At 58.8% G+C, this 115343-nt stretch carries 116 protein-coding genes, 1 tRNA gene and 1 riboswitch (2 of these 118 cut by a window edge); of the genes, 68 read left to right on the top strand and 49 right to left on the bottom strand.

Going from position 1 to position 115343, the window contains the following annotated elements:
- The 9 genes from der to ndk all read right to left on the bottom strand — a co-directional run.
- Positions 1-403: the beginning of a ribosome biogenesis GTPase Der gene (gene der, locus F1529_RS05945; RefSeq protein WP_007150450.1), read on the bottom strand. It extends 1007 nt beyond the left edge of the window; only the first 403 of its 1410 coding nucleotides appear in the window; its start codon is at positions 401-403; its stop codon lies off the left edge, out of view.
- A 108-nt stretch (positions 404-511) separates the two neighbouring features.
- Positions 512-1654: an outer membrane protein assembly factor BamB gene (gene bamB / locus F1529_RS05940; protein ID WP_155132984.1), complete on the bottom strand. Its 1143-nt coding sequence runs from the start codon at positions 1652-1654 to the stop codon at positions 512-514.
- A complete protein-coding gene (locus tag F1529_RS05935) occupies positions 1655-2290 on the bottom strand; it encodes a tetratricopeptide repeat protein (protein WP_290518013.1) in 636 nt (211 codons plus the stop codon).
- Positions 2291-2307: 17 nt separating this feature from the next.
- Positions 2308-3582: a histidine--tRNA ligase gene (gene hisS, locus F1529_RS05930; RefSeq protein ID WP_290518012.1), complete on the bottom strand. Its 1275-nt coding sequence runs from the start codon at positions 3580-3582 to the stop codon at positions 2308-2310.
- A gap of 79 nt (positions 3583-3661) precedes the next feature.
- Positions 3662-4780, bottom strand: a complete 1119-nt coding sequence (ispG, locus tag F1529_RS05925) for a flavodoxin-dependent (E)-4-hydroxy-3-methylbut-2-enyl-diphosphate synthase (protein ID WP_007149726.1) — start codon at positions 4778-4780, stop codon at positions 3662-3664.
- A gap of 21 nt (positions 4781-4801) precedes the next feature.
- Positions 4802-5707, bottom strand: coding sequence for a RodZ domain-containing protein (locus tag F1529_RS05920; RefSeq protein WP_155132981.1), 906 nt, complete (start codon positions 5705-5707; stop codon positions 4802-4804).
- A complete protein-coding gene (gene pilW, locus F1529_RS05915) occupies positions 5704-6489 on the bottom strand; it encodes a type IV pilus biogenesis/stability protein PilW (RefSeq protein ID WP_155132978.1) in 786 nt (261 codons plus the stop codon). The genes F1529_RS05920 and pilW overlap by 4 nt, the downstream gene beginning before the upstream one ends.
- Positions 6489-7631: a 23S rRNA (adenine(2503)-C(2))-methyltransferase RlmN gene (rlmN, locus tag F1529_RS05910; RefSeq protein WP_007148979.1), complete on the bottom strand. Its 1143-nt coding sequence runs from the start codon at positions 7629-7631 to the stop codon at positions 6489-6491. The genes pilW and rlmN overlap by 1 nt, the downstream gene beginning before the upstream one ends.
- Positions 7632-7713: 82 nt before the next feature.
- Positions 7714-8145, bottom strand: coding sequence for a nucleoside-diphosphate kinase (gene ndk, locus F1529_RS05905; RefSeq protein WP_007148916.1), 432 nt, complete (start codon positions 8143-8145; stop codon positions 7714-7716).
- Between the two features lie 313 nt (positions 8146-8458).
- Between ndk and sufB the strand changes: the two genes are divergently transcribed.
- The 7 genes from sufB to F1529_RS05870 all read left to right on the top strand — a co-directional run bounded on the left by sufB (position 8459) and on the right by F1529_RS05870 (position 14725).
- Positions 8459-9898, top strand: a complete 1440-nt coding sequence (sufB, locus tag F1529_RS05900) for a Fe-S cluster assembly protein SufB (RefSeq protein ID WP_007148491.1) — start codon at positions 8459-8461, stop codon at positions 9896-9898.
- Between the two features lie 75 nt (positions 9899-9973).
- Positions 9974-10729 (top strand): Fe-S cluster assembly ATPase SufC, encoded by a 756-nt coding sequence (gene sufC, locus F1529_RS05895; protein WP_155132975.1) that lies wholly within the window; start codon positions 9974-9976, stop codon positions 10727-10729.
- A complete protein-coding gene (gene sufD / locus F1529_RS05890; protein ID WP_155132972.1) occupies positions 10726-11955 on the top strand; it encodes a Fe-S cluster assembly protein SufD in 1230 nt (409 codons plus the stop codon). Before sufC ends, sufD begins: the two co-directional genes overlap by 4 nt.
- The gene (locus tag F1529_RS05885; protein WP_155137063.1) at positions 11955-13163 is read left to right on the top strand and encodes an aminotransferase class V-fold PLP-dependent enzyme; all 1209 of its coding nucleotides are present in this window, start codon (positions 11955-11957) and stop codon (positions 13161-13163) included. The genes sufD and F1529_RS05885 overlap by 1 nt, the downstream gene beginning before the upstream one ends.
- Before the next feature lie 81 nt (positions 13164-13244).
- Positions 13245-13604, top strand: a complete 360-nt coding sequence (locus tag F1529_RS05880; RefSeq protein WP_155132969.1) for an iron-sulfur cluster assembly accessory protein — start codon at positions 13245-13247, stop codon at positions 13602-13604.
- 19 nt (positions 13605-13623) lie between these two features.
- A complete protein-coding gene (gene sufT, locus F1529_RS05875; RefSeq protein ID WP_011589149.1) occupies positions 13624-14166 on the top strand; it encodes a putative Fe-S cluster assembly protein SufT in 543 nt (180 codons plus the stop codon).
- Positions 14167-14248: 82 nt separating this feature from the next.
- Entirely contained in the window at positions 14249-14725 is a 477-nt protein-coding gene (locus F1529_RS05870) for a SufE family protein (protein WP_370456964.1), read from the top strand.
- Between the two features lie 80 nt (positions 14726-14805).
- Here F1529_RS05870 and F1529_RS05865 read toward each other — a convergent pair whose 3' ends face one another.
- The 3 genes from F1529_RS05865 to iscR all read right to left on the bottom strand — a co-directional run bounded on the left by F1529_RS05865 (position 14806) and on the right by iscR (position 17225).
- Positions 14806-15372 (bottom strand): heme NO-binding domain-containing protein, encoded by a 567-nt coding sequence (locus F1529_RS05865; protein WP_155132963.1) that lies wholly within the window; start codon positions 15370-15372, stop codon positions 14806-14808.
- Positions 15373-15550: 178 nt separating this feature from the next.
- Positions 15551-16702, bottom strand: a complete 1152-nt coding sequence (locus F1529_RS05860; RefSeq protein WP_155132961.1) for an IscS subfamily cysteine desulfurase — start codon at positions 16700-16702, stop codon at positions 15551-15553.
- A gap of 58 nt (positions 16703-16760) precedes the next feature.
- Complete coding sequence (gene iscR / locus F1529_RS05855; RefSeq protein WP_039926280.1) at positions 16761-17225, bottom strand: Fe-S cluster assembly transcriptional regulator IscR; 465 nt, start codon at positions 17223-17225, stop codon at positions 16761-16763.
- Positions 17226-17463: 238 nt separating this feature from the next.
- Between iscR and F1529_RS05850 the strand changes: the two genes are divergently transcribed.
- A tRNA-Met gene (locus F1529_RS05850) sits at positions 17464-17540 on the top strand.
- Positions 17541-17616: 76 nt separating this feature from the next.
- Here F1529_RS05850 and F1529_RS05845 read toward each other — a convergent pair.
- From F1529_RS05845 to F1529_RS05830, 4 genes are all read right to left on the bottom strand, one after another.
- The gene (locus F1529_RS05845; protein ID WP_155132958.1) at positions 17617-18189 is read right to left on the bottom strand and encodes a hypothetical protein; all 573 of its coding nucleotides are present in this window, start codon (positions 18187-18189) and stop codon (positions 17617-17619) included.
- Positions 18190-18249: 60 nt separating this feature from the next.
- Positions 18250-18588 (bottom strand): tyrosine-type recombinase/integrase, encoded by a 339-nt coding sequence (locus tag F1529_RS17770; RefSeq protein ID WP_230457722.1) that lies wholly within the window; start codon positions 18586-18588, stop codon positions 18250-18252.
- Between the two features lie 58 nt (positions 18589-18646).
- Positions 18647-19201, bottom strand: a complete 555-nt coding sequence (locus F1529_RS05835) for an outer membrane beta-barrel protein (RefSeq protein WP_155132955.1) — start codon at positions 19199-19201, stop codon at positions 18647-18649.
- Between the two features lie 131 nt (positions 19202-19332).
- The gene (locus F1529_RS05830) at positions 19333-20364 is read right to left on the bottom strand and encodes an AraC family transcriptional regulator (RefSeq protein WP_370456963.1); all 1032 of its coding nucleotides are present in this window, start codon (positions 20362-20364) and stop codon (positions 19333-19335) included.
- 356 nt (positions 20365-20720) lie between these two features.
- On the opposite strand from F1529_RS05830, the gene F1529_RS05825 reads away from it, so the two are divergent.
- Positions 20721-22289 carry an AMP-binding protein gene (locus F1529_RS05825; protein WP_155132949.1) on the top strand — a complete coding sequence of 523 codons (1569 nt, stop codon included), beginning with the start codon at positions 20721-20723 and terminating at the stop codon, positions 22287-22289.
- Between the two features lie 532 nt (positions 22290-22821).
- Here the strand turns inward: F1529_RS05825 and F1529_RS05820 are convergent.
- The 4 genes from F1529_RS05820 to F1529_RS05805 are packed head-to-tail and all read right to left on the bottom strand — an operon-like array spanning position 22822 to position 25142.
- A complete protein-coding gene (locus F1529_RS05820; protein WP_155132946.1) occupies positions 22822-23433 on the bottom strand; it encodes a TPM domain-containing protein in 612 nt (203 codons plus the stop codon).
- The gene (locus F1529_RS05815) at positions 23433-24152 is read right to left on the bottom strand and encodes a YgcG family protein (protein ID WP_155132943.1); all 720 of its coding nucleotides are present in this window, start codon (positions 24150-24152) and stop codon (positions 23433-23435) included. The genes F1529_RS05820 and F1529_RS05815 overlap by 1 nt, the downstream gene beginning before the upstream one ends.
- An 11-nt stretch (positions 24153-24163) precedes the next feature.
- Complete coding sequence (locus F1529_RS05810; protein ID WP_230457721.1) at positions 24164-24793, bottom strand: LemA family protein; 630 nt, start codon at positions 24791-24793, stop codon at positions 24164-24166.
- A 40-nt stretch (positions 24794-24833) separates the two neighbouring features.
- Positions 24834-25142, bottom strand: coding sequence for a GIY-YIG nuclease family protein (locus F1529_RS05805; RefSeq protein ID WP_155132940.1), 309 nt, complete (start codon positions 25140-25142; stop codon positions 24834-24836).
- A gap of 98 nt (positions 25143-25240) precedes the next feature.
- On the opposite strand from F1529_RS05805, the gene F1529_RS05800 reads away from it, so the two are divergent.
- The 11 genes from F1529_RS05800 (at position 25241) to uca (ending at position 36362) form a co-directional block, all read left to right on the top strand.
- Positions 25241-25636, top strand: coding sequence for a hypothetical protein (locus F1529_RS05800; RefSeq protein ID WP_007150039.1), 396 nt, complete (start codon positions 25241-25243; stop codon positions 25634-25636).
- 80 nt (positions 25637-25716) lie between these two features.
- Positions 25717-26079, top strand: a complete 363-nt coding sequence (locus F1529_RS05795) for a HopJ type III effector protein (RefSeq protein WP_155132937.1) — start codon at positions 25717-25719, stop codon at positions 26077-26079.
- A 157-nt stretch (positions 26080-26236) separates the two neighbouring features.
- Complete coding sequence (locus F1529_RS05790) at positions 26237-26806, top strand: glutathione peroxidase (protein ID WP_155132934.1); 570 nt, start codon at positions 26237-26239, stop codon at positions 26804-26806.
- 73 nt (positions 26807-26879) lie between these two features.
- Positions 26880-27197, top strand: coding sequence for a hypothetical protein (locus F1529_RS05785; RefSeq protein ID WP_007149087.1), 318 nt, complete (start codon positions 26880-26882; stop codon positions 27195-27197).
- A gap of 31 nt (positions 27198-27228) precedes the next feature.
- Complete coding sequence (locus tag F1529_RS05780; RefSeq protein WP_155132928.1) at positions 27229-28005, top strand: dienelactone hydrolase family protein; 777 nt, start codon at positions 27229-27231, stop codon at positions 28003-28005.
- 295 nt (positions 28006-28300) lie between these two features.
- Positions 28301-28440: riboswitch (guanidine-I (ykkC/yxkD leader) on the top strand.
- A gap of 56 nt (positions 28441-28496) precedes the next feature.
- Positions 28497-29561, top strand: a complete 1065-nt coding sequence (locus F1529_RS05775; protein WP_155132925.1) for a putative urea ABC transporter substrate-binding protein — start codon at positions 28497-28499, stop codon at positions 29559-29561.
- 84 nt (positions 29562-29645) lie between these two features.
- A complete protein-coding gene (locus F1529_RS05770; RefSeq protein WP_155132922.1) occupies positions 29646-30464 on the top strand; it encodes an ABC transporter permease in 819 nt (272 codons plus the stop codon).
- Positions 30464-31252: an ABC transporter ATP-binding protein gene (locus F1529_RS05765; protein WP_155132919.1), complete on the top strand. Its 789-nt coding sequence runs from the start codon at positions 30464-30466 to the stop codon at positions 31250-31252. The genes F1529_RS05770 and F1529_RS05765 overlap by 1 nt, the downstream gene beginning before the upstream one ends.
- A 10-nt stretch (positions 31253-31262) precedes the next feature.
- Positions 31263-32009, top strand: coding sequence for an urea amidolyase associated protein UAAP1 (locus tag F1529_RS05760; RefSeq protein WP_155132916.1), 747 nt, complete (start codon positions 31263-31265; stop codon positions 32007-32009).
- Positions 32010-32052: 43 nt separating this feature from the next.
- Entirely contained in the window at positions 32053-32694 is a 642-nt protein-coding gene (locus F1529_RS05755) for an urea amidolyase associated protein UAAP2 (RefSeq protein ID WP_155132913.1), read from the top strand.
- Positions 32695-32771: 77 nt separating this feature from the next.
- On the top strand, positions 32772-36362 hold the full coding sequence (gene uca, locus F1529_RS05750) for an urea carboxylase (protein WP_155132910.1): 3591 nt from the start codon (positions 32772-32774) through the stop codon (positions 36360-36362).
- A 99-nt stretch (positions 36363-36461) separates the two neighbouring features.
- Here uca and F1529_RS05745 read toward each other — a convergent pair whose 3' ends face one another.
- From F1529_RS05745 to F1529_RS05715, 7 genes are all read right to left on the bottom strand, one after another.
- Entirely contained in the window at positions 36462-39878 is a 3417-nt protein-coding gene (locus F1529_RS05745; RefSeq protein WP_155132907.1) for an FG-GAP-like repeat-containing protein, read from the bottom strand.
- 148 nt (positions 39879-40026) lie between these two features.
- Positions 40027-40761 carry a glutathione S-transferase family protein gene (locus F1529_RS05740; RefSeq protein ID WP_155132904.1) on the bottom strand — a complete coding sequence of 245 codons (735 nt, stop codon included), beginning with the start codon at positions 40759-40761 and terminating at the stop codon, positions 40027-40029.
- A gap of 107 nt (positions 40762-40868) precedes the next feature.
- Positions 40869-41729: an alpha/beta fold hydrolase gene (locus F1529_RS05735; protein WP_155132901.1), complete on the bottom strand. Its 861-nt coding sequence runs from the start codon at positions 41727-41729 to the stop codon at positions 40869-40871.
- Positions 41716-41907: a DUF1272 domain-containing protein gene (locus tag F1529_RS05730; protein WP_039926291.1), complete on the bottom strand. Its 192-nt coding sequence runs from the start codon at positions 41905-41907 to the stop codon at positions 41716-41718. The genes F1529_RS05735 and F1529_RS05730 overlap by 14 nt, the downstream gene beginning before the upstream one ends.
- Before the next feature lie 13 nt (positions 41908-41920).
- Positions 41921-42100, bottom strand: coding sequence for a hypothetical protein (locus F1529_RS05725; RefSeq protein WP_007148642.1), 180 nt, complete (start codon positions 42098-42100; stop codon positions 41921-41923).
- Positions 42101-42503: 403 nt separating this feature from the next.
- Entirely contained in the window at positions 42504-42851 is a 348-nt protein-coding gene (locus tag F1529_RS05720; protein WP_155132898.1) for a DUF4345 domain-containing protein, read from the bottom strand.
- Positions 42844-43152, bottom strand: a complete 309-nt coding sequence (locus F1529_RS05715; protein ID WP_155132895.1) for a hypothetical protein — start codon at positions 43150-43152, stop codon at positions 42844-42846. Before F1529_RS05715 ends, F1529_RS05720 begins: the two co-directional genes overlap by 8 nt.
- A 267-nt stretch (positions 43153-43419) precedes the next feature.
- Here F1529_RS05715 and F1529_RS05710 point away from each other — a divergent pair, with 267 nt between their 5' ends.
- From F1529_RS05710 to F1529_RS05695, 4 genes are all read left to right on the top strand, one after another.
- A complete protein-coding gene (locus F1529_RS05710) occupies positions 43420-44205 on the top strand; it encodes a helix-turn-helix domain-containing protein (RefSeq protein WP_155132892.1) in 786 nt (261 codons plus the stop codon).
- A gap of 69 nt (positions 44206-44274) precedes the next feature.
- A complete protein-coding gene (gene rapA / locus F1529_RS05705) occupies positions 44275-47184 on the top strand; it encodes an RNA polymerase-associated protein RapA (RefSeq protein WP_155132889.1) in 2910 nt (969 codons plus the stop codon).
- A 2-nt stretch (positions 47185-47186) separates the two neighbouring features.
- Positions 47187-47852 carry an alpha/beta hydrolase gene (locus F1529_RS05700; RefSeq protein WP_155132886.1) on the top strand — a complete coding sequence of 222 codons (666 nt, stop codon included), beginning with the start codon at positions 47187-47189 and terminating at the stop codon, positions 47850-47852.
- A 164-nt stretch (positions 47853-48016) separates the two neighbouring features.
- Complete coding sequence (locus F1529_RS05695; protein WP_155132883.1) at positions 48017-48475, top strand: hypothetical protein; 459 nt, start codon at positions 48017-48019, stop codon at positions 48473-48475.
- A gap of 352 nt (positions 48476-48827) precedes the next feature.
- Here F1529_RS05695 and F1529_RS05690 read toward each other — a convergent pair whose 3' ends face one another.
- The 4 genes from F1529_RS05690 to coxB are packed head-to-tail and all read right to left on the bottom strand — an operon-like array spanning position 48828 to position 53180.
- Complete coding sequence (locus tag F1529_RS05690; protein WP_155132880.1) at positions 48828-49709, bottom strand: cytochrome c oxidase subunit 3; 882 nt, start codon at positions 49707-49709, stop codon at positions 48828-48830.
- A 28-nt stretch (positions 49710-49737) separates the two neighbouring features.
- On the bottom strand, positions 49738-50313 hold the full coding sequence (locus tag F1529_RS05685) for a cytochrome c oxidase assembly protein (RefSeq protein WP_007148909.1): 576 nt from the start codon (positions 50311-50313) through the stop codon (positions 49738-49740).
- 36 nt (positions 50314-50349) lie between these two features.
- Positions 50350-51957, bottom strand: coding sequence for a cytochrome c oxidase subunit I (gene ctaD, locus F1529_RS05680; RefSeq protein ID WP_007150287.1), 1608 nt, complete (start codon positions 51955-51957; stop codon positions 50350-50352).
- Positions 51958-51971: 14 nt separating this feature from the next.
- Complete coding sequence (coxB, locus tag F1529_RS05675; RefSeq protein WP_155132877.1) at positions 51972-53180, bottom strand: cytochrome c oxidase subunit II; 1209 nt, start codon at positions 53178-53180, stop codon at positions 51972-51974.
- Positions 53181-53577: 397 nt separating this feature from the next.
- Between coxB and F1529_RS05670 the strand changes: the two genes are divergently transcribed.
- A complete protein-coding gene (locus tag F1529_RS05670; protein WP_155132874.1) occupies positions 53578-53913 on the top strand; it encodes a DUF1820 family protein in 336 nt (111 codons plus the stop codon).
- Positions 53914-54082: 169 nt separating this feature from the next.
- Here the strand turns inward: F1529_RS05670 and F1529_RS05665 are convergent, their stop codons facing one another.
- Both F1529_RS05665 and F1529_RS05660 read right to left on the bottom strand, forming a co-directional pair.
- Positions 54083-54250 carry a hypothetical protein gene (locus tag F1529_RS05665; RefSeq protein ID WP_155132871.1) on the bottom strand — a complete coding sequence of 56 codons (168 nt, stop codon included), beginning with the start codon at positions 54248-54250 and terminating at the stop codon, positions 54083-54085.
- A gap of 258 nt (positions 54251-54508) precedes the next feature.
- Positions 54509-54781, bottom strand: coding sequence for a twin transmembrane helix small protein (locus F1529_RS05660; protein WP_007151124.1), 273 nt, complete (start codon positions 54779-54781; stop codon positions 54509-54511).
- 260 nt (positions 54782-55041) lie between these two features.
- On the opposite strand from F1529_RS05660, the gene F1529_RS05655 reads away from it, so the two are divergent.
- The 8 genes from F1529_RS05655 (at position 55042) to F1529_RS05620 (ending at position 62670) form a co-directional block, all read left to right on the top strand.
- Entirely contained in the window at positions 55042-55794 is a 753-nt protein-coding gene (locus F1529_RS05655; protein ID WP_155132868.1) for an SURF1 family protein, read from the top strand.
- Between the two features lie 244 nt (positions 55795-56038).
- Positions 56039-56674, top strand: coding sequence for a hypothetical protein (locus F1529_RS05650; protein ID WP_230457720.1), 636 nt, complete (start codon positions 56039-56041; stop codon positions 56672-56674).
- Positions 56675-56689: 15 nt separating this feature from the next.
- On the top strand, positions 56690-57751 hold the full coding sequence (locus F1529_RS05645; RefSeq protein ID WP_155132865.1) for a heme A synthase: 1062 nt from the start codon (positions 56690-56692) through the stop codon (positions 57749-57751).
- The gene (gene cyoE / locus F1529_RS05640; protein WP_007149599.1) at positions 57748-58659 is read left to right on the top strand and encodes a heme o synthase; all 912 of its coding nucleotides are present in this window, start codon (positions 57748-57750) and stop codon (positions 58657-58659) included. Before F1529_RS05645 ends, cyoE begins: the two co-directional genes overlap by 4 nt.
- Before the next feature lie 157 nt (positions 58660-58816).
- On the top strand, positions 58817-59272 hold the full coding sequence (locus tag F1529_RS05635) for a DUF962 domain-containing protein (protein ID WP_155132862.1): 456 nt from the start codon (positions 58817-58819) through the stop codon (positions 59270-59272).
- A 235-nt stretch (positions 59273-59507) separates the two neighbouring features.
- Positions 59508-60095, top strand: coding sequence for a LemA family protein (locus F1529_RS05630; RefSeq protein ID WP_155132859.1), 588 nt, complete (start codon positions 59508-59510; stop codon positions 60093-60095).
- Between the two features lie 12 nt (positions 60096-60107).
- Complete coding sequence (locus F1529_RS05625; protein WP_007148628.1) at positions 60108-62042, top strand: M48 family metallopeptidase; 1935 nt, start codon at positions 60108-60110, stop codon at positions 62040-62042.
- Between the two features lie 262 nt (positions 62043-62304).
- Positions 62305-62670 carry a hypothetical protein gene (locus F1529_RS05620; protein ID WP_007150409.1) on the top strand — a complete coding sequence of 122 codons (366 nt, stop codon included), beginning with the start codon at positions 62305-62307 and terminating at the stop codon, positions 62668-62670.
- A 22-nt stretch (positions 62671-62692) separates the two neighbouring features.
- Here the strand turns inward: F1529_RS05620 and F1529_RS05615 are convergent, their stop codons facing one another.
- Positions 62693-63742 (bottom strand): GNAT family N-acetyltransferase, encoded by a 1050-nt coding sequence (locus tag F1529_RS05615; RefSeq protein ID WP_155132856.1) that lies wholly within the window; start codon positions 63740-63742, stop codon positions 62693-62695.
- Between the two features lie 213 nt (positions 63743-63955).
- Between F1529_RS05615 and F1529_RS17720 the strand changes: the two genes are divergently transcribed.
- On the top strand, positions 63956-64564 hold the full coding sequence (locus tag F1529_RS17720; RefSeq protein WP_304503042.1) for a cold-shock protein: 609 nt from the start codon (positions 63956-63958) through the stop codon (positions 64562-64564).
- Between the two features lie 89 nt (positions 64565-64653).
- Positions 64654-66207 (top strand): sodium:solute symporter, encoded by a 1554-nt coding sequence (locus F1529_RS05605; RefSeq protein ID WP_155132853.1) that lies wholly within the window; start codon positions 64654-64656, stop codon positions 66205-66207.
- Here the strand turns inward: F1529_RS05605 and F1529_RS05600 are convergent.
- Both F1529_RS05600 and F1529_RS05595 read right to left on the bottom strand, forming a co-directional pair.
- Positions 66135-66797 (bottom strand): hypothetical protein, encoded by a 663-nt coding sequence (locus F1529_RS05600; protein ID WP_039926302.1) that lies wholly within the window; start codon positions 66795-66797, stop codon positions 66135-66137. The two genes, F1529_RS05605 and F1529_RS05600, sit on opposite strands and share 73 nt — an antisense overlap.
- Positions 66797-68098 (bottom strand): exo-alpha-sialidase, encoded by a 1302-nt coding sequence (locus tag F1529_RS05595; RefSeq protein WP_230457719.1) that lies wholly within the window; start codon positions 68096-68098, stop codon positions 66797-66799. The genes F1529_RS05600 and F1529_RS05595 overlap by 1 nt, the downstream gene beginning before the upstream one ends.
- 319 nt (positions 68099-68417) lie before the next feature.
- Between F1529_RS05595 and F1529_RS05590 the strand changes: the two genes are divergently transcribed.
- The 4 genes from F1529_RS05590 to F1529_RS05575 all read left to right on the top strand — a co-directional run bounded on the left by F1529_RS05590 (position 68418) and on the right by F1529_RS05575 (position 71786).
- A complete protein-coding gene (locus F1529_RS05590) occupies positions 68418-69113 on the top strand; it encodes an START domain-containing protein (protein ID WP_155137048.1) in 696 nt (231 codons plus the stop codon).
- A gap of 106 nt (positions 69114-69219) precedes the next feature.
- Positions 69220-69966, top strand: coding sequence for a lysophospholipid acyltransferase family protein (locus F1529_RS05585; protein WP_155137045.1), 747 nt, complete (start codon positions 69220-69222; stop codon positions 69964-69966).
- 312 nt (positions 69967-70278) lie between these two features.
- Complete coding sequence (locus F1529_RS05580) at positions 70279-71118, top strand: SDR family oxidoreductase (protein WP_007149516.1); 840 nt, start codon at positions 70279-70281, stop codon at positions 71116-71118.
- Between the two features lie 77 nt (positions 71119-71195).
- Positions 71196-71786 carry a DUF938 domain-containing protein gene (locus F1529_RS05575; RefSeq protein WP_155132850.1) on the top strand — a complete coding sequence of 197 codons (591 nt, stop codon included), beginning with the start codon at positions 71196-71198 and terminating at the stop codon, positions 71784-71786.
- A 12-nt stretch (positions 71787-71798) separates the two neighbouring features.
- Here the strand turns inward: F1529_RS05575 and F1529_RS05570 are convergent, their stop codons facing one another.
- Positions 71799-72062 (bottom strand): DUF1145 domain-containing protein, encoded by a 264-nt coding sequence (locus F1529_RS05570; RefSeq protein ID WP_196220375.1) that lies wholly within the window; start codon positions 72060-72062, stop codon positions 71799-71801.
- A 133-nt stretch (positions 72063-72195) separates the two neighbouring features.
- Here F1529_RS05570 and rhlB point away from each other — a divergent pair, with 133 nt between their 5' ends.
- Both rhlB and glpE read left to right on the top strand, forming a co-directional pair.
- Positions 72196-73482, top strand: coding sequence for an ATP-dependent RNA helicase RhlB (rhlB, locus tag F1529_RS05565; RefSeq protein ID WP_155132844.1), 1287 nt, complete (start codon positions 72196-72198; stop codon positions 73480-73482).
- A gap of 2 nt (positions 73483-73484) precedes the next feature.
- Entirely contained in the window at positions 73485-73805 is a 321-nt protein-coding gene (glpE, locus tag F1529_RS05560; RefSeq protein ID WP_007150169.1) for a thiosulfate sulfurtransferase GlpE, read from the top strand.
- 135 nt (positions 73806-73940) lie between these two features.
- On the opposite strand, the gene F1529_RS05555 is transcribed toward glpE, so the two are convergent.
- Positions 73941-74624, bottom strand: a complete 684-nt coding sequence (locus tag F1529_RS05555; RefSeq protein ID WP_155132841.1) for an OmpW family protein — start codon at positions 74622-74624, stop codon at positions 73941-73943.
- A 547-nt stretch (positions 74625-75171) separates the two neighbouring features.
- Here F1529_RS05555 and F1529_RS05550 point away from each other — a divergent pair.
- Positions 75172-76176: a hypothetical protein gene (locus F1529_RS05550; protein WP_155132838.1), complete on the top strand. Its 1005-nt coding sequence runs from the start codon at positions 75172-75174 to the stop codon at positions 76174-76176.
- Positions 76177-76304: 128 nt separating this feature from the next.
- On the opposite strand, the gene F1529_RS05545 is transcribed toward F1529_RS05550, so the two are convergent.
- A complete protein-coding gene (locus F1529_RS05545) occupies positions 76305-77771 on the bottom strand; it encodes a PhoH family protein (protein WP_007151315.1) in 1467 nt (488 codons plus the stop codon).
- A 393-nt stretch (positions 77772-78164) separates the two neighbouring features.
- Between F1529_RS05545 and F1529_RS05540 the strand changes: the two genes are divergently transcribed.
- Positions 78165-78626, top strand: a complete 462-nt coding sequence (locus tag F1529_RS05540; RefSeq protein WP_230457718.1) for an isoprenylcysteine carboxylmethyltransferase family protein — start codon at positions 78165-78167, stop codon at positions 78624-78626.
- On the opposite strand, the gene F1529_RS05535 is transcribed toward F1529_RS05540, so the two are convergent.
- Positions 78526-79266, bottom strand: a complete 741-nt coding sequence (locus tag F1529_RS05535) for a YiiX/YebB-like N1pC/P60 family cysteine hydrolase (RefSeq protein ID WP_290517598.1) — start codon at positions 79264-79266, stop codon at positions 78526-78528. The two genes, F1529_RS05540 and F1529_RS05535, sit on opposite strands and share 101 nt — an antisense overlap.
- A 284-nt stretch (positions 79267-79550) precedes the next feature.
- On the opposite strand from F1529_RS05535, the gene F1529_RS05530 reads away from it, so the two are divergent.
- The 3 genes from F1529_RS05530 to F1529_RS05520 all read left to right on the top strand — a co-directional run bounded on the left by F1529_RS05530 (position 79551) and on the right by F1529_RS05520 (position 82183).
- Entirely contained in the window at positions 79551-80594 is a 1044-nt protein-coding gene (locus F1529_RS05530) for a M14 family zinc carboxypeptidase (RefSeq protein WP_155132835.1), read from the top strand.
- Positions 80595-80796: 202 nt separating this feature from the next.
- Positions 80797-81261 (top strand): hypothetical protein, encoded by a 465-nt coding sequence (locus F1529_RS05525; protein ID WP_155132832.1) that lies wholly within the window; start codon positions 80797-80799, stop codon positions 81259-81261.
- 217 nt (positions 81262-81478) lie between these two features.
- Positions 81479-82183: a TorF family putative porin gene (locus tag F1529_RS05520; protein WP_155132829.1), complete on the top strand. Its 705-nt coding sequence runs from the start codon at positions 81479-81481 to the stop codon at positions 82181-82183.
- Positions 82184-82387: 204 nt separating this feature from the next.
- Here the strand turns inward: F1529_RS05520 and F1529_RS05515 are convergent, their stop codons facing one another.
- The 5 genes from F1529_RS05515 to F1529_RS05495 all read right to left on the bottom strand — a co-directional run bounded on the left by F1529_RS05515 (position 82388) and on the right by F1529_RS05495 (position 86216).
- Entirely contained in the window at positions 82388-83320 is a 933-nt protein-coding gene (locus F1529_RS05515) for an endonuclease/exonuclease/phosphatase family protein (protein WP_155132826.1), read from the bottom strand.
- A 148-nt stretch (positions 83321-83468) separates the two neighbouring features.
- Positions 83469-83876 (bottom strand): hypothetical protein, encoded by a 408-nt coding sequence (locus F1529_RS05510; RefSeq protein WP_230457717.1) that lies wholly within the window; start codon positions 83874-83876, stop codon positions 83469-83471.
- Positions 83877-83888: 12 nt separating this feature from the next.
- Complete coding sequence (locus F1529_RS05505) at positions 83889-85124, bottom strand: hypothetical protein (protein WP_007148560.1); 1236 nt, start codon at positions 85122-85124, stop codon at positions 83889-83891.
- Positions 85125-85207: 83 nt separating this feature from the next.
- Positions 85208-85663: a copper chaperone PCu(A)C gene (locus tag F1529_RS05500; RefSeq protein WP_155132820.1), complete on the bottom strand. Its 456-nt coding sequence runs from the start codon at positions 85661-85663 to the stop codon at positions 85208-85210.
- A complete protein-coding gene (locus tag F1529_RS05495) occupies positions 85644-86216 on the bottom strand; it encodes an SCO family protein (RefSeq protein ID WP_230457716.1) in 573 nt (190 codons plus the stop codon). Before F1529_RS05495 ends, F1529_RS05500 begins: the two co-directional genes overlap by 20 nt.
- A gap of 80 nt (positions 86217-86296) precedes the next feature.
- Between F1529_RS05495 and miaB the strand changes: the two genes are divergently transcribed.
- The 5 genes from miaB to F1529_RS05470 all read left to right on the top strand — a co-directional run bounded on the left by miaB (position 86297) and on the right by F1529_RS05470 (position 91567).
- Complete coding sequence (gene miaB, locus F1529_RS05490) at positions 86297-87634, top strand: tRNA (N6-isopentenyl adenosine(37)-C2)-methylthiotransferase MiaB (protein ID WP_155132814.1); 1338 nt, start codon at positions 86297-86299, stop codon at positions 87632-87634.
- A 130-nt stretch (positions 87635-87764) separates the two neighbouring features.
- A complete protein-coding gene (gene cysP / locus F1529_RS05485; RefSeq protein WP_155132811.1) occupies positions 87765-88766 on the top strand; it encodes a thiosulfate ABC transporter substrate-binding protein CysP in 1002 nt (333 codons plus the stop codon).
- Between the two features lie 25 nt (positions 88767-88791).
- Complete coding sequence (cysT, locus tag F1529_RS05480) at positions 88792-89619, top strand: sulfate ABC transporter permease subunit CysT (RefSeq protein WP_039927247.1); 828 nt, start codon at positions 88792-88794, stop codon at positions 89617-89619.
- A gap of 2 nt (positions 89620-89621) precedes the next feature.
- Positions 89622-90476, top strand: coding sequence for a sulfate ABC transporter permease subunit CysW (gene cysW, locus F1529_RS05475; RefSeq protein ID WP_007148783.1), 855 nt, complete (start codon positions 89622-89624; stop codon positions 90474-90476).
- Complete coding sequence (locus F1529_RS05470; RefSeq protein ID WP_155132808.1) at positions 90473-91567, top strand: sulfate/molybdate ABC transporter ATP-binding protein; 1095 nt, start codon at positions 90473-90475, stop codon at positions 91565-91567. Before cysW ends, F1529_RS05470 begins: the two co-directional genes overlap by 4 nt.
- A 28-nt stretch (positions 91568-91595) precedes the next feature.
- Here the strand turns inward: F1529_RS05470 and F1529_RS05465 are convergent, their stop codons facing one another.
- Positions 91596-93632, bottom strand: a complete 2037-nt coding sequence (locus F1529_RS05465) for a hypothetical protein (RefSeq protein WP_230457715.1) — start codon at positions 93630-93632, stop codon at positions 91596-91598.
- Positions 93633-93964: 332 nt separating this feature from the next.
- On the opposite strand from F1529_RS05465, the gene F1529_RS05460 reads away from it, so the two are divergent.
- From F1529_RS05460 to F1529_RS05445, 4 genes are read left to right on the top strand one after another with little or no spacing between them, the layout of a single operon-like run.
- Positions 93965-94969 carry a PhoH family protein gene (locus tag F1529_RS05460; protein ID WP_155132805.1) on the top strand — a complete coding sequence of 335 codons (1005 nt, stop codon included), beginning with the start codon at positions 93965-93967 and terminating at the stop codon, positions 94967-94969.
- The gene (ybeY, locus tag F1529_RS05455; RefSeq protein ID WP_007148607.1) at positions 94941-95468 is read left to right on the top strand and encodes an rRNA maturation RNase YbeY; all 528 of its coding nucleotides are present in this window, start codon (positions 94941-94943) and stop codon (positions 95466-95468) included. The genes F1529_RS05460 and ybeY overlap by 29 nt, the downstream gene beginning before the upstream one ends.
- On the top strand, positions 95468-96355 hold the full coding sequence (locus tag F1529_RS05450) for an HlyC/CorC family transporter (protein ID WP_039926310.1): 888 nt from the start codon (positions 95468-95470) through the stop codon (positions 96353-96355). The genes ybeY and F1529_RS05450 overlap by 1 nt, the downstream gene beginning before the upstream one ends.
- Positions 96321-97709 (top strand): rhomboid family intramembrane serine protease, encoded by a 1389-nt coding sequence (locus tag F1529_RS05445; RefSeq protein ID WP_155132802.1) that lies wholly within the window; start codon positions 96321-96323, stop codon positions 97707-97709. The genes F1529_RS05450 and F1529_RS05445 overlap by 35 nt, the downstream gene beginning before the upstream one ends.
- Before the next feature lie 42 nt (positions 97710-97751).
- Here the strand turns inward: F1529_RS05445 and F1529_RS05440 are convergent, their stop codons facing one another.
- Positions 97752-99128 (bottom strand): hypothetical protein, encoded by a 1377-nt coding sequence (locus tag F1529_RS05440; protein ID WP_370456962.1) that lies wholly within the window; start codon positions 99126-99128, stop codon positions 97752-97754.
- Between the two features lie 128 nt (positions 99129-99256).
- On the opposite strand from F1529_RS05440, the gene lnt reads away from it, so the two are divergent.
- The 4 genes from lnt to F1529_RS05420 all read left to right on the top strand — a co-directional run bounded on the left by lnt (position 99257) and on the right by F1529_RS05420 (position 103954).
- Entirely contained in the window at positions 99257-100726 is a 1470-nt protein-coding gene (lnt, locus tag F1529_RS05435; RefSeq protein WP_155132801.1) for an apolipoprotein N-acyltransferase, read from the top strand.
- Positions 100727-100823: 97 nt separating this feature from the next.
- Positions 100824-101729 (top strand): MBL fold metallo-hydrolase, encoded by a 906-nt coding sequence (locus F1529_RS05430; RefSeq protein WP_155132800.1) that lies wholly within the window; start codon positions 100824-100826, stop codon positions 101727-101729.
- Positions 101730-101793: 64 nt separating this feature from the next.
- The gene (locus F1529_RS05425; RefSeq protein WP_155132799.1) at positions 101794-102222 is read left to right on the top strand and encodes a TIGR01244 family sulfur transferase; all 429 of its coding nucleotides are present in this window, start codon (positions 101794-101796) and stop codon (positions 102220-102222) included.
- A gap of 1 nt (position 102223) precedes the next feature.
- Positions 102224-103954 carry a SulP family inorganic anion transporter gene (locus tag F1529_RS05420; protein WP_196220374.1) on the top strand — a complete coding sequence of 577 codons (1731 nt, stop codon included), beginning with the start codon at positions 102224-102226 and terminating at the stop codon, positions 103952-103954.
- 27 nt (positions 103955-103981) lie between these two features.
- Here F1529_RS05420 and F1529_RS05415 read toward each other — a convergent pair whose 3' ends face one another.
- On the bottom strand, positions 103982-104596 hold the full coding sequence (locus F1529_RS05415; RefSeq protein ID WP_007150223.1) for a YdcF family protein: 615 nt from the start codon (positions 104594-104596) through the stop codon (positions 103982-103984).
- A 194-nt stretch (positions 104597-104790) separates the two neighbouring features.
- Here F1529_RS05415 and leuS point away from each other — a divergent pair, with 194 nt between their 5' ends.
- From leuS to F1529_RS05395, 4 genes are all read left to right on the top strand, one after another.
- Positions 104791-107238: a leucine--tRNA ligase gene (leuS, locus tag F1529_RS05410; RefSeq protein ID WP_155132797.1), complete on the top strand. Its 2448-nt coding sequence runs from the start codon at positions 104791-104793 to the stop codon at positions 107236-107238.
- A gap of 90 nt (positions 107239-107328) precedes the next feature.
- Positions 107329-107826: an LPS assembly lipoprotein LptE gene (gene lptE / locus F1529_RS05405; protein WP_155132794.1), complete on the top strand. Its 498-nt coding sequence runs from the start codon at positions 107329-107331 to the stop codon at positions 107824-107826.
- Entirely contained in the window at positions 107826-108839 is a 1014-nt protein-coding gene (gene holA / locus F1529_RS05400; RefSeq protein WP_007151265.1) for a DNA polymerase III subunit delta, read from the top strand. The genes lptE and holA overlap by 1 nt, the downstream gene beginning before the upstream one ends.
- A 486-nt stretch (positions 108840-109325) precedes the next feature.
- Entirely contained in the window at positions 109326-110177 is an 852-nt protein-coding gene (locus tag F1529_RS05395) for a class I SAM-dependent methyltransferase (RefSeq protein ID WP_155132791.1), read from the top strand.
- Between the two features lie 74 nt (positions 110178-110251).
- On the opposite strand, the gene F1529_RS05390 is transcribed toward F1529_RS05395, so the two are convergent.
- Positions 110252-111541, bottom strand: coding sequence for an alpha/beta fold hydrolase (locus F1529_RS05390; RefSeq protein ID WP_155132788.1), 1290 nt, complete (start codon positions 111539-111541; stop codon positions 110252-110254).
- Between the two features lie 414 nt (positions 111542-111955).
- Here F1529_RS05390 and F1529_RS05385 point away from each other — a divergent pair, with 414 nt between their 5' ends.
- From F1529_RS05385 to mrdA, 5 genes are all read left to right on the top strand, one after another.
- Complete coding sequence (locus F1529_RS05385) at positions 111956-113227, top strand: glutamate-5-semialdehyde dehydrogenase (RefSeq protein ID WP_155132785.1); 1272 nt, start codon at positions 111956-111958, stop codon at positions 113225-113227.
- Between the two features lie 66 nt (positions 113228-113293).
- Positions 113294-113950, top strand: coding sequence for a nicotinate-nucleotide adenylyltransferase (gene nadD, locus F1529_RS05380; protein ID WP_155132782.1), 657 nt, complete (start codon positions 113294-113296; stop codon positions 113948-113950).
- A 6-nt stretch (positions 113951-113956) separates the two neighbouring features.
- Positions 113957-114319 (top strand): ribosome silencing factor, encoded by a 363-nt coding sequence (gene rsfS, locus F1529_RS05375; protein WP_007149530.1) that lies wholly within the window; start codon positions 113957-113959, stop codon positions 114317-114319.
- 3 nt (positions 114320-114322) lie between these two features.
- Entirely contained in the window at positions 114323-114793 is a 471-nt protein-coding gene (rlmH, locus tag F1529_RS05370; RefSeq protein ID WP_007151408.1) for a 23S rRNA (pseudouridine(1915)-N(3))-methyltransferase RlmH, read from the top strand.
- A gap of 27 nt (positions 114794-114820) precedes the next feature.
- On the top strand, positions 114821-115343 hold the 5' portion of the coding sequence (gene mrdA, locus F1529_RS05365) for a penicillin-binding protein 2 (protein WP_007148473.1). The gene runs 1394 nt beyond the window's last position; only the first 523 of its 1917 coding nucleotides appear in the window; it begins with the start codon at positions 114821-114823; the stop codon falls past the right edge of the window.

The following is a 115343-nucleotide window of genomic DNA, read 5'->3' as shown; positions in this document are numbered from 1 at the left end:
GCGCAAAAAACTCGGACATGGCCGAATCCGCATCCACCCCATCGGTCTTGTTGACGATCAGGTAGGTGGGTTTGGGCAGCTTGCGCAACTCGCTGGCAATCTGTTCATCAGCGGCGGTCAGGCCGGCACGACCGTCCACCATGAACAACACCACATCTGCTTCGCCCACGGCCTGCAGAGACTGGCTGGTCATCGGCACGTCGATGCCGTCATCGTTCTCGCCGATACCGCCGGTATCCACCACCGTGTACAAATAGCCGCCCAGCTGGCCATCCCCGTATTTACGGTCACGGGTAAGCCCCGGGAAATCGGCCACCAGGGCGTCCCGGGTACGGGTCAGTCGGTTGAAGAGTGTGGATTTGCCCACATTGGGCCGCCCCACCAGGGCGATTACCGGCTTCATAGTCATCTCAACGAGGTTTCAACGGCGCTATGGTAACGCCAAAGGGGGATTCAAACGAAAAAATCTGCGCGGGGCGCAGATTTTTCAGGCATCAAGAAACCGGACCGGTTATTTGGGGCGCACCGTGTAGGCCGCCAGTTTGCCGTCGTAACTCAACACATAAAGGGTGTCTTCATAGCTGACCGGGGTGCCCGCAAAGCCGTCACCATCGTGTCGCTTGCGCGCCACCAGGGTGCCGTCATCCGCATCCATCCAGTGCAGGTAGCCTTCAAAGTCACCCACCACCATCAGGTCGCCCTGCACGGCAGTGCCGGTCAGTCGGCGGCCGTACAGCTTGTCCTGCTGCCAGAGCACGCTACCGGTGCGCTGGTCCACAGAGCGCACCACACCAACATCATCCGCCACAAACAAGCGGCCACCGCTGGCACTGATCACCTGGGCACTGGACATTTCCTTGCCCCAGTACTGACGACCATTGATCTGGTCCGCCACGCCCAGCTTGCCCTGGAAAGCCACGGCGAAAACCCCGCCACCTTCCACGATCATGTTGCCATCCACATCGGTAAGACGATCCAGCTCGGAGCGGCCGGTCGGTTCGGCAATGCGCTGCTCCCAGGCGGGCACGCCAGTCTCAGCGTCCAGGGCCGCCAGCTTGGCATTGGCAAAACCGGCATACACACGCCCATCCGCAATGGCAGGCTGGGCCAGGCCACGCAGGGTTAGGGTGGGCACCGGGGTTTCATAATCCCACACCTGATCACCCGTATTGGCGTCCAGCGCCGTTACATGGCCATCCTGGGTCTGGAATACGGCGATGGTGCCGTTGCTGTTGGGAATCGCCAGCGCTTCACCGGAAAGCTGGGTACGCCACAGCTCTTCGCCACTTTCCATGGACAGGGCCACGGCCATCCCTTCACGGGTGCCGTAGAGCACCATGCCATAACCGGCGTAAAAACCGCCGCCGATACGATCTTCAGTTTTCACCCGCCACTGGCGCTTGCCCTTGTCACGGCTGATGGCATACACCTCACCGAACACATCACCGGCAAATACCTGTTGCTGGGTAACGGCCGGGCGCAGGGTCAGCTGGCTGTCTTCCACCCCGTCGCCAACACCTTCTTTCCAGAGCCGTTTTACCTTGTAGCTGGCATCAAAATCCGGCAGGTCATTGGGCTCAATGGCATTTGGGTTGGAGCTACAACCGGCCAGCAGCATGCTGGCCAGTACGAGGGGGAGAAGGAAATATTTCATTTAGCTCTTCAGGTCATCCAGTTTCATCTGCACACGGTCTTTTTCACCGTTGTCCTGCAGGGTTTCCAGCGCCTGGGTATAGGCCTCTGTGGCGGCCTGCTGGTCGTCACGGGCTTTTGCCAGGTCGCCACGCAGCTCCAGAGCCATGCCGTTAAAGGCAGCCGGGAAGCTGTGATCCAGCTCGGCGGCGGCTTTATCGTAGGCCTGCTGCTGCAGCAGCACACGCACCAGGCGCAGGCGTGCCGTGTAAGTCAGCGCATCGGTGGCGCCGTTGTCAGCCACATCTTGCAGCAGGGACGCGGCTTTATCGTACTCGCCCGCCTGTACCGCCAGGCGTGCCTGGGCCAAGGTGGCATAGCCCGCATAGGCACTGCCGGGGAAGTCGTCTTTCAGGGCTTCCGCCTGTTTGTTGACGGCGGCTTCATCCACTTGCTGCGCGGTCAGCGCTTCCACCATCACCTGATACTGCTTGGACGCTTCGGAGGACTGCTCCCCTTGATGGCCTTGCCACTCACGCCAGCCAATCAGGGCTGCCACGGCCAGCACCACGGTAATAATCGCGGCGGTGCCGTTCTTCTGCCACCACTCTTTAAGCAGCTCCGCCTGTTCGTCTTCATCGCGCATGTAATCTGCCACCCTGCTCTCCTTTCTTATTAATTGTCCGCCAGGAGCGCTACCAGCTCACTGGCAACCTGATCCCGGGATACTTGCTGCTGCTCGGCCTGGCCGCGCAGGGGTTTGACCATAACACTGTTACTGGCCAGTTCATCCTCGCCGATAATCAAGGCCACCGCGGCACCGCTGCGATCGGCTTTTTTCATCTGGCTTTTGAAGCTGCCACCACCGCAGTGCAACTGGATTGCACGGCCGGGCAAGGCATCGCGAAGCTGTTCGGACAATGCCATGGTTGATGCCAATACGTCCCCCATGGCCATCACATAGACGTCCACCGGCGCCGACAGTTCCGGCTTTTCCTGCTCGATAAGCAAAATCAGCCGCTCGACCCCCATGGCGAAGCCCACTGCCGGGGTCGGCTTGCCACCCAGCTGCTCCACCAGCCCGTCGTAGCGACCGCCGGCACAGACGGTGCCCTGGGCGCCCAGGGCGTCGGTGACCCACTCGAAAACGGTCTTGCCGTAATAATCCAGCCCACGCACCAGATACGGGTTCACTTTATAAGCAATGCCACTGGCATCGAGCAAGGCTTTCAGCCCTTCAAAATGGGCGACAGCCTCGTCATTCAGGTAATCGGCCAGCTGTGGCGCATCCTTGAGTACCTCGCGGGTCCCCGGGTCCTTGCTGTCCAGCACGCGCAGCGGGCTGCGCTCCAGACGTTTCTGCGAGTCCCCATCCAGTGCGTCAAAGTGTGTTTTCAGATAATCCACCAGCGCATCGCGATAGCGCGCCCGGTCCGCACTGTCACCCAGGGAGTTCAGCTCCAGCGTGACCTTGTCGGCCAGGCCCAGGGCTTTCCACAGACGTGCCGTGAGCAGGATGACTTCAGCATCAATATCCGGGCCGGACATGCCGAAGGTTTCCACCCCAATCTGGTGAAACTGGCGATACCGGCCTGCCTGGGGCCGCTCGTGACGGAACATGGGCCCGGTGTACCACAACCGCTGGGTCTGGTTGTACAGCAACCCATGCTGCTCGCAGGCACGCACACAGCTGGCCGTGCCTTCCGGGCGCAGGGTCAGGCTGTCACCGTTACGGTCGTCGAAGGTGTACATTTCCTTTTCGACGATATCGGTCACTTCACCGATGCTGCGCTTGAACAGATCGGTCTGCTCCACGATGGGCATGCGGATTTCCTGGTAGCCGTAGCTGGCCAGCACGGCCCCCACTTTTGCTTCCAGCCACTGCCACAGCCCCGTCTGTTCCGGCAGGATATCGTTCATCCCGCGGATGGAGGTGATTTTCTTGCTCACGAAAATTCCTTAAAAAACGCAGAACGCTGGACGCCTAGCACCGGACGCTAACCCACGCCCGACCAAGATCCCGCGCCGTCTATTCACTACGGGCAATAATGCCCCTCTCTTCGTCTTCGCGCTGCTTCTTGACCTTGGCGCGCACCATTCGCTCAAGCTCGTCGACCAGATCGTCAGCGGTAATGTGATGGCTTTTTTCACCGTCACGGTAGGCCAGATTATTGGGCGTGCCGCCGGTGAGCCCCACATCCACTTCACGGGCCTCGCCCGGGCCATTCACCAGACAACCGATCACCGCCAGATCAACGGATTCGTTGATATCTTCCAGCCGCGCTTCCAGCTCGTTCACGGTCTTGATCACATCGAAGTTCTGCCGTGAGCAGCTGGGGCAGGCAATAATGTTCACGCCTTTCTTGCGCAGGTTCAGGCTTTTCAGAATATCAAAGCCTACTCGCACTTCTTCCACTGGATCTGCGGCCAGGGACACACGGATCGTGTCGCCAATACCTTCCATCAGCAGCGAACCCAGTGCCACTGCAGATTTCACTGTGCCGGAACGGAACGTCCCCGCTTCGGTGACCCCCAGATGCAGCGGCTGTTCCAGTTGTGAGGACAGTTTGCGATAGGCCTGCAAGGTCATGAACACATTGGAGGCTTTCACGCTGACCTTGAAATCCTGGAAATCGTAACGGTCAAGAATATCCGCATGGCGCAAGGCCGATTCCACCAATGCATCAGAGGTCGGCTCGCCGTATTTACGCTGCAATTCTTTTTCCAGGGAACCGGCGTTCACACCGATACGGATTGGCAACCCCTTGTCCTTGGCGCACTGAATCACCGCCTTGATACGGTCTTCGCGGCCAATGTTGCCGGGGTTGATACGCAGGCAATCCACGCCCTGCTCGGCCACCGCCAAGGCAATCTTGTAGTCGTAATGGATATCCGCCACCAACGGCACATCCACCTGCTTGCGGATTTTGCCAAAAGCCTCGGCGGCATCCATGGAGGGCACCGACACCCGCACGATATCCACACCGGCATCCTGCAAACGGCGGATCTGGCCAACGGTGGCGTCCACATCACAGGTTTCGGTATTGGTCATGCTTTGTACGGAGATCGGGGCATCGCCACCGACAGGGACATTCCCCACCATGACTTGGCGGGTTTTACGACGTTGGATTTTAACTTCCGGTTCCATGGTGTTTTCTACCCTCGCGAATCAGGGAGCGGAGATTCGCACAACTTTACCGGGGGAATCCGTCGGCAAGGTGACAGCGCTGCCGTTGACCAGCAGCTCGTCCACCGCGCCGGCGTTACCGAGAGTCAGGCTGAACGGCGCTTTACCATCCAGCATCAGGGATGCGCCACCGGATTGCTCTCCCTGGCGCAGGGTGCGCCCGGTGGCATCGGTGACCTTGATCCAGCAATTGCTGGTAAAACTGAGCAGCAGGCGGTCCAGACCGTTGGCTGCGAGCATGGACGAGCCATCATCAGCCTGCTCAGCCTGGCTATCATCAGTCTGGGGATCGCTGGCGGCGCTGGCATCAGTCTCGTCGCTCTGCATACCGTCGCCAGTGACACCTTCGCCGTCAAGCCCCGCGCCCGCCGGGGCGCTCTCGGAGCCCATGCCATCGAAACCGCCAACAGCGCCTTCAGCAGGCTGGCCACCGGCACTGTCATTGATGTTTTCCGGCTCAGCGCCCTGCTCTGTCGCCGGTGCTTTTTCCGGCAACGCCGGTAATTCGCCGCTGGCAGGCCAGAGCGCCCACAACAACGCCACCAGCACCGCCAGCGCCAGCGCGATCAGCACCGGCTTGCGCCAGGCCGAAGGCGGCGGCGCAATGGACGGCAACTGCAACGGCTTGTCCAGCACATCGTCGTTAACCATCTGCTGGAAGGTGTTGGCGATCTCATCTGCCGGCAACCCGAGCAGGCGCGCATAATTGCGCAGATAGCCTTTCACAAAAGTCGCTTCCGGCAGGCGCTCGTAATCGTCCGCATCCAGGCTCTGCAGGTAGGTCAGCGACAAGTGCAAACGCTGGGCCGCCTGTGCCTGGGTCATGCCCTGGGCTTCACGGGCTTTGCGACAACGTTCGCCGGGTAAGACCACCATGTCATCGCTCATTGCTGCGCTCCTTTTTCTTGCTCAGCTTTCCATTCCTGCCACTGACGGTACTCGCCAGAGCGGCGGTACAAATTATCCAGCGCCAACTCATAGCTGGACTGCTGGTTGCGGTAGCCCAATGAATTGGACAATTGAATCCCCAGCCACAGGGCCCGGGCACTCTGCCGACCGGTGCGCTGCACATATTGCTGGTAATAATCCCAGGCCAGGCGGCTGCGGCCTTCATCGAAGTACAGCTGCGCCAGCTCCAGGTTGGGTTGAACGGAACGCGGATTCAGACGCAGTGCTTTCACATAGGCATTGCGTGCATCGTCATCGTTCCCCAGTTTCTGGTAACAACGGCCCATGTTCTCCCAGGCACTGCCGCGCCCTTCATAGGACGGGTCGTTAGCGGCTTTCTTGAAATGCTTGAGCGCTTCCTTGTACTCGCCACGGCCATACAGCAAGGTGCCGTAGTTATTCAGGGCCGGGGAATAATGGCGGTTCGCATCCAGTGCCTTGCGGTAATGGTATTCTTCGTTGGCAGGATCCTGCTCGTACTTGTACAGCAACGCCATGGCGTTGTGTGCAACGGCACTGTCATCATCCAGGCTCAGTGCACGGGAAAAATGACGGCGCGCTTCTGACGGGCTGCCTTGCTGCAGGTACTGCAAGCCAGCAGCCACACGGCTGTTTACCGCATCATCCACTTTTACCTTGGGTCCATCGTCCACCGTCACACACCCGGCGGCCAAAAATCCTGCAAAACTCAGGATAAAAATAACCTGAAAAAAACGTCTCATTAGGTCTGCGCTGTGTTGTTATCGGTTTGTTCGGCGCGATGAAAAATGGATTCCTTCCAGCGCTCACTGCGCCGGGTGCGATCCTTCACCTGCCCCACTAACTGACCACAAGCGGCATCGATGTCATCGCCGCGCGTTGTCCTGACCGTGGTCATTACTCCATTGTCATTCAGGTACTTGTGGAACTCCAAAATATCGTTCTTGCGTGACCGCTCATAACCGGCATGCGGAAACGGGTTAAACGGAATCAGGTTAACCTTCACGGGAATGCCGTTAAGCAGTTTAACCAATTGACGTGCATGTTCCGGCTTGTCGTTCACATCCCGCAACATCACATATTCCATGGTGATGGTGTTATGGCGGTGGGTGATGTTCTTGCTGTAGCTCTTACAGGCCGCCATCAGGTCTTTCAGCGGATACTTGCGGTTCAGCGGCACCAACTGGTTGCGCAGCTCATCATTGGGCGCATGCAGGCTTACTGCCAGGGACACATCCAGATCTTCGCTGAGCTGATTCATCTTCGGAATCACCCCGGAGGTGGACACGGTGATGCGCTTTTTACCAATGCCGTAGCCCAGATCATCTTTCATGATCCGCATGGCCGTGAGCACCTTGTCGTAATTGAGCAACGGCTCGCCCATGCCCATCATCACCACATTGGTAATCGGGTGCTGACCCAGGTTACGGCGCGGGCCAAAGGCACGGCTTGCCTGCCACACCTGCCCGATGATCTCGGCGCTGGTCATGTCGCGCTGAAAGCCCTGCTTGCCGGTGGAGCAAAAGCTGCAATCCACGGCACAGCCCACCTGGGATGACACACACAGGGTGCCGCGACGACCATCGGGAATAAATACGGTTTCCACGGCACCGCCGTTATCCATTTCGAACACCCATTTACGGGTGCCGTCACGGCTGATGCTCTCGTGGGTTACCTTCGGGCCGCGGATTTCCGCCACCTCGGACAATTTCTGGCGCAATGCCTTACCCACATCGGTCATTTGCTCGAAGGAATCCGCCTGGTGGTGGTGGATCCATTTGAGCACCTGCTGGGCACGGAATTTTTTCTCCCCCATGGTCAGGAAGAACTCTTCCATTTGCGGGCGAGAAAGGCCGAGCAGATTCACCTTCTGTTGGGCAGTCATAGCATTCTCCAATAGGAAACCGGGTTTCCTTTAAACGCCAACCACGGCCAAGGCCGTGGTTGGTATTGCACGCAGGCTGAAATTAGCTAGCGCGCGGGCACAGTTCTTCGTCAGAGAAGAAGTAGGCCAGTTCGCGTGCGGCAGATTCGGTGGAGTCAGAACCATGGACCGCGTTTGCATCGATTGTTTCCGCAAAATCTGCACGAATAGTGCCAGCTTCCGCTTCTTTCGGGTTGGTAGCACCCATCAGGTCACGGTTTTTGGCAACCGCATCTTCACCTTCCAGCACCTGTACAACGACAGGACCGCTGGTCATGAAGCCCACCAGATCCTTGAAGAAAGGACGCTCTTTGTGCTCAGCGTAGAAGCCGCCCGCCTTTTCGTCGCTCAGGTGTACCATTTTCATGGCAACCACGCTCAGGCCAGCCTTCTCGAAACGGGTAACGATTTCGCCGATCACGTTCTTGGCCACGGCATCAGGCTTGATGATAGAGAGTGTGCGCTCAACAGCCATCAGTCAGTTCACTCCAGATTTGCGTTAAATGTGGTCCTCGGGAACAGCAAGGGCTGTCCGGGGCAATGACAGGGGCGATCGCTGGCCGGTCAAAGCCGCCAGTGACACCACCCCTTGGAACCGGCGGATTATACGCAAGCGGGGCGAATTATGATACCGTTGCCGCCCCGTCGGAGGCGCCCATGTCCTGCTGTTGCCGGGGGCGCCCATTTTCTTCCTCGCCCCCTATTCGACAGCGCCCTGTAATGGCGTATAATACCCGACTAAATTACTCTGGTATTTCCAACACCACCTGAACCGCAGGCCCTGATCTATGAGCCAAGCCGAACTGGACAAGCTGATTCGCTCCAACTACGAGGCCGGTTTCACCACCACGGTGGACACCGAGACCCTGCCCCCCGGGCTGAGCGAGGAGGTCATCCGTTTTCTGTCCGCCAAGAAAGGCGAACCGGAATGGATGCTGGAATGGCGTCTGGACAGCTACCACAAGTGGCTGGAGATGACGCCCCCGGACTGGGCCCACCTGCATCACCCGCCCATCGACGTCAACGAGGTGTCCTTTTATTCCAAGCCCAAGAGCCTGGACGACGCCCCGAAAAGCCTTGATGAGGTAGACCCGGAACTGCTGGCTACCTATGAAAAACTGGGCATACCCCTGCACGAGCAGGAAATGCTCGCAGGCGTGGCCGTGGACGTGGTGTTCGACTCCTCTTCCGTCTTCACCACCTTCAAAGAGAAGCTGTGGGAAGCCGGGGTCATCTTCTGCTCCATTTCCGAAGCAATTCAGGAATATCCGGAGCTGATTCAGAAATACATGGGCTCCGTGGTACCCAAGGGCGACAACTTCTACGCCGCCCTGAACAGCGCGGTGTTCTCTGACGGTTCCTTTGTGTACATCCCCAAGGGCGTACGCTGCCCCATGGAGCTGTCCACCTACTTCCGTATCAACGAAGCCAACACCGGCCAGTTCGAGCGCACCCTGATCATTGCCGACGAAGGCAGCTACGTTAGCTACCTGGAAGGCTGCACGGCCCCCCAGCGCGACGAAAACCAGCTGCACGCGGCGGTGGTCGAGCTGGTGGCCATGCCCGGTGCCGAGATCAAATACTCCACCGTGCAGAACTGGTACCCCGGTGACGAAAACGGCAAGGGCGGCATCTACAACTTCGTAACCAAGCGCGGCGTCGCCCACGACAACAGCAAGATCAGCTGGACCCAGGTGGAAACCGGCTCCGCCATCACCTGGAAGTACCCGTCAGTGATCCTGCGCGGCGACAACAGTATTGGTGAGTTCTACTCCGTGGCCCTGACCCGCCACATGCAGCAAGCGGACACCGGCACCAAGATGATCCACCTGGGCAAGAACACCAAGAGCACCATTATTTCCAAGGGCATTTCCGCCGGGCGCAGCAGCAACACCTACCGCGGCCTGGTACGGATCAGCCCACGGGCAGAAAACGCCCGCAATTTCACCCAGTGCGACTCCCTGCTGCTGGGCGATACCTGCGGCGCGCACACCTTCCCGTACATCGAGTCGAAAAACCCCTCGGCCACCATCGAACACGAGGCAACCACCTCCAAGGTGAGTGACGACCAGATGTTCCTGTGCCGCCAGCGCGGTATCGACCCGGAAAAAGCAGTCTCCATGATTGTGAACGGCTTCTGTAAAGAGGTGTTCAAGGAACTGCCCATGGAGTTTGCCGTGGAAGCGGGCAAGTTGCTGGAAGTCAGCCTGGAAGGGGCGGTGGGCTAACCCCCCGCTCCACCGAACCACACCCTGAATTAACTCGGGCCGGCTTCCCGGCCCAACCGAAAGGCGCATCAAAATATGCTGGAAATTCGTGATCTGCACGCCACCGTGGCGGACAAGCCGATTCTCAAGGGCCTGAACCTGACCGTTAAACCGGGCGAGGTGCACGCCATCATGGGCCCCAATGGCTCCGGCAAATCCACTCTGGCCAACGTACTGGCGGGTCGTGACAATTACGCAATCACCGGCGGCGAAGCCCTTTTCGAAGGCAGCAGCCTGGCGGACCTGGAACCGGAAGAACGCGCCCAGGCCGGCCTGTTTCTGGCCTTCCAGTACCCGGTGGAAATCCCCGGCGTCTCCAACATGGAATTTCTCAAAGCGGCTTTGGAATCCGTGCGCGGCGCCCAGGGCAAGGAAGAGTGGGATTCGGTCACCCTGCTCCGCCAAGCCCGCGCAGCGTGCAAGCAAGTCAATCTGGATGCCAGCTTCCTCAAGCGCGGCGTTAACGAAGGCTTCTCCGGCGGCGAGAAAAAGCGCAACGAAATCATGCAGATGCTGCTGATGGAACCGAAGCTGGCGCTGCTCGATGAAACCGACTCCGGCCTCGACATCGACGCCCTCCAAACCGTGGCCAAGGGCGTCAACTCCCTGCGCAGCCCGGAGCGCGGCATCGTGCTGGTGACCCACTATCAACGCCTGCTGGACTACATCGTGCCGGACTTCGTGCACGTGCTGTCTAACGGCCAGATCATCAAATCCGGCGGCAAGGAACTGGCCCACGAGCTGGAAGAGAAAGGCTACGGCTGGTTGACCGGAGAAGAGGAGTCCGCATGAGTCTCTCTGCCTCCTCCCTGGCGCAGGAACTGAAAACTCAGGCGCTGGCCAACGCACAGCGTAGCGGCAGCGAAGGCGATGCTCTGGCCGCCCTGGAAGCAGCCAGCTTCCCGGAGCGCAAAACCGAGCGCTGGAAGTACACCTCTTTGCAGGCACTGGCCGATGGCCATCTCAATGCCATCGCCGACGGCGAAATCAGCCAACCGCTGCCCGCCCTGTCTGAGCATGTGGTGACGATCAACAACGGCCAGCTGGTCAGCCACAACCTGCCCGATGGCGTAACCCTGTCCCACGATGGCCCTGCCATCAACGGCCTGCAGACCCCGTTTGCGTTCTACAACAGCGCCGTTGCCAGCCAGCCGGTAGTACTCACCGTGGCCGCCAACACCCGTATCGAGCAGCCCATCCATGTGCAGATCCAGTCTGCCAGCGATGCCCCGGCGCACTGCAATCCGCGCCTGGTGGTGGTATTGAATCAGGGCGCCGAAGCCGCCGTGATCGAGCATTACCATGGGCAAGGCGAGGCGTTGACCAATGCGGTCACCGCCCTGGTCACCGCCGATAACGCTCAGCTGACTCACTATCGGCTGCAGGGCGAACAGGCCTCAACCCTGCATATCGGCACCCTGATCATCGATCAGCAAGGCCTCAGCAAGGTCGACAGCTACCAGTTGATGACCGGCAACCGCCTGCGTCGTAACGACGTGCGCGCCCTGGTCAGCAAAAGCGGCGCCGAACTGAACATGAAAGGCATCTTCGTGGTGCGCGACAAGACCCACGTGGACAACCAGCTGTGCGTAGAGCACTCGGTGCCCAACTGTGAATCGGACCAGAACTTCAAAGGCCTGGCCGGCGAAAGTGGCAAGGCAGTGTTCAACGGCCGCATCCATATTCACCCCGGTGCCAGCGGCACCAATGCCGAGCTGTCCAACAAGAACCTGCTGCTCAATCCCGGCGCCGAAATCAACACCAAGCCGGAGCTGGAAATCTACAACGACGACGTAAAGTGTGCCCACGGCACCACCGTCGGCCAGCTTGATGCCATGCAGCAGTTCTACCTGCAATCGCGCGGCATTCCGGCCGCCGAAGCCAAGCGCATGCTGAGCCTGGGCTTCGTCAACGAGCTGCTGATGACCCTGCCCCACGAGAAAGTGGCCGAATGGGCCACCCCCTGGCTGGAAGCCGAGCTGGCTCACACCACGCCGGCGGGAGAGTCTGCCGCGTGATGGATATCCAGGCCCTGCGCGCACAATTTCCGATTCTCGATCAACAGGTGAACGGCAAGCCGCTGGTCTATCTGGACAATGGCGCCACCACCCAGAAACCGGTGGCGGTGCTGGAAGCGCTGGATAACTACTACCGCACGGTGAATTCCAACGTGCACCGTGGCGCTCATTACCTGAGCGACGAAGCCACCGGCCAGTTCGAAGGTGCCCGCGAAACGGTAGCGCACTTCCTCAACGCCAGCCGCGAAGAAATCCTGTGGACCAAGGGCACCACCGAGTCCATCAACATGGTGGCCCAGTGCGTGGCCCGTGAGCGCCTGCAGCCCGGCGATGAAGTGCTGATCGGCACCAGCGAGCACCACGCCAACATCGTCCCCTGGCAGCAGGCCTGCGCCGCCACCGGCGCCACACTGAAAGTGATTCCGCTGCGTGACGACTGCAGCCTGGATCAGGACGCCTTCGTCCAACTACTCAGTGAGAAAACCAAAATTTTCGCCATTGGCCATGCCAGCAATGCGCTGGGCACGCTGAACCCGGTGAAAGAGATGGTGGCCCGGGCGAAAGCCGCCGGCGCTATCACCTTGATCGACGGCGCCCAGGCCGTGGCCCACTTCCCGGTGGACGTGCAGGATCTGGACGTGGATTTCTACGCCTTCTCCGGGCATAAGCTATTTGGCCCCACCGGTATCGGCGTGCTCTATGGCCGCCGCGCACTGCTGGAAGCCATGCCGCCCTACCAGACCGGCGGGGAAATGATTGAAACGGTCAGCTTCGAAGCAAGCACCTGGAACCAGCTGCCTTACAAATTCGAAGCCGGCACCCCCAACATCGCCGGCGCCATCGGCCTGGCCGCCGCCATTGAGTGGCTGAACCAGCAGGATCGCCCGGCCCTGGCCGTCCACGAAGACGCCTTACTGGCCCGCGCCACCGAGCGCGCCCAAGCCTGCGACGGCTTGAAAATCATCGGCACCGCCACCAGTAAAGTGAGTGTACTGTCCTTTTTGCTGGACGGTGGCCACCCGGCCGATGTGGGCATGTTGCTGGACAAGCAGGGCATCGCCGTTCGCACCGGCCACCACTGCACCATGCCATTGATGGATACTTTGGGTATTCCCGGTACTGTCAGGGCCTCATTCTCGATTTATAATACGCTGGAAGAGGTGGATCGCCTGTTCGAAGGTCTTGAGAAGGTCAAAACCTTCCTGTGACACCAGGCACACCTGATCCGGCTTTTTCGCGTCAAGCGTCGGGCGTTCAGCGTCGGGCGTTTCATGCAAGGTAGGTAACACATGACCGTTCAGACATTCCAACCCGGCCAGGTCACCCTCAACCTGACCGAGGCAGCCAACCAACAGGCCCTGCGTGAAATCCAGCGGGCCAATGCCGCCGGTATTCGCCTGGATCTGGACGAGTCCGGCTGCTCCGGGTTCATGTACACCCTGGACTTCGTGGAAGAACCCAAGGACGGCGACAAGCTGTTTGAAATCGACGGCGTAAACCTCTACGTACCGGAAAAATGGCTCCCCATGCTCAACGGCCTGGTCATCGACTACGTCACCGAAGGCGTCAACAGCCTTTTCAAGTTCCGCAACCCCAACGCCACCGGCGAATGCGGCTGCGGCGAAAGTTTTACGGTAGACGACGTCTAACCACCGGCCCGGGAAGACAATGGCAGACCAACGTACGGTAGTGGTTCAACGCGACGTTCCGGCCCGCAAGGTACCGGACGGCACCCGTATTACCATTCCCAAGAACAGCTTCGTCAACCTGCGCCAGGCGCTGGGTGGCACCTATACTGTCACCATCAACGGCAACATGGCGCGCATCGACGGCACCGACGCCGATGCCATCGGCCAGGAACCGCTGGAGCTGAATTTTGCGCCCGCCAATGACGACGGCAGCGTGCGCGACGATGACCTGAACACCGTCCTGGAAACCATTTTCGATCCGGAAATTCCGGTGAGCATCATGGCGCTGGGTCTGGTCTACGGCTGTGACGTCATCCAGCGAGACGGGCAAAACGTGGTACAGGTACGCATGACCCTCACCGCCCCCAACTGCGGCATGGGCCCGGTGCTGGTGGGCGACGTGGAAGACCGGCTCGGCAAAGTCCCCAACGTGGACAAGGTGGAAGTGGCCCTGGTGTTCGACCCGCCCTGGAGCCGCGAGATGATCAGCGAAGAAGCCCAGCTCGAACTGGGGATGTTCTGATAAGAGACGCTGCACGCTTCACGCAACATGCAGCACGCAAAACCCGGCAACCCTGCAGGCAGAAATAACGGAGTTCAACGACGTGTCATTTGATATTCGCAGCATCAAGCTTGGCAAGGACGTGACCGCCGAGGACATTGCCGAGGATCTGGAATTTCTGGATGACTGGGAAGAGCGTTACCGCTATATCATCGACCTGGGCAAGCAGCTGCCCGGCCTCCCTGACGACCTGAAGACCGAAGACCGGTTTGTGCGCGGCTGCCAGAGCCAGGTGTGGCTGGAAACCGACTACGACAGTGATGCCGACACCCTGTATCTGGCGGTGGATTCCGATGCGCTGATCGTGAAGGGGCTGGCCGCCATCGTGCTGTCGGCGCTCAATCAGCAATCCCCCCAGGGCATTCATGACTACGACATGGACGGCTTCTTCGACCGTATCGACCTGCTCGGCCACTTGAGCCCCACCCGTGGCAACGGCCTGCGCGCCATGGTTGCCAAGATCAAACACCAGGCCACCCAACTGGCTACCTCTAACCCCCCCGCGCCCCTTTCTCCGTAGGAGCGGCTCTCGAGCCGCGAACCTGCTTGCGAAAGCCTTTCCGGGTGCGGTTGGCGCCTCAAGCAGCGCTCCTACAAAACCTAGCCTACGTCCTGAGCAGAAAAACACTGCGACTGCAGCTGGAACAAGAACCGACATTCCCCTTCCTGCTCGCCGTCCTCTGCTGCTAGCAGCAACGCCGTTTCCTGAAAGTGTTCCGCCAGCCCTTTAACCGCCCCCAGAATCATCGGCGCCATATTACGGTGTGAAAGGTAGTGAATTTCCAGCGTGCCTTCACCGCACTGGCGAACCTGAATATTCGGCGCACTGGCGGCCGGGTCCTTGAGTTTCAGCACCCGCTCATGGATGGTCTGCATATTCAGCAGCAGCGCCTGGGCGCCCCAATCCGCCGGAATCATGGCCTGGTACATGCGCACCAGCGGCCCAATGACCCACTCACCAAAATCCGCCAGCAAGTCCTCCCGGCGCAGGCCGGTGGCATTCACTGCCGCCTCCAGCAGCGCCTCCATTTCCGCATCCGGGTACAGGGCCACCGGCAGGTAGGTTTTTCCGTCAAGCCCGGCACCGGCAATCACATCGCCCCAGGCATCCGCACCGAGAAATTCATCCAGGTAAGTTTTGAAGTTGGAAACGATGACACCATGCATGGCACGTCCTCGCGATCAGTGCGGTTAATCCTCACTGAGAGCAAAGCAAAAGCCATACCGGAAAACGGGCCTCTGAGCGGCCCGGAAACACCGCTGGGCAAGGGATCCCCAAGCAGTGGAGACAACACAGTGCCGGAAACCGTCACATTCTTCCCCGGACGGTCCCCGATCGTTGCTGTCAGGCGGACACAGTACGCAGTCGCGACACCGCGTCGGTCACCGACGCGATGGCGCGCTCAATATCCTCGTCTGTGGTAAAACGCCCCACGGAAAAACGTACCGACCCATGGGCCAGCGCATCATCAACCCCCATGGCCTTGAGCACATAGGAAGGCTCCAGCGAGGCAGAGGTACACGCCGAACCGGACGACACCGCCACGCCATTCATGGCCGTCAGCAGCATCTCGCCATCCACGCCCTCGAACGCCACATTCAGGTGCCCCGGCAAACGCGGAGCGCCCTCGCCGTTCACACTCACGCCGCCCAGCGACTCAATGCCTTGCCACAGGCGATCACGCAGCCCGGCGATACGCGGCCCTTCCTCGTCCTTCAGCGACCCGGCAAGCGTAAAGGCTCCGCCCATCCCCACAATCTGGTGCGTCGCCAGGGTGCCGGAGCGCATACCGCGCTCATGGCCACCGCCGTGAATTTGCGCGGCCACCTTCACGTCTGGCGAACGGCGCACATACAAGGCGCCGATACCCTTTGGGCCGTAGACCTTGTGAGCACACACTGACACCAGATCCACCGGCAGGGTTTTTACGTCGAGGGGCAGCTTGCCGACAGACTGGGCGGCATCCGTGTGGAACAGCACGCCACGCTCGCGGCACAGGGCACCGATGGCGGCGATATCATTGATCACCCCGGTCTCGTTGTTGGCGTGCATCACGCTCACCAGCACCGTGTCCTCACGCATGGCATTCGCCACGCTCTCCGGGCTCACCTGGCCGTCTTTCTCCGGTTTCAGGTAGGTCACCGCATGGCCCTGGCTTTCCAGCCAGCCACAGGCATCCAACACCGCCTTGTGTTCGGTGGCACTGGTGATCACATGGCCACCACCACGGGCATCGATAGCCCCTTTCAGCGCCAGGTTATTGGCCTCGGTGGCACCACTGGTCCACACCACTTCGCGGGGGTCCGCATTCAACAGGTCGGCAACCTGACGGCGGGCAGATTCCACCGCTTCTTCCGCCAGCCAACCGTACAGGTGGCTGCGTGATGCGGGGTTGGCAAAGGTGCCCTCAGGGCCAAGATGACGGACCATAGCGTCTACCACCGCCGGGTCTACCGGAGTGGTCGCCGCATAGTCCAGGTAAACGGCATTACTCATGATGGGTATCGTATGGCTGGTATCGGGTTACTGAGGCCGGCAGCGCGCCGGCACACAATCAAAGACTGCTGACGGGCAAGCGCTGCTGCTGGCGATCCTGGCGCTGGGCCACATGCCGCACTTCCTGGCGGGCCACCAGCTCACCCAGCGTAATACCGCTGAGAAAATCCTGAATCTGGTCGGACAGATCGCACCACAGATGATGGGTCAGGCAGGTATCGCCCTCCTGACAATCCCCATGGCCACCACAACGGGTGGCATCCACCGATTCATCCACCGCCGCAATCACCGCCGCCACGTCAATCTGCTCACTCTCCCGGCTCAGCTGATAGCCGCCACCGGGGCCACGCACACTGCTCACCAGCCCATTACGGCGAAGCTTGGCGAACAGCTGTTCCAGGTAGGAAATGGAAATACCCTGACGCTCGGAAATATCCGCCAACGACACAGGCCCCGTCGCTGCATGCAGCGCCAGATCCAGCATCGCGGTTACCGCATAGCGGCCTTTGGTCGTCAAACGCATATCCACACCTTTCTTGCGTGTATTTAAAGAGTGAGAGTAGTAATCCCGAGCAATTTGGTCAAGTATTCTTGCTTTGCAAGACTAACGAACCCAGCCACTAAATGATAGTGATTTTCATTTACATGGCAACTATGGCAGATTCCCGGCCCCACAGGCAACTTCTGATCAAACATTACCCAGCCTCACCGGCAATGCTTGACACCCGCCCCCACCTCACGGAAAATTCGCGACCTCAAATGGCAAGGTAGCTCAGCTGGTTAGAGCACAGCACTCATAATGCTGGGGTCGGCGGTTCAAGTCCGCCCCTTGCTACCAAAATACAAAGGGTTAGAGAACAATCTCTAACCCTTTTTTTGTGGTTGCCTACAAGTTGGCAACATAATGACTACGTTCATGCGGAGCCGCTATCCATCAAGTGGTAAAAAGCATTAACTTGGTTATCCTCTTGCTTTGGCGTAAGCACGTACTTTGGTACAAATTTCATACCTGAGGGCAGCTCATCTATCGGAGACAAAAACCCCCCTCGCCCGCGACCGAAGTTAGAAATGATGTAGTCTTTCAGGAGGCTTGGACCAACGATGGAATAAGCTGTACGAAAAACAGACAAATCACCAATATACCCGTTGACCCCAACCCAGCAGTGGCCTTGCCAATTATGGTTACTAACTCGCTGCCCTTGCTTTGGTGATGGGACGTTCTTTTTGCATTTGAAAACAGGCTTGCCTTGTATTTTTAAATCTCCAGCTATGGTTATTGCAGGAATAGAGTATTTGTCTCGTAAAAGTATGGCCCATAGTGAAGACATCATAACGCAGTCCCCAAAGCGCGGGGGCACCGTCTCAAGAAGCTCCTTAGCTGAAGACATAAAGTTTTGAGGATCAGCCATCTCATAACTTGAATAATCATGAAGAACTTGAAGTCCGCGATCCCTCGCAATTAACTTGCGCAGAATATTCTCTTGCATCAGATTCCTTTCTTAAATATTAAAAACTCCTTTTATATATTTATTGGAAAGCTGACAAGTTTACCCAAGGGAAATTTTTGCCAAAGGACTCAAAGCCTTAACTTGCAATAGATGATCCGGACTTAGATGGGCATATCGCATCGTCATAGTGATATTGCCATGGCCGAGGATGCGTTGCAGGGAGAGGATATCACCGCCATTCATCATGTAGTGGCTAGCGAAGGTGTGACGGAGAATGTGGGTTTGCTGTTGTGGGGTGTTAAAGCCAGTTCGCTTATAGGCTGACCGGAAGGCATCACGGCAGGTATTGAAGAGCCGTCCAGTTTGTGTAGGTCGTGTTAGCCGCAAGGCGTAACCCGACAGACCGAGAAATCGAGGGTCAAGGGTCAGGTCTCCCATTTCCCACAAACACATCACCTTGGGAAACAAGAGACCTGCCCAGCTTTTCGCTCAGCCCCTACATAAACTGATACTGTAAACCAACGGTGTAGGCGTCGACCGTCTCGTCTTCCGCGTCATAGCGGTTTGCTTCGCCACGGAATAACAGATTATCCAAGCCATAGGTGAAGCCCGCACCCCAGACCGGATCAAAACCGGAATCATCGTCGCCGTGATCAACATCAGATTCCCAGGCCCAACCGCCAGCGCGTACAAATAACTGGGTGCCGGTCGCTACGTCGAAAAAGCCTGCGAACACGACTTCACTGCCGTAGAGTTTGACCTCCTCGTCAGCACCGCCAAATTCCGCCGTGTATTCGCCCAGATAGGTTTGCGCAATTTCACCGCCCAGGTGAATGCGATCCCTGGCAACCGGGAATGTGAGTCCTGCGAGGATGGAAAAGGTGTGGTCGGTGGAGTCGACATCTGTGCCGGCAGGAAAATCCCCGTCATCGTAATCCAGATCGGTCCAGCCTCCTTTCAAGGCGCCGTGCACATTGAGGTCGGCAGCTGCGGCGGTTGTCGTCAGCACCATGCTGCAAGACAGAACGAGAAGGTTTCTGAGTAAAGCCATGAGTCGCTCCCTGCGATCATTATTGGATTATCCGTTGAGTCTACCGCGATTGTGCTGCGTCAGGCAGCAGCCCGAATCGCCGTATCGTTGCCCTTTTGTATCCCTCATGGCGAGTACACATCGCCTTTCCATTACGCCGTAACCGAGTGGCTCACCCGGAATTCTCCCGGGCTGACGCCGGTCCACCGTTTGAAGGCACGGTTAAAGTTGGCTGCGGAAGAAAAGCCCACCAAATAGGCGATTTCGCCCAGTGTCAGATGACGCTGCTCGATATATTCCAGCGCCAGCTTCCTGCGGGTCTGTTCCAGGATATCCTTGAAGCTGGTGCCCTGCTCGCTGAGTTTTCGCTGTAAATTGCGCAAGCTCATTCCCAGGGTGCTGGCAATGTCGGCCTGGGTGGGCGAGCCCAGGGCCAGCTTGTCCTGGATGCGACACTTCACCCGGTTGGCCAGGTCATTCTGATCGACACGAGACAGGTACTCGTCGAGCATTTTTTCATGGCTCTGGGTCAGCATCATGTTGTGGGTAAGCAACTTCTGTGCGGCCTGCTCCCGATCGAACACCACCACGTTGCAGTCCGCATTGAAGTCGATATCACAGCCGAAAAAGTCTTCCAGGTAGGCCGCTCCCTGCTCCGGAGGGGGCGTATGAAAACTGACGTGCAACGGCCGCAGTGCCGTCTCCACCGCTTCACGGGCAAATGTCACCAGGGTGGCGAAGAATATCTCGATTTCCCAACGCCCCAGAGCCGGCTTGCCGGTCACCTCGTTGAACACCGGCATGGTGCGAATAGCAAGGCCCGCCGGTTCTTCGCGCACGTCAGCCCAGCAGGCATTGGAGAGCACGCGCTTGTAACGCACGATGCGTAGCAACGCATCTTCCAGGGAGGCCGACGACATCATTGCGTAGCCCAACGCGTGGAACATGCCCGGGTGAAAATGCTGACCCACCTGAACACTGAAATCTTTCCCCGGCAGGCGGGCATTGCAATAGGCCACCAGGGAGGACAGCTTGGCCACCGCCATTCTGGATTCCAGGTTCTCCAGATCCGCGGCGGCGATACCACAGGCATCGAACGCCGCCTGCACGTCGATACCATGGGCCTGCATAGTCTTGGATATGGGGATCACCCAGCCGCTCAGGGCTATGTATTCGCTTTGCACGTTTTCAGCCTTTATTGCCCCGACGGCCCCTACTGGCCCCGGCATTACACCTTTGCTCCAAGCGCCCATTTTACCGCCACGGCGCGATGGGACAACAGATTGGCGTGCACAGCCATGGCGATTTCCGATCACCGGGGTAAGGTGTTGGCCGACGATGCGGGCGCTGCGCCACCGTCTAACGCGCTGCCCCATCAGCAACGCAGTCCCCTCGGGAACATTTCAGATGGACGGCAGGCCAGCCCCCGCCTTGCTGGCGCAGAGCAATGGTTCAGGCTCTCGCCCGGCACAATAACAACGATTCAACGGCAGAAATGCCAGTACTAATACGCGCACAACACTATCGGGAGAAGTATTCCATGAGCACCCCTTCACTGAACGAGCAGTTCACCAATACCGCCGAATTTATCGAGCATAACTGCCAGCGGTATGCGGACATGCCTGCCTACCACTGCCTGGGCCAGACACTGACCTTTGCGGACCTGGAAGAGAAGTCCCGCCATCTGGCCAAGTGGTTTCAGCATGCCTGCGGACTGCAACAGGGTGACCGCGTGGCCATTCAGCTGCCCAACCTGAACCAGTACCCGATTGCCGCTTACGCCGCTTTCCGGGCCGGCCTGGTGGTGGTCAACACCAACCCGCTGTACACGCCGCGGGAAATGCAGCATCAATTCAGTGATTCCGGCGCCAAGGCGCTGGTGGTGTTTGCCGACGCGTTGGACCGGCTGGAAGCCATCAAGGCCGACACCCAGGTTGAGCACGTGCTGGTGACCGGCCCGGCAGACCTGATTGCCCCGCCCAAAGAGCCCCAGCACGGCTATCACGATTTTGTGGCGGCTATGGCACAAGGCGCCAACCTGCCTGACCTGGAACCCATCAAGGCCCAGCGTGAAGACATCGCCGCGCTGCAATACACCGGCGGCACCACCGGTGTGGCCAAAGGCGCCAGCCTCACCCACGCCAACATTCTGGCCAACGCAGCACAAATGGAAGACCGCCTGGGCGAACGCTGTGAAGCCGGCAAGGAGATTTTTGTCTGCCCGCTGCCGCTGTACCACATCTATGCGTTCACCGTGAACATGCTGGCTCTGTTCAACCTGGGCGCCATGAATGTGCTGATTCCCAACCCGCGGGATCTGGACGGCTTTGTGAAAACCATCCAGCCGTTCAAGTTCACCGGCCTGGCCGGTATCAATACCCTGTTTGTGGGCCTGTGCCGCCATCCGGATTTCAAGGCTCTGGACTTCTCCAGCCTCAAGCTCACCTTCTCCGGCGGTAGCGCGTTGACCAGCTCCGCCGCCAAGCTGTGGCAATCGGTAACCGGCTGCCCGGTTACCGAAGGCTGGGGCCTGAGCGAAACCTCACCGGTGGCCACCTTGAACCAGTTCGGTGCCGAAGAGCTGGGCACCGTCGGCGCGCCCTTGATCGGAACCGAAGTGCAAGCCTGGGACGAAGAGGGAAACAAGCTGGCCATTGGCGAAGTGGGCGAACTGGTGATCCGCGGGCCACAGGTGATGCAGGGTTACTGGAATCGTCCGGAAGAAACGGCCAAGTCCATGAAGGACGGTTTCTTCCGCACCGGTGACGTGGGCGTGGTGCAGGAAAACGGCAATATCAAGATTGTCGATCGCCTGAAAGACATGATCATCGTCTCCGGTTTCAACGTGTACCCCAACGAAATCGAAGATGTACTGAGTCGTCACCCCAGCGTTGTGGAAGCGGCTGTCGTCGGCAAGCCCGATGACAAGACCGGCGAAGCGGTGTGTGCCCATGTGGCCCTGTCGGAAGACGTGCCGATGGACGACATTATTGCCTTCTGCCGCGAGGAGCTGACCGCCTACAAGGTGCCCAAGCTCGTGATCGTGCATGCGGAATTGCCCAAATCCACCGTGGGCAAGATTCTGCGCCGCGAACTGCGCGACCAGTAATTTTCAAGGCTCACATTACGGCGCCGTCTCTGCTACGTGAACGCAGTCAGAGCGGCGCCGTTTTTTTAGGCTCTTCACGGGTGAGAGTGAATAACACGCTTCTCGCCGTCTGATCGATTCGCGAATACCCGGCACTTTGCCAAACGCTCGACACCCGGCCTGACCCTTCTGCGGTGCGTTGTAGATATTGTGGGAGAGGATGCTTGCATCCCGAATGTACTCTTGGTCACCTCTGCCCCCCCCGTTCTACTGCGAGAAGGAGCCTGCCCCACACCAACGTTATTCGTGATGCAAGCATCACTTCCCACAAAGAATCAGTAGAAGCCGTGCTGTTGGGCGTTTTACAGAGACTCCCCAGTTCGTCACTTCAACCTTTCAGCGCATCAGCGGGCTGATTTAACCTCGAGCATCAGGCGTTTGGCATCCAGCAATGCCGGCATTTCTGGCAACGCTACGATCAATCAGGCACACGTTCATCCGCAAAGAACCAAAAAAAGGGGCCACATGGCCCCTTCTTGAGCATTGCCCGAAATCAGAGAATAACCAGATGATTGGGCAATTCGTTTTTCTGCTCCGTGGCGGGCACATGGGCCGCCAGCTTGTCACCGCAGGCGGCCACGCATTCCTGGAACCCCTTGGCCACGTCACCGCGTTTCAGGTGTGCGATAAAGGCATCCACCATGCTTTGCCACTCGCTGTCGGGCACATGCTGGGCGATCCCCTGATCCGCAAGAATCTCCACATAGTGCTCGGCCTCGCTGACAAAGATCAGCACGCCCGTGGCACCTTTGGTGCGATGCAGCCCCTGCTGCAGAAACGCCTGGCGCGCCAACCCGGCAGCACGGGCCTGCTGTAACCGCCGCGGCACCAGCCGGAACTGGATTGGCTTCACGCGGAACAGCACCGCCAGCCCCAACAACACGCCCCACTGCAGCAGCAGAGCTTCAAACGGGGTGAGCCACACGGGGAGGAACAGCAGTACCGCCGGCACCAACAAGGACAGCAGGGCCGCCCACATAACGGTGACGTAGCGATAATCATCCGCCTGCCGGGCCAACACGGTAACCAGCTCCGCGTCAGTGCGGGTTTCCTGTTCGCTGATGGCGCGGGCCAGTGCATCCTGTGCAGTGTTATCCAACAACATTACCAACCTCCCGAGGCGCCACCGCCTCCAAAACCACCACCGCCGCCGCCGAAGCCGCCGCCGCCAAAACCGCCACCGCCGAAACCACCGGCGCCCATTCCCATGGGCAGGAACATCAAGCCACCACGACGACCACCACGGCCACCGCCGCCCCCAAAGGAGAGCAGGAAGGTGAGCACGATCATGACACAGAGAATCAGCAATGCCTTGCCGCTGGACACTGTCTGCCGGGGTTGCTGTTCACCCTGGTACTCGCCCTTGATCGCTGCCTGGATGCTGGTTACCCCTGCCTGAATACCGCCATAGAATTGCCCCTGACGGAAAGCCGGCAGAATTTCCTGCTGGACGATAACACTGGAAAGCGCATCCGTGAGGACACCTTCCAGACCATAGCCCACTTCGATGCGCACCTTGCGATCATTGGGGGCGACGATCAGTAGCACGCCGTTGTCGTTCTCTTTGCTGCCGATGCCCCATTCACGGCCCAGTTGATAGCCATAATCGGCAATGTCGTAGCCCTGCAAATCGGGCAGGGTAACCACCACCAGCTGATTGGACGTGTTCTGTTCTGCGGTGGCCAGGGCCTGGGTGAGGCTCTGGGTCTGGGCGGGGGTCAGCAACCCCGCTTCATCGACCACCCGGCCGGACAGCGCCGGAAACTCCGGCGCCGCCCACAGCGAGGTGCTGAGCAGCAGAACAATCAGTGCGAAATAGCGCATTAAACCCTGCCCTAGTTAAAGTTCACGGTGGGAGCCTGATCCGCGTCGTCGGCGGTGGCTTCATAGGTGTCACGCGGTTCCATGTCGCTGTACAGGAAGCTGTGCCACAGGCGACCGGGGAAGGTGCGAATTTCCGTGTTGTACTGTTGCACCGCAGCGATGTAATCCCGGCGCGCCACACTGATACGGTTTTCCGTGCCTTCCAGCTGCGATTGCAGGGCCAGGAAGTTCTGGTTGGCCTTCAAATCCGGGTAGCGTTCTGCCACCACCATCAGCCGCTGCAGGGCGGACCCCAGTTGACGCTGGGCCTGCTCGAACTGCTTCAGCTTTTCCGGATTATTGAGCATGTTGCCATCCACCTGGATGGAACCTACCTTGGCCCGGGCCTGGGTCACCTCCACCAACACTTCCTGCTCGTGGCTGGCATAGCCCTTGACCGTGTTGACCAGGTTGGGGATCAGGTCGGCACGGCGCTGGTACTGGTTTTCCACTTGGGACCAGGCGGCTTTGACCTGCTCGTCGTAGGTAGGAATGTTGTTGATGCCACAGCCGCTCAACCAGCCAGCCAGCAATACCAGCATGGCGCTGCGCCACACCGTGGCCATGCGCGGCATCGCCCGCGCGGTCAGTGTCTTTGTCATCGATCCAGTCTCCTTGATGGTGTTTGTGTTGTCAGAATCGTCACGGCTCTCTGAGCGTCTCGATCCAGACCGACAGCGGCTGCTGCCGTTTTTCTGCTTGCAGGGCCGCCAGCAACCGTTGTTTGTCGCGGCGGCTTAACCGTTTTATCCGTGCTTCCAGCTGACTGGCAGAAGCCCTGTCACCCCCCGGCAGCAGCAACACCGGGCGCACCGGACGGCGGGCCCGGGTATAACGCGCCCCTTTCGGGCTGGTGTTGTGCTCGTGAAACCGGCGCGCCGGTTCGGTGCTGATCCCGGTATACAATGACCGGTCCGCACACTCCACCATATACACCCACCACTGTTGCATGGTTTTACACCCACCCCTGCGATGGCTGGTATGATGCCAGAGACACTGCGCGCACTTAAGCGCCATTACAACAAACCTCAAGCGACAAGGATGCAATTATGGTGACCTATCTTTATTGGTTCCTGGTGGCAGCATTGGTCATTGGTACGCTGTTCGGTCTGGGCGTACGGCTGGGAAAATGGAAGCCCGCGCTGATTATTGCTGTGATCATCTGGCTGACCGCCACCATCGCCTACTACTTCTGGCTTCAGCAGGTCTTCGTGAAACGCTTTGGCGGCACCATGCATATCACCGTGCCCGAAGAGCAGTACCACATCAGCGCCACCTGGAAAGATGACAACCTGTGGATCGAAAACTACAACCCGGAAACCAACGAGTGCATTTTCCGGGAATATTCCCGTGGCAACATGCTGGAAGGGAAAGTCATCATCAAGAACTGTAGCCCGCTGCAAAGCACTGGCATGGTTCTGCCTAAAGATTCCGCTGTGCAGTAACCGCAACGCCCCGCGCCAACCGTGACTCTGTGCAGGGTTGGCGCTATCCTGCAGCGCTTTACATCGCACAGGACTCCCCCATGAGCACCTCCCTAAGCACCTTGCTGGACACCCTGAACAGCGCCCCCGAAAGCATCACTTTCGACGCGGTACAAGCCGTCATTGCCGAGCACTACCACTACACCCCGGCCACCTTCATCAATGGCGAGGGCGATGACAGTGTGCGTAACGAGGCGGGCACCAACGAAGGCTCGTGCAAGATTTTTGCCTTCGCCAAACACCAGACGCTTTCCGATGCGCAGACCCTGGCCTGCTTCGGCCATTTTTACCGCGAGCATGTACTGGGCAACCCGGACGGCAGCGACCACGCCAACATTCGCACCTTCATGCGCCACGGCCTGAGCCAGGTGGTGTTCGACACTCCCGCACTGGCGGCAAAATAGCGGCCTTGTGGATAGCGCTGGCTGGTCGCCTGATGCGGCGCACAGGAAATCTCATCAAGGCCGGAACGTCCCTTCGCGCTGCCTTGACCGGTCTTCGCGATACTCTCAATATCGAGCGTTCCGGCAATCACGCTGACGCAAACAAAGGACACCTTGCATGCCCAGCCCCCTGCGCCATGCCCTGACCACGCTTGCCCTGCTGGCGACCCCGCTGGCAAGCGCCGACTCAGCCTGCGCCCCGGCGCTGGATGCCTCCGTGCGCAAGCTGCACGCCAGTAGCGAGCTGGACTTGTGCGCCCTAACGGCGGGCAAGCTGACACTGGTCGTCAACACGGCCAGCCAGTGCGGCTACACCCCACAGTTCAAAGGCCTGGAAGCGCTATACCAGAAGTATCGCGAGCAGGGCCTGATCGTGATCGGCTTCCCCTCCGACGATTTCCGCCAGGAACTGGACGATGAGGCCGATACCGCCAGCGTCTGCTATGTGAACTACGGCGTCAGCTTCCCCATGGCAGCCACCAGTCAGGTCAAGGGCGATGCCGCCAACCCGGTGTTCAAGGCGCTGAACCAGGCGGCCGGCGAGCCCGCCTGGAACTTCAACAAATACCTGGTGCCCGCCAGCGGCGACGGCATCATCCATTTCCCCGCGGCGGAAAAGCCTCTGGGCGGCAAGCTGGAAGCGGCCATCCGGCAAGCGCTGCCCGGCTCTCAAGGCCAGACGGACTAGCCACTGTGGTGGTGGCAGCGTTCATATGAGCCTGCTATTGTGATCGATCAACCCATCAGCCCCGATGAGTCCCGTGAAAGTTCGTAACAGTAAGGAACAACAACGGTATCGCCTGGAACGCGACATGGAACGCTTTCTCTCCGAAGGCGGGTCCATTAGTGAAGTGCCAAACGGGGTGAGTGGCGCCGATGCAGTCTCCGGCAAAGGCCACCAGACGGTGCTGTTCAATGGCCCACGTCAGGCGCAACGCACTGACCTGAGCCAGGTGGCAGCCACGATTGATTCACGCAAGCACAAGCCACGCCGGCAACGCTTGAATGCCCGACCGCAGCGCAAACTGGTTTATGACGACTTCGGCGAACCACTACGCTGGGTCTGGCAGAATAAATAACCCGCCTTATGGCACATCCAAGGACAGGTCTATGAAACGGTTTTTCCTGCTGGTATCCCTGATTGTCGCTGGCCAGACCAGCTCCGCCGATATTATTGAAACCGAAGTCACCCTGCCTGACGGCCTGGGCAAGGGCATCATGTACCTCAACGATGACCAGAAAGACCCTGGCCCCGGGGTGATCGTGGTGCACGAGTGGTGGGGCCTGAACGACTATGCCCGTAACCGCGCCCACATGCTGGCCCAAGCGGGTTACACCGCCCTGGCCGTGGACATGTACGGTACCGGCGAAGTCGCGACCCACCCCAAAGACGCAAAAAGCTTTATGGAAACCGCCCTGGCTGACCCGGAAACCATGAACGCCCGTTTCCAGGCGGCCCGATCCATGATGCTCAAACAGCAGCAGGTCGCACCGGGCCGCTTGTTTGCCATTGGCTACTGTTTTGGCGGTGCGGTGGTGCTGGAACAGGCACGCCGGGGGACCGACCTGGCCGGGGTAGCCAGCTTCCACGGTAGTCTGGGCACGGAGAACCCGGCCAAGGCCGGCGAAATCAAGGCCCGCGTGCTGGTCGCCACCGGCCAGGCAGACCCCATGGTGCCCGCCAAACAGGTCAGTGGTTTCGTCAGCGAGATGACCACCGCCGGCGCGGATTTCCAGTTACTCAGCTTCCCCGGCGTGAAACACAGCTTCACCAATCCGGGGGCGGATGCCGCCGGCAAACGCTTCGACATGCCGCTGGCCTACAGTGCCCATGCGGACCAGGTCAGCTGGAAAGCGCTGATCGACTTTCTGGAACACGAGGAATAATCACACGCACCAGAATTGTGCATCACCGCGCACCACGCACCATGCCGGCACAAATTCACGTACCGGCATGGTCACCCTCCTCGCACACTCTGCCGCCTTTTCTTTCTCCCGCTTTCGCCTCAACCCACGGCTCGCGCGGGCGCACGCCTTTTTCCCTCCTCGCCTGGCCCATCTTGGCACTCCCTTTGCTTTGTTACGCAAGAGGAATCGAATGGCCTTGTTGCCATTAGGGAGCCTCTCAATGACGCCTTGCATGCTCAGTCTTTCAGAGGCTCCCAACTCAACACAATGTGCACCAATAGACCGCTAGGGTTCCGGTCGTCTGCGTCAGCAGCCGATGCCTGGTCCGAGAGCAGTCGACCTTCTTGGCGCCGATAGACCCGCAACAACGTCTACCGGCAGGGGGTTACACGGCGGGACAAAAGCCCGGGAGGACACGATGACAACCTTGTCATTGGATTCCTCATCGTCCGTAGCCAAGGAGGTCCACCATGACCCGTTCCGTACGAAAGACCGCTGCCGTTGCAGCACTTGCCCTGTTCACCTCACTCATGCCGGTCACCGCGCTGGCTAAAGATTCCTTCAGCATCTGCTGGTCCATCTATGTGGGCTGGATGCCGTGGGATTACGGCGCCCAGCAAAAAATCGTGGATAAATGGGCCGACAAGTACGACATCGACATCGACGTGGTGCAGATCAACGACTACGTGGAATCCATCAACCAGTACACCGCCGGCGCCTACGACGGTTGCGCCATGACCAACATGGACGCCCTGACCATTCCCGCCGCCGGCGGCGTGGATTCCACGGCTCTTATCGTCGGCGATTTCTCCAACGGCAATGACGGCGTTGTACTAAAAGGCGCTGACACACTGGCTGACATCAAGGGCCAGGACGTGAACCTGGTGGAACTGTCTGTTTCTCACTACATGCTGGCCCGCGCACTGGAAACCGTGGGCCTCAGTGAAAAAGACCTGACCGTGGTGAACACTTCCGACGCCGACCTGGTGTCTGCCTACACCAGTGATGACGTCACTGCCGTGGCCACCTGGAATCCGTTGCTCAGCGAAATCACCCACATGCCGAACAGCCACAAGGTCTTCGACTCTTCGAAAATTCCTGGCGAGATCATCGACCTGATGATCGTTAACACCGAGACCCTCAACGCCAACCCGGATTTCGGCAAAGCCCTCACCGGTGCCTGGTACGAAATCATGGCGACCATGTCTGCCGACGATGATGCCGGCAAAGCGGCCCGCACCTTCATGGGCCAAGCCTCCGGCACCGACCTGGCCGGCTACGAAGCGCAACTGGCCTCTACCCGCATGTTCTACCAACCCGCTGAAGCGGTGGAGTTTGTGAACAGCGCCGCACTGAAAGACACCATGCAGAAAGTGGCGGAGTTCTCTTTCGACCATGGACTACTGGGTGAAGGGGCCCCGGATGCCGGCTTTATTGGCATCGAAACGCCGTCTGGAGTTTATGGCAACAAGGGCAACATCAAACTGCGATTCATCCCGGACTATATGGCCATGGCCGCCGAAGGGAAGCTGTAAAGACGCATCGGCACGGCATGCTGGCACGCAAGGTGCCAGCCCCTGCCACTAGCGAGCCATCTGCCTTCGCACCAAGGAAACGCCATGAAAAAATTTATCAATCGCCGGCCAGCCAACGCTGCCCGCTGGGCCTTGGGGATGCTGCCTTTTGTGCTGCTTCTCATCATCTACATGCTGGCATCCGATGCCCGCCTGGCAGAGAACCCCAACGACAAACTGCTGCCTGCGCTGGATACATTTGTGCAGGCCATCGAGCGGATGGCGTTTGAGCCCAGTAAGCGCACCGGTGACTACCTGATGCTTAACGACACAATGGCCAGCCTCCAGCGTCTGGCCATTGGGGTCGGGATCAGTGCCCTGGTTGCCCTTATGGTAGGGATTGGGAACGGCACCATCCCCTTGATTCGTGCCACATTTTCACCTCTGGTGACCGGCCTTTCTCTCGTGCCGCCCATGGCCATCCTTCCCGTCTTGTTCATCGTATTCGGGCTGGGAGAGCTGGCAAAGGTCATGCTGATCATCATTGGCATCACCCCTTTCATGATCCGGGATCTTCAACAAAGAGCATTGGAAATTCCCGCCGAACAAATCATCAAGATGCAGACACTGAGTGCTAACACCTGGCAAATCATTACCCGCCTGGTATGGCCACAGTTGATGCCACGACTCATTGGCGTCGTGCGTCTCTCATTGGGGCCCGCCTGGCTTTTCCTTATCGCCGCAGAAGCCATCGCTGCCACCGACGGGCTCGGCTACCGGATTTTCCTGGTGCGCCGTTACCTGGCCATGGATGTGATTCTGCCCTACGTCATGTGGATTACCCTGCTGGCCTTTGCCATCGACTTTATTCTCAGCCGTTACTCGCAATGGCGCTACCCCTGGTTCCATGGAGGAAAGTCCTGATGGCGATTATCGAGATGAAAAACCTGTGGAAGGAGTACGGCGACCAGGTGGTGCTGGAAAGACTCAATGCCACCGTTCAGGAAGGTGAGTTCGTCACCATCGTGGGGGCCTCCGGTTGTGGCAAGACCACCTTTCTGAAAATGCTGCTGGGCACAGAGGAACCTACCCGTGGAGAAATGCTACTGGATGGCCGACCTCTCACTCCCGAGCCCGATGACAGCCGCGGTGTCGTCTTCCAGCGGTACTCCGTGCTCAGTCATTTAACAGCATTGGACAACGTCATGCTTGGAGGCGAGCTGCAAAGCAGCCGTTGGCTGGGCATCAGTTTCGGCAAACAGCGCCGCAAGCTTCGCAAGGAAGCATTGGCAATGCTGGAATCGGTAGGGCTGGATCAGGCAGCAGACAAATACCCCCATGAACTGTCGGGCGGCATGCAACAACGCCTTGCCCTCGCCCAGGCACTGATTAAGAAGCCTCGCATCCTGCTGCTGGATGAACCTTTCGGCGCCCTGGATCCGGGCATCCGCGCCGACATGCACAAGCTGGTTTTGTCCCTGTGGAAAGAACAAAAGCTCACCGTGTTCATGATCACCCATGACATCAACGAAGGCTTCTATCTGGGCACCCGTCTGTGGGTCTTCGACAAACCCCGCCTGGACCCGCAAGCCCCCGGTGCCTACGGCGCCCGCGTGACCTATGACTTGCCCGTAGGCGACTGCCAGACCGGCACGCTTACCTCCATTAACGAAAGCGTGGACAACACCAGCCGCGCCATCGACCGTTTTTAAGGTGTTCACCATGACCGAATCACTCAGCAATTCTGCAACCCCCAGTCATGCCCTCTACAGCACTACGCTGCCCGGCAGCGCTCACTGGTCGCTGCGGGTACGCCGTGGTATGCAGCTGCGCTTCACCGACCTGGACGGTGGCGCCAACCTGGGCCTGCTGATGTACAACCCGGAAGACCTGTTGGAACGCTACAACGCACCGGACACATTAAAAGGCCAGCACACCTTCAAGCTGACCCGGGGCAACTGCCTGTATTCCGACATGGGCCGGGTATTCGCGTCCATTGTGGAAGACGACTTCGGCTGGCATGACTCCGTGTGCGGGACACTCAGCGAGAAAGCGCTGCAAGAAAAGTACACCGCTCGCTCTTATCAGGATCACCACAATCAATGGACCCTCAGTGGTGAACACAGCTTCCTCACGGAACTGGCGAAATACGGCCTCACCGAACGGGACATGGCCGCCAACCTGAATCTGTTTTCCAAGGTCGCCGCCGACAATGACGGCAACCTGGTCTTTGATCCATCTGCGGCCAAAGCCGGAGCCAGTCTCACCCTGCGTTTTGAAATGGACACCCTGGTCATCCTGAACAGCTGCCCCCATCCGCTCAATCCAGCGAAGGATTACCCGATGAAGCCGGTAGGTATCGAAATGCTCAAAGCGCCTCCGGTACCCGACGATGATTACTGCAAAAATTTTCGCCCGGAAAACATCCGCGCCTTCGAGAACAACCGACTTTACCACCTGGGCATGTAAGCCCGGCTGCATGTAACAGGCATTACGCAACAAGGGAAAAAACATGATCAAAGCAAGCCAACGTGAACCGAACCAGGCCAGCTTTCGCGAAGTGGTGGCGGCAGGTGATTACTTCATTCATACCGTGAAGCAGGGCCAGACCGTGCGTCTGCTGGATCTGGAAGGCAACCAGGCCGCCGACACCCTGTTCTACAGCGCCGCTGATCCGGCAGAACGCTACAGCGCCATGGACACCATCCGCGAACAGGGCAATGTCTACCTCACCGCCGGCACCACGCTGATGTCCAACCGGGTGAAGCCATTACTGGAAATTGTTGCCGACACCTGTGGCCGCCACGACACCCTCGGCGGCGCCTGTGCGACGGAAAGCAATACCGTGCGTTACGATCTGGAAAAGCGCTGCATGCATGCCTGTCGCGATAGCTGGATGCTCGCCGTTAACCAGCATCCGGAATTTGCCCTGGGCAAACGCGACATCACTCACAACATCAACTTCTTCATGAACGTACCGGTCACCGCAGAAGGCGGTCTGACCTTTGAAGACGGCATTTCCGCACCAGGAAAATATGTGGAGCTGACCGCCTGCATGGATGTGGTCATCCTGATTTCCAACTGCCCGCAATTGAACAACCCCTGCAACGGATACAACCCGACACCGATCGAAGTGCTGATCTGGAACGATTGATCGCGCCTGCCGGGACGACCCGGATACAGCGCAAGGATTCACAGCGGGACGGCCCGCTACCGTCAAGAGACACTCACATGTTCAACAAAGTGCTGATTGCCAACCGCGGCGCCATTGCCACCCGTGTTATCCGTACCCTGAAAAAAATGGGCGTTACCGCCGTGGCCGTTTTCGCCGAAGCCGACCGGGACTCCCTGCACGTCACCCAGGCGGATGAAAGTTACTGTCTGGGCGATGGCAGCGCCCGGGATACCTACCTGAATCAGGATGCGCTGTTCGCACTGATGCAGGAGCATGGCGTGGATGCGGTGCACCCCGGCTACGGTTTTCTTAGTGAAAACCCGGGTTTTGTTAAAGGCTGCGAAGCACGGGGCATTGCCTTTATCGGCCCCACCCCGGAGCAGATGAACACCTTCGGCCTGAAACATACCGCTCGCACACTGGCAGAAGAGACCGGTGTCCCGCTGCTATCAGGCACCGCCCTGCTCACCGATAAAAGTACAGCGCTAAGTGCCGCCGACACTATTGGTTACCCGATCATGCTCAAGAGCACCGCTGGCGGCGGCGGCATCGGCATGCAGGTCTGCGAAAACGCGGCCAGCCTAGACAAAGCCTGGGATACCGTTCGGCGCCTCAGTGCCAATAATTTTTCCAACGACGGCGTCTTTATTGAAAAATACATCGCCCGGGCCCGCCATATCGAAGTGCAGGTTTTCGGCGATGGCCAGGGCAACGCTATCACCCTGGGCGAACGGGATTGCTCCGCCCAGCGTCGTCACCAGAAAGTGCTGGAAGAAACCCCGGCGCCGAACCTGCCAGATGCAGTGCGCGCAGACTTGCATGCCACCGCAAAAAACCTCATGGAAGCCGTTCATTATCGCAACGCCGGCACCGTCGAATTCATTCTCGACCAGGACAGCAACGCCTTTTATTTTCTGGAAGTGAATACCCGCCTGCAGGTCGAACACGGTGTCACCGAGCAGGTGTACGGCGTGGACCTAGTGGAATGGATGCTACAACTGGCCGCCGGAAACTTGCCTGCCCTGGATACGCTCGGCACCCACCTCACCGCCAACGGTCACGCCATTCAGGCGCGGATTTACGCGGAAGACCCGAACAAGGATTTCCAACCGAGCGCAGGACTGCTTACCGCCGTGCAGTTCCCCGATGCAGACGGGCAATCGCGCCGCATCGATCACTGGGTGGAAGCCGGGCTCACGGTGTCGCCCCTGTTCGATCCCATGCTGGCCAAAGTGATCGTTCACGAAACCAGCCGCGATGCCGCACTGGCCGCGTTGAACAGCACTCTCGCGGAAACCGGCATCGAAGGCATTGAAACCAACCGGGATTACATCCGCACCATTCTGGCGGACCCGGTCTTTGCCCAGGGCGAAATGACCACCCGCTACCTTAACGATTTCCGCTATCAGCCGTTCACCATGGATGTGCTGGCCGGAGGCACACTCACCACGGTGCAGGACTACCCTGGCCGCACGGGTTACTGGCCTGTGGGCGTTCCGCCATCCGGTCCGTTCGACAACCTAAGCTTCCGTCTGGGCAACCGCCTGCTCGGAAACGCGGAAAACGCCGCCGGGCTGGAATTCACTCTTAATGGCCCCACGCTGAAATTCAACCAGGTCACCCGCATCGCCCTCACCGGTGCGGACATGCAAGCCACACTGGATGGTCAGCCGGTTGCCTCCTATTGCGTCATCGCGATACAGCCCGGGCAGATCCTCAAGCTGGGCAAGGTCAGCGGCGAAGGGGCCCGCGCCTATCTGGCCGTGGCTGGAGGCCTGCAGTGCACGCCCTATCTGGGCTCACGCAGCACCTTCACTCTGGGGCAGTTTGGCGGCCATGGTGGCCGCGCCCTGCGCACCGGCGACGTTCTGCATTTTCAAGAAGCCGCGCCGACACCGCCATCAGCAACCGTGCCGGACTCCCTCAAGCCCGCGCTCGGCAACCACTGGACCCTGCGCGTTATTTACGGCCCCCATGGCGCCCCGGACTTCTTCACCGACGACGACATGGCCATGTTTTTCTCCACCGATTGGCAGGTGCATTACAACTCCAGCCGCACAGGGGTTCGTCTGGTCGGCCCCAAGCCCAGCTGGGCACGCAGCGACGGCGGCGAAGCCGGCATGCATCCCTCCAACATTCACGACAATGCCTACGCGGTGGGCACGGTGGACTTCACCGGTGACATGCCGGTGATCCTCGGCCCCGACGGCCCCTCCCTCGGCGGCTTTGTCTGCCCGGCCACCGTGATCCTCGCGGACCGCTGGAAACTCGGTCAGCTGAAAGCCGGCGACACCTTGCGGTTCGACGCCATCAGCCTGGAAGACGCGGATGCACTGGCGGAAGAACAGGACAACTGTGTAGCCGGCCTGCATGCCCCCGTGAAACAGGTAGAAAGCGCGGCCATGACTACTCCCATCCTCAACACCCTGTCCGCAGACGAGGCCGGGGTGGACGTAGTCTACCGCGCCGCGGGGGATCGCTATTTGCTGGTGGAATATGGCCCGCTGGTTCTGGATCTGCGTCTGCGTTTCCGTGCCCACGCCCTGATGCTATGGCTGGAAGAACAGAAACTGGATGGTGTTATCGAACTGACGCCGGGCATTCGCTCTCTGCAGATTCATTTCGATCCACTGCGACTACCGCGCCCTGCATTACTGAAAAAACTCGCCGACGCCGAACATGCCCTGCAACGGCAGGACGATCTGGAAGTGCCTTCACGCATTGTCCATATCCCGCTGAGCTGGGATGACGAAGCCTGTCACCAGGCCATCGAAAAATACATGCAGTCCGTACGCAAGGACGCCCCCTGGTGCCCTTCCAACCTGGAATTCATTCGTCGTATTAACGGGCTTGGCAGTTTGGACGAGGTGAAAGAAATTCTGTTCAGCGCCAGTTATGTAGTCATGGGCCTTGGCGATGTGTATCTCGGTGCCCCGGTGGCAACACCCTACGACCCACGACACCGTCTGGTCACCACCAAGTACAACCCGGCCCGCACCTGGACGGCAGAAAACTCGGTGGGCATTGGTGGCGCCTACCTGTGCGTGTACGGCATGGAGGGTCCCGGCGGCTATCAATTCGTCGGGCGAACCCTGCAAATGTGGAACCGCTATCGCCAGACTGACGCCTTTGATCAACCCTGGTTATTACGTTTCTTCGATCAAATACGCTTCTACGAAGTGAGTCACGAAGAGCTCAACCAGATACGTCGCGACTTCCCCAAGGGGCACTACCCGATTCAGGTGGAAGACACCACGTTCAGCCTCAGCGCCTACCAGCAATTTCTCGATGACAACCAGCAGGACATCGCATCCTTCACCGATGCCCGCAATCAGGCATTTGATGCGGAATTGCAACGCTGGGTGGAAAGCGGCCAGATCAATTTTCAGTCAGAGCAGGATCTGGACGCCGACAATGGCGCAGAGGATGTGGAAGGCACCCCTGTAGAGTCCCCGGTGGCTGGCAGCATCTGGAAACTGAAGGTGCAGGAAGGCGACAACGTGAGCCAGGGCGACGTGGTGGCGATACTGGAATCCATGAAAATGGAAATAGAAATCACCGCCCCCACCACAGGCAAGGTCATCGCCCTCGCCCGACAGGAAGGCCAGCAGATCAATGCGGGGCAGGCCATCATGGTGCTGGACTGAAACCAGGAACTCATGAATTACGAGAAGCGAGAGTGCCAAGCCCGAAGAGTATTCGGGCTAATACTTTCTTTTATCTTTTCGTAACCCGTAACTCACAAGTTATGGGGCTATCGCGCAGGTCCCGGGCAGGCTGCGTTGGTCGAAAATCAGGAACCGATTACTGGCCTGCTCTTCACACTGCCAACGTACACCATCCGGCCAGGTTATAGCGATATCGGCCCGCTGCGCACTGCCCAAACCAAAATGCAGATCCGGCGGATTCTGGCCATTGAAGTTGGTATTGGCCATGCTGAAACGGGTTTGCGTTTGCTCGCCGAATTCACCACCGACATCGGCAAACACCTGCACTTTTGCCCCCAACGCTTCCGTGTTCGGTGCAGCACCGACCAAACGAACCGACAGGAAACGGCTGGCAAATCCATTACCCGTCTGATTACTAAAGAACTGCAACCCCTTGGAGTGATCCAACAACGCCACATCCATGTCACCATCCCTGTCATAATCCAGGCAGGTGATTCCTCTTCCGTCACTGGGTAACATCAAGCCCCATTGCACCGCCTGATCCCGGAAAGTGCCATCACCCTGGTTGATGAACAATCTTGGCAGGGAGTTTAAATATTCGTGGGCAATACCCTGGTAACGCTCCTTCAGCGATACGCTATTTTCGTCGCTTACCACATCATCAGGGATTGCTCCGAAACCATTCACATGGAAAATATCCAGGAAACCATCATTATTGAAGTCGGCAAAACAGGCGCCCCACCCCCAGTTTCCATCCGCTACACCCGCAACATCAGTGATATTCTCCAGAACGATATCACCGCCGCTACTATTATTGCGATAGAGACGATTTCCCGTCACGCCCCAATTAGCTTCAGCTTCTCCGTTGGGGTCATAAATTGAAGTGACAAACCAATCCAGGTCACCATCATTGTCATAATCCCCCAGCGCAGAGCCCATTCCATTTTCATCGGAAATAATGTCTCGATCCGTGATATTGCGGAAAGAACCTCCTGGCTCACCCTGCATGACAACACTGGTACCAAAATCAGAAGCCAGTAATAAATCGGTTTCGCCGTCCGCGTTGATATCCGCAAACTGTGGAGAGAAGTTCCAGTTCTGGGAGAGGCTGTCATCGGACAAACCTGCTTCCGAATCAAAGTGCATTAATTCAGAACCACCATTGTTTTTCCAGAACACCGGTGCAGTCAGTACGTTGCCCGAAAACCAGTGCGCCAGAAACATTTCCGGATAACCATCATGATCGGTATCCGCGAAAGACATACCATAGGTGTGGCGGCTCATGGAAAGGTTGGCAACCCGGTAATAAGAGCCCGATGCGTTGCTTGAATAAATCGGCAGCTGTTTCTGTTTGAGATTACCAAACAGCATTTCCCGACGATAATCACCATTCAGGTCGGCCATGGCCACCCCGGTAAACAAGCCCCCGGGGTTATCATCCAATAGCGGCACGGCATCGAAGCCCTGCTGGCCACCCCGATTCTGGTAAAACACCATGCCTGAGGCTTCGCCTCCGGCGTAGGCTAAATCCAACCAGCAATCATCGTCCAGATAGCCTGCACTGACACCACCAGCGATCATCGTCGGCTCAATGGACAGCACCCCGGGCACATCCCAGGTTTCCTCGCTGAAACCATGGGGGTGATTCGGCCTGGCCAGAAAGTCGTAAAGGCCGAATGCGATTACGTGGCGGGGAGAAAACATCGGCAAGCCGGTGTTAATGGTCAGTATAGAGGGTTCTGCTGAACAATCACTCAGTTCAGCAAAGGTGGTCAATGCTGGCGCAATAAAGTTCAGCGCAACCGTTTTATCATAATCCGAAGGCTCCGCCGGAGGCTCTTCTTCATCCGGTTCCGGATCGACAATCACGTCTGGCTTTGCCACCGGATTTTCACCATGTACCAAAAGATTGCCATCAGGGTCCTCGCTCAAATCCGGCGTCCATTGATTGCGACACAGATAATTTTTCACACAATCATCGGTAAGCGAACGCAGAAATGCGGCCAGGTCGGCCGCTTCAGTGTCACTCAGTGCCCGGCCAGGCAATAACGGCTCTGCCAACAGGAAACTGCTGGTCTCAAGCGCTTTTCGGGTATGGGTCTCTGAATAGTCATAGCTGCCAAGCCCCTGGAACTGGGCCAGACCCGCCAGCGAGAAATCATAGGTTTCAATCTCACCACGGGGATCAGCATGGTAGCGAATGGTATCCTGAAGTAGATCAAAGCTACCCGCATGGCCATAAGGCTGTGTGACACCAATATTCAACAGGCTCGGCACGCGGAAAGCATAGCGATCCTCTTCCTTGCGCGTGCTGGCCCAGCGGCCAATATCATCTTTTTCGGCACGCATGAAGCCGCGCCCGATTTGCGGAAACGCCACATTGTAGAATTTCTCATTGGTAAAGAAATCACCACTGTGGCAACTGGCACACCCCAGGCCACCTTCATCCTTGCTGGCAAAGAAGCGTTGCGCCCCCCGTTTTGCGGACAGGGACAGCACATTATTATTGCCCTCAACATAACGTTTCCACGAGGACTCAATAAAGATCATGGATTGCATGTAGGCCGCCAGGGCCCGCTGCACATTCACCAGGGTAATCACTTCTTCAGCACTGGCTTCGGGCTGGGAAAATGCCTGCCTGAACAGAGCCAACCAGTTTTCCGGGCCGTCATCCGACAACAGTCCACTGTCTCGCTCACCTCGCAATCGCGCCACCAGGCGCTCGCGGTATTGCTGCTGGGATTCCGCACTGAAAAGGTAGGCACGCATTTCGTTGTGATTGGTCAACGGGAATTTGGAGAATACCTCCATCAACCCGTCCGCCTCTGAGGCATCAGATACATTGCCGCTTTCCGGGGTGCGAATGGCCTGCCCTTTACCTCCGGCAGTCACGGTGTCATCCAGCACAAACACTCGCCCATCGAAAGTCATGCTGCGATCGAACAAGGCACTGTTGAACACCGTCTGACTGTTGCGGTGCATATTCGGTTTGCCGTCAGCAGCCGGGTCCAGATCGTTGTCAGGGTTTAGCCTGCGTTCCGGGCCGACCAATGAAGCATCCACAGGGGACACGCCAATGCCCAACGACAAGGCATCACTCCCGCCGAAATCCGGATGGTGGCACGAAGCACACGAGGCAGTAAGATCGCCAGAGAGACTGTGGGAGAAAAACAGTAACTGCCCGAGTTTGATTGTCGGGTCACTGTCGGGGGTGGCCTGAGCCTGCTGCCGCGGGGTCGCCGGGTCCCCGGTGAGCCCTTTCGTGGTGATCACAGCGCGCAACCACTGGTCCAGAGGAGACACTTCAGGATCGGTATCCGGATCAGGATCAGGATCGCCACCGGTGCCCGGATCAGTGGGGGTATCTGTGTCTGGAGTACTCGGTCCAGCCCCACCGCCAGAGGATCCGCCGCCCCCACAAGCCGAGAGCAAGGCCAGCAACCCCAGCGCAAGCAAATACCGCCCAGCAATAGCGGCCACTATCCGTAATGTCATCTTGGCGATCCTGAAATCTTGTTATTATTCGATCTAGACAAAAACGTGCACATCATCACACTTTCAATGTGTGCGAATTATCTTACACAAGACAACATAACCACCAGCATCTTCCCGACAAACGGCAGCGAAAAATTAAACCTTTGATTTAAAAAGACCTTTTCTCATCATATAGCCGCCTGAACGGCTCGAGGTGCTCCGCCTGGCTGTTCACCCAGGTTTGCAGGGGCTCAGGCATCGAGGAAGGCCAGTCCAGACCGTACGCCGGTGGCATAAATAGCGGCGCCAACAAGCTGGCTGCCGCCAGGTCTGCCCGTGAGAATTGCTCCCCCACCAGGTAGGTGCGCCCCTGGTAAGCCTGCACCAGGGTCTGGATAGCTTGCTCCAGCGCCACGCGGCTTTCGCTTACATGGGGTTCGCGAATTTGCATGGCTTTGCGCATTACGCCCTGCAATTTCGGAAAAATAACGCGCAGGAAGGTGCGGCCCCAGAAAGGCCCACCCTGGGCGAAAAAGGGAATCACCAGATCGGGATGATCCAGCAAGGTGTGATAACAATAGCGGCGCACATGGGGCCCGATGTTGTCATCGCAGAAGGTTTCCCATCCCAATGCGTCTTCCCTCCCCTCCGGGGTCTGCGGGGTTAACACATGATCCGGGAACTGCGTATCAAGGTAGCTGATAATCGACGCAGAGCCTTGCACGTAATGGCCATCATGCTCCAGAACCGGGACACTGCTGAACGGCACCACGGCTTTCATTTTCTTGAAGTGCAGGCCTGGAAGGTGATTTTTCGATCGGTATTCCAGCCCCTTGTAATCCAGTGCCCAACGGACTTTTTCGCAATAATGGGAAATCGGGAATTGATGCAACACGATGGCCATGTGGACATCCTTTTATTAGATATTAGAAAGCCGTGGAAAACCCGTTAGCTAATCGCGGCCTAGCAGAAAGGCGAGCATGCCGCCCGTCAAAAATCCGACCGCCCTTGTTATGTCCTGCTCTGCAGTTTTTCATGCCAGCAGATGATCAGCTCTACCGTCGCCGCCGGGGAACGCACCCAGCGAAAATGATCCGCGCGATCACCCAGTGTCTGTTCATCGAGCAACACGTTACTCACGCTGGCGGCAATGAATTTGTCCACTACCGCATCCACAGAGGCTGGCGGCGCGAAGGGATCATCCGCCAAGCTCAGGCTCAGCACCGGCCCACTATATTGCGCGATGCCGCAATCCAGATCGTCGCTGAAACCATTGGCCTGATAGCGGTTGGTTTTTGCCAGAGCACGCCAGTCCTGCATCAAGGTTCTGGCTTCACGACCGCCAAACCCTAATTTGTCACCGGGGTAGTACCCCAGTAACGCCGATACAGGCGGGATCATGGCGCAAAGAAATACCAGCTTGCGGCGGGTCGTACCGGTAAAGCCGCCCACCCAGGGGCTACCACAGGCCGCCAGAATAATACCGTCTATTTGTTCACCGTAGACGCCGGCCGCCATGGCGGAATAATGGCCGCCCAAAGAGTGCCCCATAAGATAAACCGGCAACCCCGAAGAACGGCTTTTCACCCAGTCCAGTGTCACAGGTATTTCATTGACCAAAGGCTCACGAAAGCCCCAGTCGCAGCGGTGCGACGGGCGCCAGGGGCTATCGCCATGGCCACGCTGTTCCAGCAAGGCCACATTCAGTCCTGCCGCCTGTAATGCTTGTGCCAATGGCTGATAGAAACGCGCCCCCATGCCCAGCGCGGCCATTAAAATCACCGATCCACGGGCGCTTTCTGTCGGGTACCAGTTTACCGGCAGGGTATAACCTGCGCCGCCAGGCAGAGAAATTTGCTCAGCCGCTTTCATTACTGGCCTCCTGACGGCGCGGGCGTTTCACCAGCTCACCCTGACAATTGGGGCAACGGCTTGCATGGATGGTGCAGCAGTCCACACAGAAGGTGCATTCATAGGAACAGATATAGGCTTCTGCATCGGCCGCCAGAGAGCACTGGCAACTTTCACAGCTGGATCGCATTTCAAGCATCAGGGTCACCCGGTTAGTGCGCTTTGACTTTCTCTTTGCCGCAGCGGTCACAGCGGTATACCGTCACCAGTTTTCCCTGCTTCACATCAAACTGCTTTTCCTTGCAGATCACCCACTTGTGAAAATCGTGCTGACACATGCCTTTTCTTGGCATTTTCTTTTGCGGTTTTTTAAACGGCAGAATATCGCCCATTAGCTCAGCACCGTGACTACAACTGGTAACCAGAGCATACCGTAAATTAGGTTCATCGCGGAATTGAGTGATCAGCCGGCTTCAGAACTTGTCTCATTACCCCGCCCTGGCAACCGCTGGACGCCGGATGCCCGACGACGGACGCTTGCATTCAAAACCTGAAAACCTTGGCCGCCATGCTCTCTGCGCAAAATGCATTACCCGATTACTGCCTGAATGACGGCCCTGGCAATTCCTCAAAATACCCCCTCAAAAGAGATACCGTAATAAAGACAGTCGCTCAGGCTAAGGGGCTTTACGTCAGGCACCCGGCGTCGAGCGTTTATTCGCGATAACCCCATCAGACGACAAGAAGCGTGTTATTCACTCTAATCCGCGAAGAACCATAAATTAGCCCTTTCGGTTAAAGCGAGATCAGCAACCCCAGCCCCAGAACGATTTCTATTGCCATGAACAATGCGGGGTAACGATCCAGGCGGCGATCCACTAACCAGGACAGCAACCGGCCAACCGCCATGCCCAGCAAAGCCATCGACAGGGTCACCACCACCCCGTCACGCCATTGCGGCTGATCCCAGCACACCACCAACAGCACAGCCATGGCCACACCATAACCGCCATACACAGCGCGGACCTCGTTGCGGGCCGGCACGGGCAGCGCTGTTATCGCCACCCACCGCGTTATCGAATGGGGCGACACCAGAGCCACCGCCCCCATCAACAGAAAAGTCAGCGCAGTCATTTCAATCATGAGCCGCCCCCTGCTCGGATTGTGACACTTGCCGCTGCAGCCCCCGCCACTGACACAGGGCGCAGAACGCTACCAGCAACGCCACATCCAGCAGCAGAACATGCCCCCAGAATGACAACCACGATGCCCCCAGCAGCATGACTACCGGCGTTGCCAATACCCAGGCCAGATCCGCCAGTGTCACCATTTTAGCCAACCCATGCGATATGGATTTGCGCGTGGCCACAAAGGCCACATCTGCTGCAAAAACCAGCAAGGCTCCCCCGAGAATCATCAGTATCTGCGGGCTGAACGCTCCCATCAGTGACGCCAACCCGCCCGGGGCCAACAAGAGCGCCGCGCCCAATAACGTTGAGCAGACAGCATTGAATAACAGAGCATGTTTAAGTGATGTCCAGGGCATGATGCACCTCCAGTTTTCAGACCCGGTCGCGAATTACCGCAACGGGCCGGTTAGTGTTAGATTCAGCCTCTGCTGAACAAGGAAGTGAAACAATTACCTCAGAGGTAATGGCGAAGCCTGGCGGCCATGACCATGCTGATCCGCCACAGAAGAGAGAGAACCCCGATGCAGACTGGCCAGATCCTCGCGGAACTGCGTAAAGCCCGCCGCCTCAGCCAACTGGAACTGGCGTTACGGGCCGACGTATCCAGCCGGCACCTGAGCTTTATCGAAACCGGGCGCAGCCAGCCAAGCCCAACCATGCTGAAACGCCTGGCTCTGGAAATGGAGCTGAATTGCCGGGACACCAATCGGTTACTGCTGGCGGCCGGTTACGCTCCCGCCTTCACCGAAACGGACCTGAGCAGTAACAGCATGGCCCCGGTCCGCGAAGCGCTGACGGTCATGCTCAGCAACCATAATCCGTTTCCTGCCGTCGTCCTCGATGCCCACTGGAATGTATTAATGGCCAACGAGGCCCAGCAGCGGCTAATGGCCTTGATGATTGAGGAGCGCGGGCCTTTTCCGCACACCGCCAATGTGGTCGAACTGGTGTTCCATCCCCAGGGTTATCGGCCGTTCCTGCGCAACTGGGATGAGGTGGCCGGTTTTCTGCTGCGCCGCCTGCACCGTGACCAGCAAGCACGCCCGGACCCGGCGCTGGCCGCCTTGTTGGATCGGCTGGCGGAACTTGCCCATGTGGATGAGCTGCTACACCAGCAACCCGGCACGCCCCGCGAAGAACCCATGATGGCGCTGGAGATCGAGTTGGCCGGGCAGCGGCTACGCAGCTTCTCCACCCTGGCCAGCTTCGGCACTGCGCTGGATGTGGTCATGGAAGAACTGCGCATCGAACACTACTTCCCCGCCGATGAGGCCACCCGCCGCTGGTTCCGAAATCAGATTCAATAGGTTTCAACCATCGAAGGGGGGCGTACAAACCCGTATAATTCGCCCCCCAAGCAATCACCGGCAGCGACAATGACTGACTTTATCCCCGGCCAACGCTGGCTGAGCGAATCCGAAACCGAACTGGGCCTCGGCATCATCAAGGAATTGGATTACCGACTGGTCACCGTGGAATACCCGGCGGTAGAGGAAGAGCGCACCTACGCAAAAAACAATGCCCCGTTGTCCCGCGTCACGTTCGACAGCGGCGACACCATCCGCACCGCCGATGAAGTGGAGCTGGTGGTCACCGAGGTCAACGAGCTCAACGGCCTCAAGGTCTACATGGCTCACCCCAAGGACGGCAGCCCGGACGATATTCAGCCAGTGCCGGAAACCAACCTGGGTCACACCCTGCGTCTGACGGCCGCACTGGACCGCCTGCTCTCCAACCAGCTGTCTTCCAATCGCTGGTTTGAGCTACGTATCGACGCCCTCAATGCCCATTGCCGTCAGCAGCAATCCACCATCAAGGGATTGCGTGGCCCGCGCATCGACCTGATTGGGCACCAGCTGTATATCGCTGACCAGGTGGCCAACCGTTTTGCCCCACGGGTATTGCTTGCCGACGAAGTGGGCCTGGGGAAAACCATTGAAGCCGGCCTGATCCTGCATCAACAGTTGCTCACTGGCCGGGCCAAGCGGGTACTGATCGTGGTGCCCTCACCGCTGGTGCACCAGTGGTTTGTGGAAATGGTGCGCCGTTTCAATCTGCATTTCTCTATTTTTGATGCCGAGCGCCTAAACGCCCTGCAGCCGGAAACCAGCATCAAGGACATGCTGGCGCAGATTATTGAAGAAGAAAACGCCCCGGACGACGATGCAGACGAAACGCCAGGCAGTGTCAGCGCCGCTAGCGGTGACGACAACCCGTTCCTCAGTGAACAGCTGATACTGTGCAGCACGGATTTCCTCAGCCAGTGCGATATCGATCAACTGGCGGCGGCCGACTGGGATTTGCTGGTGGTCGACGAAGCGCATCATCTGGAATGGTCCGCGCAGCAGGCCAGTGACGATTACCAGCGCGTGGAAACCATTGCCCAACAAGCGCGAGGCTTGCTGCTGCTGACGGCCACCCCGGAACAGCTCGGCCTGGAAAGCCACTATGCCCGTCTGCGCCTGCTTGATCCGGAACGCTACCCCAGCCTGGAGGCCTTCAAGGAAGAGCAGGCCCATTATCAGGATGTGGCGGCACTGGCCGGACGATTGCACGACGAACCCAGTTGGGATGCAGCACTAAAGCAAGAAGCGGTTGCCCTGCTCCCGGACATGAATATTGACGAAGCGGACCGCGACGCGATCCAGACGGAACTGCTGGACCGCTCCGGCCCCGGCCGCGTCATGTTCCGCAATACCCGCCACAACATCGCCGGCTTCCCGGCACGCCACGTGCACGGCATTGCGCTGACGCTGCCGGACGAATACAAATACGACAGCGACGAAGAAATTGACGGCCACCTGCACCCGGAAACCCTGTTCCACGATGACCGCTGGTGCAGCCTGGATCCCCGCGTTAACTGGCTGGAAAACTTCTTCAAGCAGCATCGCCACGACAAAGTGCTGGTGATCTGTGCCAGCAAACACACCGCCACCGACCTGCATGCCCACTGCAACTACAAGCTGGGCATGAACGTGGCCATGTTCCATGAAGACATGGACTTGATCGAGCGGGACCGGGCCGCCGCCTTTTTCGCCGATGACTTCGATGGTGCCCAGGCGCTGATCTGCTCGGAAATCGGCTCCGAAGGTCGTAACTTCCAGTTTGCCCACCATCTGGTGCTGCTGGATCTGCCCTTGAACCCGGACCTGCTGGAACAGCGTATCGGTCGCCTGGACCGTATCGGCCAGACCGAAGATATCCAGATTCACGTGCCCTACTTCGAGCAGCACGCCCAGGAGGTGTTGTTCCGCTGGTATCACGACGGCATGAATGCTTTCGAGCACACCAACCCGGCCGGCCACGACATTTACCTGCGCAGCCGCGACGCGCTGGAACCGCTGCTTACCGGCGACCCGGAATACACCGCCATCGAAGCGCTGGTCGACGATACCCGCACCATCACTTCCGAGCTGCATACGCTACTGGAGACCGGCCGCGATCGCCTGCTGGAGCTGAGCTCCTTCGACAGCGAGCGAGCCGAAACCCTGATCACCGACCTGATCGCCGCGGATGACGACAGCCCACTGCCTTTCATGCAGCGCATCTTTGATCGCTACGGGGTGGAACAGGAAGATCATTCCGACACGGCCATCATCCTCAAACCCGGCCCGCACATGCGCGATGCGTTCCCTGCCCTGCCGGAAGAAGGCGTGACCATGACCGACAACCGGGCCACCGCACTGGCCCGTGACGACATGCAGTTTCTGACCTGGGAGCATCCCATGGTCACCGGCAGCCTGGAGATGATGCTCACCGAACACCGTGGCAAAGCCGCCGTCAGCCTGCTCAAGAATCCCAAAATCAAGGCTGGCACCCTGCTAATCGAAGCCATCTATACCGTTGATGCCATTGCCCCCAAACAGTTGCAGGCAGACCGTTTCCTGCCCACCACAGTGATTCGTCACCTGCTGGATGGCAATGGCAAGAACATCAGCCAGGCCATCAGCCACGACGGCCTGAGCCAGCAATGCCACAAGATGGACAAGCCACTCAGCCGCAAGATCGTTGGCAGCCAGAAACCCCTGCTGGAGAAATTGCTGAAAGCTGACGAAGCCAACGCCAGTCAGGAAGCGGAAAGTATTATTGCTGCTGCCCAGGAAAAAATGCGTGCCGAACAGGCCCATGAGTTGGCCCGCCTGAAGGCGCTGCAAGCCAAAAACCCGGCAGTCCGCCATGAAGAAGTGGAGGCTCTGGAAGCACAGACACACGCCCTGGAAAAGTGCCTCAGCGAAGCGCGCTGCCAGCTTGAAGCCGTGCGAATTATTGTTTCGGGAGGAGACTAACCATGAGTGATCTATTGCGTTGCGTTGAAATTGAACCATCAGCCCAAGCCACCGCCAGTGTGATCTGGCTACACGGCCTGGGCGCCAGCGGTCACGATTTTGAGCCCATCGTTCCCGAGCTTCAGCTGCCTGCTGGCCTGGCCGTGCGGTTTATCTTTCCCCATGCCCCGCAGATCCCTGTGACCGTCAATGGCGGCATGGTCATGCCCGCCTGGTACGATATTCTCGCCATGGATATCGACCGCAAAGTGGACGAAGCCGGCGTTCTGGCCTCAGCGGACGCGGTAGATGCACTCATCGAGCGGGAAATCGCCCGCGGCATTCCCAGCGAACGCATCATTATTGCTGGTTTCTCACAAGGTGGCGCCGTTGCCTACCAGGCCGCCCTGCGCCACCCCCAACCCCTGGCCGGCCTGCTCACCCTGTCCACCTATATGGCCATGCCGGTGACCCCCAGCAACGCGAACGCCTCACTGCCGGTAATGATCTGCCATGGCAGCATGGACCCGATGGTGCCGGAGCAACTGGGCCAACGGGCAGCAGCCACCCTGACCGAACTGGGCTATACCCCGCAGTACAAAAGCTACCCCATGGAGCACATGGTCTGCCTGGAACAGATTCGGGATATAGGGAAATGGCTGACGGAACGTCTGAAGCCTGAGGCCTGACAGCGACGCTGAATGCCTGATTACGGCTACGCCTAATCAGACCTGCTCGCCCTGGCGGTTTCACCAGACGCTCTACGCTTTACCCTTTTTGACAATTCCTGCGCGTTTTTTGCACGTTCTCCCATCATACTGGTGCCAATACTCTTTCAAATAAGGGGAACCGTATGAAGACAACGTCAATATTGACCCTTACTACCCTGCTTGGTCTGAGTGTAGCCCCCACACTCGCCCAGGCCCGCCCGCCGTGGGAGGCAACCCAACAACACGACGATCCTGCACGTATTCAGCTTGTGGACAGTCGCCGTGATTACTCTGAATATCGCTACACTAGCCACGAGCGTGAAGCACTCCGTCAGCGCCTCAGCCACCGGGAGTTTGACCCCCTCCCTCCCGGGCTACAGAAGAAAGTGGCACGTGGCGGCAAACTTCCACCGGGCTGGCAAAAAAAACTGCAGAAAGGCCAGCGTTTGCCCGATTCGCTCTACTACAACAGCCAGCGCTTACCCTCATATGACGGCATTCGTCACATCGATGGTGTCAGTGACGTGATTATTGATAACGAAGTGGTTCGAGTGATTGATGCAACCCAAACAATTCTTGATGTATTCGGAATTAACCGTTGATATAACGTCATCGCAAAGGCCGCAGGCCCTGGCAACCGTTGGTTGCCAGGGCCTGCGGTTGCCACTTTCATTCAAAACCAGAAAAGCAGGCCTCTAGCTCTCTTCATAGAGAAACGTCAGCCCTCCTCCCTCAAAGGCATACATACCGAGATAGCTGCAGCCTCTCAAACTGTGTGTTTTCGCGTCAGGCATCTGGCGTTGAGCGTTCGGCAAAGTCCGAAATCTTGGCGATAAGCCAATCAAACGCTTAGAAGCATCTTGTTCACTCCAATCCGCGAAGAACAAAAAAAGCCGCGCCCTTTCGGGGCGCGGCTTTTTCGTGTTGCCTGTCGCGTGATGCGTGTGGCCGCTCTTACAACCAGTACACCGTGATAAACAGGAACAGCCACACCACGTCCACAAAGTGCCAGTACCAGGCACCCGCTTCCCAGGCGAAGTTGTTCTCTTCATCAAAGTGCCCCTTGATCACACGCAGCAGGGTCACAAACAGGAAGATGGTACCGATGGTCACGTGTGCACCGTGGAAACCGGTGAGCAGGAAGAACAGGCTACCGTAGATACCCGCATCCAGGGTCAGACCCAGCTCGGTGTAAGCGTGGATGTATTCTTCCACCTGCAGGAACAGGAAGATGATCCCCAGCACCACCGTGGCCGCCTGGAAAGCGATCAGGGTGCCGCGCTTGCCTTCCAGCAAGGCGTGGTGAGCGATAGTCAGCGTGATTGACGACACCAGCAGGATAGCCGTGTTGATGGCCGGCAGCCCCCATGCGCCCATGGCCTGGGTCGTATCACCGGCCGGGGTCACGGTCAGCGGCCACATGGCCTGGAAGTTCGGCCACAGCAGTTCGTGGGTCATGGCGTTGCTGCCTTCCCCGGACAACCACGGCAGGATCAGCCAGCGGGTGTAGAACATGGCCCCAAAGAAGGCCGCAAAGAACATCACCTCGGAAAAGATGAACCACAACATGCCCTGACGGTAAGAACCGCCCAGCTGATTGCTGTGCAAACCACCAACGGATTCCTTGACGGTGTCACGCCACCACAGGGCGATCACTACCAGCAACCAGGTCAGGCCCAGGAAGAACAGAGGCTTGCCGAAGAAACTGGGCTCCATGTCCGCCATGGTGCTCTGCTGAATAAAGTTTGCACCGCCAATGGCGGTCATGAACAAGCCAATGGACGCGGTCAACGGCCAGGGGCTGCTCTCGGGAACGTAATACTTTTCAGTAGCCATTAAAAAATCTCCTCTACAACCGGCTGTTCTAGTTAGCAGCCACGCTGTTGTTTTTACCGGCGACCCGCTCTGTCACATCGAAGATCGTATACGACAGAGTGAATTGGTTAATGTGACTGGGAATTTCCGGGTCCAGATAGAAAATCATCGGCATGTCTTTACGCTCACCCGCCAGCAATGTTTGCTGATCAAAACAGAAACACTGCGTCTTGTGCAGGTATCGAGCCGCTTCCCCCGGTGTTACCGACGGGATGCTCTGGGTAATCATGTCCGATGAAGTCGGGTTGCTTGCGAAAAAATGCACCAGCGTAATTTCCCCCGGATGCACCTTTACCCGCTTGGTCTCAGAGGTGAACTCCCCACTGATTCCGTCGCCCTTCTGGGTAATGAATTCCACTGTCACGGTACGGTCTGCCACCACAGTCTCAGGCGCTTGAGTGGCGGCCGTACTCGATGTTTTTCCATTCAGTCCGGTGACATCACAGATAACGTTATAAAAGGGCACCATGAGGAAGGCGAAGCCAAACATGGCCACCGCCCAAATCAACAGCTTTTTCAGCGTGCGCTTGTTGCGCTGTTCAACACTGAGCTGTTCGTCGCTCATGGTGCCCTCCGTCACTCTCTGTTACTTGACTATCTGTTACTTGACCACCGGCGGGGTGTCATAGGTGTGGAACGGCGCCGGTGACGGCACTTCCCATTCCAGACCTTCGGCACCTTCCCACGGCTTGGCCGGGGCTTTTTCGCCTTTCTTCATGGCACACAGCACGGTCACGGCCAGGAACAGCAGCTGTGACAGGCCGAACCAGAAGCCGCCAATGGAAATCCAGAAGTTGTAGTCCGCAAACTGTAGCGCGTAGTCAGCGTAACGACGCGGCATGCCGGCCAAACCCACGAAGTGCATGGGGAAGAACAGCAGGTTGGCGGAAATCAGCGAGTTCCAGAAGTGCAGTTCACCCAGAGTTTTGTTCGGCATGATGCCGGACCACTTCGGCAGCCAGTAGTAGGCAGCAGCAAAGATGGAGAAGATCGCACCGGTCACCAATACATAGTGGAAATGCGCCACTACGAAGTAGGTGTCATGGTACTGGAAGTCCACCGGGGTAATCGCCAGCATCAGGCCGGACAGACCACCACAGGTGAACAGCACCACAAAGGCGATCGCCCACTTCATTGGCAGTTCGAAGGTCATGGACCCGCGCCACATGGTAGCGACCCAGTTGAATACCTTCACGCCCGTAGGCACGGAGATCAGCATGGTCATGTACATGAAGAACAGGGTACCGGCCAGCGGCATGCCCACGGTGAACATGTGGTGAGCCCAGACGACAAAGGACAGCAGCGCAATGGACGCGGTCGCGTACACCATGGAGGCGTAACCGAACAGCGGCTTGCGGGCAAAGGCCGGGATGATCGCTGACACGATACCGAAGCTCGGCAGGATCATGATGTACACCTCAGGGTGCCCGAAGAACCAGAACACGTGCTGGAACAGTACCGGGTCACCACCACCGGCGGCATCGAAGAAGCTGGTGCCGAAGTGACGATCCGTCAGCATCATGGTCACTGCACCGGCCAGAACCGGGATAACCGCGATCAGCAGGAAGGCAGTGATCAGCCAGGTCCATACGAACAGCGGCATCTTCATCAGGGTCATGCCCGGGGCACGCATGTTGAAAACGGTAACGACCACGTTGATGGCGCCCATGATGGAAGAAATACCCATCATGTGAACCGACAGAATGAACAGGTCAGTCGACGCCGGGCCGTACTTGGTCGACAGCGGCGCGTAGAAGGTCCAGCCAAAGTTCGGGGCGCTGGGGTTGCCGGCACCGAACGCGCTCATCACCACCGAACCAATCAGGATGGTGAAAGCGAAAGGCAGGATCCAGAAGGACCAGTTATTCATCCGCGGCAGCGCCATGTCCGGCGCACCGATCATCAAGGGAATCATCCAGTTGGCCAGGCCAACCGTGGCGGGCATCACCGCACCAAATACCATGACCAGACCGTGCACGGTGGTCATCTGGTTGAAGAATTCCGGATCCACGAACTGCATGCCGGGCTCGAGCAGCTCGGCACGAATTACCATGGCAAGGAAACCGCCGGACAGGAACATGGCGAAGCTGAACCACAGATACAGGGTACCGATATCTTTGTGGTTGGTGCTGAACAGCCAACGTTTCAGGCCGGTCGGGGCGTGGTGATGATCGTGATGATCATCATGGGTTGCAGCTGCAGTAGACATTGCTATCCCCTCCCTTATTCGTGGTCGTTAACGTCGGCGGGCTGAATCAGATCGCCGGTGTCGTTGCCGAAAGCATTACGCTCGTAGGTGATCACCGCCGCAATCTGGCGAGGTGTCAGCTGAGCCTTGAAGTTGGGCATGGCGGCACGGCCATTGACCAACACATCAATGTGCTCGTTCAGGTGCTCTTTATTGGTAGCGAATTCCGTACCGGCAAACGCCAGGCCGATACCGCCTTCACCATTAGCACCGTGACACAGGGCACAAGCGCTGTCGTAAACCTGCTTGCCTTCTTCCATCGCCTGATCGATACCGGCAAACGGTGTCAGATCCGGGCCAGAGGCAGCTTTTTCTTTCTCTTCGGCAATCCAGGTCTTGAACTCGTCCTGGGTCACCACTTCTACAGCAATCGGCATGAAGGCGTGGTTCTTGCCACACAGTTCCGCACACTGGCCGTAGTAAGTGCCTTCCTTACCTTCCGGTACCAGCGCCCAGGTTTCATTGACGAACCCGGGGATTGCATCTTTCTTGCCGCCGAAATCCGGCACCCAGAAAGAGTGGATCACGTCATCGGAGGTCACCAGGAAACGCACTTTCTGGCCCGACGGAATGATCAGCTTGTTGTCCACTTCCAGGTTGTAGTTGTGGTCTTTCTCGGGAGCGTCCTTGCCGACCAGATCTTTCGCGGTGCCATAAGGGAACAGACCACCGGACAGAACCGGGTTGTTGTACTGTTCCGGCGGCGTGGCCAGGTTGGAGAAGAAAGACACACCAATATCGTTGTCGTCTTCGTAGGTCAGGTACTCGTAGCTCCACTTCCAGCGATAGCCAGTCACCTTCACCGTCAGTTCTGATTCAGCGGTATCGTCCAGCTGAACCAGTACGCGGGTGGCCGGTACGGCCATGGCGATCAGGATAACGAAGGGGATCACTGTCCACAGCACCTCGAAAAACACGTTTTCGTGGAAGGTGGAAGGATTCGGGTTCTTGGAACGGCGGTGGCGGATCATCGAGAACAGAATCAGGCCACAGACCAGAAGACCGATAACGGTCACGATCCAGAGAACGGTGGTGTGAAGATTTTGAACTTCCTGACTGACCTGGGTTACCCCCGGTCGCAGGTCGAGATCGGAACGTTCGGTCCAGTCGCTAGCGAAGGTCATGCCACTGATCATCAGTGACGTCAGACCCGCCGCCGCGCGGTGGAACAGAGTTGACTGCATGCGTTTGCTCCCTGTTTTCCCCAGCGCTACCCCGTTACAGGCACGCTTGTTCTTTGCCGTTACCGGCGCCTGGAAAGCGAGTTTCAGGATTGATGCGGCGAAACGGTCACCAGACCTTCCCCACTGACATCGACGACCAAGGGGGCGGCCGTTTAACGTGTCACATGGGAGGCAAAACCCAATAAAATCAAATAGCTATTTACCGCCATGCTGATTTCACTGAATTGCCGGAGGTGTGGCAAATTGTCCCACTGCATTTATGGGCGCCAACTCTAGTCATTCGCATGGCTAAAGTCCAGCCGAAACGTAGGGTTTATCAAGCCTTTCAGGCAGATACGAAAGCTGAACGCTATGCTACACTCCGCCTCTATTCCCCTACCCAGCGTCCCTTTCTGCCATGTCAAAACGCCGTCCCATTTACCGCGTCATATTCCAGAATCAGGGGCAAACCTACGAAGTTTATGCCTCCGAGATATACCAAAGTGATCTGCACGGCTTTATCGAGGTAGAGGAATTCCTGTTTGATGAGCGCAGCGGTGTGCTGGTGGATCCATCGGAAGAGAAGCTGAAGAGCGAGTTTTCAGGGGTTCTGCGGTCGTACATCCCCATGCATGCGGTTATTCGCATTGATGAGGTCGAAAAGGAAGGGGTCGGCAAGATCACGGAATCACGCACAGAGCTCCGCAACAGCAACGTTTCCCCTTTCCCCATGCCGCCAGGTCCGGGCAAATAGCCGCACCTGTCCCTGCAAAAGCACTGCACCCCAAAAAAAGAAGGGCGCCGGTTAGACCGAGCGCCCAGAGGGTTGCCTGATGTTACTAAGAGGAGAAAACGTATTTTGCCTACTGAATTAGTCCGCGCACGAATGCAAAGGTTCCCGCGGGACTGAAAAAACCTTCCCGCTAGCGAGAAACATCCCGGGAGGCATGATGACTGCCATGGAGAGGGCGGCAGAAAGAGCGGCCAGTGGAAACGTCAGCGCGAGCACTGCGTGCCAGCAGCATTGCCTGCTCAGCCCGCGCAATCATGCGAACAAACAGAATCAGCGCAAACCGTGTCATCCATTCCATCGTCATTTCCTCTAATCGCCGTTCGACTTCTATCACCGCCTGATAACACCAGCGGCCGACAGAGCCCGCCCAGGAATCCAATAAAGGAAGCGGGGAAGTGCGTCCGTGCTCCCTGGCCATCCTTGCTGGCCCTTCTCCGCGCATCTCACTCAAGGCGAGTTACCGTATCAGAGGCGCCTTTTCCGTCTTCGTTCACCGACCGATCGCGTTTTTACCGCCCTTTTACAAGCAGCGCCCTGCCCTTTGCCAAGCCAGCCCCTATTCACCCTGGCGGGCAGGCGCTACCTCGCCAGCGTCAATCGGCTCGCCATACCGCAGGGTCGGGTTCACGTCATGTGGCTGCACCCACCCCATATACATGCTGAGGATAATGAATAGAAACACCGCCACGGAAAAACCCACACGCCAGGCCAGCGCTCGCATGGTCTTGCCTTCCTTGCCCTGCCCCTTCACCAGCGACATGAGCGCACGCCCCAGAGAAATCACTGCCGCCAGCAGCAGAATGACTACAATCAGCTTTACCCACCACATACTCGTTATCTCCTTGAACGCATTACCAAGGCGTATAAACACACAGCCCGGATTCCCTGGATGAAAAGCCCGGCCAGCTATGTACAATGTGCCGCCATTACTGTGTGGAGGTCCGGGATGATATCAGGGCCGCCTTTATATGCGGCTATTGTAATGGCCGACTCTGCCAGTGCACGCACTATCTGACCTGTGCTGGCCGTCCACGGATCGGGCAAGCCAACCGTTTTGCTACGCTACTGCTGTCATGAGGGCAGACCGCCATGCCTCACACTCACCGCCGTGCCCCCTGGATCGCACTGATCGCCACCCTGATCGTGTCCGGAGTGTGCCTGCGACTGGCTTTCTGGCAGCTGGAGCGGGCCGACGAAAAGCGGCAGTGGCTCACCGAACAGAGTGCACGGGCCACCCTGCCATCGGCAGACTTGCCCACCCTGCAGGCCGCCGATGACCCCATGCACCGCCGCGCCTCCATTTCCGGCCACTTTGATAACGCCCATAACGTGTTGCTGGACAATCGCACCCTGAACGGCGTGGCTGGCTACCACCTGCTGACGCCGTTTGAAACCCGCAAAGGGCGCTGGGTACTGGTCAACCGGGGCTGGCTCCCCCGGGGCAACAACCGCGCCAATCTGCCCGCCATTGCCCCGATCACAGGAAGCCTGACCGTCACCGGCGCCGTATACCGCCCGTCCCGTGATGTTTTTGTGCTCAAGGAAATGCCATTGCCCGACAATCAGTGGCCATTACGGGTTCAGAAAGTGGATTTTGACGCTATTGGCGAACAACTTGGGGTAGAATTAGCGCCCTTTGAAATCCGGGTCACCCCGGAAGTGGCGCTGGGCAACAACACACCGCTACCCCGGCACTGGCAGGACGTGACGGTGATGGGCCCGGAACGGCACAAGGCTTACGCATTGCAGTGGTTCGCACTGGCACTGGCCGCCCTGCTGATATATGTTGCCGCCGCACTCCGAAACTGGCGCAAAGCACGCAAGACGCGAGAGGAATTGTAGGGGCTGCTGAGGTTTCATTCTTACCTCTGTTGTGCCTGAAAATGCGCCAATCTAGGCGCGAGGAGAGAAGTTTGGTTGCTCCAAATGAACGACACGCAACAACGAGTGGCGCTTTTTCAGGCGCAACCCGTAGGGCTGGGCTCCTTTTGCCGCCCAGCTGCGTTGGCGGTCGCTCATATAGAAACACTATGCCACGCTCCCTTCGCCTTGCCGGGCGAAAAAATGAACTCCAGCAGAGGCAAGAATGAAACCTCAACAGCCCCTCATGACTCCACGGACCAAGAGCAGGGTCACCTTGTTAGCCATCGTTGCGCCCTTCGTCCTGTTTTTTCTGGCCGGACGCTACCTGATCGATGTCGAGGAGCTACCCAAGGTCAACAAGGGCCAATTGCTGGTTCCACACATCGACATGGCGAGCCTGAACGCCACTGACAGCAATGAGCAGCCCTACGACGGCAATGACATGAGCACTCAGTGGACCCTGCTCTATGTGGCCGGGGAGGACTGCGATACTCGCTGCAAGAACGGCCTCTATTATCAAGTACAGCAAGTGCGCCTGACCCTGGGCGAAGACATTCAGCGAGTGCGTCGGGTCATTTTGCATACCGCCCCGGCCGGCGCCGAGTTGCAGGCGTTCCTCACCGACAAGGTGGATGGCATGGTTTCTATCCATGCGGCTCCCGCCGATGTCACCCAGGCCCTGGCCCCGGTGTATGCCCCCGATGCCAGCCAGCCCATTGGCGATATTTTTCTGGTCAGCCCGGACGGCCAGATATTCATGCGTTACCCCACGCACGAAAACATGGATGCCACCCTCGAAGAGGCGGAGAACATCCGCGTCGATCTCAAACGGACCCTAAAAGGGTCACTGATCGGTTAAGGCAGGCTCTTGATTATGCAAACCCCCACCGCATCGCAGCGCTGGCTGCGCCGTTTCTGTATTCTGGCTGTCCTGATGGCCGCCGGCGTAATCATTCTGGGCGCCTGGACCCGACTGTCCGATGCCGGCCTTGGCTGCCCGGATTGGCCCGGCTGCTACGGTCATCTGGACGTACGCAAAGCCATCGAGCACGTGGCCACCACCAACGAAACCACCCCCGGCGCATTGCGCGAAGCGCACAAAACCGTGCCGGAAATGGTGCACCGCTATTTCGCCTCCACCCTGGGGCTGGTGATCATCATCATCGCGGCCTTGTCATTTGTTAACCGCAAGCGGGAAAAGCAGCCTCTGAAGCTGCCTTTATTCCTGGTGGCATTGGTTATCTTCCAGGGCATTCTCGGCATGTGGACGGTGACCATGGGGCTGCAGCCCACTATCGTGATGCTGCACTTACTCGGTGGTTTTACCACCTTCACCCTGCTGGTTCTGCTCACCGCCCGGGTGTTCCGTTGGCCCAGCTTCCTCAATGACTGTGATGTGCTGACCCTCAAGCCGCTGGCATCGATGACCCTGGCCGCCGTTATCCTGCAAATCGCCCTGGGCGGCTGGACCGCCAGCAACTATGCCGCCGTGGCCTGCACCGACCTGCCGGTGTGCGAAGAAGGCTGGCAGGATCGACTGGATTTCAAGGAAGCGTTTATTTTCTGGGGCCACGAACACGACAAGCCCGACTACGAGTACGGCGTCCTCGACAACGACGCGCGCACCACCATTCACGTGATGCACCGCTTCGGCGCCCTGGTGGTCACCCTGCTGATGCTGCTGTTGGTGGGCAAGATTCTGCTGCGTGCCCGCAGTGTGTTCTTCCGCAATTTCGCACTGGTGATGCTTGGCATCCTCAGCCTGCAGATCGGCCTGGGCCTGAGTAATGTGATGTTCGCGGTGCCGCTGGATGTGGCCGTGGCCCACAACTTCGTCGCAGTGATACTGTTGGCCAGCCTGGTGCTGTTCATCCGCGCCATTAACGTGAAATGCGGCAAGCGCCAGCCCCCCAAACAGCAAGGAGCCCCGTCATGAGTGAGTCTGCCCACTGGCGCGACTATCTCGCCCTCACCAAACCCGGCGTGGTCATGCTGCTCATGGTCACCGCAGTGGCCGGCATGTTCCTGGCCACCGAGCCGGCCGGCATGGTGCCGCTGGGCACCTTCATCCCTGCGTTTGTGGGGCTGTCTCTGGCCATGATGGCCTCCGCCGCCATTAACCAGATCATGGATCAGAAAATCGACGCCATCATGAAGCGCACCGAAAAGCGCCCGCTGGTGGCCGGCAAGCTGACCCCGAAAGCGGCTATCACCTTTGCGGTGCTGCTGGCGGCGGCCTCCATGATCATGCTGTATTTTCTGGTGAATCCGATCACCGCCTGGCTGACCCTGTTCGGCTTTGTCGGCTACGCCTTTATTTATACGCTCTATCTGAAACGCGCTACGCCACAGAACATCGTGATTGGTGGTATCGCCGGCGCCATTCCGCCACTGCTGGGCTGGACCGCCGTCACCGGCGAAGCCCACCCCTACGCCTGGCTGCTGGTGCTGATCATCTTCGTCTGGACGCCGCCGCACTTCTGGGCCCTGGCCATTCACCGTCGCGACGAGTACGCCAAGGCCGACATACCCATGCTGCCGGTGACCCACGGCATCCCGTTCACCCGCGAGTCGGTGCTGTACTACACCATCCTGCTGTTTATCTGCACCCTGTTGCCGTATCTCACCGGCATGAGCGACCTGATCTACTTGCTCAGCGCCCTGATTCTCGGCCTGGTGTTTCTTTACCACGCGGTGCGGCTGCGCTTTTCCGAAGACCCGAAGCTGCCAATGAAAACCTTCGGCTATTCGATCACCTATCTGTTCGCCCTGTTTACCGCTTTGCTGGTGGATCATTATCTGCCTGTGACGCCGCAGACCGTGGCCGGGTGGCTGGGGGCATAAGAAAGACGTTTCGAGGTACGAGTTTCGAGTTGCGAAAGTCAAAAGGCACCAGCGCATCTGGTTTTCGAAACTCGTTACTCGCACCTCGCGACAAACCTTCACGATCTGAACCAGCGGTGCAATACTCTCCTTAACGGCCAAAAAAAGGGAGAGAAACATGGCAACCCGCAGCATGGATGACTGGCTCAACGCTTACGGCGAGAGCCACCAGAACCCCACCAACAAGAAAGTGCATTTTGTCTGTGTGCCGGTGATCTTCTTCACCATCATCGGCTTTCTCTGGGCCATCCCGGCACCCTTTTTTACCAGCTTCTGGGCCTGCCTGGCGCTGGTCTTCGTGACCCTCTACTACGCCCGCCTGTCCCTGCCCATCGCTGCAGGCATGCTGGTATTCAGCCTGCTCTGCCTGGCCGGCCTCAGCCTGATCGCCTCCGCCGGCATCAGTGTCTGGCTGTTTTCGCTGGTGGTCTTCATTCTCGCCTGGATTGGCCAGTTCTGGGGACACAAGGTAGAGGGCCAGAAACCCTCCTTCTTTGAAGACATCCAGTACCTGATGATCGGTCCGGCCTGGATCATGGGTTTTCTGTATCGCAAATGGGGCATCAAGTACTAAAGACGCGAGTGACGAGTCACGAATTTCGAACTTCAAAAGCCGAAAAGATTGCTTTACTACAGAGACACAGAGCTCATAGCCTTTCGAAACTCGTGACTCGCAACTCCCCCCCCCTGACGATTCGCTTGCAAGCAAGCGCCTACAACGGTTTCATGCGCCCCCCTCCTTCCCACTCTACGACTTTTGCAGTAGTTTATAGCCCTACAACAACACCGCTTGGGGAAGGATCACCTGCATGGGCACTCTGATTTTTTTCGGCATCATCATTGCCGTCATTATTTACATCATTGCCGTCTACAACCGGCTTATCGCCCTGAAGAACCGCTTCAAGAACGGCTTCGCCCAGATTGATGTGCAACTGCAGCGCCGTCACGACCTGATTCCCAATCTGGTGGAAACCGCCAAAGGCTACATGAGCCACGAGAAAGAGACGCTCACCCAGGTGATCGAGGCCCGCAACCAGGCCGTTAGCGCCAAACAGGCCGCCGCCGCCCACCCGGACGACGCCAACGCCGTGACGCAACTGGGCAAGGCGGAATCCCTGTTGTCCGGCTCACTGGCCAACTTCTTTGCGCTGAGTGAAAACTACCCGGACCTGAAAGCCAACGACACCATGGCGCAGCTGATGGAAGAACTGAGCAGCACGGAAAACCGCATCGGCTTTGCCCGCCAGGCATTCAATGACGCCGTCATGAACTACAACACCTACCGCGAACAATTCCCGCAGAACTTCATTGGTGGGTTATTCGGCAGCTTTAGCGAAGCCAAACTGCTGCAAATCGAAAGTGAGCAGGCACGCAAGGCCGTGAACGTCAGCTTCTAACCCGGCCTCCCCATGGATTTTTTCCAACACCAGGAACGGGCCCGGCGTAAAACCGGGCTTTTGGTTCTGTATTTCATTCTTGCGGTCATCGCTATTGTGGTGTGCGTGAATCTGGCGGTATTGCTGACGCTCTTCTGGGGCGATTTTCAGTCAGTCTCGCCCAGCCAGTGGTTTAGCCACCCTTTCATCCACTGGATTACCGGGCTCACCCTCGCCGTGATGGTGTTTGGCTGCCTGCTCAAACTCTGGCAACTGCGCAAGGGTGGCCAGGGGCTGGCCGAGATGCTCGGCGCACGCCATATCACCATGGACAGCACCGCCACTCGGGAAAAGCAGCTGATCAATGTGGTCGAGGAAATGAGCATCGCCTCGGGCATTCCCGCCCCCCAGCTCTATGTACTGGACAAGGAAACCGCCATTAACGCTTTCGTGGCCGGGTTTCGGCCCTCGGAAACCGTACTGGTGGTCACCCAGGGCACACTCAATGAACTGAATCGGGATGAATTGCAGGGCGTCATCGCCCATGAATTCAGCCATATTTTCAACGCCGACATGCGCCTTAATCTGCGTTTGCTAGCCGTATTGGCGGGCATTCTCGCGCTGGGCAAGGTAGGTGAGTACCTGATTCGCGGGCAACGCCGCTCCTCCTTCAGCCGTTCATCCTCCAACCGCAAGGGCGGTGGCGGGCTGGTGTTTGCCGGCCTGGCCCTGATGGTGATCGGCTATGTGGGCCTGTTCTTCGGTCGCCTGATCAAGGCCGCCATTTCCCGGCAACGGGAACTGCTGGCCGACGCCTCCGCCGTGCAGTTCACCCGCAACCCGGCCGGGCTCGGCGGTGCGCTGATCAAAATCCGCAACGGCAACGGCTCCCACCTGGCCACGCCCCACGCGGAAGACATGAGTCACATGTGCTTCGGGGAGACACTGCACTTTCGTCTGCGCAACCTGCTGGGAACCCACCCACCACTGGACGAGCGCCTGTCCGCCATAGGCAGTGACTGGGTGGCCCGTGCCCGCAGCCGCGCCCGGGACACGGGGAGTGGCCCGGCGAGCCCAGCAACATCAGGCCCTGCTGCGCCACAGGGCGCCGCCGCCTTTGCCGGTGGCAGCACGGTACCAGAAGGCGCTAAATCGCCCGAGGCACCCACGCCGTCATCCGCCCCTTCACAGCGGGTCGGTACCGTCAGCGAACCGGATATGGGCTATGCCCGCAGCCTGCTGGAGGCTATTCCCGAGGACCTTCGGCGCCAGATACGCTCGCCCCAATCGGCGGAAAGCGTGCTCTACGCCTTGATCCTCAGCACCTCCACCAGCGACACCGAATCACTGCTGGATGCACTGAACGTCAGCGATCAACGCCAAGCCCTGGTGACCTTAAGCGAGACAATCAGAGCACTGGGATCACGCCTGCGTCTGCCGCTCATTGATCTGGCCTTGCCGGTTCTCAAACCGTTGCCCGCCGATAACCGTGCCCGCATCCTTTCGCACCTGACGGCACTGATTGAAGTCGATAACCGCTACACCTTTTTCGAATGGGCGCTGGTGGGGCTCGCCCACCAGCAACTGGGCGAGCAATCCGGCAAGAACCGGCGCACCCGTTTCCGCCGCTACGGCGCCCTGGCTGCAGAGCTGCAACTGCTGTTTTCCGTGTTGACCTGGGCCAGTGGCGCCGAAAATGAAGAGGCCCGGACACTGTTTCAGCGCAGTACCCATGGACTGCTGCCCGCCGGCCGCACCTTGCTGCCCCTGACTCACTGCGGCAGCCACAAGCTCGGCCATGCCATGGACCGGCTGGCCGACCTGTCTCCCCTACTCAAGGGACCGGTCATTGATGCCGCCGCCGACCTGGTGCTGGCCGACGGCAAGGTGCAAGTGCAGGAAGCCGAACTACTACGAACCATCGCCGCCCTGCTCGAATGCCCGCTACCCCCGCTGTTCGCCAGCTGAGCCTCGCCAGAGTCCATTACCCCTGATAGCGCCCAACAAGCGCCACCGCGTGTGGGACGGCGGGCGCTTCTATTATGCAAAACACTGAATTGGCTTCAAATTGTCAGTTTTAGCTTACAATCATCAGAGCGACTTCCCCATGCATTGGCACGGAAGTACGGGCAGAATACGAACATCTCCGAAACACTGCCGTTGATCGGCAGGACTGTGATTAACATCACACTTTCACGGACGATCAACCTCATGGGACGAGGACGAGACAATGAAATTCAGTAAAGCAAGCACCCGCAATACCTGGGAATTTGTGGCCCACGCCACCGAACAGGTCCGCAATGGTAGCCTGGACCCGGCACTGTCCGCCTGGGTCAACGCGCAAGGCTTTGCGCTGGATGAAACCGTCTTTTCCTCTGTATGCCGTTTTGATGACGGCATCTACACCGGCACCCTGGTGGACCACCGCGGCCATGCCTGGGAGTTCTTTGCCGACCTGAACGACCCACAGAACTGCGACCTGGAAGACGTGACAGACACCCTGGGCCCGAAATCCCCGGATCACCCCCAGGCAGATCTGTGTGACAAGGTCACCATGGCGCTGCTGTACCAGCGTGAACAGCAACTGGCCGCCTGACCCAGGCGGCCGATTCCCGGCGTTATACGCCGTCGCGCCGAAAGGGCAGCAACGTTCGCGCTTCGTCCTGATAGCGCAGCACATGCAGCGCCTCTTCCTCACAGAAATCCCCGATCGCCCGCTGAAACGCAGGTTCGCGCAAATGGTGCATTGACCAGGTAATCACCGGCTCGAAGCCGCGCAGAATCTTGTGCTCGCCCTGCACGCCCGGATCAAATTCCTGCAACTGCTGCTCAATGGCAAACTCAATGCCCTGGTAGTAACACATCTCGAAATGCAGGCAATCACGCTCCTGCAGACAGCCCCAGTACCGGCCGTAAAGCTGGGTATTGTCGAAGAAATACAGGGCCGCCGCGATTGGGGCCCGGGTGTTGTCATCCCGGGCCAGCACCATCATCAGCTGCTCCCCTTGCTGCTCTGCCACCGTCGCGAAAAAGGCCTCGTTCAGGTACGGCATCTGCCCGCGCTTGAGATACGTGCTGGCATAGCAACGGTAGAACAAGGCCCAGTCATCCGGCTGGATTTCAGCCCCCCGGCGCCGTTCAACCTGGATACCCTGCTCCTGAATTCGCCGCCGCTCCTTGCGTAAATTCTTGCGCTTACGGGACTGAAACCGGGCCAGAAACCCTTCGAAATCGGCATAGTCACGATTGAACCAGCGAAAATGGCAGGCCTGACGGGACACCAGCGGCAGCTCTGCCAGCGTCTCGCGGCTGGCCTGGTCCGGGAACAGCAGATGCCAGCCGCTGGCCTGCTGCTCTGCCATTTGCTCGCTCACTGCCTGCCAAAGCGCGTCCGGGCTCCAGTCGCCCAGCCAGCGAGGCCCCACGACCGGCGTGAACGGTACCGAGGTCACCAGTTTGGGGTAATAAGCCAGCCCATGGCGTTGATAGGCGTCCGCCCAGCTGAAATCGAATACGTACTCGCCACGGGAATGATCGCGCCCGTACAGGGGCAGCCACGCCCCTTCACGCTCCACATGGCAGGGCGACCAGCCGGTCTCAGGGGTGGTGGCGCCGCACTGCTGCAACGCCTGAAAAAAAGCCGGGTTCAGGAATGGATATGACGTCAAAATGACTCCAACATGAGTTTCACCGCCAGCTTGGGTACAATGCCCGGATTGTGTGGCGCCTGACAGTCATTACCGGCAAGCCCTGCCAACAAAAAGGGCGACGGTAACGGGGGTTTTACCCGGGCACGTTAACCGCACAATACCGCCTCGTCATCTGGCGGTTTTTATCCTTACTTTTATCACTCATTGCTTAAACAAGGTAACGTCAATTCCATGAATGTCTCTAAATCGCTGACTATTTTTTACGTCATCGTCACCCTGTTGCTGGCCATCCCTGGCGCCTGGCTTCTGTTTGCGCCGGAAATGGCCCTGGTGACCATCCACGAAAACCTGGCCATGATTCAGGTTTCCAACATCCACAGTCAACAAACCGGCCTGGGCCTGTTGCTGGCCGCTGCCGTGAACCTGGTCTGCCTGCTTGGCGGTCGCCAGCGGCTGCCGCTGCATGTGGCGGTGTTCTTCTACCTGGCCGGCCTGGTAGCCAGCCATGGCAATACCGTTTTCACCCACCAGGCGTGGCTGTGGATTCCGGTCCTCACCTACCTGCTGCCGCTGATTCCCTTCAGCAAGCTGGTGCCAGCCAACCTGCCCCGCCCCTCTTTGCCCGGCAAAAATGGTCAGCAGCGTGGTGAAGTGAAATGGTTCAACCCCAACAAGGGCTTTGGCTTCATCCTTACCGACAGCGGCGAAGAACTGTTCGTGCACTTCAAAGCCGTACAGAACGGTGGCCGTCGCAGCCTGCGCACCGGCACCAAGGTGCGTTTTGATACCCGCATGTCCGACCGTGGGGAACAGGCCGATAACGTTTATATCGAGCAATAAAGCAACATAAGTCGCATCACGGCACGCAACCGGCTGCACGCGGCGGCGAGTTGCGTGCCGCCTGATTGCCTTGCAGCGGAATAACAATAATGACACTAGCAACGGCTGATTGGGTGGTCCTCGCCGGCTACCTGTGTGTGGTGCTGGGTATCGGCTTCTACTTTTCCCGCCGTAACACCAACACCGAAGAATATTTTGTGGGCGGTCGCCGCTTCCGTGGCTGGGTGATCGGCCTGTCTCTGGTGGGCACATCGATCAGCTCCATCACGTTCCTGGCCTACCCCGCCGACGCCTTCAAGACCGACTGGCTTCGTTATCTCCCCAACCTGGCCCTGCTGCCCGCCATGCTGGTGGCCGCTTTCGTGTTCCTGCCGTTTTTCCGGCGCGGCAATATGACCAGCGCCTACGAATTTCTCGAACAACGCTACGGCCCGTCCATTCGTGTGTATGGCGCCGTGGCCTTTCTGGTGGCACAGCTGGTGCGCCTGGCCATGATTCTGTGGCTGCTGTCGCTGCTGATCCAGCAGGTCACCGACCTGTCCCCCGCCACCGCCATTGTGCTGGGCGGCCTCTTTGTCGGGCTGTACACCGTGATCGGCGGCATCGATGCGGTGATCTGGACCGACGTGCTGCAAACCGTGATTCTGCTGCTCGGCGGCATCATCTGCCTGTGGGTGATACTGGATGCACTGCCCGGCGGCCTGAACCAGGTCTTCGAGCAGGCCGGCAATGCCGGCAAGTTTGCGCTGGCGCCGTGGGAAAACGGCGCCCCGGGTGACACCTCCTGGTCGTTCTCCCTGAGTGAAAAAACCGCCACCATGATGTTGCTGATCGGGCTGACCAACTGGCTCACCGAATACTCCAGCAACCAGAACACCGTGCAGCGTTATTGCGCCTCTCAATCGACGCTGGAAGCGCGACGCGGGCTCTGGGTCTACCTGTTCACGGCACTGCCAATCTGGGCGTTTTATATGTTGTTGGGCACCGCGCTCTGGGTGTTCTTTCAGGCATACCCGGACCCGCATGCCAGCGCCATTCTGGCCGGCGATGCCCGGGCGGAAACCCTGATGCCGCATTTCATTACCGGTTACCTGCCCGCCGGCGTGGCCGGGCTGGTGATCGCCGCAGCCCTGGCGGCAGCCATGAGCTCTCTGGATTCCAGCATCAATTCGATAACCACGGTCAGCGTGGTGGACCTGTACCGCCGCCACCTGCGCCCCGGCCGCGATGATCGTCACTATCTGAAGGTGGCCTGGACTATTGCCATTGCGGTCACCGGGCTAATGATTTTCGGCGCGCTGTGGCTGAACCAGGCGGACACGAAAACGCTGCAGGACACCTCCACCATTCTGGTCTCCCTGCTCGGTGGCGGCATGTTGGGGTTGTATCTACTGGGGTTCTTCAGCAAGAGAGGGAATGCGCGGGCCGCCTGGTGTGGCATCGGCTGCACACTGGTGTTCACCGGCTGGACCATTCTGACCAATAACCAGCTGCTGCCGGAGGCGCTGAGCGCCCCCTTCGACCTGTATTACACCGGCCTGATCGGCAACGTATTGATGTTCCTGGTGGGCTACCTGGTGGCGCTGTTCTGGCCCGCCGCCTCGGTGGCGCCGTCAGCATCTTTGCCCGCTTCCGAAGGCTGAACCGGAGGCTGCGGCGCGGGCATGGCCCGCGCCCGCAGCAGCCGGTCCCGCAATAACCAACCTGCCGCCCAGCACACCAGCCAGGGATCGATCAGGTAATCCCAGAGATTATCACTGGTCAGCCAGCCGGCACCGAAGGCGCACTGAGCCGCCACCAGAATCAGGCAGGAGGCATAGGCCCGGGTGACCCACGCCAGCAGACCGATCAACAACAGGGCGGTGCTGAAGACGAAATCGCCAAAACCCAACGCGTACGGATCCGCATAACTGGAGCCCATGCTCATCGGGTAGAACCACAACGCCATCAATACCAGCATCAGGCAGGCCGTGCGCAATTCCCGCACTGGCAGCCAGTAATGCCCGGCAATACGGTGCTGAATCGCCAGCACCGCCAACAGGCCGGAAGAGATACTAAAACCTGCCAGATAACTCAGCACCCAGGCCCCCGGCCCCCACGGGTAGGGCAACAGGGACCAGACAAAAACCAGACCGGCCAACACCACACGCCCGCGCAAGGACAGCAGGTTGGCGCTGATACGCAACTGCACCGCCACCAGCACCAGTGCACAAATCACCAGATCAAGTGACATTATCGAGCTCCCTGTTCTGGTTGTTGTTGCGTCGCGCGGCTCTCCACGGCATCCGCTTTCAGCCAGGCATGGCGGATCGCCGTCTTGTTCCAGGTGTAGAGCAAGTGCAGGTCCCCGTTGCGGGTACGCACCATGTACGGGTAATCGTACTGAAACTCACACCCTCGGTGGGGCTGGCACTTGTTGGCTTTTACCCGCTCCAGGAACAGGCGCTGATCTTCGGGGATCGCTTTGCCAACAAATTCATCATCAATCAGGTCGGCAAACGCATCCGGTTTCAATGCGTTACCCCGCCACTGCTCGCGATTATGGAAAAACCAGCGATCTTCCCAATGCTGCCCCGCATCACGGGTTTCACGAATACACAGGTCATCGCGTTCTTCACGATTGCAGTTGGTCGCCACCAGCCAGTGCCCCGGGCCCATGGCCACACCGCCCACGGCTGAGCTGGGGTTGTCCACCGGCGCATATTCCAGCGGTGACCAGCGCCAGCCCCCATCGCTGCTGGAGGACTGATATAGGTAGCCGTTGTTCGGTTCATTCTCATTGCGCAGGAAAGAGACCGCATGGTTGCTGTCGTCCACCAACACCAGCGGCTGAATGGCCTTGCGCCCATGGCCGATGCGGGCCTTGCCGAGGATACGGTTATCCTGGTCCAGGCGCAGAATCTCACCAAACTTGCCGATCATCTCGTGATACACAGGCAAGCCGATGGAGCCATCGCTGTAATGAATTGGCGGGGTCTTGACCAGCGTGCTGATATTCAGGAACGGGGTCGCCACCAATGCCGTATCGAAGTCCCAGTTGGCGCCCAGGTCTGATGATTCCATCACTACCAGACGGCTGGCCGCCCAACCACCGAAACTGACTGCCACCACAAACAACCGCATGTGGCCATCATCATCCAGCACCGGCACCGCATTGCCGAGTTTGCGGATGTGGCGCCCCCAGCCCCGGGAAATCTGTTCGCGGGTGACAGACACCGTCTCGTCGGACCAGGCACCTGACTCGGGATCAAAGATCGCGGAATTAATGGACACATCCGCTGCCCCTTCCCGGGTACCGGCAAACCAGAAAGCCCGTAAACGGCCGTCGGGCAGTTCCAGCATGGAGGCTGCATGCACCATGCTGGTATCCGCATCGGACGCAAACCGGGTTTGCCACTGGGAAGCAGAAGGCACCGGGGCGGGATCTGCCGCCAGCAACTGCGGGGCCGGCTGCCAGAGCCGAGCCGGGGTGGCCGCAAAATAGCCCGCCACCAAGGCTGCACCGACCAAAAGATGAAACGCTCGTTTAAGCATAGGGAATCGTCACAACAGAAATATGCAAATGCTTGTTATTGAGTACTCAATCAGCGCAAAACGCGCCGGGCGACAGTCTAGCAGCCGTTCACAAAATTGCCTGCCGTTAATACATATTTGCCGCACCGACTGTCAGTTAGCGCGGAGAAACCACAGGGCAAAGCGGTCAAAATGTGTTCAGCCCTATAATGATAATGTCATAATGACGTCGCGTTATATGCCCAAATCAATTCCAAGAATAGCGAACAAGGACTCTTCGCCCCCTATGGACAGGCTTCGACCTTTTTGCCTTAGTTGGCTTCTGCTTGCACTTTCTGCATTGTTCTCTGCCTTTTCCCCGGCATGGTCTGCACCGGCATCCAGCAATGAGGACCCCGACTGGACCCTGGTCAGTGACCGCAATGACATTCAGGTGTACATGAAACACCGGGATGAATCCCGCTTGAAAACGTTTCGCGGAATCACTCGTTTTACCCTGAACGACGAATACTCCCTGGTCGCCCTGCTCAACGATTATCCTTCGTTCCCCAAGTGGCTTCACTTTGTCGACAGCGCAGAAGAGTTCGGCCGCACCAGCCCCCTGGACCGACAGCTGCGCTTTACCACCCAGCTGCCCTGGCCGCTGGCCGACCGGGAAGCGGTGCTGCGTGCCAAAGTGACGCAGACCCTGAACACCGAGCAGGAATCGGTGATGATCACGCTGATTAACCAGCCCGATGCCTTGCCCCCCAACAATAATTACATCCGCTTCCCGGAAATGACCGGGCTGCTGGGTTTTACCCGACTGGGTAACCACGAAGTGGAAATGACCTATGAGCTGATTCTGGATCCCGGCGGCTACATCCCCGCCTGGATTGCCAATATTCTGCTCCGCGATGCCCCTTACTTCACACTTGAGCGCCTTCGCCGCATCGTCAATAAGCCGGAATACCAGAACCATTATTACGACTATATTGATCTGCATGGCCCTGGTCGGCCGGCCGACGCCAGACCGCAGGCCGCTCCCGGCCCGTAAAGGCGCATCATCAAAACGTAACAAAGTGCTTATCTGTCTGTCATTTTCGGCCAGCCCTCCGCTACCATAGGCCCTCGTCTGCGCACAATCCGGAGAGCGGCACGTGATGGTAAGGCTGTTTTTCTTTCTTTATAGCTGGCTGATCTTTGTGCCACTGATGGTGGCCACCACTGTGCTTGCGGGGCTGACCTGCTTGCTGTTAATTCCCTTTCTGCCGGCGGAGAAGGTCGCCAAGCTCAGCGCCATTCCCTGGGCAAAGCTCTGCCTGTTATACAGCGGCGTGCGGGTCGAGGTGCATGGACGCCATCATCTATTGCCAGGCCAGAGCTACGTGATCGTCGCCAACCATCTCAGCCAGTTCGACATTTTTGTCCTGTATGGCTACCTGGGCGTGGATTTTCGCTGGGTGATGAAACACGAGCTGCGCAAAATCCCGGTTATTGGCATCTGCTGTGAAAAACTCGGCCATGTTTTCATCAACCGCGACAACACTGAAGCGGCCATTGCATCGCTCAATGAGGCACGGACACGGCTGGCCAACGGCGCCAGCGTGTTGTTCTTTCCTGAAGGCACCCGCAGTCGCGACGGGCAATTGAAACCCTTCAAGAAAGGCGCGTTCAAGATGGCCCAGGACCTGCACATACCGGTATTGCCGGTCACCCTGTCCGGGACCTTCGACATTTTGCCCGCCGGCACCCTGCGTCTTCACCCCGGCGCCACCGCCCGCCTTATCCTGCATCCCCCACTCACGGTGACCGGCCACAGTGACACTGAACTGCAAACCCTGGTCCGCCAGAGCCGGGCTGCGATTGCCACTCCACTAAGCGACAGCTGCCCCCAGCCGTCGCTCTGACAGACCGCAGCGACAGCCCGCCGTGTCGCCAATGCCACGATGCCAGCACCTTGTCTGACAAGATTGGCCCATTCTGCAGTGACAAAGTGTCTACACTCGGTCGCCAACTTGAGTTAAAAGTTCAAAGTTGATTGTGCGGGCAGAGTCAGTACCCACCGAACGGATCCACGGCCGCAAAAAGCCGCGACGGCTTGCTACCTGACATGGCGATGCAGGCCCTGACAACCTCTCTCGCGCCTTTAAACTTTGAACTTTCAACTTGCCACTCGCTTATACATGCCCTCTCCTGCGGGAGCGGATACAGGAGTCATCATGAAGAATTTCAAAGATAAAGTTGCCGTTATCACTGGTGCCGGCTCCGGTATTGGCCGGGCACTGGCCATGGAACTGGCCGCTTCTGGCGCAAAACTGGCTATCTCGGATATTAACGAAGCGGGCCTGAAAGAAACCGCCAACAACCTGAACCTCGGCGAAGATCGCCTGATGACCAAGATATTGGACGTGGCCGACCGCCAGGCGTTCTACGATTTCGCCGATGATGTGGTTAACCATTTTGGCCAGGCCAACATGATCTTCAACAACGCCGGTGTGGCACTGGGCGCCACCGTGGAAGACATGAACTACGACGACTTCGAGTGGTTGATGAACATCAACTTCTGGGGCGTGGTTTACGGCACCAAGGCGTTCCTGCCCTACCTGAAGCAAGCCGGTGAAGGGCATATCATCAACGTATCGTCTATCTTTGGTCTGGTGGGCATTCCCACCCAGTCAGCCTACAACGCAGCCAAATTCGCGGTGCGTGGCTTCACGGAATCCTTGCGTATTGAGCTTGAAATGGAAGGCAGCCCGGTCTCCTGCACCTCCATTCATCCGGGCGGCATCAAGACTAATATTGCCAAGGCCGCGCGCATGAGCGATGGCGTTGAGCGAATCACCGGTGCCAGCAAGGAACAATCCATCCAGGATTTCGAGAAGATGTTCCGCACCACCCCGGAAGAAGCTGCCAGCACCATTCTCAAGGGTGTCCGCGGTAACAAGCGCCGGGTGCTGATCGGTTCTGATGCTGTCGCCGTCGACACCATGCAGCGCCTGCTGCCGACCAGCTACCAGAAGCTGATCGCCATGGGCCAGAAATACATGAGCAAGAAGTAACCGCCAGGGAATCACGCTTTTCCCTTGCCAGAAAAAGCCTTTGATGGTGCCATGGCTTCTCACTCACAGGAGTAGCCATGACATCCTCAGAGGTTCCTTTCTCTCAGGCGGCCGAAAACAACAAAGGCCCCATCCTTCAGGTTTTGCAACAACACTGCCAGGCCCCCGGCACCTTGCTGGAAATCGGCGCCGGCACCGGGCAACACGCCGCCTGGCTGTCCGTGCAGCTGCCCCACCTGCAATGGCAACCCTCTGACGTACCCGACAATCTGCCCGCCATCCGCCATTGGTTGAGCCAAACGCCGAACCCGGCCAGGCCGCCCCTGGCGCTGGATGTCACCGGCGAGTGGCCGGCTGGCCCGTTTGATTATCTGTTCACTGCCAATACCTTTCATATCATGGCGCAGTCGCTGGTCGCCCGCTGCATCGCCGAAGGCTGCCTGCGCCTCAACGAAGGAGGCCGATTCATGGTCTACGGCCCCTTCAACTACGACGGGCAGTTCACCAGTGATTCAAACCGGCAGTTTGACGGCTGGCTGAAAGCCGCCGATCCGCAGCGGGGCATCCGCGACAAGGAATGGATCGAACAGGAGTTTGCCCGCCACGGCCGGCAATGCCTGGCAGACCATGAAATGCCGGCCAATAACCGGGTGCTGGTGTTTGGATAAGAAACGACGATTTCAGGTTCGGGCGCGGCGAACCCCGCGCATTCTCGGCTTCAGGTAAATCACGCCGAATATCATGGTCATCAAGGCATCACGCCAGTGAAACAGGCCTTTGCCCCGCAACCACAGGGCAAAGCCCAGGCATTCCAGCGCGTGCAGAATCGCCACCACCGAACCGGCAATAATGAGCAAGCGGTCAAAGGGAGCGGGTAAATCCATGAAAATGGCTAACAGTACCCCCACCCAAAACACTACAATAACGCCGCGAAGCAAGCCCATAACAAACATCCTCTGACAGCGCTGGCTATTTTTCCTACACTGTGATGTTTGGAGACGCCTTCAAGGCCCTGCCAGACAGGAACACAAGGCGACTGCACTCACAAAATCTCTCGCATTCAGACTGAGCGAATACATGCAAAAAGACAAGGCAAGCTCCTGGAGCCTGGAGCAATTTCAGGTCCCGGAAAAGGAAGGCGAGAGCCGCTTTCACGATTTCGACCTGCACCTGGACCTGATGCACGGTATCGCTGATTCCGGTTTTCAGTACTGCACTCCCATTCAGGCTGAAGTACTGACCCACACCCTTGCTGGCGCCGACGCCATCGGCCGGGCCCAGACCGGCACCGGGAAAACCGCCGCCTTTCTGATCACCGTGATCAACGACCTGCTCAAGCACCCTATCGACGTGCAACGCTTTGCCGGTGAACCCCGAGCCCTGATCGTGGCCCCCACCCGGGAACTGGCCATGCAGATTGAAAAAGACGCCAAGGTTCTGGCCAAGCACACCGACCTGCAGGTAATGAGCGTGGTCGGCGGCATGAACTTCAATCGTCAGCAAGAACGCCTGCAAAACAAGCTGATTGATATTCTGGTCGCGACCCCCGGGCGGTTGCTCGACTTCGCCAAACGCCGCGACCTGTGGCTCGACCGGGTAGAATTCCTGGTGCTGGACGAAGCCGACCGCATGCTGGACATGGGCTTTATCCCCGATGTGAAACGCATTGTCGGCATGACCCCGAAAAGCCAGTACCGCCAGACCCAACTTTTCTCGGCCACCTTCAACGACGATGTGATGAACCTGTCCCGTCGCTGGACCCAGGACGCGGAAGTAGTGGAGATCGAGCCCACCCAGGTCACCACCGATACCGTGGAACAGAAGGTCTACATCACCAATACCGACGACAAGTTCAAATTGCTCTATAACCTGATCACCGGCATGAACATGGACAAGGTCATCGTGTTTGCCAACCGCCGGGATATTACCCGCCGGGTCAGCGACCGGCTGCACAAGAAAGGGCTGAAAGTCTCCCTGATTTCCGGCGACGTGCCGCAGACCCAGCGCAGCAAAACTCTGGAACGCTTCCGTGCCGGTGATCTGCAGGTACTGATCGCCACCGACGTGGCAGGCCGGGGCATCCACATCGACGGCGTCTCCCATGTGGTGAATTACAATCTGCCGGAAGACCCGGAAGATTACGTACACCGCATCGGCCGCACCGGCCGCGCCGGCGCCAGCGGCATGTCAATCAGCTTCGCCTGTGAAGACGATGCCTTCCTGCTGCCGGAACTGGAAAACGCCATTGGCATGAAGCTGGAATGCGAATACCCACCCGCCGATCTGCTGGCCGAGAAAGAAACGGCTGCCCCAGTGAAAGCGCCGGGCCACGACACCACGCAAAACGCAGAAAAGAAGGACTGACCATGGCAACGCGAATCAGCCCTACGGACGGAAAAACCCTGTTTGATCAGGGTGATACTCTGTTTGTCGATATCCGCGACCCTGCCAGCTTTGCCGCCGGACACCTGCAAGGTGCCGTGCATTTAAGTCAGGCCAACGTGGATCAGTTTCTGGCCAACACCGCACCTGATCATGCCCTGGTGGTGTATTGCTACCACGGCAACAGTAGTCAAAGCGCATCAGACTGGCTCGCAGAGCAAGGGTTCAGCAATGTCGTCAGCCTGGATGGCGGCTACGAGGTGTTTCGCCAGCAATTCCCGGAATGCCTGGAAGAAATGGCTTAAGCCTCGCGGGAAGCAACACGCAGCAGGCTACACGCCAGACCGGAAGGCACAGGGCGGAGATCACTCACCCCCGTGCCGCCCAAGTTCACTGGCTTCTTACTCTCTACAGCGTTCAGCATGTTGCGTGAAGCGCCCCTAAAAACGATAGCCCACGCCGACCATGTAGACCCAAGGGTCAATTTCCACATCGATTTTATCCACCCGAGCGTCGTTCACGTACAGCCGCGCTTCGGTATCGATATCGATATTCCAGACGCTAGCATTGAGCAGCCAGTTTTCATTGATGAGGAAATCCGCCCCCACTTCCCAGGCAAAGCCCACGGAATTGCTTAGCTTCACATCCACATCAGCGCCGCTCAGCAAAGGGCTCACTACTGCATCATCAATGCTGTCATCGAAAAACAGCGTGTAGTTCACCCCGGCTCCAAGATACCCGCGTACAGGGCCCAACTGGGGAGCATAAAACTGCGCCAGCAACGTCGGTGGCAAATGGCTGGTTTCGCCAATCACCACCCCGCTTCCCCCGGTATCCAGAATAATGTCATGGGTGAACGGCGTTGCCCCGACCAATTCAACACCGATGCTGTCTGTCACCATATAAGCGAACGTCAGCCCCAACTGGGTATCATCGTCCACATCGACCTCTAGCCCGCCAACCACTGGCAATGCCGAATCGAAAGCATCACTGCTCACATCAGGAGCAACCTTGATCCCCCCCATGCGTACGATGAAATCGCCGGATTGATGAGCCATGACAGGCCCGGCCAACAAGACGGTGGACAACATCAACACACTTTTTCCCTGTCCGCGCAGTTTCATACCCTTCCCCTTATTCATTCAAAAACCCGGAGTGAATCCCCTGATGGGTCAACACGGCACCATTGAACGCCACACTCGGATACCAAGCATTGCGCTGCATCAATAAAAAATCAGGCGTCCGCCAAATGCTGTCGCGGTTCAAACTTGATACCAGGCCTCGCAGGCCTGCCCCCACACTGACTACCAGACTGGATGTCCAGACATATTGGCGCCCCGCTCGATTCAGAATAGGCGCCCCTACCGGTGCAACCTTGTGCATACTGACCAAAACCGCATAAATTTTGACCAACGGTACAAAACATACCTCACGCCGATGCCGATCCACTCTGGTAGCAAACCGTACCCGGCATACACACCACCCACTGCGTCTGTAAGGTTTGCACTAGCGCCCCCGGCAGCAGTCTTCCCGGTTACATACAGCGTGGTGCGAATGCCGCAAGATAGCTTTCGGAGCCGTGTGCTCTACCGCGAAGCGGGGGTCTGCGTTCCATCGCCAGGCCCGGGATCTTCAATATCCAGAACCGAATAACAACGAGGTTGTATCACCATGTCCTCCAACACACTGGTCAGCGCCCTGCGCGATGCTCACAAGGCACATCTGAGCCAACAGCTTCAGGACCCGGAACACTGGCAGGGCCTCATGGCTCAAGCGAGCAACCTGCTCACTGACATTCCGCTCGGCAACCTGGTGGATCAAGACAGTCTTGTACAGGTCGTTGATCAGTGGCTGCAGGAAGCGCTCAGTGCCCGCGGATTGCAGGACGTCATCAACGACGTGAGCCTTGCCGTGTGGGACGCTGCTGAGCAGGATGACGCCACCATCGGTGAGCTGCTCCGCGAAGAACACTTCGAGGCCATTCTCGAACAGGTACTGAAGCTGCAAAGCCTGCGGGAAAAAGCTATTCACGCGGCCATGAACCATCCACTGGTCAGCGAAATGGTCAGTGAAATGCTCTATACCGGCATCAAGAATTTCCTGCTGGAAGAAAATGCGCTGGCGAAACTGCCCGGTGTTAGCAGCATGATGAAGATGGGCCGCAAGAGTGTGGTCGGCAAAGCCATGGGCGGCATGGAAGAATCCATTCGCACCTACCTGCAAAAGAATATTCGCGTCACCCTGAAAACCGGTGAGCAATGGCTGAACAAGCAATTAACCAACGAACGAATTCAGCAACTGGCCCGCGATGGCTACCACCGCGTCGCCCCGCTTAAACCGGCAAATTACATGAAGATGGTGCCCGACGGCGCCGTGACGGAAGTGGTGGCGCAAAGTTGCGCGATTACCGATGAAAGCGCCCGTCTGGCGTACACCCGCCGTCTGGTCAGCGTGGGTATCCAGGCAGCCGTGGCATCGCTGATGGAGAAATCACTGAAAAGCGTCCTCGAGGGCATGCAGATCAGTGAAGAACGGATCCGCGAGATCGCTACACCGGCACTGGCCCGGGGCGCCAGTGTTCTGGTTGAACAAGGCGTACTGGAACCCTTTATCGAGTGGGTGCTGGACGATTTCTATCAGTCTGAGGCGTGCAGGAACATAATTAATAATGAATAGTTAACAATTAATAACTGACCCCAACCAGGTCATCTGGTTTTAAAAAAAGAGGCCGCACCCAAACAGGGCGCGGCCTCTTACATTTCAGGCTAAAGCTGAAGTGGCTCGCGAAGTTATTAATTGTAAATTCAGAGAAACGACTCTGCGTATTCCGCCAACTTGGACCTGGGCACCCCGTTCAGCTGCACCGAGCCACCATGCTCGAACCGTTTGAAGCGCTCGGTCATGTAAGTCAGCCCGGAACTGGTGGGCGACAGGTAAGGCGTGTCGATTTGTGCCAGGTTACCCAGGCACACCACCTTGGAACCTTCGCCTGCCCGGGTAATGATCGCCTTCATCTGATGGGGGGTCAGGTTCTGGCTCTCATCGATCAGGATCAGGGATTTCTGGAAACTGCGCCCGCGGATGTAATTCATCGCCTTGAACTGGATATTGGCGCGTTCTTTCACATACTGGATGCTCCCGGACGGATTCTCATCGTTCAGATGTAGCGCCTCGATATTGTCATTGATGGCCCCCAGCCACGGGTCCATTTTTTCCTCTTCCGTGCCGGGCAGAAAGCCATGATCTTCCGCCAGTGGTGGCGTGGAGCGGGTGGCAATAATCTTGTTGAAGCTTTTCTGCTCCACGGTCATTTCGATGGCCGCCGCCAGCGCCAAAATGGTTTTCCCTGACCCGGCCGCCCCGGTCAGCGTGACAATGTGCACATCCGGGTCCAGTAACATCTGCAGGGCAATAGCCTGCTGAATGTTCATCGGTTTCAGGCCCCAGGCTTCCTGCTCCATCAGGCTGTCCGCCTTGTAATGCCGAAGCGTCACCACCCCGTTTTCCACTGTCATAACCCGGCCGACAAACCCCTGTTCGTCAACGATATACTGATTGGGATAGACCTCTTCACCCAGAATTTCACTGACCAGCAAACCGTGGGACAAATGGTGCAGGGTGTCCACGCCCACCTGTTCCGTTTCCACCTGGGTGACCTGGTCCCAGAACGATCCGGGCACTTCAAAGTAACCCCTGGTCAGCTGCTTGATGTCTGACACCAATTGGTCGTTGTGGTAATCCTCCGACTCGATACCGCAAGCCCGCGCCTTGAGGCGCATATTGATGTCCTTGGTCACCAGAATATAGCGGCTATCCGGGAACTGCTCTTTCATGGCAAACACATCGTTGATGATGCGATTGTCATTCAGGTCACTGGGCAGCGGCGCAAAGGTCTTGTTCTGTTCCGCCATCAACACTGTCAAGGTGCCCTGGGGCGCATTATCGCCACCACGGGGAATGGGGATTCCTTCTTCCACCTGCTGCGGTGTCGCACTGCCCAGCACCTTGTCGATCTGTCGAATCGCGGCACGGCAATCCGCCGCCGTGTGTGATTTTCCACTCTTGAGCTTGTCCAGTTCCTCCAGCACCGTCATGGGAATCACGACCCGATGTTCCTCGAAATTCAGTAACGAGTTGGGATCGTGAATCAGCACATTGGTATCGATAACGTAGGTTTTTTTCTGGTCTTCTTCGAAGGTCGAACTGTCGTTCTGACTGGCGCTTGCGTGGTTGACGGAAAGGGTGTGGAGTCTGGCCGCGCGCTCTTCCATGCGTATCCCCTATACAGGTTAGACGGTACGGTTGCTTCGTTTTGGCGGCTGAGGCTTGACGTCAGATGGGACTGCGAGAGTGACGCCTGCGCCTGCCGCCACGGTTTAAGCCCTTTGGCGGTTCAGTTGCATTAAGCTTTTTCAGCTTTTGATCGCGATCACTCCCACAAAGGCGGGATTGGAATTACCATAACCCAGCTTTTCACAAACGATCAATAGTCCATTGCTCAATCTTTTGCCTCTCCTTGCGTTCACTGCGTTCAACGCGCTCCGGTGCAGTGTTGACCTGGCCGACATCGGCCCGGTATTTCCCGTGATAAAAACAGCCTGAGGCAGATACAATCACACCTTGGTCCCGCATACCGACAAACAAACATCACAGAAGGAAATCCCATGTCGCTCCAACATCCCCAGGTCATGATGCCGCCGCCAGCCCTCTTTCTGGGCGGGCTGCTGATGGGATACGGGCTGGACCGTGCGCTGTCCCTTCCGGGGGTACACTTCACCGGCCAGCAATGGGTCACACTGGTGCTCGCGCTTATCGGGATCGGGCTTGCCGCCAGTGCGGTGATTCAACTGCGCCGGGCCCACACCACACTGATGCCGCACCGGGCAGCCAATGCCCTGCTCACCGGCGGCGTGTTTTCGCTCAGCCGTAATCCCATCTACCTGGGCTTTGCCTGCCTGCATCTGGCCATGGCACTGGCTCAACACAGCACCGGCATGCTGGTGATGTGGGTGCCTGTCATCTGGGTTATCCAGCAACATGTGATCGCGGCGGAAGAAACGTTTCATGCCCAACAGTTTGGCGAGCAGTGGCAGGCATACAGGAAGAAGGTGCGGCGCTGGCTGTAAGCGTCTTATCGGCCTCACCGCGCATCGGACGCCATGGCAATTCAGATTTTAGCCATTCCACGGGGCCCAGCTTGCCATGCTGCAAACGCATATGACGCGAACCAAAATGGCCGGGCACCAAGGTGCTTGGACGCGTATCCAGGGGTAACCAGCCAAGGCGACGATAGAGCTCCGCCACCAGCTCGGAGCAGAACCAGCCACGCTGGTCTGGCCGGCGGGTAAACCCGGTCAGCACATCCAGCGCATTACAGAACACATAATTTTTATAGGGGCGATGCAGCAGTCGGCGCGCCATGCGGGCCACCATGCGCTGCTGGCGCTCCGACAGATTGGGCCCGTGCCGTCGACGTACCGCCACCGCCCCCGGGTAATCCCGGATTTTTCTGTGTAACGGAACCAGCGCCACACCGGCAATCGGGTGGCCGAGGGTCACATCCGGGGATTCACTGAGAGTAGTGGATTCCAGCACCAGCGGTTCCGGCTGACCAGGCAGGTGAAGCACCATGCCTATATGACTCCAGGGGCTGCGGGTAAATACCCGAATCACATCGCTGGTAAACCCCCGACCGGAAAACAGCAGCAGATCACCGGTGCGCAATGTATCAACAGAATCGTGAGGCTGAATGTCTGGCTTGGCCACAGTCGCCCTTCCGTTGTGATGACATCCGGACGAAGCACTCCGCCCGTCATGCGATGAAACCCTTGCTCTTCACGCTAGAAACCCGTCATGACACTCTGCTGACAACACGATCACACTTTGGTGAAAGGGAAGAGATAACCACAAGCGTAAAGCTACCAGTGGCAACGCGGAGAATCCCGCTAGCCCCGGACCGTGCAGCCGCCTGAATCGCCCGCCGCTTCTATCGTCACATTTCTGTTATCCATTGCCGTTAAGGTGAGCGTCACCGTGGACGAAAGTGACCTATGGAAGAAAAGCTCTACCTGCTGCAACGCCACCTGCCGGAACTGCTGGAACTGGATGCATTGATCCGCCACGGGGAACGGCATTTACGCGTGACCACCGTGCATCAGGTGCCCATGGGTCAAATCTCCTTGCCAATTCATGTGATTGAGCTGGGCAGCCAATCGCCCAACGCACCGGTGATAGGTTTTTTCGGTGGCGTACACGGTGTGGAACGGATTGGCAGTCAGGTGTTGATGTCCTGGCTGCATAGCCTGATCCATCGCCTGCAATGGGATGACCAGCTTCACCGGCGCCTGGAAAAGGTACGCCTGGTTTTCATGCCCATGATCAATCCAGGCGGGATCTGGCGGCGCACCCGCAGCAACCCCAACGGGGTGGATCTGATGCGCAACGCCCCGATTGACGCCATGGGCAAGGTCCCCTTTCTGGTCGGCGGCCATCGCATCAGCCGGCATTTGCCCTGGTATCGGGGGAAAAGGGGTGAACCCATGGAGCCCGAGGCCCAGGCGGTAATCCGCACCGTGCGAGAAAAATTGTTTTCCTCACCATTCTCCATGAGCCTGGATTGCCACAGCGGCTTTGGCCGTCGGGACCGGGTCTGGTGTTGCTACGCGCGAAGCCATCGGCCGATCCCGCATATTGCCGAGGTATACCGGCTCAAACAGGTCTTCGAGCAAACCTACCCGAATCACCATCCCTACCTGATCGAGCCGCAGTCGATCAACTACACCACCCACGGGGATCTCTGGGATTACCTGTACGACGACGCCCAGGAACAGCAGCCGGATCACACCTTTCTGCCCTTCACCCTGGAAATGGGGTCCTGGCTCTGGGTGCGCAAGAACCCACGCCAGATGCTGGATTTCTTCGGTTACTTCAACCCGATGATTAGCCACCGCCATCACCGGGTTCTGCGCCAGCATCTGCCCTTCTTCGAGTTCCTCACCGCCATGGCCAGCAACGCCGGTAACTGGTTGCCAACCCCGAAAGAGAAGCAACGCCTCACCCGCCAGGCCATTGAACACTGGTTCCCCGCACCGTAACGCGCCAAGATGTTGCCAGGGTTCAGCCATGGCAAAATGCCTTGCCTGCGCCACCACAAGCGACAACTTGGCCTCAGCTTTGCATTGACCCGTGCATGCGCGGTGCCCAAGATTGGACCACCCTGATTCAAGGCACCGCTGAATCACGCTTTGCCTGCTCTACCACCGCCTTATACTGAGCAAAACCAAACAGGAATTTTCTATGAAATACCTTGCCACAGCCTGTGCATTCCTGCTGGCCGGTTGTCAGCACCTCAACTACCAGCCCCCCAGCGGCGACGATACCGCGACCGTCACCTTCACCGGCAACAGCCTCTCCGCCCAGCCAATGGTGTGTGTCCCCGGAAAAGGCTTCAAATCCACAGAATATGCTCTGACAAACAGTGGCAGCGAGGCGCTGGGCGATCTGCGCGAAGCCCTCAAGAAAAGCCCGCAAGTCACTACCACCGTCACAGCAGGGGAGCCCACCCGAATCGGCGTAGCCTTCAATCGCCCAGGCAATAACCATAGCCGCGATCGCTGTCAGGTTGCCCTGTTATTCACGCCTTCTGCCAACAGCGAATACAGCGCCCATTTTGTTTACGAAAATGATCAGTGCGGGCTGTCGCTGCAAGACGCGGCCGGCGGCTCAGCCGATGCGGTTCTGACTGACTGGGAATGCCCATAACCGTCGCACCAAAGCGGTGCCGAGCACCATTATCGTGCACCGCTTTCCTTTCTCTCCCTGCACGAACCTCCAAACACCCCACCTGAAACAAGCTAACCCATTGTTATAAAAAGAGTAACAATAGTTGGCACAGTCTCTGCAATACTTCTGATGAGCCGAATTGGCGGTGCGTCACCTGCGCACACTGAACGAATTAGACTTGTTAAGAGGGTTGCACATGAAAAACGTATTTGGTCTGAAGAAAACCGTTCTGGCGGCATCAGTGATTGCTGCCAGCCTGGCCCCTGCCATTGCTGCGGCTGAAGTCAGCGGCACTCTGGGTGCATCCAGCCAGTACCTGTGGCGCGGGCAGCAACTGACTGACGGCGCAGCGGTATACGGTAGTGTTGATTACGCCCACGCTTCCGGCCTGTACGCAGGCGCCTGGGCATCCTCTGAAACCGACGACACCGAGTATGACCTGTACGCAGGTTTTGGTGGCGAAGCCGGCGGCTTCAGCTATGACATCAGCTACATCGACTACAACTACACCTCCGGTGGCACCGGTGCCACCGATCCGGCTTCCAGTGCTGACTTCGAAGAAGTGCATGTTGGTGCAGGCTTTGCCGGTTTCAGCGCCGATGCCTTCATCGGCGTTGGCGAAGTAGCTCACGGCGACAATGCCACTGACAACAAAGACAACTACTTCGCACTGGGCTACGGCTACGACAAATACGGTATTAGTGCAGGTTACTACGACTTCGATGGCGATCCGGAAGTCGATGGCACCCTGGCAGATTACACCCACGTGGATCTGAGCTACGCCGTCACCGACCAGTTCACCTTTACTGCGTCTAAAATCGTAGACCAGGAAGATGTTGCCGGCGAAGACACCTGGGATGACGACGTCGTAATGAGCGTTTCCTACGAGTTCGCTCTGTAAGGCACAAGATCAAACACGCTCCTTCGGGCGACTCCGGTCGCCCACTGTTTACGCCGCAGGGCTCTCCCTGGTCCTCGCAAGCACGCAAGCAACCCTGCGGCGCTTTTTTCTTTCACGCTTGATGCTCAACGCCCGATGCCTGACGCTTAAAAGCAAAGAGGGAGCGGTGTTACTCGCAGCATGAAACTTCCCGCATTTTTTCTTCTAGCGTTCAAAATACACCACCAATGCATCATGGTCTGAAATCGGTGCCACACCCTGGCTGCCATACAGGCTGTCATAACGCCCCGCATTACCACGACTCACCGCAACCTTGCTAACAGAGGGCTTCAATCCGGGTGACACCCAGATGTGGTCCAGCGCTTGCGGGCGACAACGGTGGCGAAAACTGTAGCGTTCCTTTTCAGGCAAGAACGACCAGAGATTCAGCAAGCCCGATTGCTCAAACCGTTCATTGCTGTCGGAGAACCGGCCTTCATCCCACGTCGTATTGAAATCCCCCGCGACGATCAATGGCGAGGTCTGCATCGTTACCCAGTTGGCCAACAAGGCCGCCTGAGTCTGTCTTTTTTCATGAACCCAGGCTTTCTTCAAATTCCGCGCGCTACGCCAATGCACCACCACTACATTCACAGCAAGCGGCGCTTCAAGCGTAACCACCAACGGTGGGCGTGCATACAGCGCGTGACCATGGAATTGCTGGCCTGAAAAAAGAGTGCTCACCGACCCAATGTTGACCGGTGAGCGATACATTATTGCCACATCCATACCCGAAGGATCATTACCCTCACGCAGCGCTGAACGATACCGGTAACCACGCTGCGCCAACCGATCCGCCAGCCGATCCAGCACGGCCTGGTTTTCCACTTCCTGAAGCGCCAGAACATGCGGCGCGTTCAGGTCTTCAACAATAAAGCCCGCAACGGCATTTATCCGTGCCCTCAACAACGCAGACGACACAGGGTCATCCAGCTCGCTGTTCTTGTGGTCATCGCGCAGGCGCCACAGATTCAGGGTTGCCAGCGCCCATGTCTGATCAGACGCAGCAGGCACACCACGGGCAGGCGCAAGCTGTGCACAATCGGCCGGGGCCAACAGCGGGGAAATAGTGAGGACAATCAGAATGAATAAACGCATGCAGGCAGTGTATGCGCGCCATCCGCTGCGTAACAGAGGCTCAAGCGAAGCGGATTAACGCAGGGCAACCACGCACTGACACAACGGCGACATCCGTCTAATCCGTGTTCAAAAAAAACCCGCCGGAGAGGCGGGTCAAAAAACACATTCAGGGGCGATACACCACTTTTAACTGTGGTGAGACCTTGGTTTCATCCACGTAACCGATAAAGTTTCGATTACTGCCTACCAGCATGACCATTTCCCGGTCGCTGGACACTTCCCGGGGCGGCATACCTCGACCGGTGAAAATCATTCTGGCCCAATAGCTTTTCATCTGCTCCGCGCTTTTGCCCATCACCCGCTGATAAAAGCCCGTGCGCTCAGCGCTTTTAGCCGGCAAATCCAACGGTTTCAAGGCAACGCCAGACGCCCGGCGAGTCAAACCATTAAATAACTGGCGTACTTCGTCCTGGGTCAGCATGGTCAATTCGCTACTGGCTGAAACCACCACAACCGGCTCGGCGTGCAGAGTGGCGGACAGGGTCAGGAGCAATGAAATTATCCATTTCTTCATTATCATTCTCCCTTAAAAGACCAGATCGGCGCTGAGACGCACAATGGTGGCATGATCATCTTCCATCTCCGCCCCCGGGTCGGTGACAAAGAACCCTGTGGTGGAAACCTCATCATCGGAGAAGTCGTAGTAGTAACTGAACTCCCCTTTCAGGGCGATGGAATCGGTGAGCGAGTAACGTAATCCTGCCGTCCAGCTTTTCTGCTGCTCGGCCAGGCCATCATTGATCGGGCCAGGCAAAGAGGAATCCAGATCACGGGGATCCACTTCCGCCCAGGTCACCAACGGCATCCACTTGCCCATATACTTGCCCAGGCTCACATAGGCACTTTGGCTGCTGGGGTACCAGTTACCAAAGTCCAGACGCGCCACCTCGCCAGACATGAACCAGCTACCGTCATCATATTGCAGGCCAAGGCCGGCAAAGTAGGTGTACACCTCGTCAAAGGACAGCCCCAATGCGGTAGCAGGAATCAGCGCATCCAGATCATCCTGCCCCACGGACACATCCGCCGCAGAGTAGGCCGCACGCACGGTCCAGTCACGCCAGCGGCTGGTCAGGTTCATGCCGGCGAGATCGTCAGCCTGGTATTGCGCATTGTTGGTACGCGGCCCGCCATCCACGGTGCTGGAACCCCAGAAACCGCTAAGCCGATGGCTGACCGGGCCGGTATTGAAGCCCCAGGTCGCTTCCAGTGCTTCCATGGTTTTGATGGGCGCCAGCTGATACACCTCGGAAGGCAATGACACCCACGGATAGGCATAACCTACATCCACATACTGTGAGTGCAGATAAAACGGCGCCACAATACGCCCCGCCTTAACGCTGACGCTCTCGGTAACGTCGTAGTCCAGGTAGGCCCACTGCACTTCCGCATTGAAATCATCGGCACCGGAGGCAAACAGCTGGACAACCGCCTCGGCCTTGTCGGTGAGCTGGGCGTTAAACTGTACGCCGGCACGGGTAAGGGAATCATGGCTCCACTTATCACCGGAGCCATCGATGTAGCTGCCGTCGTCACCCAAGGTGGTGTCCGCCTCGGCACGGCTCATGCCGGCGGAGAGGAATCCGTTGATACGCAGCCGCTCGGGCTGTGTCAGGCTGCTTTCAACCTGTTGCTGTTCCAGCTTTTCAAGCCGCTGCTGGTAATCACGCAGCGTCTGCTCCACGTCGCTTTCAGCAGCAATCGCCCATAAAGGGCTGATACCCAGCGACGCACCGAGCACGACAGATAATGCCTTTCCCATAGTTCCCCCACAGAAACTTCGTCTTTTTCATTAAATTTTAACTAAGACGAAAGGATGGCATTATCCGTGATTGTGATCGGGAATCAAGAGTCCGAGGGCGCTTCACGCAAAACCGGCAACCCGGCACAAATCGCCTCCCCCTCAGCCTGTGTCAGGCAGACCGTGACCGACTCCCCAGGCTGCGGAACCCGCTGCAGTTTCATCAACATCAAATGGTCGCCGCCCGGCGAAAAGGAAAACGATTCCCCCGGCGCCAACATGACATGGTGGAGATGGCCCATTTTGCGCGTCCCGTCATCCAGGGTTTTCATGCTGTGCAGCATGGCATGGCCGGCGATTTCACTACGGGCGCCGGTAATATTGACGCTGGTATCGCCCTCATTGGTCACCGTCAAGTACCCGGCCATGGTCGGCGATACCGGCGGCACCGCCCGCAGCCAGCCATCGCTGATACGTACATCCGCGCTGGCAACGCCGGCGCACAGCGCGACAGCCAGTGCCACGCCCTGACAAACGGGCTTACAAAAGCGATTCAACATCCGTTACCACCTCGTCAATCTTGAAATCCGCCGGATACAACTTGCGCACGCGCGCCTGCTCATCCAGCAGGTAAATATAATCACTATGGGTAAACAGGTAGCCCTGCTCCCCGGCCTCCTGATCCTTTATAAAGACCACACCGTACTGCTCGGCCACGGCTCGAATCTGCTCCAGGCTGCCCGTCAGGCCAATCATATCCGCCTTGAACCAGGGCAGATATTCCTTCAGATGGGCAGCCGTGTCCCGCTCAGGATCGAACGTAATGAACACCGGTTGTACCTGATCGGCCACCCCTTCTTCTTCCAGATGACGGTAAACCTGAGCCACCTGGGCCAGCACCGCCGGGCAAATATCCGGGCAATGGGTGTAGCCAAAGAACAGAATCGACACCTGCCCCTTCAGTTTTTCCGCCTGAAAAGGTTCGCCATTCTGGTCCGTCAGGGTGAAATCACCCCCCAGCCGGGTGTTCACCGGCAGGTCACTTTCCTGCTTGCCACAGCCGGCCAATAGCAACGCTGCCAGCAATGGCAGCACATACAGCAGTTTTCCCATGAATTCTCCGGTTCGCAGTTTGCGGCAGTCAGCGCTATAATCCGCGCCCATTTTCCCTCTATTTGACGGTTAGGCAACCCATGGCACGTAAGCTGTTTATCCAGACCCACGGCTGCCAGATGAATGAGTACGATTCTACCCGCATGGTGGATCTGCTCGAATCCAGCCACGGCCTGGAGCCCACCGACAACCCGGAAGAAGCGGATGTACTGCTTCTCAACACCTGCTCTATCCGGGAAAAAGCCCAGGAAAAGGTCTTCCATCAATTGGGCCGCTGGAAAAAGCTGAAAGACGCCAAACCCGACATGATTATCGGCGTGGGCGGCTGTGTGGCCAGCCAGGAAGGCGACGCCATCCGCGACCGCGCGCCCTATGTGGACGTGGTCTTCGGCCCCCAGACCCTGCATCGCCTGCCCGGCCTGATTACCCAGGCCGCCAGCACCCGCGAGCTGGCCATTGATGTGACCTTCCCGGAAATCGAAAAGTTCGACAACCTTCCAGAACCCAGTGTGGACGGCCCATCCGCCTTTGTTTCCATCATGGAAGGCTGCTCCAAGTACTGTACGTTCTGCGTGGTGCCCTACACCCGCGGCGAAGAAGTCAGCCGTCCGGTCCAACCGGTGCTCAGTGAGATTCAGCATCTGGCCGACCTGGGCGTGCGCGAGGTCAACCTGCTGGGCCAGAACGTGAATGCCTACCAAGGCGTGGGCGCCGATGGCGATACGCTGGATCTGGCCGACCTGATCCGCCTGATCCGGGACATCGACGGCATCGACCGCATTCGCTACACCACCAGCCATCCGGTGGAGTTCTCCGATGCGCTGATTCAGGTGTACGAAGACGTACCGGAGCTGGTCAGCCACTTGCACCTGCCGGTGCAATCCGGTTCCGACCGCATCCTGGCCATGATGAAGCGCAACCACATGGTGCTCGAATACAAGAGCAAGCTGCGCAAGCTCCAGCGCATTCGTCCGGAGATCTCCTTCAGCTCGGATTTCATCATCGGTTTCCCCGGCGAAACCGACCGGGACTTCGAAGACACCATGAACCTGATCCATGACATCGGCTTCGACATGTCCTTCAGCTTCATCTACAGCGCTCGCCCCGGCACCCCGGCGGCGGACCTGCCCGATGACGTGGACATGGAGGTGAAAAAGCAGCGCCTGGCGATTCTCCAGCAGCGCATCAACCAGAACGCCCAGGACATCTCCCGCAAAATGGTGGGCAGCACCCAGCGCATTCTGGTGGACGGCTTCTCCAAAAAGGATCCGGGCCAGCTCAAGGGGCGCACCGAGAACAACCGGGTGGTGAACTTCCAGTGCGACGACACCGACCTGATTGGCCAATTCGTGGATGTGACCATCGCCCAGGCGTACAGCAATTCCCTGCTGGGCACCGACCCGCGCAACCCGGGCTAGCCCGGGCCTTGCCGGGCTCATATCGTTATAGCGATTCGTTCCATCCGAACAGCTTTTAATTAGCGCTTGGTTATATAGACTTGAACCTCATTCGTGCTGACCAACGCTGATCTATTTGTGAGGACAAACCATGCGTGTGTGGATTTCCGCCCTGCTGCTGGCCATCGCCGGCACCGCCAGTGCCCAGCAGACCCTGCTGAACAGCTCCTACGATATCGCCCGTGAACTGTTTGCCGCGGTGAACCCCAAGTTCCAGGCCCACTGGCAGGAAATGACCGGCGAAGAGGTCTCCATTCAGCAGTCCCACTCCGGTTCCTCCAAACAGGCCCGCGCCATCCTGCAGGGCCTGAAAGCCGACGTGGTGACCTTTAACCAGGTCACCGACGTCAACGTGCTGCACGACAAGGGCAACCTGATCCCGGCGGACTGGAACACCCGCCTGCCCAACAACTCCAGCCCCTACTATTCCACCACCGCTTTCCTGGTGCGCAAGGGCAACCCGAAGAACATTCAGGGCTGGGCCGACCTGGCGAAAGAAGACGTCAGCGTGGTGTTCCCCAACCCGAAGACCTCCGGCAACGGCCGCTACACCTACCTGGCCGCCTGGATGGCCACCAGTGATCGTCTGGACGGGAATAAAGACAAGATTCGCGACTACATGGCCCACTTTCTCGCCAACGTAGCGGTATTCGATTCCGGTGGGCGCGCGGCCACCGTCACCTTTGCCGAGCGTGAAATCGGTGATGTGCTGATCAGCTTCGAGTCCGAGGTGAACAACATCCGCAAACAGTACGGCAGCGATGACTACGATGTGGTGGTCCCGAAAACCTCCGTGCTCGCCGAATTTCCGGTCACTGTGGTGGACAAGGTCGTGGACCAGAAAGGTACCCGCAAAGTGGCCACCGAGTACCTGAACTTCCTGTACAGCGAAGAGATCCAGCGCCTGCTGGCCGGCTTCAACTACCGGGTACATAACGATACCGTGGTAAAGGAAACCGCCGACCAGTTTCCCCCGGTGAAGCTGCTGGAAGTGGCGGACTATTTCGGCTCCTGGGCGGATGCCCAGAAGACCCACTTTGCCTCTGGTGGTGAGCTGGATCGCTTGCAAGCCAAGGCCCGGAGCCTGCGCTAAACCGCGCCAATAGACAGTGCCCCTACTGCGAACCCAACACTCCGTTTTACCCGGCTTCACGCTCAGCTTCGCGCTGAGCGTGTTGTTTATCTGTCTGGTGATTCTGGTGCCCCTGTCCGGGCTCGCCATCCATGTTTCACAGATGAGCTGGGCTCAATACTGGGGTGTGATTACCGACCCCCGCTCACTGGCCAGCTTCCGCGTGACCCTGCTGGCCGCCGCCGGCGCCAGCGGTATCAACGCCGTGGTCGGCCTGCTGCTGGCCTGGGTGATTACCCGCTACCGCTTCCCCGGCCGACGCCTGATGGATGCGCTGGTGGACCTGCCGTTCGCCCTGCCCACCGCCGTGGCCGGGCTGACGCTGTCGGCCCTGTTTGCCGCCAACGGCTGGCTGGGGCAATGGTTTGAAGCCATCGGCATCAGCGTGGCCTACACCCCGCTGGGCATCATGATCGCCATGAGTTTCACCAGCCTGCCCTTCGTGGTGCGGGCCGTGCAGCCGGTGCTCGAAGACCTGACGCCCGACGTGGAAGAAGCCGCCGCCACCCTGGGCGCCACGCCCATGGCCACCTTTACCCGGGTGATTCTGGCGCAGCTGATGCCGGCACTACTCACCGGCACTGCCCTGGCCTTTACCCGCAGCCTGGGCGAATACGGCGCGGTGATTTTTATCGCCGGCAACATGCCCTTCGAAACCGAGATCCTCTCGCTGCTGGTCAACATCCGCCTGGATGAGTTCGACTACGCCGCCGCCAGCGCACTGGCCTCGGTGATCCTGATTGCCTCGCTGGTACTGCTCTTTGGTATCCAGCTGGTGCAGTCCCGTCTGACCCGTCGCTGGAAGGGGCACTGACCATGCATGAACGCCCCCGCCACTGGCACCAGTGGCTTCTCATCATGGCCGCCTTTGCTGCGGTCGCCATCTTGCTGGTGATGCCACTGGCGCTGATTTTCACCGAAGCCTTCAGCCAGGGCTGGGCCATGGTGCAACAGAATCTGACCAACCCGGACATGCTCGGCGCCATCAAGCTGACCCTGATCGTCGCGCTAATCACCGTGCCAGTGAACTTGCTGTTCGGCATTCTGCTGGCTTGGTGCGTTACCCGTTACGAGTTCCGCGGCCGCAAACTGCTCAGTACTCTTATCGACATCCCCTTCGCCATGAGCCCGGTGGTCGCCGGGCTGTGTTATCTGGTGGTGTACGGGGCCCAGAGTGTGGTGGGTAACTGGTTCAGCGGTATGGGCGTGCAACTCATGTTCGCCCTGCCCGGCATGGTCATGGTCACCGTCTTTGTTACCTGCCCCTATGTGGCACGGGTGCTGATTCCGTTAATGGAATCCCAGGGCCAGCACGAAGAAGAAGCGGCCATCATTCTGGGCGCCTCCGGCTGGCAGGCTTTCTGGTATGTCACCCTGCCGAAAATCCGCTGGGCGCTGCTGTACGGGGTGGTACTCACCAACGCCCGGGCGGTGGGTGAATTCGGCGCGGTGAGCGTGGTCTCCGGCCTGATTCGCGGGCAGACCCTGACCCTGCCTTTGCTGGTGCAGATGTGGAATCAGGACTACAACACCGTGGGCGCCTTTACCGCGGCCGGCCTGCTGGCCGCCATGGCGCTGGTTACCCTGCTGCTGAAAACCGTGCTGGAATGGGCCACACAGCACAACACGGACAATGCCACTGAACAGAAAACCGAACAGGACACCCCATGAGCATTCGTGTCGAACAGATTCAAAAGCGTTTCGGCGATTTCACCGCGCTGAACGACATCAATCTGGATGTTCAGGAAGGCCAGCTGGTCGGCCTGCTCGGCCCCTCCGGTTCCGGCAAGACCACCCTGCTGCGCATCATCGCCGGGCTGGAAAAAGCCAATCAGGGCAAGGTGCTGTTCCACGGCAAGGACGTCACCAACCTGGACGTTCGCAAGCGCAAAGTCGGCTTTGTGTTTCAGCAATATGCCCTGTTCCGCCACCTGACCGTCGCCGACAACGTGGCCTTTGGCCTGCGCATGCTGCCGCGCAAGGAACGCCCCGCACGCTCGGCGATTCGCCAGCGGGTCAATGAACTGCTGGATCTGGTCCAGCTTGGCCACCTGGCCGGTCGCTACCCGGCACAATTATCCGGCGGCCAGAAACAGCGCGTGGCACTGGCCCGGGCACTGGCCCTGAAACCGGACGTGTTGTTGCTGGACGAACCCTTTGGGGCGCTGGATGCGAAAGTGCGCAAGGAGCTGCGCCGCTGGCTGCGTCATCTGCACGAGCAGATTTCGGTCACCAGCATCTTCGTGACCCACGACCAGGAAGAAGCCATGGAAGTGTCGGACCAGGTGGTGGTGATGAGCCAGGGACGCATCGAACAAATGGCCTCACCGCTCACCGTCTACGAGCAACCGGCCAGCCGATTCGTGTTCGATTTCCTGGGACACATCAATGCACTGAAGGGGCACTACGACGGCCGTAGCTGGCAAGCAGGCAACGCGCAACTGCGCCTTACCACCGAAGGCGCCTGCCCGGATGGTGAACTCACCCTTTACCTGCGCCCCCACGAAGCGGACCTGAGCAAAACCCCCAGCGACAGCGCCAACCTGCCCGTCAAACTGGGCGCACGCAGCGTGTTTGGCGGCACGGTAACACTGGAACTGGAAGCGCTGGGCTGGCCAGCGGAGGTGATGGAAGTGGAACTGAGCCGGGACGCCTGGCAAGCGCTGAATGCACAACCGGGAGATATCCTGTTTGTGCATCCGCGCCAATTACAAACCGTCACCTGCGACGGCAATCTGGGGCCCCGGGTCACACCTGCCTGACCCGACGCCCCGTTTCAGCAGCCTGGCCTCAGCGTATGCTGCCTCTGCCCAGGCCATCTTCCTCAGCCGGTGCCAGATAATCCGGCAACAACACCACGGACTCCGGTTTGGTCTGCGCATAACTGGCATCCGGTGTCACATCGCCGCCCGGGCTGGACAGGATGTTATCGAAGCGCAGCACCTGATCCTGGGATTTTTCCGCCACGTACAGGCTGCTGCCATCGAAGGCGATATCCACCGGATTGCCCAGCTGGGTATTGCCCACGGTGGTGCCATCCCCGTTGTCGATGCTCACCGACACGTCGGTATTGCCATCCGCACGGTCCGCCTTCTCGATCACATACAGCTTGCCATCGGTGCCCACCGCCCCGCTGCCCACATCGGAAACGATCAGGGTTTTGCGATCCGCCACATAGACGATGCCGTGCAGATTGGTGGGAGCAGTAATGGCACTGCCACCGATGGTCGGGGTGATGATCCGGTCCGGATCTTCCGCCCCCTGGTTGGCCAGATAATCGTCAAACACCGCAACCGTGCCATCGGTCAGCGCCACAAAGAGCTGGTCGCTCTTGGGGTGGTAATCCAGATCCCAGGGCGCCACTGCCAGGGAGGTGGTGAACAGCGGAGGCGCATCTGCACCCGACTGGGCACCAAAGACTTTCACCGCCGGGTCACCGTTATCGGTGATCAGCAGCAGCCCGGCTTCGTCCGCCACATCAAAACCTTTCGGGCTGACCAGCGTGGTTGCCGCCCCGGACACAATGCGGTCGCGGCTCAGCGAAAACATCTCTCCGTCACGCTCCGTTCCAAGACGGTTCACCACCACAATGCGGCCGTCCAGGTTGGCGCCATCATCGGCGGTCAGGTAGACATCGCCCAGTTGGTTAACGCTGACGCTTTCCAGTGACTCGCCCACGGTGAAGTCCCGTTGCACGGTGGTCAGGTCGGTATCCAGCACCACCACATCCGGGTCACCCGCCAACGGCGCATTGCTGGACACCAGCACGCCATCGATCGTGGTGTCGCTGTCATCGATATCCGAGACATCCGCTTCCAGGCGTGGCGTCGTGATGCGCACCAGTGATTCCGGCTTCACCGATGCCACCGTGCGATTGGGCGCCACATCGCCGGACTGGCCCGCAAAAATATTGTTGTAGACCAGGATGGCATCGTTGGACTTCTCGGCAATAAACGCCTTGTTGCCTTCCAGAATCAGATCCACCGGGTTACCCAGCATGGTGGCCGGCCCTGCCAGTGTGCGATCCGGGGTCACCATGCCAGAAGCCGAGCTGGCATTGCTGATCACATAGACCTTGCCATCATCGGCCACCGCCGCATCCCCCACATCGGTGACTACCAGGGTGTCGGTATCTGCGCGGTAGGCAATCCCGTGAATATTGGAAATGCTGGCGCCGTCGCCTGGCGTAATGGTTCGCGCGGCGCTGGCGTCAAATCCGCCCGCCACATAGTTATCCACCACCAGGATGGTGCCGTTGGTCATGGCCAGGAACAGAATATCCTGGGTTTCGTTATAGGCCAGATCCCAGCAGTTGGCAGGGAGCGCGGTGGAGGCCAACGGCTGGGCCATGTCCCCCGCCGCGGTGCCAAACACTTCAATACTGTTACCGCCCACATTGGCGGCGAACAACAGGCCCGCCTCATGAGCCATGGCAATCCCTTTCACCGTAGCGGAACCGGGCGCATCGATATCACGCTCCAGCGCCGGATCAGTAAGGCTGCCGTCTTCTCGCTGGGCCGCAAGATGAATGGTTTGGAAGGTGCTGGGCGTCGCCGTGTCATCGGCCACGTACAGATTGCCCAGCAGATCCTGCGCCATGCCTTCGTTGCCACCGGATGAAAAATTCGCTTCCACGTTCAGCGCCGGGTCCAGTCGATCGATTTGTCCCCGGTTGGTCGGGCCATTGAGCATCACCAGAATAGGGGCTGAGCGAGCTGAAGGCGGTGTGACGCTATTACTACGGCTACTGTCACCCCCGCAAGCGGCCAGACCCACTGCCGCCGCCAACGCGGTGAAACCAAGGTTACGATACGTGCCGATGTTCATCCTGTTACTCCCTTTCCATCCATTGATAACAACCCATCGAACCACTGAAACCCTCAGTGGCGGGAACGGTAAGCGCGCCCTGCCAGTGATACGTTGGCAACACGCGGTTGGATGCAGGCAACCGGTAAAATTCGCGTGACAAAGTGTAACCGGCGAGACCGGCAGGGCTTTCTTATCCGCGGACGCCCCCGACTGTCAGACACAAGCGCCCCGCCCCTTGCAGCCGCGGGTGTCGGCGGCTACGCTGCCCCTGCGAATTCGCTTCCCCGGAACAACGCTTCGGGGTATTCTGAAACTCTCTCTAAACAGCCCGAAGGGCCACCTTTTCCATCTTGGACACACCACTCGTTTCACAGCACATCAGCCTCGAACCCAACGATTCCCGTCGACTGGCCAGCCTCTGTGGCCGCCTGGATGAGCACGTCAAGCAGATCGCGCAGCGCCTGCACGTGGAAATCCTGAACCGCGGCAACCAGTTTCACCTGGCCGGGGACGCCGACGCCGTGGATGCGGCCGGGGCCATTCTCAGCGAACTCTACGAACAAACCCGCGACGGCACAGAGCTGACACCGGAAATGGTGCACCTGCATCTGCAACAGTCCAACGTGGCTGACCAGGCCGATAACGCCCGCGCAGACAACACCGTGCCGTTTCCCAGCGACGACATGCTGATCCGCACCAAGCGGGTACGCATCAAGCCCCGTGGCACGCACCAGCGCGAGTACGTCAAACAGATCCGCAAGCACGACATCAATTTCGGCGTGGGCCCGGCGGGCACCGGCAAGACCTGGCTGGCCGTGGCCTGCGCAGTGGATGCCCTGGAGAAAGCCGAGATTCAGCGCATTCTGCTGGTGCGCCCGGCGGTGGAAGCGGGTGAAAAACTGGGCTTTCTGCCCGGCGACCTGGCGGAAAAAATCGATCCCTATCTGCGCCCGCTTTACGATGCGCTTTACGAAATGATCGGTTTCGAAAAAGTGGCCAAGCTGATGGACCGAATGGTCATCGAAGTGGCGCCGCTGGCGTACATGCGCGGGCGCACCCTGAACAACAGCTTCGTGATTCTGGATGAAGCCCAGAACACCACGCCGGAACAGATGAAAATGTTCCTCACCCGGATCGGTTTCGGCACGCGCGCAGTGATTACCGGCGACGTGACCCAGGTGGACCTGCCCCGCCATCAACGCTCCGGGCTGGTTAACACACTGGAAGTGCTGGACGGGGTCAACGGCATCGGGGTGACCCGATTCGATAGCCGCGACGTGGTCCGCCACCCGCTGGTTCAACGTATTGTAGAGGCCTACGACCGTCATGAACGGGATACCGACACCGACCGTTGATATCCAGTGGGCCAGCGATGCCCCGGACGCCCCCGACGAACCCCATTTATGTGAATGGGTGCGCCATGCGGCCATTGCCGCCGGTGGCGTGGTGGGCGATATCACCCTGCGTATCGTAGATGAAGACGAGATTCGCACCCTCAACCGCGACTACCGCGACAAGGACGCCACCACCAATGTGCTGTCCTTTCCTTTTGACATGCCCGAAGGGCTGCCGGAAGGCGCAGTAGAACCGCTGCTGGGGGATATCATTATCTGCGACGCGGTGGTGTGCCGCGAAGCCAGCGAACAACACAAACCCCTGGATGCCCACTGGGCACACATGGTCACCCACGGTGTGCTGCACCTGCTCGGTTATGATCATATTGACGATGACGATGCACTCGTCATGGAAACCCTGGAAATCCGCGCCCTTGGCGAGCTGGGTTTTCCTGATCCTTACAGCCCTGCCCACGACGAAGGCCAGGCGCCACCTGAAAACACGGAGTTTAACCCCTGATGTCGGACGATTTTTCGGATAACGGTACCAGCCGAAGTTGGTTGGAGCGTGTCGGCCAGTTTTTCTCACCCACTCCGGGAGACCGGAGCGAACTACTGGAACTGATGCGCTCCATGCGCGACACCCACATCATCGACGGCGACACCCTGGGCATCATCGAAGGCGCCATCTGCGTGGCAGACATGCAGGTGCGTGAGATCATGATTCCCCGTTCGCAAATGGTCAGCATCAAGGCCAGCTCCGACCCACGGGATTTTTTGCCCACCATTATCGACTGCGCCCATTCCCGCTTTCCGGTACTCGGCGACGACCCGGATGAAGTCATTGGCATCCTGCTCGCCAAGGATCTGCTACCGTTAATCCTTGATCCCGCCCGTATGGAGCGTTTTGCGATCAAAGATCACATCCGTTCGGCTATGGTAGTGCCAGAATCAAAACGTCTGGATTCATTGCTGCGCGAATTTCGTATCAGCCGTAACCACATGGCCATCGTGGTCAACGAATACGGCGGCGTAGCCGGGCTGGTCACCATCGAAGATGTGCTGGAACAGATCGTCGGCGAAATCGAAGACGAACACGATATCGAAGAAGACGACTACCTGATCAAGGATCTGGACAACAACGAGTACACCGTCAAGGCACTGACGCCCATCGACGACTTCAACGAACACTTCCACTGCCAGCTCAGTGATGAAGAATTCGACACCATCGGGGGACTGGTGATGCAGAAGTTCGGGCGCCTGCCAGGCCGTGATGAAAGCATCACCCTGGAAGGCTTCCGCGTCACCGTGCTCAGCGCCGACGGCCGCACGATACGACTGTTACGAGTGACACCGCCGGGGGATAACGACAATGACCACACCGATCACGGAGCAGACAACACCTGATCCCGCCCCGGCTGCCTGGCGCTCTGCGCCCTGGGTAATGGCCTGCCTGGCCATTGCCCTGCTCGCTGGCCCGTTACTCAATAGCGCCAACAACACCCAACCCGTTCTGAACTGGTATCAAAGCAGTGGCCTGAAAGCCCTGGAGTGGGACAACTACCTTTCCTGGCTTCGCTTCAATAACCAAAGTGCCCTGTCACAACGGCTGGAACAAAACGCGGACATGGACACCCATGTCTACGGCGCCGCCCTGTTCGCCGACGACTTCGTGACCGACAGCAAACGTCGCGCCCGGGATTTCTGGTCGTCCGCCGAGATCGAACAATGGAACCGCCTGCGCGAGCAGATTCCCGCGCAAGTGGCTGCCAGCAACCTGTATCGCTGGGGCCTGCCGGACAACTCGCCGCGCCCGGCCCGTTTCTTTACCGCCCCCTTCACCGGCGCTTCGCTCTGGCTGACCCTGGCCAGCCTGCTGTTATTAGTGCCGCTGGCCCCCACCCTGGAACGCCGCCTCGGCCACGGCCGGGTATTCGCCCTGTGGATTCTTGGGTGCCTGCTCAGTGGTTTTGGTTACCTGTTGTTGGCGAGCCCGGGGCAGATTCCTTTCCACGGCGCCACGGCGCCCCTGCTGGTCTGGTTCGGTGCCTTCTTCGGCCTGCAGCGCGGTGCTCTATCGCTGCCGGTCTGGCATCCCAAACACAAACGCTGGCAACGCCTGTCAGTGTCGCCCTACACCCTGCTGCCCCTGCCCGTGGCGGCCCTCGCTGCCCTTGCCCTGTTCAGCAATCCACTGCTCGCCAACCTCAGCGCCGGCCTCACAGCGTTTATCGGTGGCCTGTTGCTGGTCCAGATCATGCGCCCCCAGCCTGTCGAGACAGGGCAGGAAAGACATCACACCCGGGACCCGCAGCAACTGTCCTCGCTGACCCGGGGCTGGGACGCGTTGGGGCAACTGAACGGCGACGCCGCCAGCGCCGCCTTCGGGCAAGTCCTTGCCAGCGAGCCGGATCACTTCGACGCACTCACCGGGCAATTCACCGCACAAAAATGGCTAAACGATAACGCCGCCTGGACCGCCACCGCCCAGCAACTGTTCAGCCACCCGGCAACCGATAAAGGCCAGGCCACCCAGGTGGCACAATGCTGGCAGCAGTACCAGCAACGCAGTGGTGCGGCGCTGCCTGCCGTCATCGGCTGGCCGCTCTTGCGCACATTGACGCGGGCGGGGGAGTTTCAGCAGGCAGAAAAGCTGGCGCGGGAACTGGATGAGCATGCGCTCAAGGCAGACGCCATTGCTCAGCTGCGTGACGCCTTGATTCAGGAAGGACTGGCGCACCGGGCAAAGGCGCTGGCGTGATGAACGCTGGACGCTAACGCCTTACCTCTTACCTATTACCTCTTACGCCCAGGCATCCCGGCACTCCGCCACTTTCTGGCGCAACCGGGCATCGCGGCAATGGCTTTCCACAAATCGCAGGTACTGCTCGGCCTTGCCAGCCAGCCCGAACTGTTCGGCCAGCACTTTCGCCAATAACAGGTAAGCCTCACCCAGATCGGCAAAATCCGGGTGTTTGTCGTGCAGATCCTTCAGCAAACCCACCGCCAGCTTGGGCTCGCGCTCATAGATGCCTTCCGCCAACGCCAGCCGTAACACCGGGGCGCCGGGCAACCATTGCGGGTCACGTTTTCGTTGCCGGGCAACCAGCGCCAAGGCATCGCTCCAGGCGTCTGCGCGGATCAGCACGTCCAGATAGGGCTCCACCAGGGCAGCCCGCTCTTCGTCCTTCCCCAGCACCGCCAGCAACCGGTCGTGATGATGCCAGTCACCCACTGTGGCTTTCTTCGTCTTGATAACTTTCGCAGTGGTCAGCAGCACCTTGTCGAACCGGCCCGCACACAGCTGCGTGCGTTGGCGGCGCTCGGCCAACGGCTGGGTGACACGCCGACCTCCCTGGTTCAGCCCCCACAACCGACCATGACGGGCGGCGATATCACCACACAGGCCCGCCAGCACCAGCCACCACCAGCCTGCCAGCAACCCGGCCAGCCCCTGCACCAATGGCAACGGCAACACATCCATGGCCACGGCAATCAACGCCACCACCAGCACACTGCCCAGCGACGCAAATCCAGCCGCCACCCCGTAATCGCGGGGCGCGGAAATCATATACGTCGGCGCCGCTGCATAGGCACCGGGGGCTGCACCGTTTACCAATACCGCCAGCCACAGGGCGGGCACCAGCAACATGCCGAGCCCTCCCACCAGCAAACCAGCGGGTATCGACACCGCCACCACCAGGAAGCCCGCCAGGCCGATGACCAGCAGCGCGGGTAACGCCTGCCACAGAGCACTTTGCCACGCCGTGCTCTCGCCCAGACAGTCCCAGCCAGGCAAGGCCACCCTGCGACTTTTGCGAGGACCGGCCCGCAATGCCATCAACGCGGCGGAAAATGCAAAGGTCGGCAACCCGGCAAGCAAAGCCACCGGCACCATCATCCACAATGACGGCAACAGCGCCGCCAGCACCGCCCAGATCGCCAACAGGGGCAGTAACGGCAAGGCAAACGGCAACTGCAGATAATGGTCCAGCCGTTGCCACAAAGGGCCGACCTGATCCTGCCCTACGGGGGCAAGATCGTGATTGCACAGCAAACAACGGGCCTCCATACGGTGGTCCTCATCGCCATCCACACATTGCTGACACAGATGCAGCCCATCATGGGCGCAATACCACAGCGCCTCCGTTCCCGGATGGTACTTGCATGGGTGTTTCACTATGATGCCCCCAGACTTGTCATTCCGGTTTAACCGGTTATTTTGCCTGCTACTTTATTCGTATTATTGCATCGACTCTAGTCCAAACCGCCAGGCGGCCTGCTCGCCAGCATGAAACGAGGAACCCCATGCGAGATCGTCTGTTGGCCCTGATTGCCGGCCTGCTTTTTCCCCTTGCCTTCGCTCCCTATGATCTCTGGCCACTGCTGTTTGTCAGTATCGGTGCCGGCTACTGGTGCCAGCAGCGAGCCGGTTCTGCCCGCGAAGCATTGTTGCGCGGCTGGCTATACGGTCTCGGCATGTTCGCTTTCGGCATTTCCTGGGTGCATGTTTCCATGCACGACTACGGTTTCATGCCGCTGTGGATGGCCATCCCGTTCACCGGTATCTTCGCTGCCTTTCTGGCCCTGTTTTACGGGCTCACTTTTTATGCCAGCTGGCGGCTGGGGCGTTCGGCACTGGCGTTTGCCGGTAGCTGGCTGTTACTGGACTGGGTACGCGGCGTTTTCCTCACCGGCTTCCCCTGGCTGTATGCGGGCTATGCCCTGATCGATACGCCCTTTGCTCCGCTGGCCCCCATCGGCGGGATATGGCTGCTCACGCTCACCACCGTGCTGGTCAGCGCCAGCCTGGTTCGCCCGGCAAACGGCCGGCGAGCATGGCACACCAGCCTGGCCGCGGCTTGCGCCCTGCTGGTGCTCACCGCCGTCTCTCACACGCTCACGTTCACCCAAACCAGTGGCCCGGCCCAGAAAGTCGCGCTGGTGCAGGGCAACATTCCCCAGGACATCAAATGGCAGCTGTCCATGCGTGAGCGGACCCAGCAGATCTATCAGGATCTGACTCGGGATATTCCTGCTGACACCCTGGTGATCTGGCCGGAATCCGCACTCACCGATTTCTACCAGAACGTGTCCGGGTTCGTTGAGCAGGAAGGGCAACAGCTTGCCGAGCGGCACGGCGGGTTTATCACCGGTGTGCCCTGGCGCACGGTCAACGATAGTGGCGTGACCTACCACAACAGCATTGCCTCGATCCCGCTTGATGCCGGCGACGGCAACCCGCGCGTCTACCACAAACAGAAGCTGGTCCCGTTCGGCGAATATGTGCCCATGCAGTCGCTGATCCGCGGGCTGATTCCGTTCTTTGATTTGCCCATGTCCGGTTTTACGCCCGGCAGCCCAACGCAACCGAACCTGACCGCCCTGGGCCACACCGTGGCGCCGTTTATTTGCTACGAAATTCTCTACCCGGAACAGGTGGCCACCCGCAGCCACGATGCCGATGTGCTGCTGACCATCAGTAACGATGCCTGGTTCGGCACCTCCGCCGGCCCCCTGCAACACTTTCAGATGGCGCGCATGCGCGCCGCCGAAACCGGGCGCTGGCTGCTGCGGGGCACCAACAACGGCGTCACCGCAGTGATTGATCACCACGGCCAGGTCATCGATGCCCTGCCCCAGTTCACCCGTGACGTGCTCTACAGCGAATACCGTCCGCGCACCGGCATCACCCCATTCATGACCACCGGCGTGTGGCCCTGGCTGTTGTTGTCGGTGCTACTGATCGGCCTGGGGTTTATCTGCAGGAACAAGTAAACATCAGTATATATCTTTTTGGCATATGCTTATTCCAAATTTGACATCTCGTTGGGAGGCGCCTATAACTGTGGTCTGACAACACCACGGAGGCGCCATGTCCCGCCCTCAAATCCAGGCCTTTTTCGACGCTGACACCAACACGGTGAGCTACATCGTCACCGATCCGGCTTCCAGCCACTGCGCCATCATCGACCCGGTGCTGAACTACGCCGCCCAGTCCGGCCACACCCGCTACGATGGCGCCCAACGCATCGTCGATGCCGTTCGTGACCAGCAACTCACCGTGGACTGGTTACTGGAAACCCACGTGCATGCGGACCACCTGTCCGCCGCTCCCTGGATCCAGCAGCAACTGGGCGGCAAGCTGGCCATCGGCGAGCATATCCGCACCGTACAGGACACCTTCGGCCGCATTTTCAATGCCGGCAGCGAGTTTGCCCGCGACGGCCGCCAGTTCGATCACCTGTTCCGTGACGGGGAAACCTATACCGTTGGCAACTTGGAAGCCCGGGCGATTCATACCCCCGGTCACACTCCCGCCTGCATGAGCCATGTTATTGGCGATGCGGTGTTTGTCGGCGACACCCTGTTCATGCCCGACTACGGGACCGCCCGCTGCGACTTCCCCGGTGGTGACGCCCGCACCCTGTATCGTTCAATCCAAAAGTTGCTGGCCCTGCCCGATGCAACGCGCATGTTCCTGTGCCATGACTATCTGCCGGAGGGACGAGAGGAGCTTGTCTGGGAAACGACGGTAGCCGAACAGCGCAAACACAACATTCATGTCCATGAAGGCACCAGCGAAGACACCTTTGTCAGCATGCGCGAAGCCCGTGATGTCACGCTGGATATGCCTCGCCTGATTCTCCCTTCGGTTCAGGTCAACATGCGCGCGGGCCACCTGCCTCCGGCGGAGGACAATGGCGTCCGCTACCTGAAAATTCCGCTCAACACCCTCGGCGCTATCAGCTCCCGGGTCACAACGGATCAGGAAAGATGAGGATGGAGGCACAAATGCGTAAGCTAACGCCCCATCGACCACCATTTCCGAAAAAGGCTGAATCATGACCGACTTCAACAAGCTCAATGACGACCTGTCCGTGACTGCACAACTGCTGCCGGAAGACATGCCCGCCGTGGCCGCTGCCGGTTTCAAGATGGTGCTCAACAACCGCCCGGACGGGGAAGCGGCCGACCAGCCCAGCAGCAACGAAATGGCCGTGGCCGCTGAAGCCGCCGGGCTTGCCTACGCCCACCAACCGGTCGTGGCCAGCAACATTGCCGAAACCGATATCGACGGCTTCGACGCCATCGTTTCCCTGGCCGAAACGCCAGTACTGGCCTTCTGCCGCACCGGCACCCGCAGCACCACCCTGTGGGCACTGACCCAGGCCAGCGAACAGGACAATGCCAGCATTCTGGCCACCGCCGAACAGGCCGGCTACGACCTGAGCGGATTGGCGGATCGCCTCAACCAACGCCGGGAGTCATAGCATGCCGCGAGCCCTCCGATTTCTACACTGGCTACCCGCCAGCGGCTGGTTGGCTCGCTACAACAAGGATGAAGCGACCGGCGACGGTATCGCCGCCGTCATCGTCACCTTGCTACTGGTTCCCCAGGGGCTTGCCTACGCATTACTGGCCGGCATGCCTCCGGAAACCGGGCTCTATGCCAGCATCGTGCCGCTGATCATTTACGGTCTCTTCGGCACCAGCCGCGCACTCTCCGTGGGGCCGGCAGCACTCACCTCGCTAATGACAGCCTCTGCCGCCGGCGCTATTGCCGGTGGCGACCCGCAGCTGTTCATTCAGGCCGCCATCGCCATGGCGTTATTGTCCGGGGCCATCCTGCTGGTAATGGCCGCCCTGCGCATGGGCTGGCTCACCAATTTGCTCAGCCACCCGGTGATCCTGGGGTTTGTCAGCGGCTGCGCCATCATTATTGCCGCAAGCCAGCTCAGCCACCTGCTCGGCGTTGACGCCAGTGGCGAGAACATTCTCGAACTGGGGCGCAGTCTGCTGCCCCGTCTTGGGGAAATACACTGGATCACCGTGGCCATGGGTGCCCTGGCCATTGCCTGCCTGATCATCCCGAAGAAAATGGCCGGCCCACTCAAACGCTCCGCCCTGCCGGGCTGGCTCAGTGCCTTTCTGGGAAAGTCGGGCCCGGTGCTGGCCGTACTGGTCACCACCCTGGTGAATATCGGCCTGGGGCTGGATCAGCAAGGCCTTGCCGTGGTCGGCGCCATTCCCGACGGCCTGCCACAGCCGGTGTGGCCAAGCCTGCAAGCCGCGCAATGGCATCAGGTTCTGGTCCCTGCCCTGCTGCTGGCCCTGATCGGCTTCGTGGAATCCATTTCTCTGGCTCAGGCTTTGGCCGCAAAACGCCGCGAACGCATCAACGCCAACCGTGAGTTACTGGGCCTGGGGCTGGCCAATGTGACCAGTGGCCTGTCCGGCAGCTTTGCCGTGACCGGTAGTTTTTCCCGCACCACCGTCAGCTTCGAAGCCGGCGCCCGCACCCCCATGACCGGCCTGCTCGCCGGGCTGGCCATGGGGGTCGTGGCCCTGTGGTTTACCGGGCTGTTCACTCGCGTCCCACAGGCCGCTCTCGGCGCGATTATCGTCATGGGCGTGCTCTCACTGATCGAGCTGCGGGAACTGAAAAACCTGTGGCACTCCAGCCGCCCGGACAGCCTGGCCATGGCCGCCACCCTGGCCGGTGTGCTGTTAGTGAATGTGCAAACCGGCCTGCTGATCGGCGTAGTACTGTCACTGGTTCTGTTTCTGTGGCGCGCCAGCCAGCCCCATGTGGCTGAAGTGGGCCTGGTCCCCGGCACCCACCATTTCCGGAACATAGATCGCCACGACGTTGTCGTGGAAAACGCCGTGTTGTCCATTCGCGTGGACGAGTCGCTGTGGTTTGGTAATGCCCGCCCCATGGAAGACCTGCTCTACGACCGGGCCATGGCCCGCCCCGAGGTACGTCATCTGGTGTTGATGTGTTCCGCTATCAACCACCTTGATGCCAGCGCGGTGGAAAGCCTGGAAAGCCTTAACGAACGGCTGGACGCGGCCGGCGTCCAACTGCATCTGTCTGAAGTGAAGGGGCCCGTGATGGATCGCTTAAAGAAAAATCACTTGCTGAGCGTGCTGAGCGGTCAGGTTTTCCTTAGCCAATACCAAGCGGTGGAAACACTCGGGGGAAGCACTCACGACGCGTGAGACGTGAGACGTGAGACGTCCAGCCTTTCACAAATAGCGAACGTGGTACCAGACCAACGCCAGCCACTCGTACCAGATCTCCGGCACCATGGATAACGCCCCCGCCGACGGCACCCACTCCTGCTTCGGCAATCGCTTGCTCCAGGCTGCCTGCGCCAACACACCCTGGCTTTGAAAACACAGCAGGGCTCTGGGCAGGTGAGCCCGATCGCTGATCAGCATCACCTCATCCATGCCCCGCTCGGCCAGCAATTCACTGCTGAAACAGGCGTTTTCCCAGGTATTACGGCTGCGAGCTTCCTTGATCACATTCAGCGTCGGCCAGCGGCGCAAGGCCTGCTCGGCCATCAAGTCCGCCTCGCTGGGCTCATTATCATGCATGGGCGTCTGGCTGATACCGCCACTAACCAGCAGCGGCAAGCCGTGCTCGTGGGCCAGTTCTGCCGCCAGTTTCAATCGGCGCAGGCCACGGGTGGTCAACGAGAAACGCCCGTTTCGCTGGCGCCGGCCCGCTCCCAGCACCACCACCGCCTGGGGCGTAATGCCGGTAATCCGGCGCGGCAAGGGCGGCAGAAAACTGCGCACCACCGCCGGCAGGCTGGCCCCCACCAGCACCAATAACGTCAGGTAGGTCAGCACCATGGGCGGGGCCCCACCACATCCACACCCGGCAGGCGCCCCCGCCCACGGTATTTATCGTTGAGATTGCGCATATGGACACCCGCGCATTGAGAAATCCGGGCTAAGCTCATGTATCCTATGTCCCCTTCACGGCCGGGATGTTCCCCAAGGTCGCCCTGTTCCCGTTTGTTTTTATGATCAAGAAAAGAGAGCCGATGGACGCACAGTATCGCCCCGATCAGATCGAAGCCCAAGCCCAGCAGCACTGGGATGACAATCAGAGCTTCAAGGTCACCGAGGATGCCGGCAAGGAAAAGTTCTATTGCCTGAGCATGTTCCCCTACCCGTCTGGCCGACTGCACATGGGCCACGTGCGTAATTACAGCATCGGCGATGTGGTCAGCCGTTACCAGCGCATGCAGGGCAAAAACGTGCTGCAGCCCATGGGCTGGGATGCATTCGGCCTGCCGGCGGAAAACGCGGCGATCAAAAACAAGGTCGCCCCGGCCAAGTGGACCTTCGAGAACATCGACTACATGCGCGGGCAACTGCAGCGCCTGGGTTTCGGCTACGACTGGGACCGGGAACTGGCCACCTGCACCCCGGAATATTATCGCTGGGAACAGTGGTTCTTCACCAAATTGTACGAGAAGGGGCTGGTGTACCGGAAAATGTCCACAGTGAACTGGGACCCGGTAGACCAAACCGTATTGGCCAACGAGCAGGTAATTGATGGCCGAGGCTGGCGCTCCGGCGCACTGGTGGAACAAAAGGAAATCCCCCAGTGGTTTATCAAGATCACCGACTACGCCGATGAGCTGCTCAATGATCTGGACCAGCTGGATGGCTGGCCGGAGCAGGTCAAGACCATGCAGCGCAACTGGATCGGCCGCTCTGAAGGGGTGGAGCTGGATTTCTCCATTGAAGGAGAAGAATCCCTGCGCGTTTATACCACCCGCCCGGACACGCTCATGGGCGTGAGCTATGTGGCCGTGGCCGCCGGCCACCCGCTGGCGCAAAAAGCGGCGGCGGCCAACCACGAAGTCGCCGACTTCGTCAAAGAATGCCAGAACACCAAGACCGCCGAAGCCGACATGGCGACCATGGAAAAGAAAGGCATCTACACCGGCCTCACCGCCACCCACCCGATCAGCGGTGAAGCGGTGCCGGTATGGGTCGCCAACTTCGTGCTGATGGGCTACGGCACCGGTGCGGTGATGGCCGTGCCCGCCCACGATCAACGCGACTTTGAATTTGCGCAGAAATACGGCCTGCCCATCACCCAGGTGATTGAACCCGCCAACGGTGAGCAGATCGATCTGGCCCAGCAAGCCTTCACCGAAAAAGGCACACTGGTGCATTCCGGCGAATTCGATGGGTTGTCTTCTGCCGACGCCTTCAACGCCATCGCCAACTGGTTGAGCGAACGTTCTCTGGGCGAAAAGAAAGTGAACTACCGGCTGCGCGACTGGGGTGTCTCCCGTCAGCGTTACTGGGGCGCCCCCATCCCCATGGTGGAAACCGAAGACGGCACCCTGCACCCCACCTCGGAAGACCAGCTGCCCGTGGTACTCCCCACCGATGTGGAAATGGATGGCGTCAACAGCCCCATCAAGGCCGACCCGGAGTGGGCCAAGACCACCTTCAACGGTCAGCCGGCCCTGCGTGAAACTGACACCTTCGACACCTTTATGGAGTCCAGCTGGTACTACGCACGCTACTGCTCACCGCAAAGCGACACCGCCATGCTGGACCCGGCCGCCACCAATTACTGGCTGCCCGTGGACCAGTACATCGGCGGTATCGAGCACGCCATTCTGCACCTGCTCTACTCGCGCTTCTTCCACAAGTTGCTACGCGATACCGGGCTAGTGAATTGCGACGAGCCCTTCAAGCAGCTGCTGTGCCAGGGCATGGTGCTCAAAGACGGCGCCAAGATGTCCAAGTCCAAGGGCAACACCGTGGACCCACAGCAAATGATCGAAGAATACGGCGCCGACACCGTGCGCCTGTTCATGATGTTTGCCGCGCCGCCGGAGCAATCACTGGAATGGAACGACGCTGGCGTGGAAGGCGCTTTCCGCTTTATCAAACGCCTGTGGCGTCTGGTGGCCGAACATGTGGAAGCCGGTAATGCAGGCACACTGGACGTAAACGCACTGGACGATGCAGGCAAGACGTTGCGCCGCAAGACCCACGAAACCATCCAGAAAGTCAGCGACGACTATGGCCGCCGCAGCACCTTCAACACCGCCATTGCAGCGGTGATGGAATTGATCAATGAGGTCAGCAAGTTCGACGCTAACAGTGATAACCTCGCCGCGGTAAAACACGAAGCCCTGGAAGCGGCCGTGCTGCTGCTGGCCCCCATCATCCCCCATGCGGGCCACAGCCTGTGGCAGGCCCTGGGCCATGAAGAGGCCGTCATTGATGCCCGCTGGCCCAGCGTGGATGAAAGCGCGCTGGTGAAAGACACCATCGAGCTGGTGGTGCAGGTGAATGGCAAGGTTCGCGCCAAGCTGAATGTGCCCGCCAACGCCGATAAGGAATCAGTGGAAGCCCTGGCGATGGACGAGCCCAATGTGCAGAAATTCACCGAAGGTAAAACAGTGCGTAAAGTGATCGTGGTGCCGGGTAAACTGGTCAACATCGTCGCCAACTGAGCGCACTGCAACGCAGCGGATACCGTAGGGCGGAAATGGCCGCAGGCCATCTCCGCCAGCCCGCCAGACAACCGAGAGAGCACGCGTACCATGAGGGTTACCGTTAACGCCATTACCACCCTGCTTCTCACCTTGCTGATCACGGCCTGCGGCTGGCAGCTACGAGGCGCCACCAGCGTGCCCACCATGGAAAGCCTAACTCTCATTGGGGCCAGCACGGAGCTGAAGTACAGCCTGGAAGACGAACTGGAAAACCAGGGCGTACTGGTGCATAACGAATCCCCCTACCAGCTGATCATTGATGACGAAGAATGGATGCGTCGCACCTCCGCGGTGGATGATCAGGGCCGGCAGGCGGAAATCGAATTGCGCTACACCCTCTACTGGCACCTGCGCGATGTGAAAACCGGCGCCCTGCTGACCACCCCCAAGCGCATGATGGCGCTGCGCAGCCTGCCCTGGTACCCGGAAAACGCCACCGCCTCTTCCGACGAAGAACAGCTGGTCCGTGATGACCTGTATGAAGACATGACTTTCCGGCTGATCAACCAGATCGCTGTGGCATCCAAGGGGTGGGAGACCTACTGATGCGCCTGCGCCCCGAGCAGCTTGGCAAGCACCTGTCCGCGACACTGTTGCCTGTCTACCTGGTGGCTGGTGATGAGCCGCTGCAGCAAGGCGAGCTGATCGACGATTTGCGCCGGGCGGCCCGTGACCAGGGTTTTGACGAACGCCAGCGTTTTTCCAGTGATACCGGTATCGACTGGAACGCCCTGCTCAATGAATCGCAAAGCATGAGTCTGTTCGGCGGTCGCCGCATTCTCGAGCTGGTGCTCAACGATAAACGTCCGGACAAGACCGGCAGCCAGATTCTTCGCGATGTTCTCGCCGGCCTGAAAGGCGGAGCCAGTAGTGACACCCTGTTATTGATCCGCTGCTCGCGACTGGATCGCCGCAAGGACTGGAACAGCGCCTGGGTCAAAGCCGTGGATGAAATGGGTGCCGTGATCGAAGTCTGGCCTGTGGAAGGCAAGGGGCTGCGCAACTGGCTACAGGAGCGCCTCACCAGCCGTGGCCTCCGCGCCAACGAAGATGCTCTGGCCCTGCTGATAGAGCGCAGCGAAGGCAACCTGCTGGCCGCCGCCCAGGAAGTGGACAAGCTGGCCCTGCTGGTGGAGAACGGCCAGGTTGGCCCGGAAGACGTACAACAGGCGGTGGGCGACTCCAGTCGCTACTCGCCCTTCGACCTTACCGAGGCCACCGCGCAGGGTGACAGCCAGCGCGTCATGCACATTATCCAGACCCTGCGCGCCGAAGGCGTGGAGCCACCGGTGCTGCTGTGGGCCCTGAGCCGCGACATCCGCCTGCTCGACGGCATGCTCGGCGGCGGGCCGCCCCCGCGCCTGCCCCCGCAACGGGTACGCGCCATGCAGAACCAGGCCCAACGCCTTAACCCACAGCAGCTGCGCATTGCCCAGGCCTGCGCCATCCGCGCCGACCAGTGCGTCAAAGGCATGGCCAAAGGCGACCCCTGGAAACACATCACCTCCCTGGCCCTGCGCCTGGCCGGCCACCCGCTACCGCGCAGCATGGAAAGGTAAAAAAGACAGCTGCAAGCGACAAGCTTCAAGCTGCAATGCGAAGAAAGCCCAGAGCCTCATGAGTCCCCACAAGACGCCGCGCTGCCAGGCTGAATGCCTATCTGCAGGAGTTCCTCTTGAGGGACGAACCGAGCGGAGCGAGGCAAGAGACAGGGGTTACTGTATTCTTTTCTGAAACCTGTCGAGCCCTGACATTCCTGATCGCCCTCCGGTCGATTTCCGCGCAAGCGCGGTTCGCGGCTCAAGCGGTATTATTCGCTTCGCTCACCCTTCGGGCCGCACGGAACTACGTGCGTTACTCCGCTACGCTCCGTTCCGACAGCGGCTTCGTGGAAAACACCGGGGTTGAGGAACGTTTCAGCCTTACCCCATCCAACCAAGCGTAGCTTGTAGCTCGTAATCCCCCAATTTGGCACAAATTGCCACCCACCAATGGCAACATTCTGCTAGCCTGTTCGTCTTCTTTTTTGTCGGGCCAGAACAACAATGAGCGAACCACGGGACACGTCATCCATCAGCTTTACCGCCCTCTATACCGGGCATGTCTGGGCGAAAGACGGACTCTCAGCCCCCTTCTTCCGCACTCGCGGTGGCGCGTTCCTGTATGGCGCCCTGGCCCCGTTCGAATATGTGGGCCGAAAGATTGCAGGCGGCAACATTCGCACCTTTCTGCTGCAGCGCCACCTGCTGATCGATCATCGTCTGCATCAACTGATCGACGATGGCGTCACCCAGGTCGTTGAGATTGCCTGCGGCCTGTCCCCCCGTGGCCACCGTTTCTGCCAGCAATACCCGCAGCTGACCTACATCGAAACCGACCTGCCGGACATGGCCCAGCGCAAGCAACAACTGCTCACCGAACACCATGTTCTCAGCGAACGTCACAAGGTCATGCCGATCAACATTTTTGCTAACGACGGCGATCTGAGTCTGGCCCACGTGCTCGGGCAACTGGATACCAGCAAACCGGTGGTAGTGATCACCGAAGGGCTGGTGAATTATTTTCCGTTAGCCGTGATTTCCGAGTTCTGGCGCAAACTGGCCACCGCCCTGCAACACTTCCCGCAAGGCACGTACCTGACCGACAATTACCCGCTCTACCATGGCATGCCGTTCTACCACACCCTCAAAAACCTGGGGCGTCTGCTCGGCGCCATATCGCGCAGCCAGGTGGGTTTTCATTTTCATTCCGATGAGCAAACCGTCAGCCACTTCCTGCAGCAGGGCTTCGACGATCTCACCGTACACAACCCCGCTGATTTCTATAGCCAGCTTCCCATCCCGCAAACCCGGGGCAATCCCATGGTGCGGATTCTGGAAGGCGTGGTATCGGCTTGATACGCACAGCGCTTCCATAAAAAAACCGGCGTTAAATGCCGGTTTTTTTATGGGTGCAGCTAACGTTTTCAGAACTACCCATAGATACGCCGCACTTTTTCATCCTTGTCCCGGCGCAAAAAATATTCACCCTGTTTCAGTAACTGGGTAAACCGCTCCGCCGCCTGAATGTTGCCGTGTTTGAACAGGCAACGCAGGTAACCCTCGCCGTCGTAATCGAACACCAGCAACTCCAGCTTCAGCTCCGGGCTGTCCATATACAGGGTGCAATCACGGGCGTGATCCGCCAGGGAAAAACCCGGCTCATCCAGTTTCAACAGGCAGCCGAAGAAATTGATATCCACGACAGTCACTGGCTTGTTGAAACGAAACCGGTCACCCACCCGGGATTCGCTGGTGACATGCCCGTGGTTGTTACAGGGCACCAGGCGCTCGGCCCGGCGTCGCTCGATCTGGCCGTATTCCCCTTTGCTGAAACGGCGAATACCCTCCACGTTTTCCAGGGTTTCTCCGCGCAGGAAGGTCGAAAACAGGTCGAGGGACACTTCACGCTTCTCCAGCTGCGGCAGGTGATCGGCCCCCTTGATCAAGGTGAACTGGGCACTGGGACAATTTTCCGCAAAGGAGGCGTTTTCCCATGGCAACGTAAAGCTGTCGAACTCACCGGTGGTAACCAGGGTGTCGCATTCCGGGTAACCAAGCAGCCCTTCCACTGACAGCAAACGCCGACCGTTGATTTTGTAACGCTCGCACTCATTATCCGACAAGCGCTTCATCTGCCGGTAGAACAACTTGCGGGCCGTGGGGCTGATGCCGGTGTCGTCCATGCGGTCGTAGTTAACCAGATACAGCACCACCGCCTGGCTAAACTCATCCATGCGCCCCTGCTCCAGCACCCGCACGGATTCTTCCACCAGCATTCGCCAACTCTTGCGCGGGCGGGTCACGATCCCCGCCACGATCAGCTTGTCGGTGGCTTGCGGGTATTTGTAGGCAAAGGTACTGGCAATCGCGGAGCCCAGCGACAACCCCATCAGGTGGACCTTTTTCAGGCCGGATTGCAGGCTGAACTCATAGAGCAGATCGGCCAGATCCTCCATGCTCAAATCCGGCGCGATCTGGCTGTTGTTACCCAGCGACGGCAAGTCCACCAGAATGACGGGAAAGTCTTCGTAGATGCGCTCTACGCAATACTTGTAGGAAGTGAAGTTCTGAAAGGCCCCACCTACCACCAACAATGGCGGCTTATGTGCGTTGGCAGGACTGGAGAATGCCAGGTAATCGATGCGCCACTTGCCGACCCACAGCTGGATAGCATCGGCCTTGATCGCAGAACGGGTATATTCCTGATACTGAAAGCCCATAGTGATTGGCTCCATTTGGCCCACGTTGTTCTTGTTTTATGTAGCGTCCGTACCCGGCGCTGGTCTTTCTTTTTACTTATAACAATATTATTTCTGTCATCAACTGCACTACATCAAATGGCACAAACGTACCAATAAAATCAGCCATTTAACGGCGTTTGTGTAGCAAAGGATTTCAATTCTTCACCATTTGTGAGCAAGCGTAAAGCACCAGTTATCGCTATAATGCCGCCTTTCGCGGGCGGAAAAATCAGTCCAGGCTGGCCGCTGATCCAGCCGGTGAGGCCAGTGGCCCCCTGATCAGCGGATTTCCCCTACCTGCCGGGCGGGGTTATGCCGCACAATGGCCAGGTAACGCTTCACCGCTCGCAAGACACCAACAGATCGAACGCAGAGAACTGACCGCAGACAATTATGGATATCCAGCAATACATGCAACGCCTGGGCGAGCAGGCCCGCCAGGCTTCCCGAGCCATGGCCCGCGCCAGCTCCGGCGACAAAGACAAGGCGCTAGCCGCCATTGCCAACGCCCTGCGCGACCACCGCGACGCTATTTTGCGCGCCAACGAAAAAGACCTGGACGCCGGCCGCAGCAACGGCCTGGACGCCGCCCTGCTGGACCGCCTGGCCCTGACCGCAGACCGTTTCGACGGCATGGTGGAAGGCCTGGAACAAATTATCGGCCTGGCGGACCCAATCGGCGTGATCACCGACCTGGCCTACCGCCCGTCAGGCATTCAGGTCGGCAAAATGCGTGTACCACTGGGTGTCATCGGCATCATTTACGAGTCTCGCCCGAATGTGACCATTGATGCCGCCGCGCTGTGCCTGAAATCCGGCAACGCAGCCATCCTGCGGGGCGGCTCCGAAGCCATCAATGCCAACCAGGCCATTGCTGAGTGCATCCGCGAGGGCCTGCGCGCCGCCGGCCTGCCGGAAGCCGCCGTCCAGGTGGTGGAGACCACCGACCGCGCCGCCGTTGGCGAGCTGATCACCCACCCCGAATATGTGGACGTCATTGTGCCCCGGGGTGGCAAGGGCCTGATCGAGCGCATCAGCAACGACGCCCGCGTGCCGGTCATCAAACACCTGGATGGCAACTGCCACACCTACATTGATGAGCAGGCGGATATCGCCAAGGCGATCAGCGTGGCCTTTAATGCCAAAACCCAGCGTTATGGCACCTGCAACACCACCGAAACCCTGCTGGTGGCCAATGCCATCGCCCAGCAGGTTCTCCCCGAGCTGGCCGCCCAATACCGGCAGGCAGGCGTGGAGCTCCGTGGTTGCGAGCAGGCCCGTGATCTTCTGGAAAGCGTGGGCGTGACCGATATCCAGGCGGCCACGGAAGCCGACTGGGAAGAGGAATACCTGGCACCGGTGCTGGCGGTGAAAATCGTCAAGGATATTGATGAAGCCATCGAGCACATCAACCGCTACAGCTCGGGCCATACCGAAGCCATCATCACCGAGAACTACACCCTGGCCCGCCGCTTCCTCACCGAAGTGGACTCCAGCTCGGTGATGGTGAACGCCTCCACCCGTTTCGCCGACGGCTTCGAATACGGCCTGGGTGCGGAAATCGGTATTTCCACCGACAAGATCCACGCCCGCGGCCCAGTGGGCCTGGAAGGGCTGACCAGCCAGAAGTGGGTGGTGCTGGGTGATGGGCATATACGGCAGTAACGCTGACACGCCCCACGCACCACGCTGGCACGCGGAGCCCCTGGCCAGCGTGTTGCGTGTAGCGTGATGCGTGCCAGCGTTCCCTTAGTTCTCTTCGGCGGCACCTTTGATCCGGTTCACCGGGCGCATATCAGTGCCGCCCGGGCTGTGTCCAGGGTGCTTGATGGCGCCCCTGTGCACCTGCTTCCCAATGCCGTTCCGCCGCACCGGCCGCAACCGCTGGCCAGCGGCGAGCAGCGCCTGCGCATGCTGGAGCTGGCCTGTGCCGAGCACCCGCACCTGCACCCGGATGGCTGGGAACTGGCCCAGCCAGGCCCCAGCTACAGCCTGGCCACCCTGCAGTATTTTCGCCAACAACACCCCGAGCGGCCGCTGGTCTTCATGATTGGCGCCGACAGTTTTGCCAGCCTGCACCAGTGGCACCAGTGGCGCGACTACACCACCCTGTGTCACCTGGCCGTGGTGCCCCGTCCGGACAGCCCGCTGGCGGACGATGCCGTCCTGGAAGCGTTTCCAGAAACCGATGCCCAGGGCTTGGCACAACAGCCCTGCGGCTTGCGTCTGATGCTCAAGCGCCCCTTTCTGGACGTCTCCGCCACCGCCATTCGTCAGGCCCTGGCGGAAAAAGGACGCTGCCCGGCACTGGATGACGCCGTGATTACGCATATTCATCGCCACGACCTGTATAATGTGGCAAAACTCACCCCCTTTAACCCATCATGAGGCCCCATGAGCGCTGACACTCCGCTACTGCAACTGGTCATCGACGCCCTGGAAGAAGTCAAAGCCCAAAACATCACCCCGCTGGATGTGCGTGAAATCACCAGTGTCGCGGACAACATGGTTATCGCCAGTGGCACCTCCAACCGCCATGTGAAAGCCCTGGCCGACAGCGTGGCCGATGCCGCCAAGAGCGCCGGCTTCCCGCCGATTGGTACAGAAGGTGAAAACACCGGCGAATGGATTCTGGTGGACCTCGGCGATGTGATTGTTCATCTGATGCTGCCCGCCACCCGGGAGTTCTACGACCTGGAACGGCTGTGGAAGAATCCCCAGCACCACCCGGACCGCGACCAACAACAAGACCCGTAATCCATGCGCATTATTCTGCTGGCCATCGGCACCCGCATGCCTGCCTGGGTGACCGAGGGCTTCAGTGAATATCAGAAGCGCATGCCCCCGGAAATGCGCCTGACGCTGGAAGAAATCCCCATGCCCAAACGCGGCAAGGGCGACAGCGTCAGCCAGATCCGTGCGGAAGCGGAGGCCCTGCGCAAACGCCTGGAAAAAAGCCCCGGCGCCAAAACCGTGGCACTGGAAGTCAACGGCCGGGCGCTGGACACTCCGGCACTCAGCCGTAAACTGGGCGAGCTGAAAGACGTGGGCCAGGATCTGGTGCTGCTGGTAGGTGGCCCCGACGGCCTGTGCCCGCAGTTATCGGCCAGCGCCCATGAGCGCTGGAGCCTGTCGAACCTGACACTGCCCCACCCTCTCGTCCGGGTATTGCTTGCCGAGCAGCTATACCGGGGCTGGACGCTACTGACCGGGCACCCCTATCATCGCTGATCGTTATCGCCTCACACAGACGCCAACATGCGCCGACCATTAACGCTGAAAGACCATCACCACGAGCAGCGCATTTTCAGCGTTCGTCTTGTCGTGGGCGTTTTTCTGGTGTTACTGCTGACCGGCGTGCTGATCGGCCGCATGATCTGGCTACAGGTTATTGAGCACAACCGCTACACCACGCTCAGTGACAACAATCGGGTTCAAACCCAGGCCGTAGCCCCGCCCCGCGGGCTGATCACGGACCGCCACGGCGAGATCCTTGCCGATAACCGCCCTGACTTTTCGCTGGAAATCATCATTGAGCAGGCCGGCGATCTGGACCAGCTACTCCTCGAGCTCGGCGAGCTGATCGAGCTGGATGAAGGTGACCGGGAGCGCTTCGAAAAACGCCGCCGCACCGCCCGCCGCCCCTGGGAGCCGGTGCCGCTGCGTGGCCGACTCACGGAAGAGGAAATCGCCCGCCTGGTGGTCAATCAGCACCGGCTGGCTGGCATCCGCATCTCGGCTGACCCGATTCGCCACTACCCCCACGGCATTCTGTTTTCCC

This window comes from Alcanivorax sp. VBW004 (assembly GCF_009718865.1).
In the GTDB taxonomy this organism is placed as follows: domain Bacteria; phylum Pseudomonadota; class Gammaproteobacteria; order Pseudomonadales; family Alcanivoracaceae; genus Alcanivorax.
Note: the sequence above shows the minus strand (reverse complement) of the source record. Positions and strands in the feature narration are given on the sequence as shown.

Bases quoted from the DNA above. Each gene is read 5' to 3' on its own strand.
- bamB (WP_155132984.1), bottom strand. From the start codon at position 1,654: ATGAAATATTTCCTTCTCCCCCTCGTACTGGCCAGCATGCTGCTGGCC.
- ispG (WP_007149726.1), bottom strand. From the start codon at position 4,780: ATGGAACCGGAAGTTAAAATCCAACGTCGTAAAACCCGCCAAGTCATG.
- F1529_RS05920 (WP_155132981.1), bottom strand. From the start codon at position 5,707: ATGAGCGATGACATGGTGGTCTTACCCGGCGAACGTTGTCGCAAAGCC.
- pilW (WP_155132978.1), bottom strand. From the start codon at position 6,489: ATGAGACGTTTTTTTCAGGTTATTTTTATCCTGAGTTTTGCAGGATTT.
- rlmN (WP_007148979.1), bottom strand. From the start codon at position 7,631: ATGACTGCCCAACAGAAGGTGAATCTGCTCGGCCTTTCTCGCCCGCAA.
- ndk (WP_007148916.1), bottom strand. From the start codon at position 8,145: ATGGCTGTTGAGCGCACACTCTCTATCATCAAGCCTGATGCCGTGGCC.
- sufB (WP_007148491.1), top strand. From the start codon at position 8,459: ATGAGCCAAGCCGAACTGGACAAGCTGATTCGCTCCAACTACGAGGCC.
- sufC (WP_155132975.1), top strand. From the start codon at position 9,974: ATGCTGGAAATTCGTGATCTGCACGCCACCGTGGCGGACAAGCCGATT.
- sufD (WP_155132972.1), top strand. From the start codon at position 10,726: ATGAGTCTCTCTGCCTCCTCCCTGGCGCAGGAACTGAAAACTCAGGCG.
- F1529_RS05885 (WP_155137063.1), top strand. From the start codon at position 11,955: ATGGATATCCAGGCCCTGCGCGCACAATTTCCGATTCTCGATCAACAG.
- F1529_RS05880 (WP_155132969.1), top strand. From the start codon at position 13,245: ATGACCGTTCAGACATTCCAACCCGGCCAGGTCACCCTCAACCTGACC.
- sufT (WP_011589149.1), top strand. From the start codon at position 13,624: ATGGCAGACCAACGTACGGTAGTGGTTCAACGCGACGTTCCGGCCCGC.
- F1529_RS05865 (WP_155132963.1), bottom strand. From the start codon at position 15,372: ATGCATGGTGTCATCGTTTCCAACTTCAAAACTTACCTGGATGAATTT.
- F1529_RS05860 (WP_155132961.1), bottom strand. From the start codon at position 16,702: ATGAGTAATGCCGTTTACCTGGACTATGCGGCGACCACTCCGGTAGAC.
- iscR (WP_039926280.1), bottom strand. From the start codon at position 17,225: ATGCGTTTGACGACCAAAGGCCGCTATGCGGTAACCGCGATGCTGGAT.
- F1529_RS05845 (WP_155132958.1), bottom strand. From the start codon at position 18,189: ATGCAAGAGAATATTCTGCGCAAGTTAATTGCGAGGGATCGCGGACTT.
- F1529_RS17770 (WP_230457722.1), bottom strand. From the start codon at position 18,588: ATGGGAGACCTGACCCTTGACCCTCGATTTCTCGGTCTGTCGGGTTAC.
- F1529_RS05835 (WP_155132955.1), bottom strand. From the start codon at position 19,201: ATGGCTTTACTCAGAAACCTTCTCGTTCTGTCTTGCAGCATGGTGCTG.
- F1529_RS05825 (WP_155132949.1), top strand. From the start codon at position 20,721: ATGAGCACCCCTTCACTGAACGAGCAGTTCACCAATACCGCCGAATTT.
- F1529_RS05820 (WP_155132946.1), bottom strand. From the start codon at position 23,433: ATGTTGTTGGATAACACTGCACAGGATGCACTGGCCCGCGCCATCAGC.
- F1529_RS05815 (WP_155132943.1), bottom strand. From the start codon at position 24,152: ATGCGCTATTTCGCACTGATTGTTCTGCTGCTCAGCACCTCGCTGTGG.
- F1529_RS05810 (WP_230457721.1), bottom strand. From the start codon at position 24,793: ATGACAAAGACACTGACCGCGCGGGCGATGCCGCGCATGGCCACGGTG.
- F1529_RS05805 (WP_155132940.1), bottom strand. From the start codon at position 25,142: ATGCAACAGTGGTGGGTGTATATGGTGGAGTGTGCGGACCGGTCATTG.
- F1529_RS05800 (WP_007150039.1), top strand. From the start codon at position 25,241: ATGGTGACCTATCTTTATTGGTTCCTGGTGGCAGCATTGGTCATTGGT.
- F1529_RS05795 (WP_155132937.1), top strand. From the start codon at position 25,717: ATGAGCACCTCCCTAAGCACCTTGCTGGACACCCTGAACAGCGCCCCC.
- F1529_RS05790 (WP_155132934.1), top strand. From the start codon at position 26,237: ATGCCCAGCCCCCTGCGCCATGCCCTGACCACGCTTGCCCTGCTGGCG.
- F1529_RS05780 (WP_155132928.1), top strand. From the start codon at position 27,229: ATGAAACGGTTTTTCCTGCTGGTATCCCTGATTGTCGCTGGCCAGACC.
- F1529_RS05775 (WP_155132925.1), top strand. From the start codon at position 28,497: ATGACCCGTTCCGTACGAAAGACCGCTGCCGTTGCAGCACTTGCCCTG.
- F1529_RS05770 (WP_155132922.1), top strand. From the start codon at position 29,646: ATGAAAAAATTTATCAATCGCCGGCCAGCCAACGCTGCCCGCTGGGCC.
- F1529_RS05765 (WP_155132919.1), top strand. From the start codon at position 30,464: ATGGCGATTATCGAGATGAAAAACCTGTGGAAGGAGTACGGCGACCAG.
- F1529_RS05760 (WP_155132916.1), top strand. From the start codon at position 31,263: ATGACCGAATCACTCAGCAATTCTGCAACCCCCAGTCATGCCCTCTAC.
- F1529_RS05755 (WP_155132913.1), top strand. From the start codon at position 32,053: ATGATCAAAGCAAGCCAACGTGAACCGAACCAGGCCAGCTTTCGCGAA.
- uca (WP_155132910.1), top strand. From the start codon at position 32,772: ATGTTCAACAAAGTGCTGATTGCCAACCGCGGCGCCATTGCCACCCGT.
- F1529_RS05745 (WP_155132907.1), bottom strand. From the start codon at position 39,878: ATGACATTACGGATAGTGGCCGCTATTGCTGGGCGGTATTTGCTTGCG.
- F1529_RS05740 (WP_155132904.1), bottom strand. From the start codon at position 40,761: ATGGCCATCGTGTTGCATCAATTCCCGATTTCCCATTATTGCGAAAAA.
- F1529_RS05735 (WP_155132901.1), bottom strand. From the start codon at position 41,729: ATGAAAGCGGCTGAGCAAATTTCTCTGCCTGGCGGCGCAGGTTATACC.
- F1529_RS05730 (WP_039926291.1), bottom strand. From the start codon at position 41,907: ATGCTTGAAATGCGATCCAGCTGTGAAAGTTGCCAGTGCTCTCTGGCG.
- F1529_RS05725 (WP_007148642.1), bottom strand. From the start codon at position 42,100: ATGGGCGATATTCTGCCGTTTAAAAAACCGCAAAAGAAAATGCCAAGA.
- F1529_RS05720 (WP_155132898.1), bottom strand. From the start codon at position 42,851: ATGATTGAAATGACTGCGCTGACTTTTCTGTTGATGGGGGCGGTGGCT.
- F1529_RS05715 (WP_155132895.1), bottom strand. From the start codon at position 43,152: ATGGGAGCGTTCAGCCCGCAGATACTGATGATTCTCGGGGGAGCCTTG.
- F1529_RS05710 (WP_155132892.1), top strand. From the start codon at position 43,420: ATGCAGACTGGCCAGATCCTCGCGGAACTGCGTAAAGCCCGCCGCCTC.
- rapA (WP_155132889.1), top strand. From the start codon at position 44,275: ATGACTGACTTTATCCCCGGCCAACGCTGGCTGAGCGAATCCGAAACC.
- F1529_RS05700 (WP_155132886.1), top strand. From the start codon at position 47,187: ATGAGTGATCTATTGCGTTGCGTTGAAATTGAACCATCAGCCCAAGCC.
- F1529_RS05695 (WP_155132883.1), top strand. From the start codon at position 48,017: ATGAAGACAACGTCAATATTGACCCTTACTACCCTGCTTGGTCTGAGT.
- F1529_RS05690 (WP_155132880.1), bottom strand. From the start codon at position 49,709: ATGGCTACTGAAAAGTATTACGTTCCCGAGAGCAGCCCCTGGCCGTTG.
- F1529_RS05685 (WP_007148909.1), bottom strand. From the start codon at position 50,313: ATGAGCGACGAACAGCTCAGTGTTGAACAGCGCAACAAGCGCACGCTG.
- ctaD (WP_007150287.1), bottom strand. From the start codon at position 51,957: ATGTCTACTGCAGCTGCAACCCATGATGATCATCACGATCATCACCAC.
- coxB (WP_155132877.1), bottom strand. From the start codon at position 53,180: ATGCAGTCAACTCTGTTCCACCGCGCGGCGGCGGGTCTGACGTCACTG.
- F1529_RS05670 (WP_155132874.1), top strand. From the start codon at position 53,578: ATGTCAAAACGCCGTCCCATTTACCGCGTCATATTCCAGAATCAGGGG.
- F1529_RS05665 (WP_155132871.1), bottom strand. From the start codon at position 54,250: ATGGAATGGATGACACGGTTTGCGCTGATTCTGTTTGTTCGCATGATT.
- F1529_RS05660 (WP_007151124.1), bottom strand. From the start codon at position 54,781: ATGTGGTGGGTAAAGCTGATTGTAGTCATTCTGCTGCTGGCGGCAGTG.
- F1529_RS05655 (WP_155132868.1), top strand. From the start codon at position 55,042: ATGCCTCACACTCACCGCCGTGCCCCCTGGATCGCACTGATCGCCACC.
- F1529_RS05650 (WP_230457720.1), top strand. From the start codon at position 56,039: ATGAAACCTCAACAGCCCCTCATGACTCCACGGACCAAGAGCAGGGTC.
- F1529_RS05645 (WP_155132865.1), top strand. From the start codon at position 56,690: ATGCAAACCCCCACCGCATCGCAGCGCTGGCTGCGCCGTTTCTGTATT.
- cyoE (WP_007149599.1), top strand. From the start codon at position 57,748: ATGAGTGAGTCTGCCCACTGGCGCGACTATCTCGCCCTCACCAAACCC.
- F1529_RS05635 (WP_155132862.1), top strand. From the start codon at position 58,817: ATGGCAACCCGCAGCATGGATGACTGGCTCAACGCTTACGGCGAGAGC.
- F1529_RS05630 (WP_155132859.1), top strand. From the start codon at position 59,508: ATGGGCACTCTGATTTTTTTCGGCATCATCATTGCCGTCATTATTTAC.
- F1529_RS05625 (WP_007148628.1), top strand. From the start codon at position 60,108: ATGGATTTTTTCCAACACCAGGAACGGGCCCGGCGTAAAACCGGGCTT.
- F1529_RS05620 (WP_007150409.1), top strand. From the start codon at position 62,305: ATGAAATTCAGTAAAGCAAGCACCCGCAATACCTGGGAATTTGTGGCC.
- F1529_RS17720 (WP_304503042.1), top strand. From the start codon at position 63,956: ATGAATGTCTCTAAATCGCTGACTATTTTTTACGTCATCGTCACCCTG.
- F1529_RS05605 (WP_155132853.1), top strand. From the start codon at position 64,654: ATGACACTAGCAACGGCTGATTGGGTGGTCCTCGCCGGCTACCTGTGT.
- F1529_RS05600 (WP_039926302.1), bottom strand. From the start codon at position 66,797: ATGTCACTTGATCTGGTGATTTGTGCACTGGTGCTGGTGGCGGTGCAG.
- F1529_RS05595 (WP_230457719.1), bottom strand. From the start codon at position 68,098: ATGCTTAAACGAGCGTTTCATCTTTTGGTCGGTGCAGCCTTGGTGGCG.
- F1529_RS05585 (WP_155137045.1), top strand. From the start codon at position 69,220: ATGGTAAGGCTGTTTTTCTTTCTTTATAGCTGGCTGATCTTTGTGCCA.
- F1529_RS05580 (WP_007149516.1), top strand. From the start codon at position 70,279: ATGAAGAATTTCAAAGATAAAGTTGCCGTTATCACTGGTGCCGGCTCC.
- F1529_RS05575 (WP_155132850.1), top strand. From the start codon at position 71,196: ATGACATCCTCAGAGGTTCCTTTCTCTCAGGCGGCCGAAAACAACAAA.
- F1529_RS05570 (WP_196220375.1), bottom strand. From the start codon at position 72,062: ATGGGCTTGCTTCGCGGCGTTATTGTAGTGTTTTGGGTGGGGGTACTG.
- rhlB (WP_155132844.1), top strand. From the start codon at position 72,196: ATGCAAAAAGACAAGGCAAGCTCCTGGAGCCTGGAGCAATTTCAGGTC.
- glpE (WP_007150169.1), top strand. From the start codon at position 73,485: ATGGCAACGCGAATCAGCCCTACGGACGGAAAAACCCTGTTTGATCAG.
- F1529_RS05555 (WP_155132841.1), bottom strand. From the start codon at position 74,624: ATGAAACTGCGCGGACAGGGAAAAAGTGTGTTGATGTTGTCCACCGTC.
- F1529_RS05550 (WP_155132838.1), top strand. From the start codon at position 75,172: ATGTCCTCCAACACACTGGTCAGCGCCCTGCGCGATGCTCACAAGGCA.
- F1529_RS05545 (WP_007151315.1), bottom strand. From the start codon at position 77,771: ATGGAAGAGCGCGCGGCCAGACTCCACACCCTTTCCGTCAACCACGCA.
- F1529_RS05540 (WP_230457718.1), top strand. From the start codon at position 78,165: ATGTCGCTCCAACATCCCCAGGTCATGATGCCGCCGCCAGCCCTCTTT.
- F1529_RS05530 (WP_155132835.1), top strand. From the start codon at position 79,551: ATGGAAGAAAAGCTCTACCTGCTGCAACGCCACCTGCCGGAACTGCTG.
- F1529_RS05525 (WP_155132832.1), top strand. From the start codon at position 80,797: ATGAAATACCTTGCCACAGCCTGTGCATTCCTGCTGGCCGGTTGTCAG.
- F1529_RS05520 (WP_155132829.1), top strand. From the start codon at position 81,479: ATGAAAAACGTATTTGGTCTGAAGAAAACCGTTCTGGCGGCATCAGTG.
- F1529_RS05515 (WP_155132826.1), bottom strand. From the start codon at position 83,320: ATGCGTTTATTCATTCTGATTGTCCTCACTATTTCCCCGCTGTTGGCC.
- F1529_RS05510 (WP_230457717.1), bottom strand. From the start codon at position 83,876: ATGAAGAAATGGATAATTTCATTGCTCCTGACCCTGTCCGCCACTCTG.
- F1529_RS05505 (WP_007148560.1), bottom strand. From the start codon at position 85,124: ATGGGAAAGGCATTATCTGTCGTGCTCGGTGCGTCGCTGGGTATCAGC.
- F1529_RS05500 (WP_155132820.1), bottom strand. From the start codon at position 85,663: ATGTTGAATCGCTTTTGTAAGCCCGTTTGTCAGGGCGTGGCACTGGCT.
- F1529_RS05495 (WP_230457716.1), bottom strand. From the start codon at position 86,216: ATGGGAAAACTGCTGTATGTGCTGCCATTGCTGGCAGCGTTGCTATTG.
- miaB (WP_155132814.1), top strand. From the start codon at position 86,297: ATGGCACGTAAGCTGTTTATCCAGACCCACGGCTGCCAGATGAATGAG.
- cysP (WP_155132811.1), top strand. From the start codon at position 87,765: ATGCGTGTGTGGATTTCCGCCCTGCTGCTGGCCATCGCCGGCACCGCC.
- cysW (WP_007148783.1), top strand. From the start codon at position 89,622: ATGCATGAACGCCCCCGCCACTGGCACCAGTGGCTTCTCATCATGGCC.
- F1529_RS05470 (WP_155132808.1), top strand. From the start codon at position 90,473: ATGAGCATTCGTGTCGAACAGATTCAAAAGCGTTTCGGCGATTTCACC.
- F1529_RS05465 (WP_230457715.1), bottom strand. From the start codon at position 93,632: ATGAACATCGGCACGTATCGTAACCTTGGTTTCACCGCGTTGGCGGCG.
- ybeY (WP_007148607.1), top strand. From the start codon at position 94,941: ATGAACGGGATACCGACACCGACCGTTGATATCCAGTGGGCCAGCGAT.
- F1529_RS05450 (WP_039926310.1), top strand. From the start codon at position 95,468: ATGTCGGACGATTTTTCGGATAACGGTACCAGCCGAAGTTGGTTGGAG.
- F1529_RS05445 (WP_155132802.1), top strand. From the start codon at position 96,321: ATGACCACACCGATCACGGAGCAGACAACACCTGATCCCGCCCCGGCT.
- lnt (WP_155132801.1), top strand. From the start codon at position 99,257: ATGCGAGATCGTCTGTTGGCCCTGATTGCCGGCCTGCTTTTTCCCCTT.
- F1529_RS05430 (WP_155132800.1), top strand. From the start codon at position 100,824: ATGTCCCGCCCTCAAATCCAGGCCTTTTTCGACGCTGACACCAACACG.
- F1529_RS05425 (WP_155132799.1), top strand. From the start codon at position 101,794: ATGACCGACTTCAACAAGCTCAATGACGACCTGTCCGTGACTGCACAA.
- F1529_RS05420 (WP_196220374.1), top strand. From the start codon at position 102,224: ATGCCGCGAGCCCTCCGATTTCTACACTGGCTACCCGCCAGCGGCTGG.
- F1529_RS05415 (WP_007150223.1), bottom strand. From the start codon at position 104,596: ATGGTGCTGACCTACCTGACGTTATTGGTGCTGGTGGGGGCCAGCCTG.
- leuS (WP_155132797.1), top strand. From the start codon at position 104,791: ATGGACGCACAGTATCGCCCCGATCAGATCGAAGCCCAAGCCCAGCAG.
- lptE (WP_155132794.1), top strand. From the start codon at position 107,329: ATGAGGGTTACCGTTAACGCCATTACCACCCTGCTTCTCACCTTGCTG.
- holA (WP_007151265.1), top strand. From the start codon at position 107,826: ATGCGCCTGCGCCCCGAGCAGCTTGGCAAGCACCTGTCCGCGACACTG.
- F1529_RS05395 (WP_155132791.1), top strand. From the start codon at position 109,326: ATGAGCGAACCACGGGACACGTCATCCATCAGCTTTACCGCCCTCTAT.
- F1529_RS05390 (WP_155132788.1), bottom strand. From the start codon at position 111,541: ATGGGCTTTCAGTATCAGGAATATACCCGTTCTGCGATCAAGGCCGAT.
- F1529_RS05385 (WP_155132785.1), top strand. From the start codon at position 111,956: ATGGATATCCAGCAATACATGCAACGCCTGGGCGAGCAGGCCCGCCAG.
- nadD (WP_155132782.1), top strand. From the start codon at position 113,294: ATGCGTGCCAGCGTTCCCTTAGTTCTCTTCGGCGGCACCTTTGATCCG.
- rsfS (WP_007149530.1), top strand. From the start codon at position 113,957: ATGAGCGCTGACACTCCGCTACTGCAACTGGTCATCGACGCCCTGGAA.
- rlmH (WP_007151408.1), top strand. From the start codon at position 114,323: ATGCGCATTATTCTGCTGGCCATCGGCACCCGCATGCCTGCCTGGGTG.